The following is a 111,365-nucleotide window of genomic DNA, read 5'->3' as shown; positions in this document are numbered from 1 at the left end:
GACGTTGGAGGTGCCGTAGTTCCAGGTGGCCGAGACGGCCTGCGACCTGGGCTGGGCGCTCTCGGGGAAGGAGAGCGTGGCGCCACGCAGCTCCTTGTCATCGAGCTGCCAGGAGTAGGCCACGGTGGTGGCCGGTCCGGGCGGGAGCTCGACGTGCCCGGCGACGTTGTAGGTGACGGGCGCGGCGCACGTGCCCGAGTAGTTGCCGGGGGTGAGCCCGTCGATGACCACCTGCGGCACGTCCGCCGCGCTCGCCGCGGTGGCGGCGGCGGGCACGGTGACGGCCGGCAGGCCGCCGAGCAGCGCGGCGCCCAGCAGCAGGGCTGTCCATCTCATCCTGGGGTTCCTCCTCGCGATGACGGAACCCCAGGATGATCAAGGCGGCTTGTGTCCCGGTTGGATCTGCCTTGTGAGGGCTATTCGCAGGTCACCGGATAGGTGCCTTCGGTGGCCGGCTTGTTGTGGTTCAGCACCTCCAGCCGGACCACGCCGGAGGTCTTCGTGTCCCGGCTCCAGTAGGCCGCCTGCACCTGGAGCAGGCCGCCGGCGTTGGTCTTGTACGTGGCCGGCTCCGTGGGCCTGCCGTCGATGACCCAGCGCCAGGTGATCTCGGTGTCCGGCGCGGCCCGGAAGGCGCCGTGGGCGGTCACGTACGGGGACTCGGCGCAGTCGCCGAAGTAGTGGACCGGCCGGAACTCGCTGATCCGCACCGTGCCCGGCGACGGGTCCACCGGCACGCAGGTCACCGTGTACGGCTTCTCCCTGACCAGCTTGTTGTGGTTCAGCACTTCGATGCGGATCACACCGCTTCCGGTGGCCTTCGGGAAGATGTAGAACAGGTCGCCGATCATCTGGGCCCTGTTGGGCTTGGCCTCCTGCGTCCTGACCGGGCCGGGCTTGCCGTCCACGACGACGCGGTAGCGGACCTCGGCCTCGCGGTCGGTGGTGATCCGGGCGTCGGCCCGCATGCCGATGGAGCCGGTGCAGTCGCCCCGGTAGACGGGCGTCAGCATGTAGGGGATGGCCAGCTTGGCGGGGTTGGGGTCGGTCGTGCAGGACAGGGCGAACGTGCGCTCGGCGGCCTGGGCCGAGGCGGGCTGGGTGGTCAGGGCCAGCTTGTGGGAGCCGGTCTTCGACTGGTCGAGGCTCCAGGCGGCGGTGACGTCCTGCGACCTGGGCTGGGTGCCGGCCGGGAAGCTGACGGTCTGGTGCTGCCACTCGGTGCCGTCGAGGGTCCACCAGTAGCCGACGCTGGCGGCCGGGCCCGCCGGGAGGGTGATGCGGCCGGTGGCCTGGTAGGCGATGGGCTCGTCGCAGTAGCCCTCGTAGTCGCCGGGCGTCAGGGCGCTGATCGCCGCCTGCGGCTGCTGCGCCGGGGGCTCGGAGGTCGTGGTCGGCTTGGGCGTCGGCGAGGTCGTCGGCGTCGGGGTGGGCGTGGTGGTGGGCTTGGGGCCCGGCGTGAGGCGGCAGGTCACCTCGTACGACGCCCGCGCGGAGTCGTGCCCGCCGGCGTTGAGTATCCGCACCGACTTCCAGCCCGCGGTGGAGGTGCCCACGGACAGCGGCAGCGTGACCTGCCTGCTGCGCGGGCCGCCGGCGGCGAAGTACAGCGACTCCACCGCGCCCTCGCCCGTGGCGCTGTCGATCCACTGGTAGCCGACCTTGGCGGGGGTGCGCGAGACCTGGATGGTGGCGGTGAACGTCACGGTGGCCGGGCAGCGGCCGATCTGGCGGGGCGGGCTCGCCTGCACGCTCGCGGCCGCCTCCAGCGGTCTGTCCGGCTGGGCGGGCAGCGGGTTGACCACGTCGTACCGTTGCGGGGCTCCGGCGCAGGCGACGCGGAAGCGGGCCTTGGCCGACAGGCCGCGCCGGCCGAGCACCTCGACGGCCTGCCAGCCGGTCGTGTCGCGGTCGAAGGTCTGGCGGTCCCTCACGACGACCTTGCGCGCGCCGTTGACGCGGAAGCTCCTGATGGCGCTCTTGCTGCGGTCACCGCGTACCCAGCGGTACCGCACGGTGCCCTTGCCCTTGGCGGCCACGGTGGCGGAGAAGGCCACGGTCGTGGGGCACTCGCCCGCCTGACCGGCGGGTACGGCCCTGACCCGGGTCACCGAGGTCGCCGGGGCGGCGGCGGCCTGGGCCGGAGGAGCGGCCAGCAGGCTGCCGAGCATCACCGCGCCCAGCAGCAAGGCTGTCCTTTTCATGAGGGGTCCCTTTCTGCGCTCGTCAAAGCCCCCATGCTGCTCAGTGATCCTTGGAAGTCACTTGGAACCGCCTTGTGCCAATTGTGGAATGAAGCGTTCCGTTCTGCGGTAGTTGGAACAGAACAAGCCGTTCCGCTTCTTCGGTCGAGAGGACCCCTCATGAGCATCCGTCCGTTCCGCATCGAGATCTCCCAGGCCGACCTCGACGACCTGCGGGCCCGGCTCGCGATGACCCGCTTCGCCGACGAGATCCCGGGCGCCGACCAGGGCGTGGGCGTCGAGCGGGTCAAGCGCCTGGTGGCCCACTGGCAGACCGGCTTCGACTGGCGCGCCCAGGAGGCCAGGCTCAACACCTACCCGCAGTTCACGACGGAGATCGACGGGCAGAACATCCACTTCATCCACGTACGCTCCGACAACCCCGACGCCCTGCCGCTGATCCTCACCCACGGCTGGCCCGGCACCGTCGCCGAGTACCTCGACGCGATCGAGCCGCTGTCGCGCCACTTCCACGTGGTGGTCCCGTCGCTGCCCGGCTTCGGCTTCTCCGGCCCCACCAAGGAGCTCGGCTGGAACAACCGGCGCATCGCCGGGGCATGGGCCGAGCTGATGGCCCGCCTCGGTTACGAGCGCTACGGCGCCGTCGGCAACGACGGCGGTTCGATGATCTCCCCCGAGCTGGGCCGGATCGACGCCGAGCACGTCGTCGGCGTGCACGTCACCCAGCTGTTCTCCTTCCCCTCCGGCGACCCGGCCGAGTTCGCCGAGCTGAGCGAGGAGGACCAGGCCGGGCTGGCCGTGCTCGACTGGTTCTGGAAGGAGAAGGGCGCGTTCAACGTCCTGCAGTCGCAGCAGCCGCAGACGCTCGCGCACGCCGTCGCCGACTCCCCCGCCGGGCTCGTCGGCTGGCTCGCCCAGCTCTTCGACGAGGACCTGGACGACGACTTCGTGCTGACCAACGCCTCGATCCACTGGTTCACCGGCACCGCCGGCTCGGCCCTGCGGCTCTACTGGGAGAACGCCCGCATGGAGCAGCCGCAGGAGCCGACGACCACCCCCACCGCGCTGGCCATGGCCGAGGGCGACTTCAAGTCGATCCGCCGCTTCGCCGAGCGCGACCACCACGGCATCGTCTCGTGGAAGACCCTGCCCGCCCCCGCCCGCGGCCACTACACGGCCCACACCGCCACGGAGGCGCTCACCTCCGACATCACGGCCTTCTTCGACAGCCTGCGCTGATCACCCGCGCTTCGGACGGCCCGGCCCCCCGCCGGGCCGTCCGCGCGTGCTCAGCCCGTGTTCTGCAGGCCGGCGGCCACGCCGTTGACCGACAGCAGCAGCAGCGTGGACAGCCGCTCGCGCTCCTGCTCCGACAGGTCCTCGGTGCGCATCGCGCGCAGCGCCCGCAGCTGCAGGTGCGACAGCGCGTCGACGTACGGGTCGCGCAGCTGCACGGCCCGCGAGAGCACCTTGCGGTTCTCCAGCAGCCGCGTGTGGCCGGTCACCCGCAGCACCAGCTCGCGGGTGCGGTCGTACTCCTCCAGCACCTGGCGGGCGAAGTCGTCGCGGCCGCCGAGCGCCAGGTAGCGCTTGGCGATCGACCGGTCGGTCTTGGCCAGCGACATCTCGGCGTTGTCCAGCATCGCGTTGAACAGCGGCCATTCGGCGTAGGCGGCGCGCAGCTCGTCGAGGGAGCCGACGGCGGCCAGGCCGGTGCCCAGGCCGTACCAGCCGGGCAGGTTGACGCGGGTCTGGGCCCAGGCGAACACCCACGGGATGGCCCGCAGGTCGTCCAGCGAGCGCGGCGCGCCCAGGCCGCGGCGGGCCGGACGGGAGCCGAGCCGCAGCGAGCCGATCTCCTCCAGCGGGCTGACCAGCGCGAACCACTCGGGGAACCCGGGGGCCTCGGTGAGCGCCCGGTAGGCCTCCTCCGAGGCCGTGGCCACCTGCCCGGCCAGGCCGCGGAACCGCTCGGCGGCGGCCGCCGTACGCGCGCCGACCGTGGGCGAGGAGGCCAGCAGCACGGCGTTGGTGACCTGCTCCAGATGGCGGCGGGCGATGGCGATGTGCCCGTAACGAGCGAAGATGACCTCGCCCTGCTCGGTGACCTTGAAGCGGCCCGCGACCGAGCCCGGCGCCTGCGCCAGCACCGCCCGGTTGGCCGGGCCGCCGCCGCGGCCGAGCGCGCCGCCGCGGCCGTGGAACATGCGCAGCTTGACGTCGTGCTCGTGGGCCCACACGGTCAGCTCCTCCTGCGCCTCGTAGAGGCGCAGGGTGGCGGCCGCCGGGCCGAGCTCCTTGGCCGAGTCGGAGTAGCCGAGCATGATCTCCATGCGGCGGCCGGTCGCGGCCAGGCGGTCCTGGATCTGCGGGATCTCCAGCATGCCGCTCAGCACGCGCGGCGAGTTCGCCAGGTCCTGGCCGGACTCGAACAGCGGCACCACGTCGAGCACCGGCGCCCGGTCGCCCAGGGCGTGCCCGGCCAGCTCGTAGACGGCCGCGACGTCGTCGGCCGAGCGGGTGAAGGAGACCACGTAGCGGGAGCAGGCCGTGACGCCGAACCGCTCCTGGATCCAGGCGATCACCCGGATCGTGGCCAGCACCTCCTCGGTGCGCTCCGACAGCTCGCCGCCTGCCCTGATCTCCTCCAGGGCCGCCGCGTGCACCTGCGAGTGCTGGCGCACCTCCAGCTCGGCCAGGTGGAAGCCGAACGTCTCGACCTGCCAGAGAAGGTGCTGCAGCTCCCCGTACGCCTGCCGCGGCGCGCTGCGCGCCAGCGACTCCTGCACCAGCCGCAGGTCGGCCAGCAGCTCGGCGGGCGCGCGGTAGGCGAGGTCGAGGTCGCGGCGGCGGGTCGCGGCGATGCGGGCGGCCACGTACAGCAGCCACTGGCGGTGGGGCTCGCGCGGCGAGCGGGTGGCCAGCTCGGAGACCAGCTCGGGATGTGCGTCGACGGCCGCGGCCAGCGCGCCCTTCAGCTCGGCCGAGCAGGGCGAGAACTGGGCGGAGGCGGTCAGCGTGCGGGCGATGCGCGTGCAGGCCGTCTCCAGGGCGGTCAGCACGTGCTCGGACTGGATCTGGATCGTGTCGCGGGTGACCTTGGCGGTGACGTTGGGGTTGCCGTCACGGTCGCCGCCGATCCAGCTCCCGTAGCGGATGAAGGGCCTGGCCAGCGGCGGACGGGTGCCGGTGCCCGCGTCGAGCGCCGCGTCGAGCGAGCGGTAGACCTGGGGCACCATGCGGAACAGCGTCTCGTCGAAGGCGGCCATGGCCGTGCGCACCTCGTCGAGCGGGTCGAGCTTGGTGGAGCGCAGCTGGGCCGTCCGCCACAGCAGGTCGATCTCCTCCAGCAGGCGGCGCCTGCTCTCGGCCCGCTCGGACGCGCCGCGTCCGGGCGCGTTGTACTCGGTGAGCTGGCCGCTGATGCGCTGGATGGCGGTGACGACCGCGCGCCTGCGCGCCTCGGTGGGGTGCGCGGTCAGCACCGGGTGCAGCTCCAGGCCCTGCAGCAGCTCGCGCACGCGCTCGTCGCCGAGCTCGTGGACGGCCTGCGCCAGCGACTCCCGCTGCACCCTCCCCTCGGCGTCGCGCTCGCGCAGCGTGCGGATGCGGTAGTGCTCCTCGGCCAGGTTCGCCAGGTGGAAGTAACAAGTGAACGCGCGGGCGACGGCGACCGCCCGCTCGATCTCCCATCCGGCGACCATTTCGGTGATCTCGTCGGCGGAAATCTCGCCTCTGCGCGCCGCGATGACGGCTTTGCGCAACCGTTCGACGTCGGCCAGCAGGTCTTCGCCACCTTGTTCGGCGATCACCTGGCCGAGCAGCTTGCCGAGCATGCGCACGTCGTGGCGCAGCTCGTCAGGCATCTCGGTCACGGCGGCACTACGACGCTCGAGCCCCTGGTCAATCATGCTTCGAAGGGTATCGACTCGCTTTCGGCGACCGCATGGCGGTCTCGCCCATTGGACTAGACCACTCCCTAGCTGGGCTTCGAGACGGCCGCCAGCAACTCGGGGAGCCGGGGGAAGCCGATCTTGCCGGCGAGGCGTCTGCCGAGCACCTCGATCAGCAGGCCGTAGAAGGGCGCGAGCACCGACACCCACATCAGCCCGAACGCCAGCGGCAGCACGATCGGCAGCGACATCAGCGCGATCCCGAGCATCGCCCCCATCGACGACGCGAACGCCTGACCGCCCTGGCCGGGCGCGGCGCCGCTGAAGGCGTTCATCCGCTCGGGCAGCGTGTACGGGATCGTCACGCTGGTCACCGAGCCGACCCCGAGCCCGACGCCGAGCGCGCCCAGCCCGGTCAGGAACGCCGGCACGACGGCCTCCTGGCTGCCGGTGAGCAGCGCGGCCACGACCGCCACGAGCAGCAGCAGCGGCGCGGCGACCAGGCAGTTGGCCAGGTGGCGGCCCGCCAGGTCGCGGCGCAGGTCCTCCTCCGAGCCGAAGGCCACGGCGTTCATCCACAGGGAACGCCCGTCGATGCCGAACGCGTTGCCCGACTGCAACGAGATCATCAGCGCGCCCATGCCGGTGATCAGCACCGGCAGCACCGGCCCCGCCTGCCCTTCGGTGCTGTTGTTCAGCGAGAACGCCAGGATGACGGTCACCACGACCGAGGAGAACCAGCCCACGCGGAACCTCGGCTCCCGCCTGATGTACTTCAGCTCCTTGGTCACCACGGCCGCCAGCGGCCCGTCGGGCAGGAGCCGGTCGGTCAGGCCGCGTTCGCGGCGTACGGAGGCGGCCTGCGTCGAGGCGTCCGGCGAGACCAGGGCACGGCCGAGCGCCTTGATCCACAGCCAGGCGACCACCACGACCAGCACCGCGACGGCGGCCAGCTCCGCCACGCCGACCAGGCCGCCGTCGGCCATGGCGTGCGCGGCCATGCCCGGCGGCGTCCAGCGCAGAACGCCGGCCAGCCGGTGGAGGATCGCTGCGGGGTCGCCGAGGCCGCGGTTCATCAGCAGGTTGGGCAGCTGCGCCAGCAGCACCACGAACAGGGCGGCCACGGCCAGCACGTCACGCCCGCGCCGGCTGCGCAGCGCGCCGGACAGCGAGGTGGTGATCAGCCGCGAGGTGACCACGCAGAGCGCGAACTGCAGCAGCACCGCGGGCACGCCGAGCAGTACGCCCCCGATGCCCGTGGGCAGCCCGACCAGCGCGCCGGCCGTGACGACCAGCATCGCCAGCGGCCACGCGCCCGTCGCGGACGCGGTGAACAGCCCGACGGCCAGCTCGCGCGTACGCAGCGGGAACAGCGACAGCCGCGCCGGGTCGAGCGTGTCGTCCAGCCCGAACGCCAGCAGCGGCACGATCATCCAGCTCACCAGGAAGAACGCGAACGCGATGATCACCAGCTCGGCGGCGACGTCGGAGGGCGCCAGCCTGAGCAGGCTCATCAGCAGGAACCCGAGCACGGCCAGGCCGGCCGCGGCCAGCAGGGTGAAGACGAAGCCGAGCTTGCGCTGCACGTCGCCGCGCAGGTTGCCGACCAGCAGGCGCAGCTTGAGCCGCGCGAACAGCGCGGCCGTCGCCATGGGCGACCCCGTGACGGCGGACGCCCTGGCGGCTCTTTCCGGGGCGGTCCCGGAGGCGCTCACGGCGTGTCCTGGGGCGCGGCGGCGGCAGGGGGTGCGGTCGGGGGCTGTTCGCCGTGGCGGGCGCCGAGCCAGCTCAGCCCGGCCTCGCCGTGGGCGCGCGAGCCGCCGCCGACCAGCCGCATGAACGCCTCGTTGAGGCTGGAGCCGCCGCGCACCTGCTCCAGCGGCCCCTGGGCGACGATGTGGCCGCCGCTCATCACCGACACCCAGTCGCACAGCCGCTCGACGAGATCCATGACGTGGCTGGAGAAGATGACCGTCGAGCCGGAGGCGGTGAAACGCCGCAGCACCTCGGTCAGGGTGTTGGAGCTGACCGGGTCGACCCCCTCGAACGGCTCGTCGAGAAAGAGCACGGACGGATTGTGCAGCAGCGCCGCGGCCAGCCCGATCTTCTTGCGCATGCCGGTGGAGTAGTCGACGACGAGCTTGTCGGCGGCCCCGGTCAGGTCCATCACGTCGAGCAGCTCGCCCGCGCGCTGCTCGACGTCGGCCTTGGGGATGCCGCGCAGCCGGCCGTTGTAGAGCAGCAGCTCGCGGCCCGACAGCCGCTCGAACAGCCGCAGCCCCTCGGGCAGCACGCCGATGCGCGCCTTGACGGCGACCGGGTCGCGCCAGACGTCGAACCCGTCGATCGCGGCCTGGCCGCCGTCGGGCCGCAGCAGGCCCGTGATCATGCTCAGCGTGGTCGTCTTGCCGGCCCCGTTGGGACCGACCAGGCCCGCGAAGCTGCCCGCCGGGACCACGAGGTCGACCCCGGCCACCGCGACCTGCGCGCCGTAGCGCTTGTACAGGCCGTGGGAGCGAACCGCATCCGTCATGGATCCACTCTAGGAGGACGGGTTAGCCTAACGCGCATGAGCGCAGCCGCCGATCCCATGCCGGAGATGCCGGACATCCACACCACCGCGGGCAAGATCGCTGACCTGGAGCGAAGGCTCGACGAGGCCGTGCACGCCGGCTCGTCGTCGGCGGTGGACAAACAGCACGCCAAGGGCAAGATGACCGCGCGCGAGCGGGTGCTCGCGCTGCTCGACGAGGGCTCGTTCGTGGAGTTCGACGAGTTCGCCCGCCACCGGTCCACGATGTTCGGGCTGGAGAGGCGGCGGCCGTACGGCGACGGCGTCATCACCGGCCACGGCACGATCGACGGCCGCCAGGTCTGCGTGTTCTCCCAGGACGTCACGGTCTTCGGCGGCTCCCTCGGCGAGGTGTACGGCGAGAAGATCGTCAAGGTGCTCGACCTGGCGCTCAAGACCGGCTGCCCGATCATCGGCATCAACGAGGGCGGCGGCGCGCGCATCCAGGAGGGCGTGGTCGCGCTCGGCCTCTACGCGGAGATCTTCAAGCGGAACGTGCACGCCTCCGGCGTGATCCCGCAGATCTCGCTCATCATGGGCGCCGCGGCCGGCGGCCACGTCTACTCGCCCGCCCTGACCGACTTCGTGGTGATGGTGGACCAGACGTCCCACATGTTCATCACGGGCCCCGACGTGATCAAGACGGTGACCGGCGAGGAGGTCACGTTCGAGGAGCTGGGCGGGGCCCGCGCGCACAACACCAAGTCGGGCGTGGCCCACTACCAGGCCGCCGACGAGGAGGACGCCCTCGACTACGTCAAGGCGCTGCTGTCCTACCTGCCCTCCAACAACCTGGACGAGGCCCCGGCCTTCGCCGCCGCCGCCGATCTGGAGCCCGACCCCGAGCTCGACCTGGTGATCCCCGACTCCCCCAACCAGCCGTACGACATGCACCAGGTGATCGAGCACGTGCTCGACGACGGGGAGTTCCTGGAGGTCCACGCGCTCTTCGCGCCGAACATCGTGGTCGGCTACGGCCGTGTGGACGGCCAGCCGGTCGGGGTCGTCGCCAACCAACCGATGCATTTCGCCGGATGTCTGGATATCGACGCCTCCGAGAAGGCCGCGAGATTTATTCGAACTTGTGATGCCTTTAATATTCCGATCCTGACTTTTGTTGATGTACCGGGATTCCTCCCCGGCACCGATCAGGAATGGAACGGAATCATCCGCCGCGGCGCCAAGCTCCTGTACGCCTACGCCGAGGCCACGGTCCCGCTGGTCACGGTCATCACCCGCAAGGCGTACGGCGGCGCGTACGACGTCATGGGCTCCAAGCACCTCGGCGCGGACGTCAACCTCGCCTGGCCCACCGCCCAGATCGCGGTCATGGGCGCCCAGGGCGCGGTCAACATCCTCTACCGGCGCGAACTGGCGGCCTCCGACGATCCCGACGCCGAGCGCGCCCGGCTCGTCACCGAGTACGAGGACACTTTGGCCAATCCGTACATCGCGGCCGAACGCGGCTATGTGGACTCGGTGATTCGGCCGTCCGAAACCCGGCCCCAAGTTGTCCGGGCACTTCGCGCGTTGCGTAACAAGAGAGCCTCGCTGCCGCCGAAGAAGCATGGGAACATTCCTCTATGAGCGACCACCTGCGCATAGTCCGCGGCGACGCCACGCCCGAGGAGATCGCGGCCGTGGTGGCCGTGCTCGCCACGCGCCGGAGCTCGTACGCCGAACCCGAGAGACCCCGTAGACAAACATGGCGAAACCCCGCTAGAGGTATGCGTAACCCTGGCCTGCCGGGGAAGGCGGCTTGGCGGATGAGCGCACTACCCTAGATAGATCCCGGGAATCGGGTGTCAAGTTCCCCGGGAGTTGGGACTATCTAGAGAAAGTAGGCGTATATAGTCAGCCGATCAACTAACACCGCGGCCTGGAGGACGACATGGCCATCCCAGACCTCATGCCGCATCCTGTGGCAGCCAAGTACGCCGTCCTAGTGGATGTCGGTTATCTCTACGCTGCGGCAGGTGAGGTGCTGCTCGGCGCGAAGGAACGCAAGGAATATCGGGTGGCCGCCGATGAGCTCATCCAGAGTCTACAGAAACATGCAGAGGAACGTATTTCCGGCGAACTTCTGCGGATCTATTGGTATGACGCCGCCCGCGACCGTGTGCCGACCGTCGACCAGCGTGTCATCGCGCAGCTCCCGTGGGTCAAGGTGCGCCTCGGCAACCTCAACGCCCGCGGCCAGCAGAAGGGCGTCGACGCGCAGATCAGGAGCGACCTGGAGGCGCTCGCCCGGCATCACGCGGTGACCGACACGATCCTGCTGGCGGGCGATGAGGACATGGTTCCGGCGGTCGAGGCGGCGCAGGCGTACGGCGTGCGCATCCACCTGTGGGGCGTCGAGCCGCCCTACGGCACCAACCAGGCCGAGCGCCTGGTGTGGGAGTCCGACACGGTGGAAGTGATCTCCGCCGATTTTCTGAGGCCCTTTTTCAGTCGCGCTCCGCAGCCGGTTGCGGTCACCCCGCCCGCCGCGGCTCCCTCGCCCGCCCAGGTGTTCGCCGGGCGCGCGCCGGTCAAGCCGCACGCCAAGCCCGGTCAGGTCGCCAAGCTGGGGCCCAGCCGTCCGCGCGTGGAGGACGTCGGCGAGCACGTCGCCCAGAAGTGGATACTCACCCGCGGCCGCGACAACATCCGCGACCTGCTGCCCGGCCCGATCCTGCCGACGGTGATCGACACCGAGCTGCTGATCGAGGCGGAGAAGGAGCTCGGGCACTCGCTGCGGCCCTACCCGGAGGCCCGGGTCTGGCTGCGTGACGGGTTCTGGGCGCGCGTCTACCGGGAGTTCGACCTGGGGGTGGGGGTCTCCTCCAAGTAGAGCAGCGTCTCGGCGACCGCCGTCCGGGCGTAGAGCACGTACCGGCCGGTGCGGTGCGCTGTGCACAGGCCGGCCTTGCGCAGCGCCGTCAGGTGCTGGTTGACGCCGGGCTGGGAGAGCCCGGCACGCTGGGCGAGGTCGCGCGTCGAGGCGGGCTGGTCCAGCTCGGCCAGCAGCCGGGCGCGCGTCCTGCCGAGCACGGCGGCCAGCGCCTCGGGCGGGTCCACCTCGCGGCGCTCCCAGAGCGTCGCGATGCCGCGCGGCGCGTAGCGCACGGTCGGCTGGTACGGCGGCGTCGTGACCGACAGGACCCGCGGCCAGGCGAACACGCACGGCACCAGCAGCAGCCCGAGCCCTCTCAGTGACCGGCGGCCGGACACGTACCGGTGCTCCAGCCGCAGCGTGCCGTCGTCCCAGGTGACGGTGTCGTCGAGGTCGGCCAGCATGCGCTGGGCGCCGCCCTCGGCCAGCAGCCGGGCCCGGTGCAGGATCTCGCCCTCCAGCAGCGACCTGATCCGCGGCCAGTACGGCGCCATCGCCGCCTCCCAATAGCCGGCCACCTCCGCGGCCAGGCGTTCGAGGCCCTGTTCCGGGTCGTCGTAGAGGGCCTGCACCCGTCCCGTCCGGGGACCGCCGATGTGGTCCAGGTCCGTGCGGACCCGTGCGGCCGCGCCCCGCATCGTGGCGAGTTCCAGCTCCAGGTCCGGCATGGACGTCGAGGGCGGCGTGCAGGTGAAGCCGGCGATCGAGATGGTGGGCACCGGGACCAGGTCGGACAGCAGCCGCCAGTCCACGTCATGCAGGCGGCGGCGCACCTGGTCGGCCCAGGGACGCAGGAGCGGGTGCGCGGCCGGGTTCTTCACCACGCGCGCGCTGGCCACGACCTCGCCGAGCGGGGAGACGGCGAAGCGGATGTTGGCGATGTCGCGGGCGGTGAACGTCAGGTCGAGGGTCATTGAATTTGCTTGTCACTTAATCGATAGCGGCCTTGCCCGACATTTCAGCATCCTGCCGACATGTCAGCAACCTTGGCGGAAGCTCCGCTCTTGCGGCTTCGTGCGTTCCGCAACCTGTTCGTCGCCGGCACGGTCAGCCAGCTCGGCAGCCAGATCACCTACGTCGCCCTCCCCCTGCTCGCCGTGACCGCCCTCGGGGCGGGCGCGGGCGAGGTCGGGCTGCTCTCGGCGCTCGCCACGCTCACGGCCCTGGTGATCGGGCTGCCCGCCGGGGCGTGGGTGGACCGCGTCCGGCGGCGCCGCCTGATGATCGCGATGGACGCCGCACGGGCCGCGGCGCTGCTGTCGGTGCCGGTGGCCTGGTGGGCCGGGATGTTGTCCATGGCGCAGCTCTACGTGGTGACGGTGCTCGTGGGAGCGGGGTCGCTGCTGTTCGACGTGGCGTCCATGAGCATCGTGCCGGGGCTGGTCGGCCGCGAGCGGCTGACGTCGGCCAACTCGCTGCTCGTGGGCACGAGCGCGGGCATGGACGTCGCCGGACGCAGCCTCGCCGGGGTGCTGGCCCAGGTCGCGGGCGCGCCGCTGGCCGTGCTGCTGGACGCGCTGAGCTACCTGTGGTCGGCGGCCTGGCTGCGCGGCGTCCCCGAGCCGGCCCTCCCCCGGGACGGCTCGCCGGAGGCCGCGGAGTCCCTGCGCGCCCGGATCGCGGAGGGCGTGCGGTTCATCCTCGGCAACCGGGTGCTGGTCGCGGCCCTGGTCCAGGGCACGATGGCGAACCTGGCGTTCCCGCTCTGCTCGGTCCTGCTGCCGGTGCTCATCGTCGGGCGGCTCGGCTACCCGGAGTGGGTGCTCGGGGCTTACCTGGCGGTGGGCGGGCTCGGCGTGCTCGCCGGGTCGTCGTCGGCCCACCTGCTCGGCCGGCGCTTCGGCACGGGCCGCGCGGTGTGGGTGGTCAGCTTGGCCACCGCCCCGGCCGCGCTGGTGATCCCGTTCCTCGACGCCGGGCCGTGGCTGTGGGCCGCGGCGGCGGCGTGGTTCGTGCTGACGTTCCGTACCGGGGTGAACAACGTGCTGCTGGTGAGCCTGCGGCAGCGCGTCACGCCGGACCACCTGCTCGGCCGGATGACCGCCACCATGCGGTTGCTGCTGATGGGCGCGGTCGGCCTCGGCGGGCTGCTGGCGGGGCTGCTCGGGGAGCTGGTGGGGGTGCGCGCCTCGCTCTGGGCGGGTGCGGTGATCATGGCGGTGAGCTGGCTGCCGATCCACTTCTCAGCGCTTCGCCGATCAGGTCCGAATACCGCCGGTCGGCCGTACTGACCTGCTGACCTGCGTTTTCATGGTGAGGTCCGATTTCCGCCGGTCGGCACCCGCGGCCCGCGCATAGTCTCGGGGGCATGTCACCCCTAGAGCTCGACTTCGACTCCTGTTACCGGGCGGTCTCCGCCAGGGACTCCCGGTTCGACGGGCGCTTCTACACCGCGGTGACGACGACGCGCATCTACTGCCGGCCGATCTGCCCGGCGCGTACCCCCTCCTCCAGGAACGTGCGCTTCTACCGGCACGCGGCCTCGGCCGAGGCGGCCGGGTTCCGGCCGTGCAAACGCTGCCGTCCCGAGCTGTCGCCCGGCGATCCCGGCTGGGACCTGCGCGGCGACCTCGTCGGCCGGGCCCTGCGGCTGATCGACGACGGAGCCGCCGACGAGCGCGGCGTGGCCGGACTGGCCCGGCGGCTGCACATCACCGAACGCCACCTGCACCGGCTGTTCGTGGCCGAGCTGGGCGTCGGGCCGCTGGCCGTGGCCCGCACCAAGCGGCTCCTGCTGGCCAAGCAGCTCCTGACGGAGACCGGGCTGCCGGTCACCGAGGTGGCGTTCGCGGCCGGGTTCGGCAGCGTGCGGCAGTTCAACGCCACGATGCGGGAGACGTACGGCTTCACGCCCAGCGAGCTGCGCGCCACGGCCGGACGTCCGGCGGCGCCGCCTGAGCCCGAGGTCGCCGGGCCGGTCACGCTGAGGCTGCGGCTGCACCGCCGCGAGCCGTACGACGTGGCGGGCGTGTTCGGGTTCCTGACCTCGCGTGCCATTCCCGGCCTTGAGGTGGCCGGCCCGGAGTCGTACTCCAGGGTCGTGCCGGGCGGGACGATCACGCTCACCCCCCGGCGGGACCACATCGCGCTCGACGTGGCCCTGGCCGACACCCGGCAGCTCGCCCGCATCGTCGCCCGCTGCCGCCGCCTGCTCGACCTGGACGCCGACCCCGACGCCATCGCCGAGGCGCTCGGCCAGACCTCGCTGGCCCCGCTCGTCGAGGCGCGGCCCGGACTGCGGGTGCCGGGCACGTTCGACGGCTTCGAGCTGGCCGTACGCGCGGTGGTCGGCCAGCAGATCTCAGTGGCCGGAGCCCGTACGCTGCTCGGCCGCATCGTCGCCAGGACCGGCGGCCCGCTCTTCCCCACCGCGGCCGAGCTGCGGGAGGCCGACCTGACGGGCCTCGGCCTGACCAACCGCAGGATCGCCACCCTCGCCGACCTGGCGGGCCGGGTCGCCGACGGCGACATCGACCTCGACGGCGGCCAGGACCCGGCCGAGGCCGTGTCCGAGCTGCTGAAGGTGCCCGGCATCGGTCCCTGGACCGCCAGCTACATCGCCCTGCGCGCCCTGCGCGACCCCGACGCCTGGCCCACGGGCGACCTCGTGCTGAAGAAGCGCATGGCCGCCCTGGGCATCCCCGACGACCACATCGAACGGTGGCGGCCCTGGCGGGCCTACGCCGCCCTGCACCTCTGGAGCTCTTCATGATCACCGCTCAGGTCCTGCCGACGCCGATCGGCTCGCTGTCGCTGCTCACCCGCGAGGGCGTCCTCGTCGCGGGCGGCTTCACGGCCGACCCGGCGGAGATGTTCGTCCGCCTCACCCCGGCCCTGCAGGCGGAGGGCCTCGACGTGGTGGACGACCTCGGCGCCCCCGCCGAAGCCGTCCGGGCCTACTTCGACGGCGACCTCGACGCCCTGGACGCCGTCCCGGTCTCGCAGCCGGGCTCCCCCACCCGCAAGCGCCTGCACGAAGCGCTGCGCGAGGTCCGCGCGGGGACGACGGTCTCGTACGCCGAGCTGGCCCAGGCCGCCGGCCTCCCCCGTACCGCCGCCCGCGCCGCCGGATCCGCCTGCGCCCAGAACCTCATCGCGCCCTTCGTCCCCTGCCACCGCGTCCTGCCCAGCACGGGCGGCTACGGCGGGTACTACTACGGCGTCCCGGTCAAGGAATGGCTCCTCGCCCACGAAAGCGGACAAACGCCGATCTCCTAGCCGAGCCGGGTGGCGGCGTTGGCGGCATAGAATGGGGCTCATGCGACGTTAGACGGCGTAGGCATCATTTGCAGACGCCGACTAATCGTTGTCACGAGCACGAGGAGGAGGGGTTCCACATGCCTCTGGCCGACGACGCCGTGGAGGCGCGTGCCCAGGGGTGGCGCACCCTCGCCGCCCTGCACGCGAAGATCGAGGACAGGCTGGAGAAGGCGCTGCAGAAGGCGCACGACCTGAGCGTGAGCGAGTACACGGTGCTCGACGCCCTGGCCCGCCAGGACGGCTGGCACATGCGCATGCAGCAGCTCGCCCGCGCCGTCGTGCTCAGCCAGAGCGCCACGACCCGGCTGGTCACCCGACTGGAGAAGCGCGGCCTGCTCAAGCGCTACCTGTGCGAGGACGACCGGCGCGGCATCTACTCCGAGGTCACCCCCGACGGCCGCGACCTGCTGACCGCGGCGGGCCCGACGCACGACACCGTGCTGAAGGAGGTGCTGGCGGAGGCGGCCGAGCAGCCCGAGCTGGCACCGCTGGCCGCGGTGATCGCCTAGGCCGGCCGCCGCTAGGGCTTCACGTTGCTCTGGATCTCGCCGACCGGCACGTCCCGGGTCGCCCCCACCTCGACCGGCGCGAACTGGAACGGCACCGCGTCACCTGTCGTCTCCACCGGCCACGACGTGGTGACGGTGAGCCGGTACGCCTCGCGCGGCTGGTCGATCGAGGACCGCAGGTAACGCACACCACAGGCGAACGAGGCCCCCTTGGCGTACGGGCGTCCGGCCGCCCCGCAACCCTCCTCGTGCACCTCCGCCCGGTCCTTCGCGGTACCCGGGTCGATCTTGATGCTCTTCAGCGTGGCCACGACGGTCACGCTCATGACGCCCGGGATCTCCGCGGTCACCGATCTGCGCCGCTCGCCCAGGCCCTCCAGCCACACCCAGGTGGGCAGGTTGACGTAGCTCTTGGCGTCGGGGCTCAGTTTGATCGTGGGCTCGGGCACGGTCAGGGACGCCCTGGCGATCTCGGCGAGCTCCCGGATCGTGATCCCGGCGGGCGGCGTCGTGCCCGGCGGCACGAACACGAACGGGTCGAGCGCCGCGAAGCAGACCTGCCCCTTCGGGTCGGAGGCGTCGTACGCCGGGCCCCACCAGCGCCCGTCCTTGCCGACCTTGTCCTTGAACTGCTTGAGGAACTCCTGGAACCCCTCCTCGGACGCGTCCTTGGTGTACCTGAACCAGTAGTCGCGCAGGGCCTCCTGCGACTTCAGCATCTCGGCGCCCGTCATGCCGGGCTCGTACCAGCAGGGGCGCTTGAGGACGTATCCGTCCGCGCTGCCGCCCTTGGCGCCGTTGCCGGAGATGACGATCCTGGAGTTGCGCAGCTCGATCCCTCTGGTCCGGCCGTGCTCGATGGGGCTGCCGGCCGTCTCGCCGGGGTCGTCGAGCTGGCCCAGCAGCATCAGGGCCGCGGTGGCCAGCGAGATCACGCGGTTCATCGCGCGCATCCTTCCTTGTCATAGAGGAGTTCCCGGATCCGCCACACGCCGTCGTCGCCGCGGTGCGCGAGGGCCCTCTGGAGGTAGGGGGCGCGCATGATGGAGGGCTGGGGCGAGACGGCCTCGCCGCTGCTCGCGCTGACCACGCGTACCTTCGACTCGTCCACGCAGGTGTCGACCTGCGCGCCCTTGTCCAGGACCTTCGTGACCCGCAGGCCGTACAGCCTGGCGACGCCCTTCACCCTTCTGTCCTCCTCGGTGTACCGGCGTACTCCGTCATACGCCTGGCGCACCGCCTGGAGTTCGAGATCCAGATCCTTCAGGTATCGATCGCTTCCCGAGACCATCACCTTGCGGGAGGCGAGGTACCAGTCGGTGATGACGCGCATGAGCGGGTCGCGCCGGGCGGGCCAGTCGATGTCGACCCGCAACTTCCCGCCGCCGACCTCGACCGTCTCGACGCCGGGCGCGTCGGCGGAGGGCCGCGCCGAGCCCGCCGTCGAGGGCGCCGTCGCGGTCGCCCCGGCGGTCCCGGACGGGCCCGGCTGCGGCGTGTACGGCCGCTCGGCCTGCCCGCACCCCGCCACCAGCAGGACGAGCGCGACCACCGTCATACGTCTCATGCGGACGACTCCCTCACCACGTGGATGCGCCACGAGGGCAGCAGTTCCTCGATCAACGCCTCGGTCTCCGGGGCCATCCCGCCGCCGTACGGGTGGGAGGCGGCCCTGCGGGTCAGCACCTCGACCACGGCCCGCATGCGGACGGCGTCCCCGGTGGCGTGGGTGGCCCGCAGCAGGTCGCGCCAGAGCCCCTCGTCGTCGGTCGCCAGCAGCAACGCCGCGCGGACGGCCGCCACCGCCGCGTCCGGCTCGTCCTGGGCCAGCCGCAGCTCGCACAGCCGGTGGGCCGCGTCGGCCACGCCGGCCGCGACGTCGTACTCCAGGTCGTCGGCCGCCAGCCAGGCGTACCGGCCGGACGGGCGGTTGGCCAGGAGCGGGCCGCGTACCATGCCGAGCGCCTTCTCCAGCAGGACGGTGCGGGCCGTCGGGTCGTGCTGGGAGCGGCGGACCAGCTCGCGGAACAGGGCCCAGTCCGTACGGACCTCGGGGCCGAGCCTGAGCCGCCCGGCCTCGTCGACGTGCAGGTGCTCGGGGCCGAGCCAGTCGGCGACGCGGGCAATGGTGGCGTCCCTGACCATGGTCTGCACCCCGCGCGGCCACAACACGCCCCCGAGCACGACGGGGTGCACGCCGCCGGGATGCGTGGCCAGGTAGATCAGCAGCTCGGTGGCCAGCGCCATGCGGCCCTCTTCGAGGGGCGCGAGCCCGGCGATCTCGATCGGGCCGAGCATCCTGATCTCGACGGCGGGCGGGTGCAGGCCCTCCAGCGGCTCGGCCTCGGGACAGGCCTCGCCCTCGAGCCGTCCGGCGGTGCGGAAGAGGTCGACCAGCGCCTTGTAGTGGCGGCGCGGCAGGAGCTGGGCCTCGACCTCGAAGCCCAGCTCGGCGATGCGCGCCCGGCCGTCGTCGCCGATCTCCAGCGTCCAAGTGGCGTGCGGGACGTCGCCGGCCAGGACGTACCCGGCGGTGTCCCGGCGGGCCAGCAGCGCCAGGCGGCGGGCCTCCTCGTGCGTGGGCGCCACGGCCGACAGCAGGTAGTGGGCCTCGCGCGGGCTGCCGGAGACGCGTCCGGTGAGCACCTCCCTGCGCGGCGCGGCGGTCGCCTCCAGCTCGGGCAGCACCTCGGCCAGGCCGCCGACGGCCCTGATCCGGTCGGGGGCGATCGCGGTCAGCTCCTCGCCGAACCCGACGAGCGTGATGCGCATGCGGTCGGACCAGCGGTTGGTGGCCAGCTCGACGGCGAGCGCGGCCAGCGCCGCGGTGGTCTGCGGGCCGCGGATGTTGATCAGGCCCTGCGCGGCCTCCAGGTCGATCAGCACCCGGCCGCTCGCGTCCGTGCCGATCGAGACCAGCCCCGGGTACGGCGCGCCGCCCGCCTGCTCCTCCAGCAGGCGGCCTTCGTGGGCGGGCAGGCGCCACACCTGGCCGCCGTCCTGGGCCGTCCAGGGCTCGGGCGGGTCGTCGTCCGGTGGGTGGATCCACAGGTCGAGCGTGCGCGGGGACAGGTGGGCGCCGTAGACGGTGGGCGGGGTGCGGTGCTGGGCGGCCAGCTCGGCGCCGAGCAGCCGCAGCCCGATGTCGAGGATGCGCGCGCCCGGCGCGTCGCCGCCCAGCCTGAGCGCGACCTCGGCCTGGGCGGCGTCGTCGCGCGGCCGGACGATCCGGCGCCCGAACACCCGGCGCCACAACTGCTCCCGCCGCCTCCTGGCCAGCAGGGCCAGCAGCCCGGCGGCGGCCAGCGACGCCCCGGCCAGGTAGTCGATCAGGTCGAGGCTCTGGGCCTCCCTGATGGTGATCTCGGGCTGGTCCTGCCGGACGTCGGGCTTGCGGTGCCTGGCCTGGTCCTTCTCGCTCTTCTCGGTGCTCTTGCCCTCCGTGGCCTTCTTGGCGGCGTGCTGCCGGGCGTCGGGCTGGGCGCGGGTGTGGGCCACGCCGGGGTGCTCGCGCAACGTCTGCTCGCGGGACTGGCCGGTGGGGACGATGTGCACGTTCCTGGCGTCGTCCGGCATGTCGAGCACCCAGCCGGGCCTGATCAGGTCGGCCATGCGCAGGCGGGTGCCGTCCGGCTGCTCCTTGGCCTGGTTGAGTCGGTAGATTTCGGGATATCGGCGGCCGTCTCCCAGGCACTTCTCCGCGATCTCCCACAGGCTCTCGTGGTGCCGCCCGTGCGGGGGCTGCACGACGTACACCTTCTTGGTCTTGTGGGTCTCCAGCGTCTGCTCGACGATCGGCGCGGAGTAGGCGACCGCGGTCACCGGCGGCGCGGCGGGCGGCGCGGCCATCCGCGCGATGGGCGCGATCATGGCCCCGGCCGTGAATAGCAGCAGCACCGCGCCGACGAGCTTGTTGGCCAGCGCCTGCGTGCCGCCCGACAGCGGTACGCGGGCGGGCATCCCGACCCTTCGGACACCGGCGTACACCTCGACCAGCACGCACACGAAGAGCTGGAACCAGGCCAGCCACACCAGCAGCACCAGGACGGCCTGGATCGTGCTCGGCCCGGCCTCGGCGGTGAAGAAGCGCAGGTCGAGCATCTCGGCCGTGACCGGTGGCCCGGCGAACATGAGCAGCGCGTACGGCACCCCGCCCACCAACGCCACCAGCGCCACCAGCGCGGCGAGCCCGGCGAGCACGTCGCCGAAGGTGCGCCTGGCCGGGATGCGCGCAGGCGGCCGCCTGGGCTGGTGCCGCCCCGGGGGACGCGCCGGCTCTCGCGTCGGCTCTCGCGTCGGCATCGCCGCTCCCTTCTTCCGTCCAGCGTCCTGCCTCGTGCGTTGCCCCGGCCACCGAGTGGCGGGAATCGGTCTACCTGGCTTCCGGGGCGGCCGTGGCCTCGCCGTTCATCTCCGAGCCCGGGAACCCGAGGGCCCCGAGGAAGAACGCCTCCCACCGCACCGAGACGCTGACCGTCACCTGCTGCTGCTCGACCGAGCAGGAGCCGCGGGCCACGCCGTCGCCGCCCTGGGCCGCGACGATCTCGTCGGCCCTGGCGCAGACCTGGCCCTCGTCCAGCAGGGCGACCTCGCCGCCGGTGCGCAGGCGGTCGACGTCGATCTTGTCCGCGCCCGCCCGCGCGGCCTGCTCGGCGACGTCGGCGGCGCGCAGCCGGGCGTTGATCGCCGCGCCGCCGTCGACCAGCAGCCCGGCCAGGAGGAACACCACGACCGAGAAGAGCACGGTGAAGACCGACATGGACCCCCGCTCCCCCGCCTTCACGGCTCCCTCCTGACGAGCTGCTCCAGGGGCACCACGGCGGTGCCCGTCAGTCGCTTGGTGCCGCCGAACCCCAGGAAGCCGAGGTCGAGCTCGCAGGTCACCTCCGCCTGCACCTGACCGCCCGCCTCCCAGGTGGATCCGTCCAGGTTCACGGCGGTGGCGCCGCACTTGTCGTCGAGCACGCTCTTGGCGGTGCTCTCCGCCGCGGCGCCGGCGTCGTCGAAACCACGCTGCACAGACGCCGCCCGCGCGGCGTCCCTGGCCGCCCCGTTGACCCGCCCCTGCGTCTCCACCAGCACCCCCGCCCCGACCAGGAACATGAGGAACAGCAGGAAGACGGGGGCGAGCATCACCGTCTCCACGGCCATCGAGCCCCGCTCGCCCGGCTTCATCGGCAGTCATCACCACCGTTGTCGGGACGGAAGCACTCGATCGGCCCGCCCGCGGTCGCCGTGATCGTGAACGTGAGCGGCGGCAGCAGCGGCACGACCTGCACGGCGCTGCCCGTGACCGTGACGAAGCGCTGGTCGGGGTCGCGCTCGGAGGTGGTGGCCGCGGCGTTCTCCAGCAGCCGGGGGCCGACGGCCTTGACGATGTCGGTGGCCTTCGCCGTGGCCGCGCCCTGCCAGTCGCCCGAGTCGAACGGCGCCGACCTGGCCACCCGCGCGCCTTCCCTGGCCGCCGCCTCGGCGATCTGGCGACCGTGGAACCAGAGCGCGACCTGCACGACGAGGAGCGCGACCGCGAGGATGACCGGCATCAGCAACGCCAGCTCGATCACGGTCGCGCCCCGCTCACGAGTCTCCGCCACCACCGCCGCCGCCACCGCCGAACGTGCCCTGGATCTCGCTGGACTTCTGCTCGACCAGGGTCTTGATCAGCGTGGCCAGCCCGAGCGCGACGCCCGCGATGATGGCCGTGATGATCACCCATTCGACGGCGGAGGCGCCCCTGCTGGGCGCGGTGCGGGCGCGCTGGATCCGCACCCCCAGGTAGGCGGTGAGATAGACGATCCAGGGATGGTTCATCAGGCCCCCAACATCTTCATCGCGGCGGGAAAACTGAGAAAGATCACGAAACCGGCGCACAGGAGGAGCTGGGCCACGAGCATCGACTGCGAACGTTCGCCCGCGCGTCCCTCGATCTCGGCCAGTTCGCGTCGGCGCAGGGTGGCGGCCCTGGCGGTGAGCGAGGCGCGCACCTTGGCGCCGTCGTCGGCCACCAGGCCGAGCGCGGCCGACAGGTCGCGCAGCTCGTCGACGTTGATCTCCTCGCCGAGCTGGCCGAGCGCCTGCCACGGGGTGATGCCGACGATCCGGGCGCCGCCGAGCGCGTCGCGGATGCGGCCCATCGCCCAGTTGGGCTGCTCGCCGCTGACCGACACGGCCATCATCAGCGCCTCGGGCACGCCGCGTCCGCCCGCCAGGTTCATCGAGACCAGGTCGAGGAAGGCGCCCACGACGTGCCGGAAGTCGCGTCGCATGGCCGCGGCCTCCTTGCGGATCTGCAGGTCGGGCAGGAAGAAGAAGAGCAGCGCCACGAGCACGGCCGACCAGAACGGCACCGTGAACGACACGCCCCACCCCATGAGCGCCAGCCAGCCGAGCAGGATCGGGAAGGCCAGCAGGCCGCTCGCGGCGAGCAGCACCTTGGTGGCCAGGAACGCCTCGAACGAGCGTCCGAGCAGGGCCAGGTCGGACTTGACCGAGCGGGCCTCCCAGCCGCGGGCGCCGTAGAGGCGGGCCAGGCGGGCGCCGAGGCCGCGGCGGAAGGCGCTGACCTCCTCCTCGGGCAGCAGGAGCTGGATGCGCGGGGCGTCGGCGTCCTCGCGCACGGCGTCGAGCGCCAGCAGCCGCGCCACCAGCCCGGGACGGGCCGGGAACAACGCGCGTACCAGCACGAACAGGCCGAGACCGAGCACCGATCCGGCCAGCACGCCCTCAACCATGGCCGCCTCCCCCCATGAGCAGCCGGGTCGGCTTGTCGAACCTGGCCAGCCGCCGCATCCACGCGAACCCGGCGCCGAACAGGCCGCCGACGACCACGAGCACGGCCTGGCCGAGGGTGGAGCCGTACTCGCTGACGTAGGCGGGGTTGAACAGGATGAGCAGCCCGGCGAAGACCAGCGCCGTGATCACCACGATCTGCACGCTGCGCCTGGTCGAGCGGCGCTCGGCCTCGACGCGGCGGCGCATGTCGAGCTCCTCGCGGGCCGAGACGGCGAGCGCGCCGAGCACGTCGCGCAGGCCGGGGCCGCGCAGCCGGGAGTTGAGGATGAGCGCGGCGATCACCAGGTCGGCCGAGGGGTCGTCGAGCTCGTCGGCGAAGCGGGACAGCGCCTCCGGCAGCGCCATCCGGGTGTGCAGGCGGTCGACCATGGCCCGCAGGTGGGGCCGGAGCGTGGGCGCGGCGGCCCTGATGGAGGACGGGATGGCCTGCTCCAGCCCGGCCGCCCCGGCGATGGTGTCGCGCAGCGACTCGGTCCAGGCGGCCAGCCCTTCCAGGCGGCGCATGGCGGCGCGTTCCTCGGCCGCGCCGCCGGACAGGCCGCGCCAGGCGAACACGAGCAGCACCGTGCCCACCGCCATGACCGGCCAGCCCGTGACCACCAGGACCAGGCCGGCGGCCACCGCGGCGACGGCGGTGCGGGTGGTGAGCATCTTGACGAGCGGGCGTCTGGGCTGGGACGGGCGGCGGCGCAGGCCGTACAGGGCGAGGAAGAACAGGAAGAGGCCGCCGCCCGCGGCCGCGCCCGCCACCATCGCGAGCGGGTCGAGGTCGAACGCCATCCTCACCAGCCTCCCGGGTTGTAGCCGTGGGCGACCAGCTCCTCCAGGCACGAGACCGGCGCGTGCGGGACGCCCGTGCCGTCGGGCCCTGGCGCGAACACCTCGCTCGACAACACGCGGCCGTCGCAGCCGTTGACCTCGCGGATGCTGGAGACGTAGCGGCGCAGGGTGCCGCCGACGTGGTAGTCGTTGCGCTTCTCGATGAAGACCACGAAGTCGATCGCGCCCGCGATGAGCATGTGGGTGGCGTCGATGGGCAGGCGCTCGCCGGCCTGCAGGGCGTAGGTGGCGATGCGGTTGAAGACCTCCATGCTGGAGTTGGCGTGGATCGTGGACAAAGAGCCGTCGTTGCCCTGGGTCATCGCGTTGAGCATGGTGACGATCTCGTCGCCCAGCACCTCGCCGACGATGACGCGGCTGGGGTTCATCCGCAGCGAGCGCCTGACCAGCTCGGCCATGGAGATCTCGCCCTGGCCCTCGGAGTTGGGCAGGCGCTGCTCGAAGGCGACCACGTTGGGATGGAGCTCGGGGAACTGGTCGAGGCCCAGCTCAAGAGCGCGTTCGACGGTGATCAGGCGCTCGCTGGGCGGGATCTCGTTGGCCAGCGCCCGCAGCAGGGTGGTCTTGCCGGCGTTGGTGGATCCGGCGATCATGAGGTTCTTGCGGGCCGCGACGGCCGCCGTCAGGAACCTCCCGATCTCCGGGCTGATCGTGCCGTTGCCGGTCAGGTCGGACAGGAAGACCTTGCCGAGGCGGGAGCGGCGGATCGACACGGCCGGGCGCACGGTGACGTCCATGACCGCGCTCAGCCGGGAGCCGTCGGGCAGCCGCAGGTCGAGCTGGGGGTTGGCGGTGTCGAACGGCCTGCTGGACAGCCCCGAGTACGCCGCCAGGATCTGGATCAGCTCGACCAGCTCGTCGTCGGACTCGGCGACCGGGTCGTGCATGAGCTCCTGGCCGTCGGCGTAGCTGACGAAGACGCGGTCGCAGCCGTTGATGTCGATGTTCTCGACCTCGGGGTCGTCGAGCAGCGGCTGGAGGCGGCCCACGCCGAACAGCGCGGCGTGGATGCCGGCCGCGAGGGCCTCCTCCTCCTCGATGGTGGGCGGCGTGCGGCCGAGGCCGATCTCGTTGCGCGCGTGCTCCTCCAGCACCTGCGAGATCAGCGCCCTGGCGAACTGGCGCTCGTCCTCGCCGGACATCGGCGGGACGCCGCTCGCCTGGTCGATCCGGCGCTGCTGGGCCAGCCGGTCGCCGACCTCCTGGCGGAAACGCTTGACGAGCGAGTGGTCGATCATCGGTGGCTCACCAGCCTCGCGGCGAGGTCCCGGGCCGTACGGATGAGCAGGGACCGGTCGAGCCGGCCGCCCCACTGTCCGCGCAGCAGCTCGGCGCCCTTGGCATCGTGGGCCAGCCCGTGGACGAACTGGACGATGGGACCGACGATCCTGCGCACGTCTTCGATCGAGGCCCGGTAGTTGCGCGGGTCGGCGATCACGACGACGCCGTGCGCCTTGGTGATCTGGAGGCGTTCGCGCAGGTGAGCGACGTGGTCGAGGGTCGCCCTGGTGAGCAGGAGCACCTGCTCGGCCTCGGCGAGGAGGTCGGCGATCTGGGGGTGGGAGCCCAGGCGGCCGCAGTCGGCGATCACGTCGGCGTCGGGGATGGCGGCCAGCGACCTGCCCAGCGGGCCCCAGAGCCAGGTGAGCCCGGCCGCCTGCTCGCCGTGGGTGAGCCCGGCCAGCACGTCGAGCCCGCCGATGATCTTCTGCGTGTGCTGGTGGATCTGAGCGGGTTCGAGGCCCCGGCGGGCGGTCGCGCCGAGCGTGAGCAGGCCCTTGCCCGGGTTGAGCACGCCGCCGTCGGCGGCGGGCAGCCGGTAGGCGAGGTCGCCGCCGGCCGGGTCGCACTCGGCCAGCAGCACGGGCCGCGGCCACACCGCCGCGAGGGCGGTGGCCGCGGTGGTCACGCCGGGCGCGCCCTTGTCGGCGGCCAGAACGATCAGCGCCACGTCAGCGCGCTCCCGGGAGCTCGGCCACCGCGATCTCTCCGCTGGAGGCATAGGCGAGTATTTGCGGTGAGTCCGACGAATCGACGATCACGGTGATCTGCCCGGAATTACCGCCGGTTCGGTTCTTGTCGCCGGTGCTGAACACGAGCGCGCTCTCGGCGAGTACGCGGCTTTGCCCTTGAGCCGTCCGGTTCGGCACGTACACGACCTGGACGCGGTCGCCCTGTTGAATGCCGGCGGGCATTTGGCCAGGTTTGAGGGCGAGGCCGACGGTCGCCTTTCCCGGGCCCAGTTCGTCGCTGGCCTTGCTGCCCATCTGGTTGGTCAGCAGGGTGCCCGGCAGGATGGTGACCGCGGCGAAGCTGTCGATCACCTCTGACCGCCGGGACCAGGCGACGTAGTCGACACCCGTGTCCGAGGCGATCTTCACCTCTTCGAGCATGCCCTCGTCGAACTTCTGGCCCGCGCCGACCTGCTGGGTGATCCTGATGGCGGAGACGCGGTCGCCGCTGCGCAGCACGAGCAGCGTGGTGGCCAGCGCTCCGCCGAGTATGAGCAGGACCGCCAGCGCGGCGAGGGCCGGCTTGCGTTCGCGTGGGGGCACGGGGAGCTTGCGCGAGGCCGGGCCGGACAACCCCGCCGCCGCGTTGTCGGCGACAGGTTTTTCACTGGTCCTCATGGGTGGGGGGCTCCCATTGTGAAATGCGGAATTCACGCCCATTATGTGGGGCGGCCGGGTGAGGCGTGGGCGGAATGCGAGGACCCATGCTTGTTTCGCAGGTGGCGTGATGTCAACCCGGAATAATCGATGCCTATTGTCTCTACCAAGTTGACGAATACCGATTTATCGGCATGCTGGTCACAGTTTTATCTTGAGTCGCAGTAATCACAGTTTTTTCAGGCTTGATCGTGACGTTAGGCGCGCGGGTTATCCACAGAACCGCGTTCTCATGCCGGTGGCGTCAACCGGGACGCCTACTCTCGCTTCTGGCGCTACCTTGGCGCCCGAGGTCGAGCGAGGAGACGGCACATGCGGATCATGCTCACCGTGCTCGGCGAGCAGGGCGACCGTGACGTCGTGATCGACGGCGACGGCGGCGCCACGGTGGCCGGGGTGACCGAGGCGCTGAGCGGGCGCACGTCCATGGCGAAGGTCGTCCACCTGCCGCGGACGCGCGCGCCGTACGGCCTGGCGCCCGAGGCCGGGGTGCGGGGCCGGGCCGAGGCGCGCATCCCCCGTCCGCGCGTCCCCGACCGGCTCGACGTCCCGGCCGACGTCCCAGCCGACGTCCCCGGTGATTCCGGCGCGCTGCTCTGGCGTGACGGGCGTCCGCTCGATCCGCGGGCGCCGGCGGCGGCCGTCCTGCGCGACGGCGACAAGGTCACGCTCGATCCGCGCCTGGCCCGCGCCACCGTGGTCGAGGAGCCCGGCGGGGTGGCCGAGGTCCGCGTGATCGGCGGCCCGGCGGCGGGGGCGGTCCACCGGCTGGGGCTGGGCGTGCACGTCATCGGGTCCGACCCGACCTGCGCGATGGCCGTCGCCGACCCCCTCCTGGCCGCCGAGGCCGTCGCCGTGCGGGTGACGCCTGACGCGATCACCGTCGAGCGGGCGCACCGGCAGAGCCCCGGGCAGACCTCCAGGCTCAAGCTGAAGGGGCGGTGGGCCGAGGAGGTCGCCGAGCTGACCGCGCGGGTCGCCGAGCGGGAGGCGGCCGAGCTCGCCGCCGAACAGGGCGACGTGCCCGAGCTCGACGGCAGGGCGCTCACCGGGTCCGCCGAGTGGCCCGACCAGGCGGTGCTGACCTGCGGGTCCTCGGTGTTCGTACTGACCTCGATCGAGCCGAAGGACGCCCACCTCGCGCCCAGGGGCGAGGGCGGGCTCGCCTACAACCGGCCGCCCCGGCTGCGCCGCGCCGAGCCGGAGCGCAGGTTCGTCAAGCCCAAGGAGCCGACCAGGTCCGAGGGCATGCGGCTGCAGTTGCTGGCCGCGCTCCTGCCCGCCGTGCTCGGCGTGACGCTGGCCTTCGCCCTGCACGCCCCCTACTACCTGCTCGTCGCCCTGATGACGCCGATCATCATGATCGGCCAGTGGGTCAGCGACCGCCGCCACGGCAGGAAGAAGCACAAGCAGGCGCTCAAGGAGTTCGGCGAACGCGTCCGGGCCTACGACGAGGAGGTCGAGCGGGCCAGGGCCGCCGACGAGGCCGCGCGCAGGTCCGACGCCCCCGACCCGGCCCAGGTCCTGCTCACGGCGACCGGGCCGCGCAGGCGTCTGTGGGAGCGGCGCATCCATGACGCCGACTCGCTGCGGCTGCGCGTCGGCCTCGCCGACCTGCCCGCCAACCTCGACCTGTCGGAGGAGCAGGGCGGTCCGATCGAGCCGCCGCTCTGCCGCGCCGTGCCGGTGGCGCTGGCCATGCGCCGGCTCGGCGTCGCGGGCGTCACCGGCCCGCGCGGGGCCGCGACCAGCCTGGCCGGCTGGCTGATCGCCCAGGCCGCCACCCTGCACAGCCCGCGCGACCTGGCCATCGTGGTCGTGTCCGCGCGCGCCGACGGCGAACGCCGCTGGGGCTGGACGCGCTGGCTGCCGCACTGCGCCCCGCGCGCGGGCGAAGACTGCGTGGCGCTGGTCGGCACCGACCCCGAGTCGGCCGCCCGCCGCGTCGCCGAGCTGGCCGCGCTCATCGACGAACGCCAGAACACCGCCATCCCCGAGTTCGGCAAGATCCCCACAGGCTGGGACGATCTGGGCGGCCCCGAGAAACCCAGCTTCTCCTCCTACGACGTCCGTCCCCATGACGTCCTGGTGATCCTCGACGGCGCCCAGATCCTGCGCGGCCTGCCCAACATGCCCCAGGTCCTGCGGCAGGGCCCCCGGTCCGGGGTGTTCACCCTGGCCATCGACGACGACCAGCGGCTGCTGCCCGAGGAGTGCCAGACGGTGGCGGCGTGCGGCTCCGACGGCCTCGTACGCCTGCTCGGCGGCGGTCTCGACGTGATCGGGCCGGTGCTGGGCGACCTGGTCTCGGCCGCCTGGTGCGACCGACTGGCCAGGGCCCTGTCCCCCATCCGCGACGTGAGCCGGGACGATCCGTCGGGCAACCTGCCCGGAGCCGTCCGGCTGCTCGACCTGATGGGCATGCCCGACCCCTCCGGCAAGGAGCTGGCCGGCCGGTGGCGGGCCCGTGGCACGACCGAGGCGCTGATCGGCGTCGGCCCCGACGGCCCGTTCTCGGTCGATCTCAAGCTCGACGGCCCCCACGGGCTGATCGCCGGCACCACCGGCGCGGGCAAGTCCGAGCTGCTGCAGACGCTGATCTGCTCGCTGGCGGTGGCCAACCGGCCCGACCAGCTCACGTTCGTGCTGATCGACTACAAGGGCGGCGCGGCCTTCAAGGACTGCGTACGCCTGCCGCACACCGTCGGCATGGTCAGCGACCTCGACGGGCACCTGACCCAGCGGGCTCTCGACTCGCTGGCGGCCGAGATCCGGCGCAGGGAACGCCTGCTGCTGGCCGCGGGCGCCAAGGACATCGACGACTACACCGGCCAGGCGCCCATGCCGCGCCTGGTGCTGATCATCGACGAGTTCGCCGCGCTGGTGGCCGAGCTGCCCGACTTCGTGGCCGGTCTGGTGGACATCGCACGGCGGGGCCGTTCGCTGGGCATCCACCTGATCCTGGCCACCCAACGGCCGGCCGGCGTGGTCACGGCCGACATCCAGGCAAACACGTCGCTGCGGATCGCGCTGCGGGTGACCGAGCCCGCCGAGTCCACCGACGTCATCGACCTGCCCGACGCGGCCGCGATCTCCAAGTCCACCCCTGGCCGGTGTTACGTGCGGTCGGGGGTGGGGGCGGCGATCGCCGTCCAGACGGCCAGGGTGGGCGGGCGCAGCCCCGCGCGCGTTCCGTCCGCCGGCGCGCCGGTCGGGCGGGTTCGGGTGCTCGACGTGGACTGGCGCTCGCTCGGCAGGCCGCTTCCGCCGCCTCCCGAGCCGGCGGAGGAGTCGGCGGTCACCGATCTCGGCCTGGTCGCCGACGCGCTCGTCGAGGCCGGCCGGTTGGCGGGCGTCCCGGCCCAGCCGAGCCCGTGGCTCGACCCCCTGCCCACTCATCTGGTGCTCGACCTGCCCGCCACTCCGCCGGTGACCGCCTCCTCGGAGGGCTCGTTCGAAGCCGAGCTCGCCGGCCCGCCGTACGAGGGGAGTGGTGGGGGCTTCGGGGAGGTGGCGCCGTTGGCGTTCGGGGTGACCGACCGTCCGTGGCGGCAGGATCGTTGCCCGCTGGCGCTCGACCTGGCCAACGGCGGCCACCTGCTGATCGCGGGCGCCCCGCGCAGCGGCCGCTCGACGGCGTTGCGGACGATCGCGGGCGCCATCGCGGCCCGGACGTCGCCCGCCGACGTGCACGTCCACGCGGTGGACTGCGGCTCGGGCGCGCTCCTGCCCGTCATGGCGATGCCCCACTGCGGCGCCGTCGTCACCCGCGACCAGATCGAACGGGTGGAGCGCCTGCTCGGCCGCCTGCGCGCCGAGGTGGGCCGCCGCCAGCAACTACTGGCCGAGGCGGGCCACGCCTCGCTCGCCGAATACCGCCAGGCCGGTCACCGCCTGCCGTGGCTGGTGTTCATGCTCGACCGCTGGGAGGGCTTCGTCGCCGCGTTCGAGAGCTACGACTACGGCCGCCTGATCGAAGCCCTGCTCCAGCTCCTGCGCGAGGGCCCGGCAGTAGGGTTGCGCGCGGTGGTCACCAGCGACCGGTCCGGCCTGCTCGGCCAGGTCTCGACGGTCTTCGACGACCGCCTGCTGCTGCGCCTGTCCGACACGTCCGACTACGGGCTGGCCGGGTTCCCGCTCAAGGGCCTGCCCGCGTCCATGCCTCCGGGGCGCGCCGTGTCGCTGGGCGAGCACGGCATCACCGAACACCACATCGCCCTCCTCTCCGCCGACCCCGCGGGCCCCGCCCAGGTCGCCGCGCTGCAGGCCCTGGCCCGCGGCGCGAGCCCGCAGGCCGCCGGGCGTGGGGGGCGGCGCGGCGAGGGCGAACAACCGCTGCGCGTCGACGCGCTGCCGATGCGGGTCACCGCGTCCCAGACGATGGACCTCGATCCGGCGTTCACTCCGCCGTCCCCGCTGTGGGCGCTGGTCGGCGCGGGTGGGGACGCGCTCGCCCCGCTCGGCGTCGACCTGCTGGCCCACGGGCCGGGCGCGGTGATCGCGGGGCCGTCGCGGTCGGGGCGGTCGTCCGTCCTGGTGACGGCGGCGCGATCGCTCATCGCCGCCGGCACGCCGGTCGTCGCCGTCGCCCCCAGACGAAGCCCGCTGCGCGACCTGCCGGACGCCGTGGCCGTCCTGGACGGGAACGCCGCCAACCTCCCCGAACTGGTCGCGGACCTGGGCCAGTACGTCGTGGTCGTGGACGACGCCGAGCTGGTCAACCCGGACTCACCGCTGGGCACGTCCCTGGAGGAGGTGCTCCGCTCGGGCAGGGACGGTGATCACGGCCTGCTGATCGCCGGCTCCACCGGTGACCTGGCGGTCGCCTATCGCGGGTTCGTGGCGGAGGCACGCAAGTCCCGTACGGGCGTGCTTCTGGCGGTCCAGGGCCCGACCGACGGCGACCTGTTCAGCATCCGTCTGCCCCGCGGCGCAGGCGGCGGCCCTCCGGGCCGCGGCCTCCTGGTCACCACCGGCAACATCACCCCCATCCAAACAGCCCTCCCAGACACCCCCTGACCCCACCCACCCAAGCCGCCCACCGAGCCTCCCGCCCCCGAACCACTCAGCCATCGCCACGTGGCCCCTCCCGCGTCGCCCCCCTCGCGAACCGAGCGGGACCGGTGACCGGTGCGCGAAATTGGGGACCAGGCTCGCTGGCCGGGAAGGCGTACATGCCCGCCCACCCCGAGCCAGCCCCATCGTTCCCCCACCCACCCCCATGTGAGCCGCGCGGGTATGGCAGCCGGTTCGCGAAATCTGCGGACCAGGCTCGTAGGCCGGCTCTCCACCCCCATCCCCACATGTGAGCCGCACAGGTCCGGCGGCCCATGCCTGGCGTCCGGGATCAGGTCCGTCGGACGGGACGGTGTACGTCCCTGCCCACCCAGAGCCAGCCCTCCCGAGTCCCCACCGCGTGCCAGCCGACGCAGGTTCGCAGGCCCATGCCTGGCTTCCGGGATCGGGCTCGTCGGACGGGAAGGCATGCAGGCCCCGCGCCGCTCCGCGCCGGCCTTTCGAGTCCCCGCCACGTGTGGACCGCGGGGGTTCTGGGGTGGTGTGTGGGTTTGGGGTCAGGAGTCGTCGGCGGGGAGGGTGTACATGCGGACGTACAGGGGGCGGGCGTCGGGTGGGGCCTCGTCCGCGGGGTGGCCGTATTTCAGGAGCAGGGCTACATAGGCGTCGTGGAACTCCCTGAGCTCGTCCTTGGTCATGCGGGCGAGCCCTCGGGAGCCCTTCACCCAGTCGGGGTCGGCCTGGAAGGCGGCGGGGAGGCGGTCCAGCAGGGCGCGGTCCTCCTCCAGCCCGATCCGGTGGAACTCGATCAGGACCGCCTGATCCTCCGGGCCGAGGTCGCCGGGCTCGGGGAGGCGGATGTCCCTGGGGAGCTTGGCGCGGCGCCACCAGCGTTCGCGGCCGGAGGAGCGTTCGGGGATCTCCTCGATGAAGCCGTACTTCTCCAGTTGGCGCAGGTGGTAGCTGGTGGTGCCGGTCTTGGCGCCGAGCAGCTCGCCGAGGGTGGTGGAGGTGGCGGGGCCGTGGATGTTCAGGTGGGTCAGCATGCGGCGGCGCATGGGATGGGCCAGGGCCTTGAGCCGGTCGGGATCGTGGAGCACCAGGGGCTCGTCGTCCTTCATGAGGAGCAGGCTAGTCCTTGAGAAGGATATCTGCAGACATGTCTTTGCCGAGATCTCTCTGCAGACTACTGTCGGCAGTATGCGAAATGTCTTTACGGCCTCTGCTGCCGTCTCCCTCAGCGCCGTCGCCGGTGCCGTGTTATGGCTGAGTACGCCCGGACTGGGTCGTGCCGCCCCCGTCGCCGACCTCACCCCGAGGACCGCGACGACCGCCAACCGCACTTCGGGCGCCGCAACGACCGGCGATCTCGTTTCTAAGGCCGCGACGACCGGTGAAGGACGGGTCGCCGCCGGGGTCGGGTCGGTCCTGCTCGACCGCACGGGCCCGGCGGTTCCCGGCGGCCTGACGGTTCCGGATGACCTAACGGTCCATGACGTGACGTTCGCCGGCAGCGGCGGGCTGGAGCTGCATGGCAGCGTGATCAGCCTGTCCGCCAACGCGACCAGCTCCTCCGGCGCCGGCAGCGCGGCCCAGTCCGGGGGTACGGCCCAGGTCGGGGGTACAGCCCAGACCGGAGGCACGGCCCAGACCGGAAGCGTGGCCGGGTGGGGACGGAACGACGCGGCCGGGGAGGGGCGGAACGGTCCGGCTGGGGAGGGCTCGAGCGGTGTGGCCGGGCGGGCTGGGGTTGTGTTGGTGCATGGGGCGGGGACGGGCACGCGCCGGGAGAAGCTGCTGGGTGAGGCCGTCGCCTTCGCCCGGCAGGGCCTGACGGTGCTGATCTACGACAAGCGTTCGGCGGGCTACTCGCTGTTCCACCGGTCGTACGCACAACTCGCCGAGGACGCGCTCGGCGCGGTCGCGACGCTGCGCAAGGAGCCGGGGGTCGATCCCGGCAAGGTCGGCATCTGGGGGCTCAGCGAGGGCGGGTGGGTGGCGCCGCTCGCCGCCTCGAAGTCCAAGGACATCGCGTTCGTGGTGGTGGTCGGGGCCAACGCGCTGCAGCCCCTGCGGCAGCAGTCGTGGGCCGTGGCGGCCGGGTTGCGCAAGGCGGGGGTCGGCGGGTCGCTGGTCGAGCACGCCGAGCCGAAGCTGTACCGGGTGATCGCGGACGGGGGCATGTTCCCTGAGCCCTACTACGATTCCGAGCTGGTCCTGGCCGCGGTACGGCAGCCGGTGCTGGCGATCTGGGGCGTGCACGACCTGCTGACCCCGCCCCGCGAGACGCCGCCGCTGTTCCGCGCGGCGTTGGAGAAGGGCGGCAACAGGCGGTACACGTTCCGGTTCTTCGCGAAGGCCGATCACGCGGCTCATGTGACCCCGGACGGCGGCATCACGCGTCTGCCCGAGCTCGCTCCCGGTTACGCCGAGCTGGTGGGCGGCTGGGTGGCGAAGGCGACCTCGGGCCAGGCTCCGGTCGCGGAGGTGTCGGGGCCCGCGCCCGTCCAGGCGGAGGACTCCGTCGGGGCGCCGCCTCCGGCGTGGTGGGAGTCGGCCTTCGCGCAGACGGTGGTGCTGGCGCTGTTCCTGGCCGGGTTCGCCGGATATCCGGCGGTCGCCGTGGTCCGGCGGATCCGGGGGCGCGGCGCGGCGCGGGGCACGCCGGGCGGGGGGACGGCGGCGGCTCGGGTGGTCAGCGCCGGAGGGCTCGCGGCGGCGCTCGGCGGGTTCGCCTACCTGTTCTATCTGATCTCCACCGGCGGGAAGCTGGCCGCGCCGGGGCCGATGCTCCTCGGCAGGCCGCTCGTCTGGCTGGCGCTGCAGGCCGTGGCGGTGGCCACCGTCGTGGCGACGGCGCTGGTGGCGCGCAGGTGGCGGCGGGAACGTGCGACCGGCGAGCGGGTACGGCTGGGCCTGCTCGTCGCGGCGGGTGTGGCCTTCGTTCCGTGGGCGTTCTATTGGGGTTTGCTACTTCCGTAGGGGTTCATGACACAAGAGCGTTCTATGCTGATCCCTGCGAAACGGGAGAGGTGAGATGCAGACCCGGAAGGACCTCTACCAGGCTCATCGGCTGATGCAGCAGCGCCTGGGCATGGCGTTGCTGCAGGCTGAGCCCGATGTGCCGGAGACGCCCATGCGGCGGCACAACGTGGCGATGTTCTGCGGCGTGCTCGTGGGCGTGCTCATCGCGGCGGTGTTCGGCATCTGGGGGCTGCTCAAGCCCGGCGGCGCGACGAACCTGACCGAGGCCGGCCAGCTCCTGGTCGAGGAGGAGACCGGCGCCACCTACGTCTACAGCCAGGAGCAGGCGCGGCTGCTGCCGACGGCCAACTACGTCTCGGCGCTGCTGCTGCTCGACGCGACCGACTTCAAGGTGCGCAACGTCTCCGCCGCGTCGCTGGCGACGCTGCCACGCGGGCCGCTGGTGGGCATCGCGGGCGCGCCGGACAGCCTTCCGGCCCGCGAGAAGCTGGTCAAGGGCCCGTGGTCGGCCTGCGTGACCGAGCCGGCGCAGGCCGCCGGGGCGCGGGGGCCGTACGTCACGCTGGTGGGCGGACAGGACGTCGGCGGCAAACCCGTGGGCGGCGAGGCGCTGGTCGTCACGGACGGCCAGCAGGGCTGGGTGGTCTGGAACGACCGGCGCATGAAGGTGACCGACACGGGTGTGCGCGCGCTCAACGCGCATCCCAGACGAGTGCCCTCGACCTGGATCAACGCGATCCCTCCCGGCCCCGACTTCATGCCGCCGCCCATCACCGGCCTGGGCCGGCGCGCCGTCGCCCCCGGGGGCGGCAAGGGGGCGGTCGGTCAGGTCTACACCGTGAAGGGCATGGGCGGGGCTCCCGACCGCTGGTACGTGCTGCTCGCCGACGGGCTCGCCCCCGTCAACCTGACCCAGGCGACGCTGCTGCTCGCCGACCCGAGGACCAAGGCCGCGTACGGCAGGCGCGCCGCCGTCCCGATCGACATCGACGCCGCCACCGCGAACGGCAGGACCTCCCGCCAGACCCTCACGGTCGGCGGCCTGCCGACGAGCCTGCCCAGAACGGTCACGTCCTCGGCGGCGCTGTGCGCGGTGTACGCCGACACGCAGAACGGCTCGGCGCAGGCGAAGATCACGGTCGGCGCGACGATGACCATCCCCGTGCCCGCGGCCCGGAGCGACCAGGAGCACTTCGACCAGGTGCTGCTGCCCGCCGGAGGCGCGGCGCTGGGCGGCCTGCTGCCCGGGGACGGCCAGAAGGCGTTCATGCAGACCTACTTCCTGCTCACCGACCAGGGCAGGAAGTTCCCGCTGCAGACCGGGGACCAGATCAACAAGCTGGGGTACGGCGCCGAGGACGTCACGCCGGTGCCCTACAACCTCGTCCACCTGATCCCGGAGGGCCCGGCGCTCGACCCGACGGCGGCGCGCTCGCCGGTGCAGGTCACGGCCCAGTGAGCGGCGCCCCGGCCCGGCGGCGGACACCGGGCCGGGGCCGCCGCACGGGGTGCGGGGCTAGATGAGGCCGCTGCCGGGCAGGTTCATGCTCGGCATGCCGCCGTTCTTCCGCTGCAGGGTGCCGGGCGCCCCCTCTTCGGTGGGGGACGCGTATTTCAGGGCAGTGGACGCGAAGTCGGGCTTGGGACGTCCCTTGTCGATGTTCTGGGTCATGAAGGCGCACATGCCGTTCACCATGACGAGGAGGCCGGTCAGCATCGCCACGGACTTCACCTTCTTGCTGACGATGTTCCTGAGTGCCGTGCCGAGCGCCGTCAGGAAGGTGCTGATCGTGACCTTGGCCGCGACCCTGCCCACGGGGAAGAGGTAGGACACCACCTCATACGCGGCCAGTGCCGCCATGGCGACGCTCACGACGCAGGCGACCTCGACGGCCCAGTGGTAGAGCGTCGCCATGTGGTTCATGCCGTCGCCGACGCCCTTGAAGTACGTCGAGGTGACGTCCAGTTGCTCAGCGAACGTGTCCACGGCCTCGCTGAACACGAGGTAGGCGGGCCCCTTCCAGTACCCCTTCTCCTCGATCACCGTCTTCAGCTTGACGAGCTCGTTCTTGATCTCGGGGAGGTGCTCCGCGGTCGCGCCGACGGCGGGCGCCGCCCACTCCACGGCCGCCTTGGCGATGTCCCCGGGGTTGGACACGAGCGTCCCGATCAGGAGCGCGATGTTCCTGGCCATCGGGTACTGGCTCAGCACCAAGGCGGACGCGCTGGCCATGGAGGCCGCCGTGATGATGCGCCACCGGTCGCTGTCGTACTCGCCCATCTCGCCGTCCCCTTTCTCACTCGCCGAGGACCGGCGGTGCGATGTCCATGTCGTCGAGCCAGTCGTTCTCGTCGCCGCGTACGTACTCCGGCTTTTCCCGCTCGCGGTTCTGCTCGTTGCCGGCCGCGCCGCCCGACATGGGCATGAACGGCATGCCCGACATGCCGGCCGCGCCGGCGCCGCGCAGGCCGCCGGCGCCCGCCGCGCCCGCCCCCGCGACGGTCCCGCTGCTGCCCGAGGAGCCGGCGTAGCCGCCGGATGTGGGGAACTCGGTCGGGATGCGGCCCGCGATGTTGCCGGTGCTGGGGATGGCGGAGTTCAGGGCGGCGGGGTCGAGCCCGGCCAGCTTGGTCTGGGACGGGTCGGGAACGTTGCTCTTGAGGTCCGGCATCTCGGTGTTGTGGTTGAGCTGGTCCGCGATGGACGGCGTCTTCGGAAGGTCGGTGTTGATCGAGTTGGGGTCGGGGTAGTCCGGCTTAGAGAGCTTGTCGTCCGGCAGCTTGTCCGTCGGGAGCTTGTCCGTCGGCAGCTTGTCCGTCGGGAACTTGTCGTCCGGGAACTTGTCCTTCGGCAGCTTGTCGTCGGGGAGCTTGAGCTTGTCGTCGGGGAACTTCTTGTCCGACAGCTTGTCGTCCGGGATGTCCATCGGCGGCATGCCACCGCCGCCGCCACCGCCGAGCTTGCTCAGGTCGGGCCCGCCCGGCCCGCCCGGCCCCTCGGGCCCGCCGGGCCCGGCCGGATTGTCGTCGCCGATCGTGCTGATCAGGCCGTCGTTGTCCTTGTCGACCTTCTCGTAGTTCTTCTCCAGCTGCTCCAGCGCGGTCTTGTAGTCCCGCAGGGCGCTCCTGGCCATGCTGATCGCACCGGTCGCGCCTTCCTTGATCTGATCGTGGGCGTAGGACAGTCCGATGCCGACGATCCCGAACCCTGGGAAGTCGACGTGGATCCCCTTCGTGTTCGTCTCGATCTTGCCCATGCCGGGCTCATGCTCGGCCATGTCGCCGCCGAGCTCACTGATCTTCTTGTCCTTGAACTGGATCGTCGCTCCGGTGAGGGAGCTCCCGTACGGGTTTTGCCCCAGACCAGGGGTGGCGTTCTCTCCTGCCCCCATCTCACCCTCCCTGTCCGAAAACTGCGTTTTGCACAGTCCTGGCTACGATATCGACAAATATCAACTTTTAGCGTGAACACTTCGCGAATGATCTAGACTCGCCGTTGATCAGGATGGCAGCCTTTCCCGTATGCGGATCAAGACCCTGATTGTGGGCGTGTGCGGCATCGCCGCGCTGCCCCTCACCGGCACGAGCGCGGCCAGCGCCAGCGCCGCCGTCGTCCACCAGCTTCCGTTCCCGTGTGGCGAGACCTGGACCGGCGACAGCAACGACAGCAGCGCGCACACCGGTGGCTACGAGATCGACTTCAACGGCTCGTACGGCGACGGCAACAACGACATGGGCCGTACCGTGGTGGCCTCCGCGGCCGGCAAGGTGATCATGTCGGAGTACCGGACCGCCGACGGTTTCGGCAACGTGGTCAAGATCCGGCACGCCGACGGCGGCGTGTCGCTGTACGCCCACATGAAGAAGCGCACGGTCTCCGTGGGCGCGAACGTCGCGCAGGGCCAGCAGGTCGGCCAGGTGGGCAACACCTCGGCCAAGTACAGGGGCATCATCGCCCACCTGCACTACGAGCAGCGCACGTCGTCGGGCAAGATCACGGCGGCCAGGTTCAACGGCACCACCTTCGGCTACAGCCACCAGACGCTGAAGTCGAACAACTGCCAGGGCGGCGGCGGCACGCCCGCCCCCGCGAACCCGGGCAAGCCCAGCACCGGCGGCGGCAACCCGTACTCGGCCGAGCAGGTCTGCGGTGCGGGCTACAAGCAGATCGACTCCGCGCCGCTCGGCAACCAGGGCCGGGTCGTCCTGCTGTACTCGGCCTCCACCGGCCAGAACTGCGTCACCACCCTGCGCAACAGCGGCTCGGGCAAGGCGGCCGTGCGGGCCTACCTCGAGGTCAAGGGCAAGGCCAGGAGCACCGACGCGGGCAGCTACCAGTACTACGCCGGTCCGGTCCGGGCCAAGGCCCTGCGTACCTGCGTCAAGTGGGGCGGCGCGGTCGGCTCGAACGCGTACGACAGCCCCTTCGAGCACTGCGGCTGACGCGACCGCGCGTCCATGAGCGGGGCGGCGCCTCCGGGCGCCCCCCATGCCTCCGTTCCCCCCGGGGGGAACGGCCTGCAGGCGGGTAGCGGGCCGGTCGCGAGGATCGGCCCGCAGACGTGGTGCGGCGGCTCCGGGCGCCGGGCGGGCACGCAGTGCGGCCTCAGGTGAGCGTGCTCGGCGTGGTGCCCTCCGGGCCGCCCCACACGTCGTCGTCCTCGGCGAGCCAGGTCGAGTTCTCGTTGTCGTTCTTCTCCCCGCCCTCGCTGCCACGAGCGGGCATTCCGCCCATCATGCCGGGAGAGACGAAGCCGGTGCCGCCGCCGGCGCCGCGCATGGCGGCGCCCGCCGCCCCGCCCTCGCCCGCTCCGAAGCCGCCGCCGGCCCCCGATCCCACGCCGCCGCCGTAGGGCGAGCCGCCCGTCGACGTCGTGGGATAGGCGCCGTTGGGCATCCCCGACATGGACGGGTCGTACCCGGCCAGCTTCGTGCTGCCGTCGCCGGTGCCCGACGGAAGGTCGGCGGTCGAGGGCGCGTTCGGCGCGGAGCCCAGCGAGCCGCCGTTCAGGGCCGAGGAGTCGGCCCCGCCGTACGGGTTGTCACCGGGGTCGTAGCCCTGGACGCCGCCGGCGTTCACCCCGGAGCCGTTCGTGCCGGAGCCGTCGGGGTAGTGGCCCGCCGGGTAGGCGCCCGCTCCCCCGTCACCCGGCACCTTGCCGTCGATGTAACCGGGGCCGCCCGGCACCGCGTCCGGGCCGAACGAGGACACGGGGAAGTTGCCCGCCCCGCCCTTGCCGTTCAGGTCCGGGGCGCCCGGCACGTCCCCGCCGCCGGCGTTGAAGTCCGGGAGCTCGGGGACGCTCGGGTCCGGCAGCGCTGTCTGGACCTCGGCGGGCAGCTGCTTGTAGTGCTCGACGATGCGCTCGTTGACCTTCTTGAGGTGCTCGACGGCCCGCTTGTCCCCGCGGTACAGCCGGTAGAACGGCACCCGTCCGGCCCAGTCCACGTCGCGGTCCGTACGCGAGTCGTGGTCCATCGACTCGACCACGTTGGCCTGCGCCCAGTTCAGCGTCTCGCCGTACCCGTGGAGCGGGCGGCCCATCTCGCCGAGCTTCCTGGCCAGCTCGCGCACGCTGGCGTGCAGGGTCTGGAGCTGCTTCTGCGTCTCGACGGCGGCCGGGCCGGTGTAGTTCTCGGCCAGCTCGGCCGCCTTGGTCTTCAGGTCACCGGCGAAGCCGTTCAGCAGCGTCTCGGCCCGCGTGTAGTAGAGGCCGGCGAGCTTCACCGACTCCGGGTCGGTGGCGTCGATCCACTTCTTGACCTTGTCGAGCGTGTCGGTGAACATGCTCCCCATGAACGACACCTCCGGGGTGGAGGTGTCGACCGGGCCGGTGTTGTAGATGAGCTTGAACGTCTGCTTCTTGGGCTCGGCCATGGGTGTCAGACCTCCCGCCGCGCGGCGGCTTCCTCGGTCGCCTGCTCGGCGCCGCCGGACGCCTTGGAGATGTCGAGCAGCGCCTCCACCGTGCTGTCGCCCTGCCCGACCATGGCGGCGTACAGGCCGCCGGTGGAGCCCGACTCGCCGATCAGCTGGGAGTAGGCCGAGTTGACCGCCAGCGCGAAGTGCATGGCGGCCGGCCATTCGCCCATCTGGTTCTGGCTGAGCGCGCAGTAACGCTGGAGATCGGGCAGCGAGCCGGCACCCGCGGGCAGCTGCGGCCCGGGGGCCTTCTCCCCCGGCGCGGTCAGGAACTGCGTCACCGGCGGGAGCGAGGGTGTCTTGAGCTTCTTGAGCAGCTCGCCCAGCTCACCGGCGATGCGCTTGATCTCCGTGCGGTTGGTGAGGTTGTCCTTGTCCCCGTCGAGGCCGGGCCAGTTGCTGTCCAGTTCGAGCGCCATGGCCGCCTCCCTAGCCGATCACCGGTGAGATGGAGCCCTCCTGGTGGCTCCACACGTCGTTGTCCTCCTTCAGGAGGGTCGAGGTCTCGACCTGTCCCTCCTCGGGGGCCGGTCCGCCGCCGCCGCCGAACGGCATGAACGGCATGCCGGCGCCGCCCATCGCGCCCGTCCTGGCCGCCGCCGCGGGCGCGCTGCCCTGGACGTACGACCCGGGGCCGCCGATCACCGCGGGCGTCCCTGCGGACGGCGAGGGGTAGGCGGGCTGGGTCACGAGCGGCTGGTTCGGGGTGCCGGGGTACCCGGGGGTGGTGGTCGGGTGGTAACCGGCGGTCTCGGTGGCGCGCGGGTCGCGGGTGTCCACGTCCTGCGGCTGGGTGGCGCGGTCGTCGGTGGTGTTGTTGTCGAGCACCGGTGGCGTGGTGCCGTCGCCCGTGGTGGCCGAGCCGCCGGTCCCTGATCCGGTGCCCTGGCCGCCCGGCTGGTCGGAGCCGGGCGTGTCCGTCCCGGGGGTGTCCGGCTGGTCGCCGCCCGGGGTGTCGCCGCCGGGGGTCTGGTCCCCTGGGCGGGGGTCGGTGCCGGTGCCGCCGTCATGGCCGCCGGTACCGCCGCTGCCCGAGCCACCGGAGCCGCCCGATCCGCCGGATCCACCGGAGCCGCCGTGCGTGCCGCCGCCGGTCGAGCCGCCCGTGCCGCCGCTGTCGTGGCCGCCGCCGGTCCAGTACGAGCCCTTCGTGTACGGCGAGGGGTCGGTGAGCGGCATGTCACGTTCGGGAGCCGGCGCCTCGGCGGGCTTCACGTCGGGCAGCTCGACGACGACGCTCTCCGGGATCCGGAAGTCGTACAGGTCGACGATGTGGTTGTTGAGCTTCTCCAGCGCCCGCCGGGCCACGTCGGCCTGCATCTCCGCGGGCGACTTGGTCGGCCCGGGGCCGGGCTCCGGCAGGTTGTGCGAGGTCACGGGCCCGAGCACCGGCGGCGTGTGCGACGGCGACGGCGTCGCGGACGGCGGCTTCGGGGCCGCGCCCGGCGAGGGCGCCGGGACCGCCGTCTTCTGGTTCTTGGCGGCCTCGACCTCCTCGATCGCCTTGGGCAGGTAGTCGCGCCCGTAAAGGATCAGCGCCTCGGACATCTTGTCCATGGCTTCGGCGATCTCGCGCCCGGAGGCGTTGAGCAGCTGGAGCGCCAGCTGCGCCTGGGCGGAGGTGTCCGACCGCCAGGCGCCGGACAGATCCTTGCCGATCTGGGGCAGCGCGTCGGCCACCCCGCGGATGACCTTGGCCACCTGCTTGTAGGACAGGCCCCGGTCGTGCACCTCCATGGCGGAGGTCGCCTTGAGCCATCCTTCGATCTGTTCCCGCGACGCGGTGACCGGCTCGCTCTTCGGCCGCCGGGAATTGTCACGGATGTCGACCTTGCGCTCAGCCAACGCTGCTCACTCTCGACCCGGGTTCGTCTTGGCGTAACTGTCGGCGCTGTCCCTGATCGCCTTGACCAGTTTCTGGCAGCACTCGACGTAGTCCTGGTACAGGGCGGTCAGCAGCGCTCCGCGGCCCTCCATCGACACCAGGCCGCCGGGGTCCGCGCCGGTGCTGCCCACGCTGTGCGCGAGGGCGCTGGCCGCCGGCCACCGCCCAATGTGCTCCTCGCCCAGCGCGAAGTACCTCGTGAGGGTCTCCACCGAGCCGGTGACGCCGTCCCTGTTGCCGCCGGCGCCCTGTGTGAGCGCCAGGGCGATCTCCAGGTCGTCGGCGATGGCGCGCATCCTGCCCACGTTGTAGTAGAGCTCGGCGTCGGTGTCGTCGAGCCCCGGCCACGGTTCGGGTTCGAGCCCGGCCATGATCCTCCCCTCACCAGGCTCGGCCACCGCGCGGGTGGCCGAGCAGAGAACGTCAGCCGTCGTACCAGATGGACTTGTTGCGGTTCTCGGCCGCGCGGTAGTTCTCGTTCGCGATCTGGACGGCCTTCTGCAGCTCGTCCAGCTGCCCGCGCATCTGGGCGGCCGCGGCCTGCCACTTCTGCTCGTGCTGCCGGAAGAACGTCTCGGCGCCGTCCGGGCCCTCCCAATGGCCGGCCAGGTCGTTCTTCAGCCGGGTCATCAGGTCTTCGGTGGCCTTCTCGAAGGAGCCGAGGATCTTGATGAAGTCGCCCTGGGCGAGCTCCATGTGCCCAAAGTTGACTTTGGTGAAGTCGAGCTCAGCGGACACCGCGGTCCCCCTCCTACTTGATGTCGACGTTGATCAGGGACTCGACGCGGCCCATACCGGCCTGGACGTCCTCGTCGGCCGCGGAGTAGACGACCGCGTTGACGCCCATCTTGTCGGCGATGTTCTCCAGGTCGGTCCGTACGTTCCGCATGGAGTTGTCCCAGCTGACCATGGCGTTCTTGAACCTGGCCGCCGCCGGGCCGAGCCATCCGGTGTTGAGGAGACCGTTGGCGGTCGTCTCAACCGACACCCTCAGACCCTCGATGTACTGGGCGGTGTCCACCACGTGGCCAGAGGCCACCTTGATCTGGCTCGGGCTTGCCCCAAAGAATTCGGACACTCGTCACCTCCGTAACGATCATTTCGGTCGCTTACCCATATAAGCACCAAAGGCCCCATGAGTAACAGCGGACTCAATGGCCAAGATGTAACAACTTCTCGACATGTCAGCAAACGCCCTGGTCAATCACAGGTCCAGTTCGCGGCGGATCCTGTCGAGTTCTCCCATTACGTCCTCGAAGGCACGTTCGTAGCTGGCCTCGGCCTTCCGGACCTCGCGCAGCGCCCGGTCGGGGTTCTCCAGCATGCGCATCGGGTTGCCGCTCACGCCGAACATCTCGGTCAGCAGCTCGTCGGCCTGCCGGTTCAGGTCGGCGGTCGCCGCCGCGATGGCGTCCTGGATCCGCTCCGACAGCTCGGCCGCGCTCAGCCGCATCGCCTTCGGCTGGATGTCCAGGGTGCGCAGGCCCTCCTGGGTGTACTCGACGACGATCAGGTGCCCTTCGTCCTCTCCCCTGCCCACCAGGGCGGACATGGCCTTCTGCAGCTCCTCGGACTTGCTGAGCTGCTCGTCCATGCTGCTCAGGAGCCGCTCCATGTCGATGTTGCCGAAGTCCCCGAAATCCGTCACCGACACCATCCCTCCCATAGGGCACATCCGTGCGAGTTAACCACAATCAAGGCTTCGTGGTGTTCACTTCGGGGACGACCCAGTCGAAGTTCTGGTAGCCGGCGGGCAACTGGCCTGGCGCGGCGGGCTCCTGGAAGGAGGGCAGGTTCTTGGCGTTGATCGTGGCCCGGCCGAAGTCGATGGCGGCCGCGCCCTCCGGCAGCACGAAGCCGAACTGGTGCTGCTTCCTGACCAGCGTCCCGAGCACCTGCATGCCACCCCTGAGCAGCTGCGCCAGCGCACCCGTCATGACCGCGGCGGCGCTGATCATCGCCGTGCCGACGAGGTGCTCCAGGATCATCCCGGCCGCCGCGACCTGCGGCACCGGCATGATCTTCATCCGCAGGGCCGCGAGCAGCAGCGTGATCCCCGACACGACGGTCGAGCCGATCTGCATCCAGTAGTTGCGGACCCCGGCGGCCACCTCGTCCAGCACGCCGCCGATCTCGCCGAACGAGTTGCGCAGCGCGCCGATCTCCTGATGGAACAGCGCCTGCACCCGGCCGAACTCCGTCTGGTCCGCGGCGATCCAGCCGGTCCTGGACGTGGCCAGGATCTGCGGCATGAGGTTCTTCACGCCGTCGTCGAGGCGGGCGCTGATGCCGTACTTCCAGGTGTTGGCCGCCTCGGCCATGGCGAACTCGTCGGCCGCGCCCACCGCCACGATGCCCGCCACAGCCACCAGGTACGGCGAGAACCGGCCCACGCTCCTCAGCAGGTTCAGCACCCTCGTGCTGAGCGACTCCGCGGCGCCGGCCCCGGCGCCGACCGGGCCGAACTTGCCGGTGGCCGGGTTGAGCGGGATCGACGGCGTTCGCGGCGGCCCGACCGAGCCGCCCTTGTTGACCGCCTTCAGCAGACCGCCGCCGCCCGAGCCGCCCCGGCCCTTGTTGATGGCGTTGAGGTAGGGGTCGCTCATGCGCGGTACTGGATGATGCTGGCGTCCTCGGCCGCGCGCCAGTTGCGCTCGCAGACGGTCAGCGCGCCGCACCAGCCGTCCAGGGCGCCCTCCGCCTCCGTCATCAGGCCCTCGGCGCGGTCCATGACGGCCTCGTACGTGCCGCCGATGATCATGTTGCCCAGGACGCCGAAGCCCAGGCCGTCCACGGCCGTGAGCGGGACCAGGCCCTTGACGAAGCCGATGATCTCCTTCTTCAGCTCGGACTCCACCCGTTGCCGCGTCTTGCCGATGGTCGCCGAAGTGATATGGATTTCCCGATTCGTTGCCACGACGCCCGATTGTTGCGGCGCCTTGCCCCTGTTGCAGCACTCCCTGCGCGGTTTTCTTGATCACTTCAAGGCCCGGCCAGCAGCCGCTCCCCGTTCGTTAACCTCCGGACGATGGCGTGCCGACATGGACCCCATCGACTTCGACCCCGACGACCTCGACCGCGTGATCAGCGAGAGCGAACGCTCGGTCCGCAACCTGGCCGGCGCGCTGGACGAGCTCAGCCAGGTCACCGGCCAGGGCGAGAGCCGCAGCGGCGCGGTCACCGCACGCGTGGACGCGGGCGGCCGCCTGGACGACCTGCGGCTGGCGCCCAGGACGAGCCGCATGGAGCTGGACGAGCTGACCGAGGAGATCCTCCAGGCCGTCCGCGCCGCCCAGGACGACCAGGCGCGCCGGCTCAGGGACGTGCTCCCGCCCACGTCGTTCGGCGGCCTGTCGGCCGCGGCCGTCACCCGGCAGTTCGAGGACCTCCAGGACGGCTTCTCGCGGCAGATGAACGACCGCCTCGACGCCCTGGAGACCATCCGCCGCCGCGCCCTGTCGGACGGCTGAGCCGGTCAACCGGCCAGGCCGCGTACCCAGGAGTAGACCTCAAGCACCCCGAGCGCCAGCGGCACCAGCGCGACGATCAGCGCCCATTCGGTGATGTCGGCGGCCCTCCCCCAGAACGGCGAGGGCCTGCCGCCGGGCAGCCACACGCCCATGCCGACGACCACCATGGCCGCCCACAGCAGCCCGAGCACCACGGCCACCGAGGTCACGCCGCCCACGCCGATCCCGACGGACACGGCCACCGCGCCGAGCGCGGCCAGCCCGACCAGCAGCAGCCACAACCGCTGCCCGACGCCCTGGAACACCCGGGCCCGCATGATCTGCGTGAACGCCAGCACCAGGGACATCGCCACCGAGATCCACCGGCCGTCCACGACGAACATCGCGTGCGCCCCGGCCCCGACCAGCGCGACGCCCACGACCATGCCGGTCGCGTACCGCCGCGCCGCGCCGGTGCGCTCCAGCACCGAGGCGCTGTCGAGCCGCTGGTTGTCGCCGCGCAGCTCCTCGGCGTTGGTGGGCATGACCGGCAGCGGCACGCGGGCCAGCCGGAAGGACAACACGGGCACCAGCGGGCTGAGCGCCATCACGACGGCCGCGCCCACGGCCGCCACGCCCGCGGGCGACGCCCCGGTCACCATGACGACGGCCGCGCAGACCGCGCCGGCCATCGAGGCGATGGCCGTGCCGAGGAAGCCCGGCACGCCGTCCGCGATCGCGGTGCCGCCGAGCGTGGCCACCAGCGCGGTGCAGGCCAGGGCCCCGAGGAGTTGCGGCGCGCCGACGGTCATCACCCCGCCGCCGGCCGCCGGGGCCAGCAGCCCGGCCAGGAACGCGTACGGGAGGGCGGCGTACCCGACCAGCGCGCCGGAGCCCGAGTCGCCGACCGCGCGGGAGATGGCCATCCCCACGCCGACGACCAGCAGCGCGAGCGACCCGGCCACGATCGCGGTCACCAGCGGGGTCAGGCCGCCGAAGGCCAGCGCCACGGCGCCCGCGACGAGCAGCCCGGCCGCCGCGCCGCCGCCGAGCCCGCGGGTCAGGTCGGGCGACCACTTGCCCTTGCCCTCGCGCACGCCGGTGGCGACCACGTCGGCGACGTCGTCGAACCTGGCCGGCGGCAGCGACACCGCGCGCGGGCGCAGGTAGAGGATCTCGCCGTCCAGCACGCCCAGCGCGCCGAGGCTCTGTCCCAGGTCGAAGGGAGGGCCGCCGAGCCGCTGGAGGGTCCAGCCGGGTGCGGTGGCGATGTCACCGCCCAGCTCGCCCATGGCTCTGAGCAGCCCCGGGAGGACGTGCGGCAGCGGGATGTCGGCGGGCAGTGCCAGGTCGGCCCTCCGGCGCGGCCCTACCACCGTCACGTGGCACAGCGGCGGGAGCGGAGCGGGCACCTGGTGCAACGCGCCCTGCTGTGGAGGGGGGATTTCGGCCAGCGATGTCACAAACACAACATAGCGAGGCAGAGTTAACTCAGACCTCAACTCGGACGTTAGGCACATCTGGTAAGAAGGTTCTTCCGAGCACCAGAAGGGCCTGTCACAAGGGTGAGCATCGTCGTAGTACGGCGCCCGGAGCGCCGCCCCAGCCCGAAGCCGCCGCGCGGTGAGATCCTGCTGGAGTCCCCACCGGAGATCCCCGAGGTCCAGTCGCAAGGCATGATGGCGGTGCTGACGTACCTGCCGATGGTGGCGGGCGCGGCGGCGATGGGCCTGATGTTCACCGCCGGGGGCACCAACGCCAACCCCATCATGTACGTCGCCAGCGGCCTGTTCGCGTTCTCGATGGTCGGCATGACGGTCGGCCAGATGGGCCGCCAGGCGGGCGAGCGCAAGGCCCGGCTCAACGGCGCCCGCCGCGACTACTTCCGCTACCTGGCGCAGATCCGCAAGAAGGTGCGCAAGGCGGCCATCCAGCAGCGCGAGGCCCTGGAGTGGAGCGGCCCGGCCCCCGACACCCTGTGGTGGACCGCGATGGGCCCGCGCCTGTGGGAGCGCCGCCCCCGCGACGAGGACTTCAGCACGGTACGCCTCGGCACCGGCATCCAGAAGCTGGCCATCCAGCTCATCCCCCCGGACTCCAAGCCGGTCGAGGACCTGGACGCCCTGTCGGCCGGCGCGCTGCGCCGCTTCATCCGCACCCACTCGACCGTCGAACGCCTCCCGGTCGCCGTCGCGCTGCACTCCTTCGCCCGCATCAAGCTGGACGGCGACCCCGCCCTGGTCCGCGACCTGGTCCGGGCGATGATCGCGCAGATGGCCGTCTTCCACTCCCCCGACGACATGCGGATCATGGTGTGCGCGAGCAAGGAGTGGATGAGCCACTGGGAATGGGTCAAGTGGCTGCCGCACGCGCTGCACCCCGAGGAGACCGACGGCGCCGGCCAGGTCAGGCTCATGGCCGAGAACCTGACCCAGCTCGACCGCCTGGTGGGCGGGGAGCTGAAGGAGCGGGCCCGCTTCAAGCCCGGCGCCTCGCCGGACGCGCTGCCGTACCACGTGCTCATCCTGGACGGCGGCCACGTGCCGCAGGACTCGCAGCTCGGTGCGGACGCCATCGACGGCGTCACCGTGATCGACCTGTCGAACTCGGCCGGGACCGTCGAGGAACGCAGCACGCTGCGGCTGCGCATCGACGCCGCCGGCTTCCACATGGTCAAGCTGGACCACGCGGGCCGCGAGAACACCAACCGGCTCGGCGACCCCGACGCGCTGGACTACCTGCGCGCCGAGGGGCTGGCCCGCCAGCTCGCGCCGCTGCGCGCCTCCTCGGCCAAGGGCGGCGACGCCCAGGACGTGCTGGCGGTGAACACGACGCTGACCGAGCTGCTCGGCGTCGGCGACCCGACCCGGCTGGAGCCGTCGGTGACCTGGCGGCCCCGCGCGGGCCGGAACCGGCTGCGGGTGCCGATCGGCCTCGGCGCCGACGGCCGGCTGGTCGAGCTGGACATCAAGGAGTCCGCCCAGGGCGGCATGGGCCCGCACGGCCTGGTCATCGGCGCGACCGGCTCGGGCAAGAGCGAGCTGCTGCGCACGCTGGTGCTCGGCCTGGCGGTCACGCACTCCTCGGAGATCCTCAACTTCGTGCTCGTGGACTTCAAGGGCGGCGCGACCTTCCTCGGCCTGGACGGCCTCTCGCACGTCTCCGCGGTCATCACGAACCTGGAGGACGAGCTGCCGCTCGTGGACCGCATGCACGACGCCCTGCACGGCGAGATGGTGCGCCGCCAGGAGCTGCTGCGCGCGGCCGGCAACTACGCCTCCCTGCGCGACTACGAGAAGGCCCGCGAGCAGGGCGCCAACCTGCGCCCGCTGCCCACGCTGTTCGTCATCCTGGACGAGTTCAGCGAGCTGCTGACGGCCAAGCCCGAGTTCATCGACCTGTTCGTGATGATCGGCCGGCTCGGGCGCTCGCTCGGCGTGCACCTGCTGCTGGCCTCGCAGCGGCTGGAGGAGGGACGGCTGCGCGGGCTCGACACGCACCTTTCGTACCGGATCGGTCTGCGGACGTTCTCGGCCATGGAGAGCCGGGTCGTGCTGGGGGTGGCCGACGCCTACGAGCTGCCGTCCGCGCCGGGCAACGGGTACCTGAAGTTCGACACGTCCGGCATGACCCGGTTCAAGGCCGCGTACGTGTCCGGCCCCCACCAGGTCGACCCGCGGCACGTCGCCACCACCGACGGCTCGGTGACGGTCCGGGAGATCGTCGAGTACGGCCCCGACTTCGTGCCCGTCCCGATGGTCGAGGAGCAGCCCGAGGACCCCGCGGTGCAGGAGGAGAGCAACAAGGCGCAGCAGAGCCTCCTGGACATCGTCGTCGGCCGCCTGGTGGGCCAGGGGCCGCCCGCGCACCGCATCTGGCTGCCGCCGCTGGCCGAGCCGCCCACGCTCGCGCACCTGCTGCCCCCGCTGTCGGTCACGCCCGAGCTGGGGCTGTCCACGGCCGGGTGGACCGGCCGCGGGCGTCTGCAGGCCGTGGTGGGGATCATCGACCGGCCGTTCGAGCAGCGGCGGGACCCGTACTGGCTGGACCTGTCCGGCGCGGCCGGGCACGTGGGCGTGGCCGGCGGCCCGCAGAGCGGCAAGAGCACGGTCCTGCGCACGCTGATCACCAGCATGGCGCTCACGCACACCCCCCGCGAGGTGCAGTTCTACTGCCTGGACTTCGGCGGCGGCGCGCTGGCCTCGCTGGAGGGGCTGCCGCACGTCGGCGGCGTGGCCTCCAGGCTGGACGCCGACCGGGTGCGCCGCACGGTGGCCGAGATCGCCTCGGTCCTGCGCGACCGGGAGCGGGAGTTCACCGAGAACGGCGTCGACTCCATGAGCACCTACCGCAAGCGGGTCGCCGACGGCTCGCTCCAGGGCGACGGCTGGGGCGACATCTTCCTCGTCGTGGACGGCTGGCTGACGATCCGGCAGGACTTCGAGGCGCTGGAGCCGGTCATCACCGACCTGGCGGCGCGCGGCCTCGGCTACGGCATCCACGTGGTGGCTGCCACCGGCAAGTGGTCGGAGTTCCGGCCCGGCATCCGGGACCTGTTCGGCACGCGGGTGGAGCTCAAGCTCGGCGACGCGTACGAGTCCGAGATCAACAGGAAGAAGTCGCTGGCCGTGCCGGAAGGCGTGCCGGGACGCGGCCTGACCAAGGACGGCCTGCACTTCCTCGGCGCGCTGCCCAGGATCGACGGCGTGCAGGACTCCGACGACCTGGCCACCGGGCTCCAGGGCCTGGTGCAGGCGATCGGGGACTCCTGGCAGGGCCCGCCCGCCAAGCAGGTCAGGCTGCTGCCGTCGGTGCTGCCCGCCGCGTCGCTGCCGGGCGTGGAGGAGACCGGCAAGTCGCGGATCGCGATCGGCGTGGACGAGGCCGCGCTCGCGCCCGTGCTGATCGACTTCGACGCCGACCCGCACTTCGTCGTGGTCGGCGACACCGAGAGCGGCAAGTCCAACATGCTCAAGGTGATCGCCGAGAACGTCGTCGCCCGGCACACGCCGCGCGAGGCCATGATGATCGTGATCGACTACCGCCGGTCGCTGCTGGACACGGCGGTCAGCGAGAACCGCATCGGCTACGCCGCCTCCAGCGCCGCCGCGCTCGAACTGGTCAACGACGCCCGCAACGCCCTGCTCAAGCGCCTGCCGCCGGCCAACCTCACGCCCGAGCAGCTGCGCGCCCGCGACTGGTGGAAGGGCTCCGACCTGTACATCGTGGTCGACGACTACGACCTGGTGGCCACGTCCAACAACCCGCTGCTGCCGCTGGTCGAGCTGCTGCCGCAGGCCCGTGACATCGGGCTGCACCTGATCATGTCGCGGGCCATGGGCGGCCTGGGCCGGGCCATGTTCGACCCGGTGATCCAGCGCGTCAAGGACATGGCCAGCCCCGCGGTGATCCTGTCCGGCAGCAGGGACGAGGGCTTCCTGTTCGGCAACGTACGCGCCCAGCCGCAGCCTCCGGGACGCGGCTTCGTGGTGGACAGAAGGTTCGGCTCGCGGCTGGCGCAGACCGCGTTCTGGCCGCCGGCGGAGGAGGAGTGATGGCGGGACTGGACATCCACTTCGAGGCCCTGGACGACTGCCGCATCGCGGCCCATGCCGTGGCGAACAAGTTCGGCGACCTGGCCGACGGGTTCCCCGCCACGGCCGTCGACTCCTCGATCTTCGGCAAGCTGGCCGGCTCCTCGGCCCTCGCGACCGTCGTGGACGGGGTGGAGGGCGTCACCGACGGCGAGTGCGGGAAGGCCAAGAGCCTCGTCCAGAGCGTCGAACGGGCCCTGGACCTGGTGGAGAGCAACGTGCGGAAGGCGAACAACCCGTCATGAGCGCACCGGAGGCGATCAACGGCCTGCCCGGTGGCCCCGCCCTGGCCGCGCTGGCCGACCAGGTGAGCGGCAACCCCGGCGCGATCCGCGGCATCGCCGCGCGCTGGCGTACGGCCGCGGGCGAGGTGCTCGCCGGCTCGGGCGAGCTCGGCAGCGCCGTCACCACCGTGGACCTGGCGTGGGAGGGCGACTCGGCGGACGCGTTCGTCCGCTACATGTGGGACTACGGCAGGGCCGGCCAGGGCCTGCACGACGCGCTCAACTCCTGCGCCGACGCGCTCGACGCCGCCGCCGGCGTGCTGGAGAGCTCCCAGCGCCGGGTGGACGGCATCTGCGACCGCCTGCTCACCAGCGTGCAGAACTACAAGAACGCCAACCCCGACGCCAAGCCGGAGGACCTGAACGCCGAGATCGCCCGCCTGGTGCGCGAGGCGACCGAGAACGCCGGGCAGCCGGTCAAGGACGCCAAAACCGCCGTCACCGACGCCAAGGAGGCCATCGACACCGCGCTGGGCGAGCGCACGATGACCTTCGCCAAGATCAAGGCGGCCGGCGAGCAGGAGGGCGAGCACAGGTTCGTGCCGGACGCCGAGCACCGGCTGGACTGGCGGCGTACCCAGAGCTACACCTCGCCCTACTCGGGCACCGGCGGCAGCCCCATCATCGGCGGCTACGGCCCCAGCGGCCCGCCCCCGCCCGCGGGCGGCGGGCCGGCGCCCACGGGCAAGGTGAAGCAGTGGATCGAGGAGGCCGTCGCCATCCTCAAGGAGCAGGGCTACCCGGTCGGCAAGATGAACGTGGACGACATCTGGATGATCATCCAGCACGAGTCCGGCGGGAACCCGCACGCGATCAACCTGTGGGACTCCAACGCCGCGGCCGGGCACCCCTCCAAGGGGCTCATGCAGACGATCGACCCGACCTTCAACGCCCACGCCCTGGACGGCCACCGGGACATCTACAACCCGGTGGACAACATCATCGCGGGCGTGCGCTACTCGATCGAGCGCTACGGGAGTGTGTCCGCGGTGCCGGGGGTCGTGGGCATGAAGACCGGGTCCGGCTACCGCGGATACTGAGCCCTAGCCGCAGTTCGCCCAGTCGACCTGGGTGTTGCCCGGACCCGAGCTGCCCGAGTAACGCACGCACTTGCCCTTGGCGAGGAGCTTGACCGGGCCGGCGTAGTACTCGTAGTTGCCGCGGTCGGTGTTGCTCGGGCCGCCCTGCACCTCCAGCGTCGCGCTGACCGGGGTCGACTTGCCGACGTCGGGGCCGGACTTGAGGGTGACAACGCAGTTCTGCCCCGTGCCGCTGTTGTAGAGCTGGTACGTCGTGCCGCCGGTGAACGAGGTCGACCGCTGGACCACGAAGCCGGATCCGCACACCTGCGTCGGCGTGTAGGGGTTCGGCTTCGACGGGGCGGCCGTGGGCTCCGGCTCCTCGGTGGGTTCCGGCTCCTTGGTGGGCTTCTGAGTCTGCGTCGGCTGCTGCGTGACCGTCGGGGTGGGCGTCGCCGTGGGGGTCGGGGTGGGTGTCTCGGTCGGCTTCTGTGTCGGCTTCTCCGTCGGCTTCCCGTTCGGCTTCTGGGTGGGCGTCTCGGTCGGCTGCTGCGTCTGCGTCGCGGAGGGGGTCGGCGTGACCGTCCTGGTGACCGTGGCCGTCGGCTCGGGCTCCTTGGTAGTCTTCCGCTCCTGCACGGTCGGCTGGATCGTCGGGACCGTCAGCTGCTGGGCCGCCGTCGGCGTCGGCACCGAGGTCAGCACCGGCACCTGGGGGTTGTCGGCGGAGGTGTCGTCGTTCGGCAGCACCAGCGGGCCGACGCCGTCGTCGTCAGGGGACGGCGTGGTCGCCCAGGGGGCGGTGACCTCGGGCTGGGGCTGCGTGGGCACGGCGGTGACCGCCTGCTGGGCCGCCGCCGCCGCGCCCGAGGAGGGCGACGCGGAGCCCGCCGCGGCGGCGGGCTCGAAGGTGACGTTGGAGGAGTAGCGGCTGGCGCCCCACAGGCCGATCGCCGACAGCAGCATGACCGCGACCACGCCGGCGACCAGGCCGATCGGGAACGGCTTGCGCGCCGGTCCGGTGCCGCCCGCACCGGCCGTCGCGGGCTGGGCCGGCTCCACGGGCGGGTTCTGCGGTCCGGGCGGCGGCCCCCATGCGGCCTGCACGGGCACCGGCGGGTACTGCACCGGCACGCCCTGCACCGGCTCGTCGTTCATGGGAAGGTGCTGCATCGGGCCGGGCTGCATGGGCTCATGCCCCATCGGGCCCTGCGGCGGCACACCGGGCACGAACGGGCCGGGCTGCATCGGGTCGTGCCCCATCGGCCCGTTCGGGACCGGGCCGTTCATCATCGGCCCGTTGGGGATCGGCCCGTTGGGGATCGGGCCGTTCATCATCGGGCCGTTCGGGATCGGGACGCCTTCGATGGCCAGGGGCAGCACCGGAGGCTGGCCCGGCACGGGCGGCTGGCCGTCGATCAGGGTGAGTTCCGCCGGGTCGGACGGCGGCACGGGCACGCCGCCGATCGGCGCCTGCACGGGCACGCCCTCGATCGGCGCCGCCGGCATGGGGGCCTTGTCGTCGCCCAGCAGGCGCAGCAGCGCCGTGTACGTCGTGGGCCGTCCGGACACGTCCTTGGACAGCGCCGCGAGGACCGTCTGGCGCAGCGGATCGGGCAGCCCGTCCACCTCGGGCTCGTCGGTGAGCACGGCGTGCGCGTCCTGGCCGAACGGCGCGGAGCCGGTGGCGGCGAACACCACGGTCGCCGCCCAGGCGAAGACGTCGGCGTAGGGGCCGTACTGCAGGCCGTTGAGCTGCTCGGGGGCGCGGTAGCCGATCTCGCCGGCCGGGTCGCCGATCTCGATGTCGGTGACGCGCAGCCCCTCGCCGGTGAGGATCACGTTGTTCGGGGTGAGCCCCCGGTGCGCGAACCCGGCCAGGTGCACCGCGGTCAGCGCGGTGAGCATGCCGACCGCCACGCGTTCGAGCGCGTCACCGGTCAGCGGGCCGTCGGCGGCGACGGTCTCGGCCAGCGAACGTCCCTCGACGTGCTCACGTACGACGTAGAGCAGGCCGTCCTGGACGCCGGCGTCGAGCGTACGGGCCACGTACGAGCTGGATACCCGGCTGACGTCCTTGAGCCGGGTCACGAAGTCCGGGTCGGCCGCCGGGTCGACGGTCAGCGTCTTGATCGCGACCGGATCGGCGTCCTCGGACTCCTTGCCCAGATGAACGGCGCCACGCGGGCCCTGTCCCAACAGGCTCACGATCTCGTGATCGCCGATCCGCTCCGGTACTGCTGCCTGGGGGGAGTCCTTCTCCACCATGACCGTCCTTTCAGGAGTCCGTCATGATCAGAGACATTTAACCAAATAAGCCCCATAAGCATCAGCAGTTTCGGCCGTCACTCTTAACAGTTAACCGTCAATTCTCCCGATATCCGGCGGTGAGCCGGGCCGCCAGCGCCGCCTTCGTCCCATGGGCACGAACACCCAGGCCGCCAACGCCAGCCCGACCAGCGTGAACCCGCCCGCGGCGACCACCGTCGCGACCTCCATCGACCGCTGGTCCGGCGGCACGACCTTGCGCACGACGGTCGCGGGCAGCGGCGGCGGCACCGGCGGCGCCACGGCCACCTGCTCCGACGGCAGCACCGCGGTCACCGCGAGCAGCGGGTTCACCATCCCGGCGCCGGTGCCCGCCCCCGACGCGCCGTCGGCGGTCAGCGTGATGCGCCTGCGCACCTGGAGCTGCGTCAGCCCGGGATGGCGCGCGCGGACGAGCGCGACCACGCCCGTCACGTACGGGGCGGCGTAACTGGTGCCCTTCAGTGCGGACTGGTACCCCTTGAGCGGCCAGGTCGAGCTGACGCCCTCCCCCGGGCCGAGCACGGCGACCGCGTTGGGGTTGGAGAACGTCGAGCGCCCGCCGTCCGGGGTCGCCGACCCCACCGACAGCACCCCGTCGTACGCGGCGGGGTAGGAGGGGGCCGACGTGCCGTCGTCCTTGGTCAGGTTGCCGGCGGCGGCGACGATCACCACGTCCCGCCCCAGCGCGTAGTCGACGGCCGCCTTCAGGTCGGGGCTGTCGGGGGCGTCGATGGAGAGGTTGATGACGTCGGCGTGCTCGTCCACGGCCGTCTTGATGGCCTTGGCCAGCAGCCCCACGTCACCCTTGTCACCGGCGACCTGCTTGATCGACAGCAGGCTGACGCCGGGGGCGACGCCGTGGAAGGGGATGTCCTTGCGCGGCTGGCCGGCGATGATGCCGGCGACCGCCGTGCCGTGGCCGACGCAGTCGCGAAAGCCGGTGTTGGTGAGGTCGGCCTTGCCGCTCAGCCGGATCTGGGGATGGGTCTCGTCGACGCCGCTGTCGATGACGGCGACCGTGACGCCCCGGCCCGTGGTCAGCGGCCACACCTTCTCCGCGTTGACCCGCCGCTGCGCCCACGTCTCGGCGATCGCCATGGTGGCCTTCTTGGGCATGCACCTCACGGGCGCGGCCTGCGCCGGCGCCGCCGCGAACTGCAGGGCGAGCACGCTCGCCGCCAAGGCGCGACCAATCATGAAGAAAGAGCGTAGCCTGCCCGATCCGGGAGGAAAGCTCCACTCGCCACGGAACGAAGCCCCGGCGGCGGGCCAGGGCCCCTGTCCGTGCTCACTGCGTGGCGGACTCGATGTTCCGCTGGTACGTGCCGATGACCCGCGAAGCCTCCTGCAGCTCCTCGGTCATGCGCTGGAAGGCCGTGCGGTAGTTCTGCCAGGCCTGACTGAAACGCTGGGCTCCGGGGCCCGTCCACGCGGTGCCGACCTTGGCCGCCTCGCGGTCGAGCGCGGTCATGATGGTGCGGAGCGCCTCGGACTGCTGCGTGAACTGGCTGGCCATCTGCTGCATTTCCGCGGGGTTGCCGCCGAGCATACTCTGGCTCATGCATACCTCCTGGAACTGGTGAAAGCGCCCTCACCATAAAGCGGGCCACCGCCCGTCGCCCCCGTTATGCCGAGCGGCTATGGTCGTCCAGAGGATTATTCGGATCTAAGGAGTGATCCACTCATGCGCGAGGTCGTGGTGACGGGTGGCGGCACCGGGATCGGCTACGCGATCGCGGAGGCGTTCGCCTCCCTCGGCGACCGCGTCACGATCACCGGCCGGCGGGAGCACGTGCTCAAGGAGGCGGCCGCGCGGCTGGGGGCGGCGTACGTGCCGTTCGACGCCGCGAGCCCGGCCGCCGTCAAGGACGCGCTCGACAGCCTGCCCGCCCACGTGGACGTCCTGGTCAACAACGCCGGGGGCAACACGAACCTGGACCGCGGGCAGTCCGGCGACCTGGCGGACGTCGCCGAGGCGTGGTGGGCCAACCTCAACGTCAACCTGCTGTCCGCCGTGCTGGTCACGACCGCGCTCGCCCCACGCATGGGCGAGGGCGGCCGGATCGTCTCCATCGGCTCGATCGCCGCGCGCGGCACCGGGTCCGGCTCGTACGGCGCCGCCAAGGCCGCCGTCGAGTCCTGGACCGCCGACCTGGCCGCCGAGCTGGGCCCCCGGGGCATCACCGCCAACGTCGTGGCTCCCGGCCTGGTGATGGAGACCGAGTTCTTCCGCGGGAGGCTCACGGAGGAGGGCATCAGGGCCCGCGTGCAGAACACGCGTAACGGGCGCCCTGGCACCCCCTCCGACGTGGCCGATACCGTTCTCTTTCTGGCATCCGCGGGAGCCGGGCACATGACGGGGCAGGTGCTGCATCTGAACGGCGGCGCGTACCTCGGCCGCTGAGCAGTCACGAGGACCACGAGGAAGGGACGAAGGTCGGTGCGGAAGGTTCTGATCGCCAATCGCGGCGAGATCGCCGTACGGGTGGCCCGCGCGTGCACGGACGCGGGGATCGGCAGCGTGGCCGTCTACGCCGACCAAGACATCGACGCCCTGCACGTCAGGGTGGCCGACGAGGCGTACGCGCTGGGCGGGCAGTCCCCCGCCGAGACCTACCTCGACATCGCCAAGCTGCTCGACGTCGCCGCGCGCGCCGGCGCCGACGCCGTCCATCCCGGCTACGGCTTCCTGGCCGAGAACGCCTCGTTCGCCCAGGCCGTCATCGACGCCGGCCTCACCTGGATCGGGCCGCCCCCGGCCGCCATCGCCGCGCTGGGCGACAAGGTGCAGGCCAGGCACATCGCGCAGAAGGTCGGCGCGCCGCTGGTGGCCGGCACCAAGGACCCGGTCTCCGGCGCCGAGGAGGTCGTGGCGTTCGCCGAGCGGCACGGGCTGCCGATCGCCATCAAGGCCGCGTACGGCGGCGGCGGCCGCGGCATCAAGGTCGCGCGCAGGCTGGAGGAGGTCGCCGAGCTGTACGACTCCGCCGTGCGCGAGGCCGTGGCCGCCTTCGGCAGGGGCGAGTGCTTCGTCGAGCGCTACCTCGACCGTCCCCGGCACGTCGAGACCCAGTGCCTGGCCGACCGCGCGGGCAACGTGGTCGTGGTCAGCACCCGCGACTGCTCGCTCCAGCGCCGCCACCAGAAGCTGGTGGAGGAGGCACCCGCGCCGTTCCTGTCGCCGGAGCAGATCGACATCCTCTACACCAGCTCCAAGGCCATCCTGAAGGAGGCCGGCTACGTCGGCGCCGGCACCTGCGAGTTCCTCGTCGGCCAGGACGGCACGATCTCCTTCCTGGAGGTCAACACCCGCCTGCAGGTCGAGCACCCGGTGAGCGAGGAGGTCGCGGGCGTCGACCTGGTGCGCGAGATGTTCCGGATCGCCGACGGCGAGCTCCTGGGCTACGACGACCCGGCCCTGCGCGGCCACTCGATCGAGTTCCGGATCAACGCCGAGGACGCCGGCCGCAACTTCCTGCCCGCCCCCGGCACGCTGACCGCCATGCGCACGCCGTCCGGGCCCGGCGTCCGCCTCGACTCGGGCTACGAGGCCGGGATGACGGTCCCGCAGACGTTCGACTCGCTGGTGGCCAAGCTGATCGTGACCGGGCGCACCCGCCACGAGGCCCTCGACCGGGCCCGGCGGGCGCTGGCCGAGTTCGAGATCGACGGCATGCCGACCGTGCTGCCCTTCCACCGGGCGGTCGTGACCGACCCGGCGTTCACGTCCGAGCCGTTCGCCGTGCACACGCGGTGGATCGAGACCGAGTGGGACAACCCGGTCGAGCCGTACGCGGGCGAGGTGGCCGCCGCTCCGGCCGCCCCTGCGGTGCGGGAGACGGTGACGGTCGAGGTCGGCGGCAAGCGCCTTGAGGTGGTGCTCCCGGCCGGGCTCGGCATGGCCGGCCCCGCGCCCGCCGCGGGCAAGGCGCCGCGGCGCGCCGGCGGCGCGCGGAAGCACGCGACGGCCGGCGGCGACGCGCTGGTCAGCCCGATGCAGGGCACGATCGTCAAGGTCGTCGCGAACGACGGCGACGTGGTCAGCGAGGGTGACACGGTCGTGGTGCTGGAGGCCATGAAGATGGAGCAGCCGCTGACGGCCCACAAGTCGGGCACCGTCACGGGCCTGTCGGCCGCCGTCGGCCAGACCGTCACGTCGGGCGCCACGATCTGCGAGATCAAGGACGCCTGAGCCCGCTCCCCTGTGCCTGCGCGCCGTCGCGGGCAGGTAACGTGCCCAGTGAGGAACTTTGCCGACCGCCCGTTCGTCCTCATGGGCGAAGGAGGCTTGCTGCCAATGACCCATTCGCTGCGCCGAGCAGGGGCCGCGATCGCGGCTCTGATCGCCGGGCTGTTCGTCGTTCTTGCGCTGTCCCCTGCCGCCAACGCGGCGGCGCCACCTGACGCACAGACTGTGGTGCAAAACTGGAAGAAGGCCCCGCTCTACGTGGTGTCGGGCTCGCCCTTGAGCTCCAGCCAGCAGAGTGACATCAACGACGCGCTGAAGGACGCCGACAGCAAGATCTACGCTGTCGCGCTGCCCGACGGCACCTTTGACAACTCCACCGTTGGGCCGTACCTCTCGTCGCTGGGCAAGGCGCTGGTCGACGCCGGTCGTCCCAAGGTGACGGTGGTGGTGTTCGACGGCGAGACGATGTTCGCCGGGTCCAACGCCCTGCGCAACAACCTCGCCGGCCAGCTGGTCAAGCTCTCGGTGAACGCCAACTCGGGCGACATCGTCGCGGGCGTGAAGGACTTCACGAACCGGGTCGACGCGGCGGGCAAGAACGACCGCAGCGGCGCCCTCAGCCCCAGCAGCCAGGCCAACCCCGGCGCCGGCGGCCAGTTCGCGCTGGTGGCCCTGCTCGGCCTGCTGGTGGTCGGCGGTGGCGGCTACTTCCTGTACTCCAAGAACAAGAAGAAGAAGCGCGCCATCCAGGAGGCCAAGGACCTCGCCGCGGTCAAGCAGACCGTGGAGGAGGACGTCACCAAGCTGGGCGAGGAGATCACCGAGCTCGACACCGACGTCACCCTCGCCGGCCAGGGCGGCGGGCACATCACCGAGTGGCAGCAGGCGCTCGACTCCTATGAGAAGGCCAAGGTCCAGCTCAACGCGGTCCAGCGGCCCGACCAGGTCCGCGAGGTCACCCAGACCCTTGAGGACGGCCGTTACGCGCTGGCCGTGGTGAAGGCCAAGGTCAACAACCGGCCGATCCCCGAGCGGCGCGCTCCCTGCTTCTTCAACCCGCAGCACGGCCCGTCGGCGCGTGACGTGCGCTGGGCCCCGCCCGGCGGCGCGGTGCGCGACGTGCCGGCCTGCGCGATGGACGCCGAGGCCGTCGAGCGCGGCTTCGACCCGCAGATGCGCGAGGTCATGGTCGACGGTCACCGTCGCCCCTACTACGACGCGGGCCCGGCCTACCAGCCGTACGCCTACGGCTACTACGGCGGCTTCGGCGACATCATGACCGGCATGTTCATCGGCACGATGATGGGCAGCATGTTCCACGGCGGCTGGGGCGGCGGCGGCTACGGCGCCGGCTACGCCGAGGGCTACCAGGACGGCGGCGGCGGCGACCTCGGCGGCGGTGACTTCGGTGGCGGCGGCGACTTCGGCGGCGGCGGAGGCGGCGGCTGGGGCGACTTCGGTGGCGGCGGCGACTTCGGCGGTGGCGACTTCGGCGGCGGCGACTGGTAAACCTGCGCCGACCCTGACGGGCGCGTCCTCCCTTTCCGGGGGGCGCGCCCTTTTCGCGTTCCGGTGTCAACCTTCCCGGCACGCTCCGGCAACTGCTGGCCCTCCCGGCCGACGAGGAGACCTCGCCGAGCAGCCCGCGATCAGGTCGCTCGGCGAGGTCACCGACCCGCTGGGCCGTACCGCGCGCCGGGCCGGTCCGAGCCGCTGATCCAGACCACGTACGAGGAGATGGGCTGGGTCGACCGCCTGGGCGCACGTCCGTAGCGCGGCCTGTGGTCAGGGGATCTGGCCTGGCTCGTCCACCACGCCCGTCGCCAGGTCGGCGCTCGCGTAGAAGGTGCCCTTGCGGGCCGTCACCTCACCGCCGATGACCTCGTCCTGGAGGTTGTCCACGCGCCTGCCGAGGAAGCGGTAGGTCGTGGCGTCCAGCACCAGGTACGACCGCGAGACGATCCGGCCCTGCGCGTCCCGCATCGGCCCCCCGGGGACGGAACCGGCGGGCTCGTAGGCGATGCCGATCCCCGCCCGGCCCGCGGCGTCCCGTACGCCGAGGTCCACCCGCACCCCGGGCAGCTCGGCGAGCGCGCGGAAGATGGCGGCCTCGACCCGCGGCGGCATGGGGACGCCCGCGTCGAGGTAGACCGACAACACGCGGAACGCCCGCACGTCCGGCCGCTCGGCCTCGGTCCCCTTCGGCAGGGTCGACCAGTGCCGGTCGCCCCTGACGTGGTCCAGCAGCGCAACGGGATCGGTGGGCAGGTCGGCGAGCTTGGCCGCGTACTGCCGGGGGGTCAGGTCGTCGTCGTCCGGGTCGGGGGTGATGTCCTGGAATTCCATGGCGCCGCCGTTCTGGCGGAGGGCCTGGCGGGTGCCGTCGTACCGGGTCCAGTACTCCTGGACCGTGCCTCGCTCCTCGTAGGGCTGCTTGACCAGATCCTTCCGGTACAACCACTGGCCGGGGCGCGGCTCGTGGTGCTTGCGGCGTCCCTCGGCCACCAGGGCGGCTTGGCGCAGCACCGTCTCGGCCCGTACCGGCATGGTGGTCATGGCGGCCGGCGGGGCCGGGGCCGGGGTGTGGGAACCGTTCACCGCCACGACGACGGCGGCGGCGGCCGTCGCGGCGGCCAGCAGCGACGGCACCGCCCAGAACCGGCGCCGCTTCCGGCCCGCGGCCTGGGCCGGCGGCGACGCCGGAGCGAGGGCTCGGGCGCGCACGGCGCGCAGGCGGTCGGCGTCGGGTTCTGGGGCGTCCGCGCGCAGCTCGCGCAGGAGCGTGAGGTCATCGTCCACGGCCGGGGTCCTCCTCGTCGGTGTCGTGGATGGCTGCGGGCGCGGCGCCGTGGACGGCCGCCGGGGCGGCATCGTGGACCGCTGACGGCGCAGTGTCGTGGACGGCTGACGGTGCGGCGTCGTGGACTGCTGACGGGTCGATGCCGCCCAGGGCCGCTCGGGTCTTCCGCCTGGCGCGGTGCAGGCGCGAGCGCACGGTCCCGATCGGGACGCCGAGCGCGCGGGCGACCTCCTCGTAACTGAGGTCGGCCCAGGCGATCATCAGCAGCACCTCGCGGTCCTGCGGCGACAGCGTCGCGAGCGCCCCCGCCAGCTCGCGGTGGGCCGCCCCGGCCGACACGCGGGCCGCCACCCGGTCGGCGTAGCTCTCGGCCACCGCGTCGAGGCCCGTCCTGGCCAGCGCGCGGTAGGCCCTGATCTCGGTACGGCGGTGCTTGCCGATCAGGTTGGCGGCGATGCCGTACAGCCAGGGGCGGGCGTCGCGGTGGGCGGTGTCGTAGCGGGCGAGACGGCGGAAGGCGTCCAGGAACGTCTCGGCCACGATGTCGTCGGCCAGCGAATCGCCCAGGCGGCGGGTGACGTATCTGTGGAGCGCGGGGGCGTGCCGGTCGTACAACGCCGAGAAGGCGGCGGGGTCGCTGCGGGCACGTCTGATCACCTCCGCGTCGTCCACCTCGGTGTCCTGCGTCAAACTCTCGACTCCGTTCTTCGGACTGAACACCCCCTTTCACCCGATGACTCGGATCCGGTTCTCGTACAGGCCACGAAGGGCTTCGCCGATGGGCGCGCTTCGCGCGACGTGGGCTCAGGCTGCGTCCATGTGGGGGCAAGCCCCCGCACCCCAGCGGGGACCTACCGGTCCCCGCACCCCTCGGACGAACCCGATTCCGAAGCGACAAACGCCTGCCTCAGATGTCGAACTCGCCCTGGTTGGCGCCGTGCAGGAACGCCTGCCACTCCGCAGGCGTGAAGATCAGCGCCGGGCCCTGCGGATTCTTGCTGTCACGGACGGCGATGATCCCCGGGAGGTTGGTCGCGACCTCGACACACTGCCCGTTGTCGCCGCTGGCGCTGGACTTACGCCATTCCGCTCCGGCGAGGTCTACTGGGTCCATTTCTTGATCGCATCCTCAATCGCCCGTGGTGTGACGTTCTTCGGCTCTGCGTCGGCTCTGATGGTGTCATACCTCTGCTTGAGGCGCATGACCGCTTCGTGATCTCCAGTGACATGACCGGAGAGGACCGAGTCGGCGGAGACCACCTCCGCACCGTCACGCAGCCGCGCCAGCGCGAACGCGCTCATGGTGCCCGCCACGCAACCGGCGGCAACCGGCACCAGCTGGATGGTGATGCGGGGATGGCAGGTGAGATCCAGCAGGTAGCGGAGCTGTTCCGCCAAGACACCGGGCCCTCCGATCGGGCGGTGCAGGACTCCTTCGTCGATGAGCGCGAGGAAGGCCGGAGGGCAACTGCTGTCGAAGATTCTCATGCGCCGGATGCGGGCCTGGACTCGCTCTTCGACGCGATCCGGCGGGGTGGCGGCGGAGAAGATCGCACGGGCATAGCCGGCGGTCTGCAGGATGCCGGGGATCAACAGCGGATCCCAGGACTGCAGGATGACGGCTTGCGGTTCGATCTCCTCGACCCACCGTGCGAACCAGCCCAGAGCGGGCGACTGGGAGATGCGTTCGTGGAGGCCGGTGAAATGGCCGTCGGTGCCGAACGCTTTGTCCACCCCGCGCGCGAATTCCAGCGTGGGGATTCGACGGCCTTTCTCGACATGGCTGACGAGTGATTCGTGGCAGAGAATGCGCAGCGCAAGCGCGGATTGTGTCATTCGAGCCGCTTTGCGTCGGTCCGCGAGGTCCTGAGCGAAACGCGCTCTGGGTGACAAATGGTCGCCGACATCGGGAGCCATGGCGTCTCCGCAGGTCAATTGCAGGGGGATTGCCTTCCCGAAGGCTACTGCGACGCCCTTCCGACAATCAATACATGATAGGCGTCGCACCTTGTCGGACGGGTTTCGCGAGGTGTGAGCGCTGCGGGCGCGCGCGACCGTTCATGCTGAACCCAGGCGACAGCGCTTTTGTCGCAAGCAACGTTCGGATTCGCTTTGGAGGGAAAGCCGGCAGACGATTCGGCGCTGGCTGGCGGACGTCGATCCGCTGGTTCGGGACGATGCACTGACGGTCGTCTCAGAGCTGGTCACCAACGCGGTCAGGCATGTGCCGCCGGGCCCCGACCGCGACTGGGTCATGGTGCTGCTCGGGATCTGGGACGGATTCGTACACCTCGAAGTGGTAGACCCCGGGACGGCGGACCGGGAACCGCGCTTCGCCCCGCTGGACGCGGGGTCCCTGCGGGAGACAGGTCGCGGCCTCGGCCTGGTGGCCGCGTTGTCGGTCAGGAGCGGCACGCACACCGCCGGACCGCACGGCCACCGTGTCGTATGGGCCGACCTGGGAAGGGCCGTGCCTAGCGGACCACCCGGTACGTCAGATGGGTGACCAGGTCGGTGCCCGTGGGCGGGGCCGCCGGGGTGAGGGTGATGTCGCCGGCGTCGGCGAGGAGGCGTTCGCCGCGGCCGAGGATCACCGGCGCGACGTGCAGGCGGAGCTCGTCGATGAGACCGGCGGCCAGGTACTGGTTGACGGTGGCGGCGCCGCCGGCGATGGAGATGTCGCGGCCCCCCGCCGCCTCCCGAGCCATGGCGAGGGCGGCCTCGATGCCGTCCGTGACGAAGAAGAACGTCGTGCCGCCCTTCATGGGCAGCGGCTCGCGCGGGTGGTGGGTGAGGACGAACACCGGCGCGTGGTACGGCGGCTCCTCCCCCCACCAGCCGGTCCAGCCCAGGTCGAAGGCGCCGCGGCCGGGGTCGAACATGTTGCGTCCCATGATGAACGCCCCGGCCGCCGTGATGGCCTCGATGACCTCCGCGTGCCGCTCGGGCTCCTGCAGCATCCACTCGTGCAGCCGGTCGCCCACGCCGTCGCCGAACGGCTGCTCCAGGCTCTGGTTCGGCCCCGCCACGTAGCCGTCGACGGACATCCCCATGTCGCACGTGACCTTGCTCATCCTGGTTCGTCTCCTGTTGTCCGTGGCGCCCGTCCGGCGCCTTCACCAGGGAGTCGGAGCCGACGGCGGGCTCTCTACACGGTCAGCGGAAATTTCCTGGAACGGGGTGGGAGGAGTCGAATCGGAGGAGGTCGGGTAGGTTCGGCGGTTAGGAAAGTTTCCTAATTGAGGAGTGCACATGAGACTCGCCGTGATCGGGGGCGGTTCGACCTACACCCCCGAGCTCATCGACGGCTTCGCCAGGCTGCGCGACGAGCTGCCGCTCACCGAGATCGCCCTGATCGACCCGGACGCCACGCGGCTCGACCTGGTGGCGGGCGTGTCTCGCAGGATGTTGCGCAGGGCCGGACACCCGGCGAAGGTGATCGCCACCGCCGACGTGGCCGAGGGGGTGGCGGGCGCGGACGCCGTGCTCTTCCAGCTCAGGGTGGGCGGCCAGGCCGCGCGGAACGTGGACGAGACGCTGCCGCTGGAGTGCGGCTGCATCGGCCAGGAGACGACGGGCGCGGGCGGGCTCGCCAAGGCCCTGCGCACGGTCCCGGTCGTGCTCGAACTGGCCGAGCAGGTACGCGCCCACGCCCCCGACGCCTGGATCGTCGACTTCACCAACCCGGTCGGCATCGTCACCAGGGCGCTGCTGGACGCCGGGCACCGCGCGATCGGCCTGTGCAACGTGGCCATCGGGTTCCAGCGCCGCTTCGCCCGGCACCTCGGCGTGCCGCCGGAGCAGGTCTCGCTCGGGCATGTCGGGCTCAACCACCTGACGTGGGAGCGGTCGGTCGTGGTCGACGGCGAGGACGTGCTGCCGCGGCTGCTCGCCGAGCACGGGCAGGAGCTGGCCGACGACATCGGCCTGCCGGTCGGGCTGCTGCGCAGGCTCCAGGTGGTCCCGTCCTACTACCTGCGCTACTTCTACGCCCACGACCTGGTGGTGAGCGAGCAGCGGGCCAAGCCGTCGCGGGCGGCCGAGGTCGCGGCGATGGAGACCCAGCTCCTTGAGCTGTACGCGGACCCGGCCGTGGACACCAAGCCGGACCTGCTGGACAAGCGGGGCGGCGCCTACTACTCCGAGGCCGCCGTCGCGCTGATCGCCTCGCTGCTCGGCGACCGGGGCGACGTCCAGGTGGTCAACACCCGCAACGACGGGACGCTGCCGTTCCTGCGCGACGAGGCGGTCATCGAGGTCCCGGCCAGGGTGTCGGCGTCCGGGGCGGCGCCGCTGCCGGTCGATCCGGTGGAGCCGCTGTACGCGGGCCTGATCGCGAACGTCTCCGCGTACGAGGAGCTGGCGCTCGACGCGGCGCTGCACGGCGGCGCGGACCGGGTGCGCAACGCGTTGCTGGCCCATCCGCTGATCGGCCAGGAGGCCGTCGCGGACGAGCTGACCGGCCTGCTGCTGGCGGCGAACGAGCGGTACCTGCCATGGTGATCATCGCTGTGGACGCGGGCAACAGCAAGACGCACGTCGTCGTGCTCTCGGGCGACGGCACGATCCTGGCCCAGGGCGACGGCGGGCCGTTCGAGCCGCAGACCGTCGGCGTGCCGGCGGCCGTGGACGTCGTGGAGCAGGCCGTGCGGCGGGCACTCGGACCGGCGGCCGCTCCCCCGTACGCCGACCAGCTCTACGCCTACCTGGCCGGGGCCGACCTGCCGGTGGAGGAGGAGGCTCTCGCGGCCGAGTTCCGCGCCCGCGGGATGGCCGCCGACGTCGTCGTGGGCAACGACAGCTTCGCGCTGCTGCGTTCGGGGGCGTCCGGGCCCAGCGGCGTCGCGGTGGTGTGCGGCGCGGGCATCAACGCGGTCGGCGTCTCGCCCACGGGCGGGGTGGCCCGCTTCCCCGCGCTCGGCCGGATCAGCGGCGACTGGGGTGGCGGCGGCGGCCTGGCCGAGGAGGCGTTGTGGCACGCCATCCGCGCCGAGGACGGCCGGGGCGCCCCGACCGCCCTCGCCGAGCTGATCAAGGCGCATTTCGGCACGCGGACGGTCGAGGAGGTGGTGCTCGGGGTGCATTTCGGGCAGATCGAGCGGCACCACCTGACCGCGCTCGCACCCAAGGTGTTCGAGGCCGCAGCGTCGGCTGACGCGATCGCGTTGGAGCTGGTCACCCGGCTGGCCGACGAGATCGTGGTGATGGCCGAGGTGTGCCTGCGCCGGCTGGACCTGCTGGAGACGCCGACGGAGGTCGTGCTGGGCGGGGGCGTGCTGCACGCGCGCATCCCGCTGCTGGTCGCGATGCTGGAGGAGCGGTTCGCCGTACGGGCTCCGCTGGCCAAGCAGGTGATCCCGGACCAGCCGCCGATCGTCGGGGCCGCGCTGAACGGCCTGGACCGCATCGGGGCCTCCGAGGAGGCCAAGGCTCGTCTCCGAGCGCAGTTCTAGAGGTATTGACGCACGTAGGGCGGTAAGTCTAGAGTCAGCCGCCAACCGTCTGGAAAGTATCCGGACGGTTGGCGGTCAAGGAGGCCACCCATGTCCACCAACCCCAGCCGACGTGAGGTTCTTCGACGTATCGGACTCACCGCCCTGACGGCGGGACCGGGCGCAGGGCTGCTCGCCGCGTGCGCCACGGGCCGCTCCGCCGCTCCGGTCGCCTCCACCTCGGCCGCGCCCACCTCGGCCGCCAACCCCCTCGGCGTGGACGCCGCCAGGCAACTGGAAGTCGTGATCTTCAGCGGCGGCAACGGCGACGGCTACGCGACCGACCTGCACGAGGCCCTCTACAGCAAGGCGTACAAGACCGCCAAGATCAAGCACGTGCCCACCCAGAAGGTCGGCACGCAGCTGCGCCCCCGCTTCATCAGCGGCGACGCGCCCGACGTGGTCAACAACTCCGGCCCCGACGCCCTCGACCTGCAGTCGCTCGTCGCCGAGGGGCACCTCGCCGACCTGACGCCGCTCTTCGACGCCCCCTCCCTGGTGGACCCGGCCAAGAAGGTGCGCGACACCCTGGTCGGCGGCGTCTACGAGAACTCGCTGATCGACGGCGTGCCGCGGGTGCTGCAGTACACGGTCGCCCACCGCGCCCTGTGGTACAACGCCAAGCTGTTCGACAAGCGCGGCTGGCAGGCGCCGAAGACGTGGGCGGAGTTCAACGCCCTCGGCGAGGAGGCCAAGAAGGCGGGCATCGCGCTGTTCGCCTACCCGGGCCAGGTCGGCCCCTTCTACCAGCTCTGGAACCTGGTCTACAGCGCCGCCAAGATCGGCGGCAACAAGGTGATCGTCGACATCGACAACCTCGCCGACGGCGCCTGGCAGGCCGAGCCCGTACGGCAGGCCGTCGCGGCGTGGGCGCAGGTGCAGCGCGACTTCGGCGACAAGGCGTACTTCGGGCTCGACCACACCCAGACGCAGGTCAAGCACCTGCAGGACAAGGTGCTGTTCTACCCCTGCGGCTCCTGGCTGGAGAACGAGATGGCCAAGGACCGGCCGGCCTCGTTCGAGTACGCGATCGCCCCGGTGCCCAGCATCACCGCCGCCGACGCGATGCCGTACGAGGCGATCATGATCGGGGTGAGCGAGGCGTTCTTCGTGGCGGCCAAGGGCAAGAACCCGCAGGGCGGCCTGGAGTACCTGCACATGATGTTGTCGCGGGAGGGCGCGCGCGGCTACACCGAGCTGACCAAGAACCTCACCGTCGTCAACGGCGTGGTCGACGGCCTCGACCTGACCTCGGCGGTGCGCAGCGCGGCCAAGGCCCAGGAGGCGGCCGGGACGAACATCATCACCGACGCCCGCTTCGAGGGCTGGTACAAGGAGCTGTTCGACCACGGGCAGGTCCAGACCAACTCGGTGATGGCCGGACGCATCACGCCCGAGCAGTTCTGCGCGAACATGCAGAAGAAGGCCGACGAGCTCAAGGCGGACTCCGCGATCGCCAAGCAGACCAGGAGCGTCTGAGCGATGAGGCGGCACGGCTTCGTCGCGGGCTTCCTCGCCCTGCCCGTGGTCCTCTACGCGGTCTTCGTGATCAGCCCGTACGCCCAGGCGTTCCAGATCGCGCTGACCGACTGGCGCGGGGTGTCGGCGAACCTGAACTTCGTCGGCCTGGACAACTTCCGGCGGATGCTCGGCAACGACACGTTCTGGCAGGCGGTCCGCAACCACGCGGTCCTGCTGGTCACGCTGCCGTTGGTGACCATCGCGCTCGCGCTGGTCTTCGCGTACCTGCTCGGCGACTCGGCGGGCACGCCGGGGGCCCGGTTCTACCGGGTGATCTTCTTCCTGCCGCAGGTGCTGGCGGTCGCGGTGGTCGGGGTGCTGTTCAAGGCCGTCTACCGGCCGGACGCGAGCGGCGTGCTGAACGGCGCGCTGGCGAAGCTGGGCGTGGAGCCGGTCGGCTGGCTGACGGACCAGAACCTGGCGCTGTGGTCGATCATCGCGGTGATGGTGTGGCAGGCGGTCGGCTTCTACGTCGTGCTGTTCTCGGCCGGGATGGCGGCCATTCCGAAGGACGTGTTCGAGGCGGCCGCCCTCGACGGCGCCGGGCGGCTGCGCACGTTCTTCTCCATCACGCTGCCCCTGGTGTGGGACACCGTCCAGGTGGCCTGGGTCTATCTGGGGATCGCCGCGTTCGACGGGTTCGCGCTGGTCAACGTCCTGTCGGTGGAGCAGGGCGGGCCGGACGGCGCGACCACCGTGCTGGCCACGGAGATCTACAAGAACGCCTTCTCCTACTCCCGGTTCGGCTACGCCTCGGCCATGGGCGTGGCGCTGTTCTTCCTGACCCTCACCTTCGCCGCGCTGACGTTGCGCGTGACCCGCCGCCAGAAGGTCGTCTACTGAAATGTTCCGAAAAATCAGCATCCAGGCTGTTCTTGGCCTCTGGGCGCTGCTCATCATCGCCCCGCTGCTGTGGACCCTGCTGGCCTCGTTCAAGAGCAACGCCGAGATCTTCGGCGACGCCCTGCAACTGCCCGGCGAGCTGCGCTGGGACAACTGGGCGCGGGCCTGGGAGCGGGCCAACATCGGCCGCTACCTGCTCAACACGGTCATCGTGGTCTTCTTCGGCGTGGCCGGGACGATGCTGCTCAGCTCGATGGCCGCGTACGTGCTGGCCCGCTACCGATTCCCGGGCAACCGGCTGGTCTACTTCCTGTTCGTCTCCGGCATGGCCTTCCCGGTCTTCCTGGCGCTCGTGCCGCTGTTCTTCGTGGTGGACGGGCTCGGGCTGCTCAACAGCCACGTCGGCCTGGTCCTGGTCTACATCGCCTACTCGCTGCCGTTCACGGTGTTCTTCCTGACGTCCTTCTTCAGGGCGCTGCCGGACGCGGTGGCCGAGGCGGCGATGATCGACGGGGCCTCGCACACCCGCACGTTCTTCCAGGTCATGCTGCCCATGGCCCGCCCGGCGCTGGTCAGCCTGACCATCTTCAACGTGCTCGGCCAGTGGAACCAGTACCTCATCCCGCTGGTCCTGCTGCCCGGCGACAAGAGCCTGTGGGTCATCACCCAGGGCGTGGCCGACATCTCCACCATCGCCGGGTACGAGGCCGACTGGCCCGGACTGTTCGCCGCACTCAGCATGACGGTGCTTCCTGTCGTGCTGATCTATATCGTCTTCCAGCGACATATCCAGTCCGGGCTGACATCAGGAGCGCTGAAGTAGGAATGTCTTCAGGAAACCCCACCGTCTTCCGCACGCTCAACGAGCGCGCCGCGCTCACCCTGCTCCTCGAGCACGGCGGCCTCACCCGCGCCGAGCTGGAACTGCACACGGGCCTGTCCAAGGCGTCGGCGGCCGAGGTGCTGCGCAGGCTGGAGAACAGCGGGCTGGCCATGAAGGCCGGTCTCAAGCCGGGCAACGCCGGGCCGGCCGCGCAGATGTGGCAGCTCGACGGCTCCGCCGCGCGCGTCGCGGGGGTCGATCTCACCACGAGCTCGATCGAGGTGTCGGTCGCCGACCTGACCGGCCGGGTGCTCGGCACCCATCGCACCGAGGCGACCGGCGACGCCCGGCGGCTGCTGGCCGAGACGGTCGGCGCGGCCGGCTTCGAGCTGGACCGGCTCGACCAGGTCGTGGTGGGCGTGCCGGGAGTGGTGGAGGCCGACGGCCGGCGGCTGCGGCAGGCCGTGCAGCTGTCGGGCTGGTCCGGCCTGGACGACCTGCCGGGCAACGTCCGCCTGGAGAACGACGTCAACCTGGTCGCCATCCGCGAGCTCCAGGAGCACGACGACAGCAGTTTCGTGCTGTTCTGGGTGGGCGGCGGGGTCGGCGCCGGAGTCGTGCTCGACGGCGCGCTCTGGCGGGGCGTCACCGGGCGTGGCGGCGAGGTCGGCTCGGTCATCGTGCCCGACCCGGTCACCACCGGCCGCCGCTACGGCCAGGACGGCGGTCCGCTCGGCGCGCTGCTCGGCGCCGAGCCGCTGGCCGCGCTGGCGCAGGCGCACGGCCTGCCCGGCGACCCCACGCTCACCGCCGTGAGCCGGACGCTGGCCGAGGCCCCCCAGGGCTTCCTCGACGACGCCGCCGCGCGGGTGGCGCTCGGCGTGACGGCCGCGATCGGGGTGCTGGATCCGGGCCTGGTCGTGCTGGCCGGGCCGCTGTGCGTCGCGGGAGGCGAGCCGCTCAGGGCGCGGGTCGCCGACCGTCTGGCCTCGACGCCGCTGGTGCCGGTGACCGTCGCCCTCAGCGCCGTGTGCGGCAACGCCGTGCTCGGCGGCGCTCTCTGCTACGCCCTGGACCTGACCCGCGAGCGGGTCTTCCAAGCCGGTACGGCCGGTCGTACCGGTGAATCCAACCCCTAAGGACGCACATGTTGAGAACCCTCGTGATCGCCGCTCATCCCGACGAGCCCGAGATCTACGCGGGCGGCACGGCCGCGCTGCTGGCACAGGCCGGCCACGCGGTGAAGTTTTTGACGCTCACCAACGGCGACGCCGGGCACCACGTGCTGGAGCGCGGCCCGCTGGCGCGCCGCCGCGCCGAGGAGGCGTGGCGCGCGGCCGACGCCCTGGGCGTGGTGGACTATGAGATCTTCGACGTGCACGACGGCATGCTGGAACCCACCGTCGAGCTGCGGTTGCGGGTGCTGGCGCAGATCCGCGCCTGGCGGCCCGACCTGGTGATCGCCCTGCACGCCGACGGCGGCGGCCACCCCGACAACCGGGCCGCCGGGCAACTGGCCGCGCACGCGGTCGAGTTCGCGATGACGCGCAACCTGGAGGTGGGCAAGCCGGCCCTGCAGCGCATGCCGGTGTGCCTGCTCATGACGGACTACGCCTCCGCCCCCGTCCACCGGCCCGACGTGGTGGTGGACGTGTCCTCGGTGCTGACGGCCAAGCTGGACGCGTGCCTGGCCCACGCCTCCCAGTTCCTGGAGTTCGCGCCGTGGCAGCGGGGCTTCCTGGACCAGGCTCCCCCGCCCGGTGACGTGGCCGCCGGACGCGCGTTCGTGCTCGAGCACTGGGCGGAGTTCCTGAAGGAGGAGACCTTCCAGTTCGCCGGTTACGGCAGGAAGGCCGACCAGGAAGAGGTCGGCCGCCTGCTCGCCGGGACCACCGCCCCGGTCGCGTAGCCGCCCGGCGTCAGCCGGTGTAGTTCTTGCCGGGGGGCCTGCCGGGGATCGGCTTGGCTATGACGGCGACGGGGATGAAGAAGCAGATCTGGCTGATCGCCAGGACGAGCGTCCACAGGGCCTTGTCGTCGTAGTGGGCCGCCGCCCTGGCGTACAGCTCGTCGGGGACGCGTTCCCCGGCCGGGTTCGCGGTGAGGACGGCCTCCACCAGCTCCAGCGCCACCCGTTCGGCGCCGGAGAAGTAGGGGGCGTCCCGCCACGACGCCACGGCGGCGAGGCGCTCGTCCGGCTCCCCCGCCCGGCGCAGCAGGTCGGCCTGCCGGACCGTGTGGTACGTGCTGCCGACGATCTGCCCGGCGCGCAGCTGCACCAGGCCGACGGTGCTCCCCGGGATCGCGCCGTTGCGGGTGGCCTTGGTCATGGCCACGGCGATCTCCCCCAGCTCGGGGAAGAACCTGGAGGGATCGGGCAGACGCGACTGGAGGTTCTCCTGCTCGGTCGTCGTGGACATCGGCTTCCCTTCTTCGGCGATCGTGTCTCGGCGGACCGACGACACAGCGTCCGGGAATGTGAGGGTCAGGCCGCCGTCCAGGGGTGGAGCTTGTCGGGGTTGCGCACCGCCCACAGCCGCTTGATCCGGCCCTCCGCCACGTCGAACGCCACGACCATCACGGTGACGCCGTCCCGCTGGGCCACCAGGCCGGGGCGGCCGTTGACGGTGCGCTCCAGCAGCGTCATGGCCGGCGCCCAGGTGGCGATCTCGACGGCGTAGCGGGCCACCTGTCCGGCGCCCTCGATCGGCCGCAGCACGGCGTTGACCACGCCGCCGCCGTCGGCGACGCCGACCACGCCGGGGTCGAGCAGGGCGATGAGGGCGTCGATGTCCTTGGCCTCCCACGCCTGCTTGAACTCGCGGACGATGCCGGCCTGCCGGGCCGCCGGCGTCACCGAGGTGCGCGCGGCGTCGATGCGGTGCCGGGCGGAGGAGGCCAGCTTGCGGCAGGCGGCCGGGGTGCGGCCGACGATCTCGGCCACCTCGGCGAAGGGGTAGCGGAAGACGTCGTGCAGGACGAACGCGACCCGCTCGGCCGGTGTCATCGACTCCAGCACGACGAGGAAGGCCATGTTGACCGACTCGTCCAAGGTGACCCGGTCGGCCGGGTCGTCGCCGGGCCATTCCGTGCGGTCGGGCAGCGGCTCGGGGATCCATTCGCCCACGTAGCGCTCGCGGCGGACGCGGGCCGAGCCGAGCACGTCCAGGCAGATGCGGCCGGCGACCCTGGTCAGCCAGGCGCCCGGCGACTCGATGGCCGCCTGCTGCCCGGGGGGCATGGCGTACCAGCGGGTGTAGGTCTCCTGGACGACGTCCTCGGCGTCGGCCAGCGAGCCGAGGAGGCGGTAGGCGAGGTTGATGAGCTGCCTGCGCTCGCTGATGATCGCGTCCAGGCCGGGGTCGGGTGCGGTGGTCATGATGTGGACGACTCCCTTAGTCGCTTTTGCCCTAGTCTGTCCGACGAGACGGCGCTCCCGGATGTGAGGTCACCGCGCCACCTCACATTTCCGGCGGTCACGTCGTCGGACTTTTCGAAGGCAAGCCCCAGAAGCGGACCGCCGTCACCCGGCGGTCGAGGAGTTCCCCATGTTGCTACGTGTCGCGATCATCCTGCAGACCCTGGCCCTGTTCGCCGCGCCGGTCACCGCCGGGCTGCTGTTGTCGGTGCCCAACGGGCAGCCGCTGCACAGCGCCGCCGCGTACACGGTGTTCGTCGTGGCGGTGCTGCACCTGGTGGCCGCGATCCTGGCGTGGCGGCCGGGCGGCGGCTCGCCGAAGCCGATCATGCACGCGGCCGGGTTCCTGGTGCTGGTCAGCGCCCAGGTCGCGCTGGGCATCGCGCACGTGACGACCCTGCACGTGCCGCTGGGCGTGCTGCTGTTCGCCGGCAGCGTGCTTCAGCTCAGCCGGGTCTGGACGGCGCGATCCAGCGACCGGGCCAGCCGCACGCTCTCCTCCGTGTAGCCGAGAGCGGCGTAGAACCGGCGGGCGGCGGTGTTGGCGGCGCCCGTCTCCAGGGTGAGGTGGCGCAGGCCCTGGTCACGGGCCCAGTCCTCGGCCGCCGCCATGAGCCGGCGGCCCAGACCCGCGCGGACGGCCTCGGGGGCGACCGCCAGCTCGCCGACGTAGGCGTCCTCGTCGCCGGTGAAGTGCCGCTGCCGGTCCACCGAGACGACACCGAGGACCCGGGAGCCCCGCACGGCGACGAAGACCGCTCCCCGTCCTTCCTCCGCCGCGGCGACGGACCCGGCGAGCCACCGCTCCGCCGCCCGTACGGCCGCGCCGGGGTCCCGCCAGGCCGCGACCCCCTCCGCCAGCCGGGGAGCCAGCGCCAGCACCCCCGGACGGTCCTCGGCGCGGAAGGGCCGGATGCGGACGTGCGCCTGATCCATGTCCTCCATGCCGAGCAGCATGACAGGCCGGACCAGCGGGAAAAAAGGGCCACCGCGCCGCCCGGCGCCTCAGCGCAGGTCGCCGGTGAGGATCCACAGGTGGCCGTACGGGTCGCGGAGACGGCCCGAGCGCATGCCGTAGGGCCGGTTCTCGATCGGCACGACCGTCCGCGCGCCCTGGGCGGTCATGCGCTCGCCGACGGCGTCCGGGTCGTCGACGACGATCTCCAGGAGCACCGGGGAGCCGCCCAGGTCGTCCGGCGAGAGCCAGCCCCAGTCGGCGACGGCGGGCGAGACCCGGAACGTGGCGCTGCCGAGGCGGTGCTCGATGACGGTGGGCCGCCCGTCGTCGCCCGGCGCGGCGCGGAACACCTCCTCGGCGCCCAGGGTGTCCCGGTAGAAGGCGGAGGCCCGGTCGGGGTCGGGCACGATGAGGCGAGGAACGAAGTGCATGTCCATGCGGCCATCGTCGAGGCGCGCGACGGCCGGGGTCTTGAACATATGGGCACGAAAATGGGCGAGCGCCGGGGCCCCGGGCGTCGGAGGGCGGGTGTCCCGGGGGCGGGCGCTGCAGGTGCGGGCGTCGGAGGGCGGGTATCCCGGGGGCGGGCGCTGCGGGGGGAGGCGGGGCGGGCGCTGCGGGTGCGGGCGTCAGCGGGGGGCGGGGGGAGGCTGGGCGGGCGGGCCTTCGGTGCGCAGCCATTCCGTGGGCGTGCAGCCGGCCATGGCGCGCCACTCCCTGGTCAGGTGCGCCTGGTCGGCGAAGCCCGAGGCGGCGGCCACCTCCGCGAGCGCCGTCCGGCCGGAGCGCGCGGCGGCCACGAGCCGGCGCCGGGCGGCCTCGAAGCGGACGAGCCGCTGGTACTCCTTCGGCGTCACCCCGAACTCGCCGCGCACCGCCCCGCTCAGGTGGCGCCGCGAGCACCCGAGGAGCCGGGCGGCCTCCTCGACCCGGGCGGTCCCGGACAGGGCCGCGAGCGTGGCCCGGGAGGTGCGGCGGGCGGCGCGGTCGCCGTGCCGGGCCAGCCCCGCGAGCAGCCGGCGTTCGACCAGGGCGCGGCGCTGGGCCCAGGACCGGCAGCCCGCCAGGCGCTCCGGCAGGTCGGCCAGCGCCGGGACGACGTCGGCGAGGTCGGCCACCTCCCCGGCCAGCGCCGAGGCGGGGACCCCGAGCAGGGCGGCGGCGCCCGGCGGGGTGAGCGTCAGCCACACCCCGCGCGTGCCTGCCCGCTGCCGCAGCTCGGCCGCGTCGAGGTGCAGCCCGGCGACGGCGGCGCGCAGCCGCCACCCCGGCCCCGGCCGCCCGAGCCAGGCGATGTCGACCGGGCCGTCCTCGGGGATCGTGACCGACAGCGTGGACGACGGCAGCCCGCGATGAACCCCGCCCGAACCGGGCCCGAGGTCGTAGGCGGCCAGCGTCGTCACGTACGGCGACAGCGCGGCGGACATCCCATCGGCGCTCACCCTGCCACGGTACGGCCCACCGGCCGCGCACCGGTCCCCAGGTCCGCCGGGCGGGTGACGGGCGGGCCGGGCGGGGTAGCGGCCAGGGCATGCACACACTCGTCAAGGGACTGATCGCGGGAGCGGCGGGCACCACGGCGCTGAACACCGTCTCCTACCTGGACATGCTCGTCCGGGCGCGGGCCGCGAGCAGCACGCCGCAGCAGGCCGTGGCGAAGTTGTCCGACCTGACGCACACCGACCTCGGCGACGGCGACCGGGCCGCCAATCGCACGGAGGCGCTGGGCTCGCTCATGGGGTACGCGACCGGCATCGCCTCGGCCATCGCCTACGGGTTCCTGTCGGGGCGGCGCAGGTCGTGGCCGGTCGGGGTGCTGGCGCTCACCGCTCTGGCCATGTCCGGCTCGAACGTGCCGCTGACGTTGCTCGACGTCACCCACCCGAGCGAGTGGCCGGCGGGCGCGTGGGTCTCCGACGTCGTCCCGCACCTCGCGTACGGGATCACGGCGTACGCGGCGTACGAGCTGATGCGCTGACCTGGGCGCATCCGGCGGATTCTGTCGGTCGCGCAGGGCATGATCGAGCCGTCCGACCGCGTCCGCACGGAAATGGAGATCGGGTTGTCCCTCACGCATCCGCAGGTCATCGGCCACGCCTTCCTCAAGGCCCTCTACGACGACGGCTACTACCCCGACCACGTCGTCGACAAGGGCAGGGCCGTCCTGCTGCGACTGTGCGAACGCGTCGAGACCGAGCGGCCCGGCGACCTGGCCTCCCTCTACGCGCTGACGCATGCCGCGACGGAGGAGTTCAACGCGCTCGACGAGGAGTTCCACGAGGCCGGCAGCGAGATCGAGACCGTCGCGCGCGAGGCGATCGCCGAGGAGTTCTGGTTCGTGGCCACCACCTACGGCTTCCCGGAGGCCGACATCGAGGAGCTGATCGCCACCCGCGAGTGGTGACCCCGGCCGGAGGGGTCAGGTGTGCGGGTTGAGGCGGGCGTAGGCGGCGGGCGGCATGCCGACGGCGGCCGTGAAGTCGCGGGTCAGGTGGGCCTGGTCGGTGTAGCCCAGCTCGGCGGCGAGCGTGGCGAGGTCGAGGCCCTGCTGCACGCGTTCCGCGGCCTCGTGCAGCCGGAAGCGGCGGATCACCCATTTGGGGCCGATGCCGACATAGTCCCGGAACAGCCGTTGCAGGGAGCGCACCGACCGGCCCGCTCTGGCGGCCAGCTCGTCGACCCTGGTCACGGTCACGTCGTCCTCGACCAGCCCCACGAGGGCCGCGGCCTCCTCGGCCGGCGGGTCCGGCGCCGGCCCGAGCGCCAGCAGGAACGCCTCCACGAGCGCGATGGCGGCGCCCGGGTCCGGCTCGGCCAGCACGCCGCCGACCAGCGCCGGGCCGGAGGCCGGGAACATCTCGCCGATCTCCTCGAACCGCCCGGTGAGCTCGGACACCGGGCGGCCGAGGAACGTCCGGAAACCGCCCGGGCGGAAGCGGGTGCCGAGCGCGCGGCCGGTGCCCCGCATCGTGTACGAGAACCCGCCGTCGATCACGCCCGCGATCCGGTGGAAGTCCTGGACGATCGTCATGTTCACGGTCGGGTGCGACAGGATGCGCTGCACGTACGGCTCGGCGAGGTCGGTCCACGTGACGACCCAGAAGTGGTCGACGTACGCCGCCAGCTCCGGCGGCGGCGCCTGGCGCGCGAAGTCGAAGGCGGCCAGCCCCGCGTACGGGTTCACCCAGCCGCGCTGTCGCGTTTCTACAAGCCGCGCCCGAGGCAGGCGGGACATCATGGCTGCCATGGAAGACATGATGCCGCTGATGACCCGGGTCACCCACCGGACCGCCGGCCTGGTGGCCGCGGTGCGGCCCGAGCAGTTCGGGTCCCCGACGCCGTGCGCGGAGTTCGACGTCAAGGCGCTGGTCAACCACCTGGAGTGGGTGGCGGAGATGTTCGCGTCGCTGGCGCACGGCGGGGAGCGCACCGAGCAGGGCCCTTACGCGGGCGACTTCCCCGAGCGGGCCGAGCACATGCTGGCCGCCTGGTCGCGGCCGCAGGCGTGGGAGGGCACGTGCGCCGCGCTGGGCGGCCTGCCGATGACCATGGTGGCCCACCTGTGGCTGGTCGACATGATCGTGCACGGCTGGGACCTGGCCAGTGCCACCGACCAGGCGTACGAGCCGGACGCCGAGGCCGTCGCCCGTGGGCTGGGGTTCACGGAGCAGACGGTGGAGATGGGCCGGCAGAACGGGGCGTTCGGGCCGCCGGTGGCGGTGCCGGACGACGCACCGCCGTTCGACCGGCTGCTCGGCCTGATCGGCCGCGACCCGGCCTGGAAGCCCTGACCGGCTCACCGGCGAAGAAGACGACGGGTCAACGGGCAGCGGGCACGGCCTCCACGCCCTCCCGGACGGGCACGGCACGCCGCCAGGCGGCGAAGAGCGCCGCGGCGATGTACAGCACCTGCTCGGGGATGCGCTCCCACAGCGGCGTGGCCTCCCCGCCCGCGAAGGGCACGCCGGAGACCGCCGCGTAGATGTTCGCCGGGAGCAGGAAGACGAACAGCAGGGCCAGGCAGATCCCGGCCGCCCGGCGGGTGGCGGGCAGCACCAGCCCGACCGCCCCGGCCAGCTCCAGCACGCCGGTCAGGTAGACCACGGCGGCGGGGAACGGCACGAAGGGCGGCACCATGCGCACCAGGTCGGCGTGGTTCGGCATGAAGGTCACCCCGTCGGGGACGAAGTGCGCGCTTCCCGTCATCACCACCATGACGGCCAGCCCGTGCGCCGCGGACACCTGCCACGTGCCGAACCGCCGCACGCCGAGCGCGCCCAGCAGCCGGAAGCCCAGCGTGGCCACCAGAAGAACGATCACCGTCACCGGAACACCCCATTGGATAGTACCGTTATCCGAACTTGGATAACACTACTATCCAATGGGCGCGGAAGCAAGCGCGCACAACGAGAAGCCGTGCGGGTCAGGACGACCCGCACGGCTTCGCGCGCGCTGAAGAGGGACGGCTAGATGCCGATGGCGGCCTCGGGCTGCATGAGGCGGCGGGCCGCCTCGGTGATCGAGCCCGACAACGACGGGTAGACCGCGAACGAGTGGGCGACCTGGTCGACCGTCAGCCGCTGCTGCACGGCCAGCGACACCGCGAGGATCAGCTCCGAGGCGCGCGGGGCCACGACCACGCCCCCGAGCACGATGCCGGTGTGGGGGCGGCAGAACAGCTTGACGAAGCCGTCGTTGAAGCCCTGCATCTTGGCCCGCGCGTTGGTGGCCAGCGGCAGCTTGACCACGTTCGCGTCGATCTCGCCCGCCTCGATCGAGCGCTGCGCCACGCCGACGGCCGCGATCTCGGGGTCGGTGAAGATGTTGGAGGCCACCGTGGCCAGCCGCAGTGGCTGGACGGCCTCGCCCAGCGCGTGCCACACGGCGATGCGGCCCTGCATGGCGGCGACCGAGGCGAGCATGAGCACGCCGGTGCAGTCGCCGGCCGCGTAGACGCCGGGCGCGGAGGTGCGGGAGACCTTGTCGACCTTGACGAAGCCGTTCCGGTCGAGCTGCACGCCGGCCTCCTCCAGGCCGATGCCGCCGGTGTTGGGGACCATGCCGACCGTCATCAGCGCGTGGGAGCCCTCGGCCGTGCGGCCGTCCTCCAGGGTCACCACCACGCCGTCGGCCGTGCGCTTGACGGAGGAGGCGCGCGAGCGGCCCATGACGTTCATGCCGCGCCGCCGGTAGACCTCTTCCAGCACCTCGGCGCCGTCGGCGTCCTCGTTGGGCATCATCCGGTCGCGGCTGGAGACCAGCGTGACCTCCGCGCCGAGCGAGCGGTACGCGCCGGCGAACTCCGCGCCGGTCACGCCGGAGCCGACCACGATCAGGTGCTCGGGCAGCTCCTCCAGGTCGTAGAGCTGCCGCCAGGTGAGGATGCGCTCGCCGTCGGGCTCGGCCCCCGGCAGCACGCGCGGCGTCGCGCCCGTGGCCACGAGCACCACGTCGGCCCTGATCGTACGGTCGCCCGCGCGCACGACCTGCGGGTCGACCAGCCGCCCCCGCGCCTTGATGATCTCGACGCCCTCGGCCTCGACCCGGGTCGCGATGTCGGCCGACTGGGCCTGGGCCAGCTCCTTGACCCGCTTGTTGACCAGCGGCAGGTCGACGCCGACCACGCCGGCGTCGCCGTCGGGGCCGCCGGAGAACGACACGCCGAGCGAGGGCGCGTCGAGAAGCGCCTGCTTGCGGACGGAGGTGGCGATCAGCGTCTTGGACGGCACGCAGTCGGTGAGCACGCAGGCCCCGCCCGGCCCGTCCTGCTCGACCATCGTGACCTGTGCGCCTAGTTGGGCGGCCACCAGCGCCGCTTCGTAGCCGCCCGGCCCGCCACCAATGATCACGATCCTCGTCACGTGTCCCATTCTCCCGCACGTGCCCCCGGAAGCCGCAACCGGCCCATGACGGGATCACGCTCCGGCGGACATGGGGGACACATGGGCCTTCCGTGCCCGGCTTGATGGACCGACACGCCGGGTCAGCGTGGCAGGATGGCGCGATAGCTGGATGACGAGCGGCACCCGGCGAGAGGGGTGGATCGTGGCGTGGCTTTCGGATCAATCAGGGAAGCCGAATGATCTACGGCTTTACGGCTCCTACGGGATGAACATGGACCCCGAGCAGATGGCCATGCGCGCCCCGCACTCCCCGATCTGGGGGGTCGGCTGGCTGACCGGCTGGCGGCTGACCTTCGGCCGCACCGACAGCAAGTGGGAGAGCTCGATCGCCACCATCGTGGAGGACCCCGACGAGCACGTCTTCGTCGTGCTCTACGACGTGCCCGAGTGGGAGGAGACCTCGCTCGACCAGTGGGAGGGCGCGGTCCGCGGCGCCTACCACAAGGTGCGGCTGCGGGTGCAGACCCTCGACGGCGAGGTCGTCGCCTGGTTCTACGTGCTCGACGGCTACGAGGGCGGCCTGCCCTCGGCCCGCTACCTGTGCAACCTGGCCGACGCGGCCGAGCGTGCGGGCGCCCCCGACGACTACGTCAAGGAGCTTCGGGAGCGCCCCTGCACCTCGGCGCCCTAGCGGAGCGGCTCGTCCTTGGTCTCGCGCAGCACGAAGACGTACACGAGCGTGGAGATCAGCGCCAGGGCGGACATGTACCACGGGAACATCCCGGGGTTGCCGGCCTTCTGCAGCGCGGTGCCGATCAGCGGCGCGGTGCCGCCGAAGATCGCCACGGTCAGCGAGTACGGGAACCCGGCCCCCGCCGCCCGCACCCGGGTCGGGAACAGCTCCGAGTTCACCGCGGCCGAGACCGAGGTGAAGCAGCCCAGGAACACCATGCCGATCATCTGCACGACGAGCAGGCTGGCGAAGGAGTCGGTGAGCAGTCCGAGCAGCGGCACCGGCAGGATCAGGAAGCCGAGCCCGAACGCGATCAGCATCGGCTTGCGCCCGATCTTGTCCGACAGCAGGCCGAGCAGCGGCTGCAGCAGCATGAAGAACACCAGCGAGATCGTGCCGACCTGGAGCGACTCGGCCTTGTCGAACGAGACCGTGATCTGCGCGTAGGTGGGCAGGAAGCTGGTCCAGGTGTAGTAGGCGACGGTGCCCGCGATCGTGATGCCGACGATGGTGAGCGCGGACCTCGGGTGGAGCTTGAGGAACTCGAACATGCCCGGCCGCTTGGTTTCACCCCGCTGGATCTCCTCGGCGACCGCCGAGGTCTCGTCGGCGCCCTTGCGGATCCACAGGCCGACGAGGCTGAGCAGCGCGCCCACCAGGAACGGGATGCGCCAGCCGTAGGAGCTCATGTCCTCCTTGACCAGCGTCGAGGTGAGCACCGCGGCCAGGCCGGAGGCGATGAGCTGGCCGATGGTGGTGCTGACGTACTGGAAGGAGGAGAACAGCCCGCGGCGGCGCGGCGGGGCCGACTCGACGAGGAACGTGGTGGCGGCGGCGAACTCACCGCCCACGGACAGGCCCTGGATCAGCCGGGCCAGCGTCAGGATGACCGGCGACAGCAGGCCCACGGCCTCATAGGTGGGGGTCAGGCCGAGCAGCAGCGAGCCGCCGCCCATCAGGATGATGGTGAAGGTCATCGCCGACTTGCGGCCGTACCGGTCGGCGAACGCGCCCACCAGCAGGCCGCCCAGGGGCCGCATGAAGAAGCCCACCGCGAACACCGCGAACGTGCTCAGCAGCGGCACCAGGCTGTTGCCGGAGCTGTCGGGGAAGATCTGCGCCGAGAAGACCGTGGCCAGGAAGGTGTAGGCGTACCAGTCGTACCACTCGACCACGTTGCCGATACTGGCCGCCATGAGCTGACGGACCCTGCTCTTCGGTATGCCGAGCGGCGATTGCACGACGGGGGAGGTCGACACGGCATGTGCTCCTTTTGCTGACACGTGGAGTGATGGCTTACTGTGCATTCGGAAGACCGAAACAGTCAAATGTCTGGGCAATTATTTACAAACCCGACACGGAAGCGGTTGCAGGTGGACGTTCTCGACCGGCGGCTCGTGGCCGCGCTGCAGGTGAGCCCACGCGCCTCGTGGGGCGAGATCGGCAGGGCGGTCGGCGAGCACGAACGCACGGTCGCCCGCCGGCTCCAGCGGCTCATCGCCGACGGCGTCGTCCGCGTCACCGCGATCTACGACGACCTGCGCACCGGCCACGGCCGCCCCGCGCACCTGCACGTCCAGGTGCGGCCCGGCACGGCGGCCCAGGTGGCCAGATCGCTCACCGACCGGCGCGACACACGGTCGGTCTACGCGCTGACCGGGGCCGCCGACCTGGCCTGCGAGCTGGTACCGCCGTCCCGGCAGGACCTGCACACCATCCTGGCCCACGACATCAGCGAGATCGACGGCGTGCTCCAGACGCAGACCCAGGTCGTGCTGCACACGTTCACCACCGTGGCCGAGTGGCACGCGCCCTTCCTCACCGAGCGGGAGGTCGCCGAGCTGCGCCCCGCGCCGCCGCCCCCCGACCTGCCCGACGAGGACGGCCTGTCGCCGCTGGAGAAGGAGATCGCCGAGCTGCTGGCGGCCGACGGCCGGGCCGCCTTCACCACGATCGCCGAACGGCTCGACCTGTCCGTGCCGACCGCGCGCCGGCGGGTCGCCTCGCTCGTCGACCGGCGGTTACTGCTGCCGCGCGCCGAGGTCGAGCCCGCGCTGCTCGGGCTGGAGGTCGAGGCCATGCTGTGGCTGAAGGTGCGGCCGTACGGGCTGGGCGAGACCGGCCGGCGCCTGGCCGAGCACCCCAACGTGCGCTACTGCGCCGCCACCTCGGGCACCCACTCCCTCATCGTGCAGGTGGCGGTGGCCCACGAGGCGGACCTCTATCGTTTCATGACCGACGTGCTCGGCCGGCTCGACGAGATCACCGACAGCGACCTGACCCTCATCACCCGCGCGTACAAACGCGGTCACCTGCACAAATCCGGACTGCTCACCCTGGAGAAGACGCCATGACACCTGCCGAGAAGGAAGTCGCCGACCTGTGCGTGGAGCTGATCCGCGTCGACAGCAGCAACTACGGGGACGGCAGCGGCCCCGGCGAGCGGGCCGCGGCCGAGGTCGTCATGGCCAGGCTGGACGAGGTCGGCATCGAGGCGACGTACGTCGAGAGCGAGCCGGGCCGCGGCAACGTGGTCACCCGCGTCGAGGGCACCGACCCGTCGCTGCCCGCGCTGCTCGTCCACGGCCACCTCGACGTGGTGCCCGCCAACGCCGCCGACTGGTCGGTCGACCCGTTCGCCGGCGAGGTCAAGGACGGCTACATCTGGGGCCGCGGCGCCGTGGACATGAAGGACATGGACGCGATGATGCTGGCCGTGCTGCGCCAGATGAAGCGCGAGGGACGCCGTCCGCGCCGCGACATCGTCTTCGCCTGGGTCGCCGACGAGGAGGCCGGCGGCGTGTACGGCGCCAAGTACCTCACGGCCAACAACCCCGAGCTGTTCGAGGGCGTGACCGAGTCCATCAGCGAGGTCGGCGGCTACTCGCTGGAGGTCGACCCGTCGCTGCGGCTGTACCTGATCGAGACCGCCCAGAAGGGCCTGGCCTGGATGAAGCTGGTCGCCGACGGCACCGCCGGGCACGGCTCGATGCTCAACTCCGACAACGCGGTCACCGAGGTCGCCAAGGCCGTGGCCCGGCTCGGCGGGCACGAGTGGCCGCTGACCTACACGCCGACCGTGCGCCAGTTCCTCACCGAGGTAGCCGACGCCTTCGGCCTGCCGTTCGACGAGGACGACCCGGCCCCGCTGCTGGACAAGCTCGGCCCGCTGGTGCGGTTCGTCGGCGCGACGCTCCGGCACACCACCAACCCGACCCAGCTCGACGCCGGCTACAAGTCGAACGTCATCCCCGGCCAGGCCACGGCCGTCGTGGACGGGCGTTTCCTGCCCGGCTTCGAGGAGGAGTTCTTCAAGACCGTCGACTCGCTCATCGGGCCGAACGTGCGCCGCGAGTTCGTGCACCACGACATCGCGCTGGAGACGACGTTCGACGGCGCGCTGGTCGAGTCGATGATCGCGGCGCTGAAGGCCGAGGACCCGACCGCGCGGGCGGTGCCGTACTGCATGTCGGGCGGCACCGACAACAAGACCTTCTTCGCCGACCTCGGGGTGCGCGGGTTCGGGTTCGTGCCGCTGCGGCTGCCCGGCGACATGGACTTCGCCTCGATGTTCCACGGCGTGGACGAGCGGGTGCCGGTGGACGCGCTGCAGTTCGGGGTGCGGGTTCTGGACAGGCTGCTCCTAAACTACTGAGATGTGAGCAACGACGCATACACCCTGGCCGTAGAGGCCGCCGCCGCCCTGACCGGCGCGGCCGGCCTCGACACCTTCGACGTGGCCCTCGTCATGGGGTCGGGGTGGGTCCCCGCCGCCGACGCGATCGGGCAGACCGTGGCCGAGATCCCGTTCACCGATCTGCCCGGCTTCCGTGCCCCCGCCGTGGCCGGGCACGGCGGCAAGATCCGCGTCGTGCGCACGCCGTCCGGGCGGCACGCGCTGGTCTTCCTCGGCCGCACCCACCTGTACGAGGGCCTCGGCGTCGACGCGGTGGTCCACGGCGTGCGCACGGCGGCCGCGGCGGGCGTGCGCACGATCGTCCTGACCAACGCGGCGGGCGGCCTGCGGCCGGAGACCCAGAACGTCGGCGACCCGGTGCTGATCAGCGACCACGTCAACCTGACCGGCGCCAACCCGATCACCGGCACCACCTTCATCGACCTCACCGAGGTCTACTCGCGCCGCCTGCGCGCCCTGGTCCGCGAGATCGACCCGACCCTGGCCGACGGCGTCTACGTGGCCTTCCGCGGCCCGACGTACGAGACGCCCGCGGAGATCCGGATGTTGCGCACGCTCGGCGGCGACCTGGTGGGCATGTCCACCGTGCTGGAGGCCATCGCCGCCCGCGAGGCGAACCTGGAGGTGCTCGGCGTCTCCCTGGTCACCAACCCGGGGGCGGGCCTGTCCGGCGAGCCGCTCAACCACGAGGAGGTCCTGGAGGTGGGCCGCGCCACGGCCGCCCGCATGGGCGTGCTGCTGGCCAAGGTGGTGGACCGCCTGTGAGCGCCGGCATCCCGCCGGAGGGCGAGGGGGACGTCCCGCTCCCACCCGTGGACGCCGACCTGCTGCGCCGCGCCCGCCAGTGGCTGGCCCAGGACCCCGACCCCGACACCCGGGCCGAGCTGTCCGACCTCCTGGAGGACGACGACCTGCCCGCACTTCGCGAGCGGTTCCAGGCCAAGCTGGAGTTCGGCACCGCCGGCCTGCGCGGCGAGCTGGGCGCGGGCCCCAACCGGATGAACCGGGTCACCGTCATGCGCGCCGCCGCCGGTCTGGCCGGTGTGCTGGGCGCCGGCAAGCACGTCGTGATCGGCTACGACGCCCGACACAAGTCCGACGTGTTCGCCAGGGACACCGCGGCCGTCCTGACCGGCGCGGGGCTGCACGTCTCGCTGCTGCCGCGCCCGCTGCCCACGCCGGTGCTGGCCTTCGCCGTCCGCCACCTCGGGGCCGACGCGGGCGTGACGGTCACCGCCAGCCACAACCCGCCCAGGGACAACGGCTACAAGGTCTACTGGGGTGACGGCTCGCAGATCGTGCCGCCGGTCGACCGGGAGATCTCGGCGGCCATCGACGCGGTGGGCCGGGTCGACCAGCTCCCCCTCGACGGCCCAGGCACGCTCACCGAGCTGGGCGAGGACATCGTCGACGACTACATCGACGCGGTGACCGCCCTGCCGCTGGGCGAGGCGCGCGAGCTGCGGGTGGCGTACACGCCGCTGCACGGGGTGGGCTCGGGGACGCTGACGGGAGCCTTCCTCGCGGCGGGCTTCGAGACGCCGATGGCCGTGGAGGAGCAGCGCAACCCCGACCCCGACTTCCCGACGGTGGCCTTCCCCAACCCGGAGGAGCCCGGCGCGATGGACCTGGCGGTCGCGCTGGCCGCCAAGCTCGGCTCCGACCTGGTGCTCGCCAACGACCCCGACGCCGACCGGTGCGCGGTCGGCGTGCCGCTGCCCGACGGCACGTGCCGCATGCTGACCGGCGACGAGGTCGGCGGCCTGCTGGCCGAGCACGTGATCACCCACACCACCGGCGACCGGCTGGTGGCCACCACGATCGTCTCCTCGACCCTGCTGAGCAAGATCGCGGAGGCCCACGGCGTGCGCTACGGCGAGACGCTGACCGGGTTCAAGTGGATCGTCAAGGCGGGTGAGGGCCTGGTCTTCGGCTACGAGGAGGCCATCGGCTACTGCGTCGGCTCCGACGCCGGCCTGCCGGTCCACGACAAGGACGGCATCGGCGCGGCCCTGACCGTGGCCGCCGTCGCCGCCGCCGCCAAGCGCGACGGCCGCACGCTGCTCGACCTGCTCGACGACCAGGCCGTCCGGTACGGCCTGCACGCGACGTCCCAGCTCAGCTTCCGGGTCGCCGACCTGTCGCTGATCTCCGGCGCGATGGACCGCCTGCGCGCCGCCCCGCCCGCCACGCTGGGCGACCACACGGTCGAGGCCGTGGACGACCTGAGCCGCGGCGACGGCGGCCTGCCCCCGACCGAGGGCCTGCGCTTCCACCTGTCGGACGGCGGGCGCGTCGTGGTCCGCCCGTCGGGCACCGAGCCCAAGCTGAAGTGCTACCTGGAGGTCGTGGTGCCGGTGACCGGTGAGGTGTCGCAGGCGCGCGCGTCGGCCGCCCGCGATCTCGACGGTCTGAAGGCCGGCCTGACCGCCTGTCTGGGCCTGTAGACCGGTGGGCCCGCGCCGCGGGCCCACCGGCAGGTCACATGTCGGCGCCCGCCGAGAACATGATCGGCCGGACCTCGATCGCCAGGCCCTCGATCCTGCTGTCGGGGATCATGCCGGCCAGCTCGATCGCGCGCTCGCGGCTCTCGCAGTCGACGATGTAGTAGCCGCCCATGTACTCCTTGGCCTCCAGGAAAGGGCCGTCGGTCACGGCCGGCAGGCCGTTGCGGGTGCGGACGACGGCGCTGGTGGACGGGTCGCCGAGCGCCTGCGTGCCGATCATCTCGCCCGACTCCTGGATCGTCTTCATGAAGGCGCCGTGGCCGCTCATGATCAGGTCGCGCTGCTCCTCGCTCAGGGTGTCCATGACCTGCTGGTTCACCTGCATGATCAACAGAAACTTCATCGTCTCTCCTCGTGGTCGTGCGCGTTCCGTCGTGCTGGGGTCGGAGCCGGCGCGTCCCTCTCGACATGCCCCGCGAAACTTTTCCGGAAAGCACGTCGAGCGCGCGAGCCGGGCTCCGACCTCCTGGTGAATCGGACGACACCAGGAGGCTCCCGACATGCCGCATCTCACCGAGACCGCCGCCGAACCCAGGGCCGGGCGGCGCGAATGGGCCGGGCTGGCGGTGCTCGCCCTGCCCACCCTGCTCGTCGCGGTCGACATCAACGCGCTGTTCCTGGCGCTGCCCCGGCTGAGCGTGGAGCTGGGGGCGAGCGCCGTCCAGCAGTTGTGGATCATCGACATCTACGGGTTCATGGTCGCCGGGCTGGTGATCACGATGGGCGGCCTCGGCGACCGCATCGGCCGCCGGCGGCTCCTGCTGACCGGCGCGGCGGCCTTCGGCGTCGCCTCCCTCGCGGCGGCGTACGCGGTCAGCCCCGCCATGCTGATCGCCGCCCGTACGGTGCTGGGCGTCGCGGGCGCCACGCTCATGCCCTCCACGCTCGCGCTCATCACCAACATGTTCCGCGACGCCCGGCAGCGCGGCACGGCCATCGCCGCCTGGGCCACCTGCCAGTTCGCCGGGGCCGCGCTCGGGCCGGTCGTCGGCGGGCTGCTGCTGGAGCACTTCTGGTGGGGGTCGGTGTTCCTGCTGGCCGTCCCCGTGATCGCGGTGCTGCTCGTGGGCGGCGTGCTGCTGCTGCCGGAGTTCCGCGACCCGGACGGCGGGCGCATGGACCTGGCCAGCGTCGCGCTGTCGATGCTGGCGATCCTGCCGGTGGTCTGGGGCGTCAAGGAGCTGGCCGCCTCGTCGGCGTCGGCCGGGCCCGGGGCGCCGCTCGCGGCGATCGCGGTCGGCGTGGCGTTCGGGGCCGCGTTCGTACGGCGGCAGCTCACGCTCGACGTTCCCCTGCTCAACCTGCGCCTGTTCACCCAGCGCCCGCTCACCCTGATCCTGACCGCCCTGGTGCTGGCGGGCATCGCCATGGCGGGCACCGGCCTCCTGGTCACCCAGTACCTTCAGTCGGTGCTGGGGCACACCCCGGCGCAGTCGGCACTGTGGTTCGCGCCAATGGGGCTAGGCGTCGCACTGGGGACCACGCTCACCCCGGCCCTGACCCGCCGCGTCGCCCCCCGCACCGCCATCATGGGCGGCCTGACGCTGGCGGCCGCCGGGGCGACGCTGCTCACGCAGGCCGAGGCCGGGCTGCCGGTGGTGATCACCGCCATCACCGTGCTGGCGCTGGGCACCGGCCCGCTGTTCGCCCTGGGCACGGGGATCGTGGTCGGGTCGGTGCCGCCGGAGAAGGCCGGGTCGGCGGCCTCGCTGGCCGAGTCGGGCAACTTCCTGGGCGGGACGCTCGGCCTGGCCCTGCTCGGCACGGCCGCGGCTGCCGTCTACCACCACGCCCTGCCCGCGCACGTGCCCGGCGCGGCCAGGGAGACCGTGGCGGCAGCGGCGGCCGCGGCCAGGGGGCTCGCCCCGGCGCGGGCCGCCGAGCTGCTGGCGGCCAGTCACGCCGCGTTCCTCAGCGGGATCGTGGCGATCGGCCTGGCGGGCGCGGCCCTGTTCGTGCTGGCCGCGCTGCTGACCTCGCTGCTGCCCCGCGCGAACGCGGCGTGACGGCCGGCTCAGGCCAGGCGGAACTGCAGGTCGATGTCCCACTTGTTCAGGTCGGGCTCGATCCGCGGGTCCGTCTGGTACAGCTCCAGCCGGCAGCCCCAGTGCTCGGTGCCGTCCTTCTCGGTCATGTCCCAGGTCAGGCCCTGCTCGGCGGCCCACGTCAGCACCGACTCGATGACGCCGGAGAGCTGGTCGGGGTGGCCGTGGTGGGACTCGGTGACGAAACGGCCCGCCGGCAGCGTGCCCACGTGGAACTCGCCCTCCACGGGCTCGGTGATGGGCGCGGTGACGGGCACGCCCGCCTCCACCACCAGCCGGTCCTCCGGCATGTCGATGCTGTGGTACCGGAAGAACGGGGCTCCGGCCATCGTGTGCCCGCGCTCGGCGAGCCAGCCGATCATCTCCGCGATCCGGTCTCCGACGAGGCCGAAGCTGGTCATCGTGATGGTCTTCTTGATCCCGAGGTAAGGACGCTCGGGAAGTTCGACGATCTGTGGCATGTGTCTGTCCTCCTTCACCTGTCAGTACGGAGCGGCCGGCCGAAACTCATCGGCAGGCCGAAGGACGGCACCAGCCGGGGATTGAGAAAGGTGGTCACGCCGGTGACGACTCCGCCGCCGATCTCCAGGACTACCAGGGCGAACGCCTCCCCGTCCCGGTACTGGGCGAAGGCGGGCGCGCCGTTCGCCCCGGCCGGCAGCAGGCGGTCGCCCGCGCAGGGCGCGCCGGCGGCCAGCAGGACCGCCCTGACCGCCTCCCGGCCGCGCAGCCACCACGCGAACGGCGGCATCGACATCGTCGCGTCCTCGTGCAGCAGCGAGACCAGCGCGTCCACGTCGTACCGCTCGAAGGCGGAGACGTAGCGGTCGAGCAGCCTCCCGTCGACCTCGGCGTCCTCGGGGGCGACCGCGGGGAGCCGGGCGCGGGCCCGCTGCAACGCGCTGTTCACGGACGCGACGCTCATCCCCAGCAGGCCCGCCACCTCGGCGGCCTGCCACTTCAGCACGTCGCGCAGGATGAGCACGGCCCGCTGCCGCGGCGGCAGCCCTTGCAGCGCGGCCACGAACGCCAGCCGCACGCTCTCCCTGGCCACCGCCAGCTCCGCCGGGTCGGCCGGCAACACGCGCCCGTCGGCTACCGGCCACACCCAGGCGTCTCCGGGCAGCGGGTCGCCGAGCGGGTCACCGGGACGCGCCGCCGGCCCGAGGTCCATCGCCCGCGCCCGCCGCTGCGGCCCGCGCAACATGTCCAGGCAGACGGACGTGGCGAGCCGGAACAACCACGGGCGCAACGGCCCCCGCCCCGGCTCGTACGTGCGCCACGCCCTGACGAACGTCTCCTGCACCGCGTCCTCGGCCTCGAAGCCCGAGCCGAGCATCCGGTAGCAGTAGCCGGTCAGCTCGACCCGGTGGTGTTCCAGCTCGGTCGCCTCCACTAGGCCGGGGCCACCTCGATCTGCAGCTCGTGCACCCATTCGGCGCGGTCCTCCGGGCAGTGCAGCGACACCTCTCTCGCCAGGTCGAGCGAGCGGTAGCCGTTCTCCTCGATCCAGTGGGCCAGGGCCTGGAAGGTCGGCCCGACGGCCTCCATCGGGCCGTGGTGGATGATCGTGGCCGCCGTGCCGATCGCGGGCAGGTCCCTGACCTCGAAGTCGTGGCGCGGATCGGGGTCCACGTTGACCGGCAGGCAGGCGTGGACCATCACCGAGCCGTCGTCCTCCTGGCGGTAGTAGGCCAGGCCGGGGCCGACCACGCGGACGTCCGCCCGCTCCACGCGGGCGCAGATCTCGGCGAACAGCGGCCCGATCACCGGGCCGACGTCCTCGCCCTCGTAGCTGGCCGCCCTGGCGCCGAGCTGCGCGACCCGTACCGGGTCGACCTTCTTGAGCACGACTTCCGCGGTTCTCATGTGGCCCTCCGTCTCGATGCTGCGGAGTCTCGCCTCGACGCCGCGCAGCCTGGCCAGGTCGGCGCTGATCCGGGCCTCCAGCTGGGCGCGGCGCAGCCGTACCATGCCGTGCAGCTCTTCGGTGCTGACCTTCTCGTCCAGGATTGTCCGGACCTGTTCCAGCGTGAAGCCGAGGTCCTTGATGGCGACGATCCGGTTGAGTCTGGCCAGTTGCGCGGCCTGGTAGGACCGGTAGCCGGTGAGCGGGTCCACGTGCGCGGGGCGCAGCAGGCCGATGGCGTCGTAGTGGCGGAGCATGCGTACGGACACGAGCCCCAGCCGGGCGAAATCTCCGATGCTGAACATGTCCGGTCCAGAAGTAGGGGCTCACACGGTGTCAGAGTCAACCTATGGCGATTTCTGGGGACATGGGGTATTTTCCAGCGTAACAAGCAACCGAACGTTCGTTAGGTCGCCATGGACGTGGACACACTGCTCCGGATCAGGACGGCCGCGGTGCGGCTCTTCGCCCGGCAGGGCTATGCCGCCACCGGCATCCGAGACCTGGCCAGGGCGGTGAACCTGACCAACGCCGGCGTCTACCACCACGTCCACAGCAAGGAAGCCCTGCTGGCCGACCTCATGCGGACCGGCCTGCAAGGGCTGATCGACTCGACCGCCCGCGTCCTGGCCGGGGCCACGCGTCCCGCCGACCGCCTCGCCCTGCTGATCACCTCGCTCACCGCCCTGCACGCGCTCACCCCCCTGACCAGCCGCGTCATGGACGGCGAGCTCCGCTCCCTGACCCCCGGCTCGCCCGCCCACACCGAGGTCATCGCCCTGCGCGACGCCTACGAGAGCCACTGGAAGAGCGCCCTGGCCGACGGCGTCGCCGAAGGCGCCTTCCACGTCGCCGACCAGAAGCTGACCCGCCTCGCCCTCATGTCCATGTGCACCGGCACCAGCGAGTGGTACCGCCCCGACGGGGACTCGACGCTGGAGCAGGTGTGCGCGGAGTTCGTCACGATCGGCCTGGCCGCCGTACGCGCCGCCGGCCCGGTCGTGGCGCCCCTCGATCGACGCCTGCTGCCCGTCTTCCCGTGGGAGCCGCCGGATGCACACCACGATCCCCGACCTGCTGAGGCACGCCGCTAGCACGTACGGCGAGCGCGAGTTCCTCCGTTTCCCCGCCCCCTCACCCGCCCTCCCTGCGACCTCGCTGAGCTTCGTCGAGGCCGACGCCGTCTCCGACCGCCTGGCCCGCGCGCTGGCCGGCCAGGGTGTACGCCCCGGCGACCGGGTGGCCGTCATGCTGGACAACGAGCCGTGGTGGCCGTTGAGCTGGTTCGCCGTCCTGAAGGCGGGGGCGGTCACCGTCCCCGTGAACGTGCGGTACCAGGCCGCCGACCTGGAGCACGTTCTGCGCGACTCCGGCGCGGTCGCCACCCTGACCGGCGCGGAACACGCCGCGCGGGTGCCGGGCGTGGTGCACCTCGTGGACGAGCTGACGGATGGCCCACCTCTCGACATATCCCTCAGCGCGGACAATATCGCCAATTTTCAGTACACGTCGGGGACGACGGGCTTCCCCAAAGCCTGCCTGCTCGCCCACGACTACTGGATCAGGACCGCCCGCGTCGTCGCCGACCTCGTACGCCTGCGCGACGACGACGTCCTGCTGATCGCCCAGGCGTACTCCTACATGGACCCGCAGTGGACCACCCTGCTCTGCCTGCTCGGCGGCATCCCGCAGGTGGTGCTCCCCCGGTTCTCCGCCTCGGGCTTCTGGCCCGCCGTCCGTGAGCACGGCGCGACCCTGACGTACGTGCTGGGCACCATGCCCCTGCTGATGCACAAGCAGCCGCCGAGCCCCCTCGACCGCGACAACCGTATGCGGCTCGTGCTCTGCTCGGGCATCGCCCCCGGCCTGCACCGCGCGTTCGAGGAGCGCTGGGGCGCGCCCTGGCGCGAGCTGTACGGCTCCACCGAGAGCGGCTGCGACCTGATGGCCGCCCCGGACGCCGACGACACCGTCGGCACCGGCGCGCTGGGCACGCCGCCGCCCGGCAAGGAGGTCCGGCTCGACGAGGAGACGGGCGAGATCCTGGTCCGCGGCACACCCATGATGACCGGCTACTGGAACCATCCCGAGGCCACCGCGCACGCCTTCCGCGGCGGCTGGTACCACACCGGCGACCTCGGCGTCCGCGACGCGCGAGGCCGCATCCGGCACGCCGGACGGCTGAAGGACATGGTCCGCAGGGGCGGTGAGAACATCTCGTGCGCCGAGGTCGAGAGCGTGCTCGCCGGGCATCCCGCGGTCCTGTCCGCGGCCCTGGTGCCCATCCCCGACGACCTCTTCGGCGAGCTGCCCAAGGCGTTCCTCCAGCTCCGCCCCGGTCACGCCGCCGACGCCGGCACCGCCGCCGCCGTCATCGCCCACGCCAGGGAACGCCTGGCCCGCTTCAAGGTCCCGGCGTACGTGGAGTTCGTGGAGTCGTTCACGCTCACTCCGTCCGCCCGCATCGAGAAGCGCCACCTGCTCCGCCCCGGCCGCGACCAGCGCGCCGCCCCCGCCATTCCCACGGAGGACCCGGCATGATCGACGTGACCGTACGCGACGAGGTGGCCGTGATCACCCTCGCCCGCCCCGAGAAGCTGAACGCCCTGACCGCCGGCATGCGGCGGGACCTGGCCGCGGCCGTCCGCGCGCACGGCCGTACCGCCAGGGGAATCGTGGTGACCGGCGCCGGCCGGGCGTTCTCGGCGGGCGAGGACATCGCCGAGGCGGCGGGCAAGCCGCTGGAGGCGGAGGTCGAGTCGTTCCATGACATGACCAGGGCCGTGCTGGAGACGCGGGTGCCGGTGGTCGCCGCGGTCAACGGCCTGGCCGTCGGCGGCGCCGCCGAGTGGACGCTCTGCTTCGACACCCGCATCGGCGCCGCCCCGGCCGCCGAGTACTTCTTCCCCGAGAACCACCTCGGCCTGTCGATCTCGAACGCGGCCAGTCACCTGCTGCTCCGGCTGGCCGGCGGCCGGGCGCTGCGGCTGGTGCTGGACTCGGCCCGCCTGAGCGCCGCCGACGCGCTGACGGCCGGGCTGCTGGACGAGCTCGTGCCCGCCGAGGAGCTGGTGGAGACGGCGATCGCGCGGGTGCGCCACTGGACCCGGCCGGGCACCGCCACCGCCGTGCACCTGGAGCTGCTGCGCCCGCCGCTGGCCGAGGTCGAGCGCGCCTTCGGGGCCGAGACCGTGGCCGCCCGGCAGGTGGAGCAGGCGGGCCTGGCCCAGGCCGGCATGACCCGCTTCCTGACCCGCCGAACCCCCTGACCCGCCGGACCCTCACCCGCCGGGCCCCTGCCCCTGGTCCTCGCGTTCGGGCCGGGGGCGGTCAGGCGATGACGATGGCGGCCACGATCAGGGCGACCGCGACCACGAGGACGGCGATCGAGTCGTAGGACCAGGTGACCTTGACCGGTGCCACCGCGGCCGCCGGCTCCGCGCGGCGGTGGGCGGCCTCGGCGCGGTCGCGGATCTGGTCGCCCACGAAGTCGGCGTGGGTCTTGCCGGTGAACGCCTCGGCGGCGGCCTGCTCGGCCTTGCTGACCGTGGCCTCGACCCGGAACCGGCCACCCCGCTGGGGCTTGGGCACGCCGCGCCGCTGCGCCTTGGACCGCTCTCTGGCGCTGCTCATGGGCGTCCACAACCGCAGCACCTGCTCCTCGCCGCCCTCGCCGGCGTAACGGACGGCGATGGAGTGGGTGACCGTCACCTCGCCCACGGACGCCCACGGCAGGAACGTCGTGCGCAGCGGGTTACGGGCCAGCAGCCCCTCCTCGCCGACCACGGTGGCGGGCCGGACCGCGATCGCGTAGACGAGCGCCGACATCGCCCCGAGCACGGCCAGCGCCACCATGGACGGCTTACCGTTGTAGTGGGCCGTCAGGTCCCAGACGTTGAACGCCACGAAGACCAGCCAGGCGCAGCCCAGCACGAACCCGGTCTTGGACCGGTAGGTGTGTTTCACGGCTGCCACTTGATCTGCGCGAACCCCGGCTTGATCACGCCGTTGATCAGCGCCAGCCGCTCGTCGAACGGGAGGAAGGCCGACTTCATCGCGTTGACCGTGAACCACTGCAGGTCGTCCCAGTCGTAGCCGAACGCCTCGACCAGCTTGGCGAACTCGAGAGACACGCTCGTCGAGCTCATCAGCCGGTTGTCGGTGTTGACGGTGACCCGGAAGTGCAGCCTGCGCAGCAGCCCGATGGGATGCTCGGCGATCGAGTCGGCGGCCCCGGTCTGGAGGTTGGACGTGGGGCACATCTCCAGCGGGATGCGCTTGTCGCGCACGTACGCCGCCAGTCGCCCCAGCTTGGCCGACCCGTCGCCGGCCACGGTGATGTCGTCGATGATCCGCACGCCGTGGCCCAGGCGGTCGGCGCCGCACCACTGGATGGCCTGCCAGATCGACGGCAACCCGAACGCCTCGCCGGCGTGGATCGTGAAGTGCGCGTTCTCCCGCTGGAGGTATTCGAAGGCGTCGAGGTGCCGGGTGGGCGGGTAGCCGGCCTCGGCCCCGGCGATGTCGAACCCCACGACGCCGACGTCACGGTAGCGCACGGCCAGCTCGGCGATCTCCATCGAGCGCGCCATGTGGCGCATCGCGGTCAGCAGCGTGCCGACCCGGATGCCGCGCCCCTGCGAGCCCAGCGTGAACCCTTCGAGCACCGCCTCCACCACCTGGTCGAGGCTCAGCCCCATGGTGGTGTGCTGCTCGGGGGCGAAGCGCACCTCGGCGTAGACCACGCCGTCGTCGGCGAGGTCGCGGGCGCACTCGGCGGCCACCCGGACCAGGGATTCGCGGGTCTGCATGACCGCGACCGTGTGGTCGAAGGTCTCCAGGTAACGCTCCAGCGACCCGGAGTCGGCGGCCTCCTCGAACCAGAGGCGCAGATTGTCGGGGTCGGTGGAGGGCAGCCGCCCGTAGTCGATCTCCCGTGCGAGCTCGACGATCGTCTCGGCGCGCAGCCCGCCGTCGAGGTGATCGTGCAACAACACCTTGGGAGCCTGCCGGATCTTGTCAAGCGTGGGGCTCATCTGGCCATGATATGAGCACAGTCCTCCGCCGCCGCACACGTCGCGCCCGCCTGTGGACGACCCTTCCGGCACACCCGCGGTCGACGCCCGGTCAGTCGCGGCCGGCGCTCTCCGGCGTGAAGGCGGGCAGGCACACGGCGACGTACTCGGCGCCGTCGGGGCCCACGCTGTAGCGCACCTTCTCCCCCGGCGAGGTCACCACCGACTGGCCCGCGCCGACCTCGACCGTGCCGCCGTCGTGCTCGACGAGCAGGCTGCCGCGCAGGACCACGGTGTACTCGGCGAACGACGGAGTCTGGGCGGGCTCGGCCCAGCCGGGCGGGGCGGTCATGTGGGCGATGGAGACCTGCTCGTCGCCGCTGTTGACGCGCCCCACGTGCTCGTCGATGATCTTGCCGCCGGGGACGGGGATGCGGGTCGGGCCCTCGATCTTTCTCACCACGGGCTTCAGTGTGCCACGTCGAGGACCAGCCGGCTCGGCGCGGACTGCTCCTTCACCCGGAAGCCGGCCCGGCGGGCGAGCGCCAGGCCGACGCCCACGCGCCCCTCGAAGTCGCCGGTCCTGACGACGTCGGAGACGTTCTTGAGGCCGGCCCGGTAGACGGGGCCGCCCTTCCAGGTGGGGTAGCCGTCGTCGTCGTGCGCGTTGGCGGGGAAGAGGGTGAGCTGCAGGTACGCGCCGCCGTGGACGCCCATGGGCTCGCCGGAACCGTCCTGGAGGAACTCGTCCACCCATTTCACCTTGTAGCCAGGGATGTCGCCCTTGAGGTCGATCACCACCCGGTCGTAGCCGTCGTGGGTCGCGTACCGGACGCCGGTCACCACGGCCGGGTCGAGGCCGTCGCGCTCGACGTCCACCTCGGCGGTGCTGGTGGGGACGTCCGAGGGGGCGCTGCGGGGGGTGGCGGTGCCGGGACCGGTGTCCGCGGGGGTGTCCAGCCGGGCGGTCTGCGAGGAGGTGCCGCACGCGGTCAGAACGGCGAGGCAGGCGAGCGGGACGGCGAGGCGAAGGCGCGACGGCCGCTCGCCGGCCGGGGATGACGGGCGCATGCCCGGTAGATGCCCAGCCCACCGGCCTGCAAGCGGCCTGGCGTCGGATCGGCCCGGGTTTCCTGGCACTTCCGCGGAGCCGGGACTCCCTCTACGCTGATCAACCTCCAAGGAGTCATACAAGTGAGCAAATCCCACGATTTATCGGCTTTTCTTGCGTCTTATGGGCCGTCTTTCGCTCGGACGGCCTACCTGCTGACGGGCGACGCGGACAAGGCGCGCGAGCTGGCCACCGCGGCGCTCGTCTCGTCCTGCCGCCGGTGGTCCGCGATCCGCTACCACCGCCCGGCCGACGCGGTGCTGCGCGAGCTGTACGGACGGTTCCTGGGCGCGACGGGCGCGCCCTGGCCGGCCCCGGAGGGTCACCTGCTCGCCGGGCTCGCCCCGAGAACCCGCGCGGCCGTCGCCGTCACCTTCCACGACGGGCTGAGCCTGCCGCACGCCGCCGTGATCACGGGCCTGTGGATCGGCGCGCTGGACGACGAACTGCGACGGGCCCGCGCCCAGCTCCGCACCACCCACCCGACCCTGTTCGAGAACCACCCAGCCCCGCCGGGGAACCCCGCAGCCCCGGCCGAGGATCCGGCGGACCTGGCCGAGGAGCGCGTGGACCCGTCCGAGGATCCGGCGAACCCGTCCGGAGGCCGCTGGGGCGACCGGCCGGGGAGCGGCGCGGCGTCCGCCTCACTCTGGACGCTCGCCCCCGCTCCCGAGCCCGCCGCCCCGACGGCGGCGCCCCAGGACGGCGCCCCCGGGGATCAGGCCCTGCGGGCCGCGCTGCTCGGCCTGGCCGCCGGGATGCCGCGCGCCGACCTCGCAGAAACGGTCCTGCGGCGGGTCACGGCGCGACGCAGGATCCGGGCGGCGGTGTGGACGTCGGCCTCCCTCGGCCTGGTCGCCGCGATGGTCGCGACGATCGTGGCCGGGCTGTCCGCGGTGGCCGACCGCGTGGACGAGACCATGGCCCGCGCCACCTCCGACCCCGGGACGCGGGGCCCCGGCCAGGAGGTCCGCGACCCGCTGCCCGCCGCGCTCCCCGACCCGGTCCGCTTCGCCTACCCGGGCTACTGCCGCGACGCCGAGGCCGACGCCCGTGCCCCGCAACCCTGCGGCCAGTGGGTGCTCACCACCCGGTCGGGCACGGAATGGCGGCTGCCGGACGCGCGGGCCGGCTACGACCCGGCCACCGGCGAGTACATGCCGCTCGCCCTCAGCCAGGACGGCCACCGGCTCGTCTACCAGAACCCGCAGGGCCGTTACCTGGTCCACGACCTGCCCACGGGCGTGGTCAAGGGCATCGACGCCACGGCCGGGGACGGCGAGGCGCACATCAGGTCGTCCCCGGACGGCCGCTACTTCGCGCTGTCCTTCGGCGACGCCGGCGACAGCGCGGTGCTCGACTTCCGGACCGGCACGACCCGCACCGTACGCGGCAAGGACGTCGAGATCCTGGCCGTCCACGACGACGGCACGCGCGTGGTCGCCGAACGCCGGGACACCACCGCCGTCCCGGGCCACGCCTCCGTCAGCACGCTGAGGCTGGACGGCGGCGGCACCCGCACGAAGGGCTTCCGGATCGACCCCGCCCTCATCGAGCACGGCGCCGCGCTCGCCCCGGACGGCCGCTCCCTGGCCCTGGTGACGGCCGACGACCGCCTGGTCACCATGGACGCCCGCACCGGCCGCGTCACCGGCCCCCGCCCCCGCCTGGACGTCGACGACCTCGAAGTGATCAGGGTGGAGCGCTGGCTGAGCCGCGACAAGGTCCTCGTGCGCCTGTGGGACCAGGAGGACGTCTACCTGGTCCAGGTGAACGTCCGCACCGGCGAGAGCGCCGACCTCGGCGACTCGGCGACGGAGTGGATCGACTACTCCGACCCGATCGGCGCCCTGGAGAAATGAGGAAGAGGGCCCCGCCCCCCGGCGGAACCCTCTTCCCCGTCACAGGGAGGTCAGACGGCCTCGAAGACCTTCGCGTCCTCGGCCTCGACCGCGGCGGCCTTGCGCGAGCGCAGCCCGGTGGCCGAGATCGCCAGCCCGACCAGGGCCAGCACCAGCGCGACCACGATCGCCGAGCGCAGCGCGCCGATCGACAGCGTCTCGCCGCCCGAGGTCAGCACGGCGGTCACCACGGCCAGCACGATCGCGCCGCCGACCTGGCCGGAGGTGTTGAGCAGCCCGGAGGCCAGGCCCTGCTCGTCGTCGTCCACGCCGTTGGTGGCCTGGATGTTCAGCGAGGGGAAGGACAGGGCGAACGCCACGCCCAGCAGGACCATGCCGGGGAGCACCATGCCGCCCAGGCTCGGCGTCTCGTCGATGCCCAGGAAGATCGCGTAACCGCCGGCCAGGGCCGCGGCGCCGATGACGATCAGCTTGCCGGTGCCGAACCTGTCGGCGAAGTCCCCCATCTTGGTCGAGCTGACCGCGACGAGCAGGCCCGCGGGCAGGAACGCCAGGGCCGTGCCGAGCGCCGACCAGTGCAGCAGGTTCTGGAAGTACTGCATGGCCACGAACTGGAAGGCCACGTACGAACCCATCAGGATGAGCAGCCCCAGGTTGGCCCGGACGATGTGACCCGAGCGCAGGATGCCGAGCCGCACCAGCGGGTGCTTCATCCGCAGCTCGGTGAGGACGAACAGGCCGAGCAGCACCGCGACGGCCACCAGCGAGCCGATCGTCTGGAACGAGGCCCACCCGGCCTCGGGAGCCTGCACGACGGTGAAGACGAGCAGCAACATCGAGGCGGTGATCAGCACGGCGCCGACGAGGTCGTGGCCGCCCTCGGCCCGCTCCTCCTGGCCCTTCGGCAGCACCTTCAACGCGGCGATCAGCGCGATGATCGCGACCGGCACCGGCATGAGGAGCGTCCACCGCCAGCCGATCTCGGTCAGCAGGCCGGAGAGCACCAGGCCGAGCGAGTAGCCGCTCGCGCCGCAGGCGGTGAAGATGCTCAACGCCTTGTTGCGCTCCGGGCCCTCCGGAAACGTGGTGGTGATGATCGACAAAGCGGCGGGCGCGGTGAACGCCGCGGCAACACCCTTGACGAACCGGGCGGCGATCAGCAGGCCCCCGTCGTCCACGACACCACCCAGCAACGACGCGACGGCGAAGACGCCCAGAGCGACCAGGAACACCCTGCGCCGCCCGAGCAGGTCGGCGGTCCTGCCCCCGAGCAACAGAAGACCGCCATAGCCGAGCACGTAGCCGCTGACCACCCACTGCAGGGAAGACGTGCTGAGGCCCAGATCATGCTGGATGGCCGGCAGGGCGACACCGACCATGGAGACATCAAGGGCGTCAAGGAAGATCACTGCACAGAGCACGGCGAGCGCGCCCCAACGGGATGAGGAAGAGGACATGAGTCAGAACAATACATGCGTCAGCATCTAATGCAAGTGCATTTAATGCCGTTGCATGAATCTTCCCGAGATGGTAACCTCCGCGACATGGACGAGGAGTTCGTGGTCGAGACCTGGCATTACGTCCTGGCCAAACACGCGAAGGCCATGTGCGCGCTGGAGCGGGAGCTGGGCGAGCGGCACGGGCTCGGGCCCAGCGAGTTCGAGGTGCTCGACCGGATCGTCCACCACGACAGGAAGCTGCGCATCCAGGAGCTCTGCGAAGAGGTCCACCTGAGCCAGAGCGCCCTGTCCAGGGTCGTGGCCAGGCTGGAGAAGAGCGGGCTCGTCACCCGCGGCACGTGCGACTCCGACCGCCGGGGCGTGTTCGTCTGCATCACCGACGAGGGGCGCGCGCGGTACACCGAGGCGCTGCCCACGCAGCGCGCCGTGCTCGCGGGCGTCTTCACCGACGTCCCCGAGGTCCCCGCCGTCACCACCTAGCCGGTACGCGGCCGGGAGAAGCGGCGGCGGCCGTCCCCGGGCAGGGGTCCGGCCGCCGCGCACGAGTGCTTCCGGTGGTCAGCCGATGCGGTCGATGACCAGGGGCAGCAGCTCGCGCCCCGACTCGGCGACCTCGTAGCCGCCCGACAGCGCGTCGAGCGCCCGCTCGAACCTGGCCGTCTCGTCGGCGTGCAGCGTCATCAGCGGCTGGCCCTCGCGCACCAGGTCGCCGGGCTTGGCGTGCAGCACGATCCCGGCCCCGAACGACACCGGGTCCTCCTTGCGCGCCCGTCCGGCGCCGAGCCGCCAGGCGGCCAGCCCCACGGCGTACGCGTCGAGGCGGGCCAGCACCCCGGACGACGGCGCCGTCACCGTCATGCTCTCGGCCGCCCTCGGCAGGACCGCGTCGGGGTTGCCGCCCTGGGCGGAGATCATCCGCCGCCACGCGTCCATGGCCGAGCCGTCGCGCAGCGCGTCGGCCGGGTCCTTGCCGGAGACCCCGGCCGCCGCCAGCATCTCGCGCGCCAGCCGTACGGTCAGCTCGACCACGTCGGACGGCCCGCCGCCGGCCAGCACCTCGATCGACTCCTCGACCTCCAGCGCGTTGCCCACGGCCAGGCCGAGCGGCCGGTCCATGGCCGTCAGCAGGGCGACCGTGCGCACGCCCGCGTCGCTCCCGAGCGCGACCATGGTCTCGGCCAGCTCGCGGGCGCTCTCGGTCGTCTTCATGAACGCCCCGGAGCCCACCTTCACGTCGAGCACCAGCGAGCCGGTGCCCTCGGCGATCTTCTTCGACATGATCGACGAGGCGATCAGCGGGATCGACTCGACGGTGCCGGTGACGTCGCGCAGCGCGTAGAGCTTCTTGTCGGCCGGGGCCAGCCCGGAGCCCGCCGCGCAGACCACCGCGCCGGCCGTGCGCAGGACGTGGAGCATCTGGTCGTTGGAGAGCGAGGCCAGCCAGCCCGGGACGGACTCCAGCTTGTCCAGGGTGCCGCCGGTGTGCCCGAGCCCGCGCCCGGACAGCTGCGGCACGTACGCCCCGCACGCCGCCACCAGGGGCGCCAGCGGCAGCGTGATCTTGTCGCCCACGCCGCCCGTGGAGTGCTTGTCGGCCGTGGGCCGGTCGAGCATCGACCAGTCCATGCGCTCGCCGGACCGGATCATGGCCTGCGTCCAGTCGGCGATCTCGCGCCGGTTCATGCCGTTGAGCAGGATGGCCATGGCCAGGGCGGACATCTGCTCGTCGGCCACGTCACCGCGGGTGTAGGCGGCGATCACCCAGTCGATCTGGGCGGTGGTGAGCTCGCCGCCGTCGCGCTTGGCGCGGATGACCTCGATGGCGTCCATGGTCACGAGCTCCTGCTGAGGTCGTCGGGGCCGAACGCGTACGGCAGGATCTGCGCCATGCGCTTGGGACCGTCGACGGTCTCCACCAGCAGGTTCTCACCGCCGAACTCGTACAGGAGCTGACGGCAGCGCCCGCACGGCATGAGCAGCTCGCCGTGGCCGTCCACGCAGGTGAAGGCCACCAGCCGGCCGCCGCCCGACATCTGCAGCGCCGACACCAGCCCGCACTCGGCGCACAGGCCGAGCCCGTAGGAGGCGTTCTCGACGTTGCAGCCGGTGACGATCCGGCCGTCGTCGACGACCGCCGCCGCCCCCACCGGGAACTTGGAGTACGGCGCGTAGGCGTTGCGCATGGCCGTGGCGGCCTCGGCGCGCAGGCCGTCCCAATCGATGTTCAATGTTGATCCCCCCGACGGAAGCGTACGCCGTCTGCCTTGGGCATCCGCAGACGCTGCGACGCGACCAGGAGCACGAGCAGCGTGAGCACGTGTGGCGTGATGAAGACGAACTCGCCCGGCAGCGTCTCCACGGTCCGCCAGAGCCAGAACAGCACGAGCGCGCCCACCGCCGCGGCGGCGATCACGGTGTAGTCCTTGACGCCCCTGGCCACGATCTCGGCAGGCTGGCTCGGCGCGACCAGTTTGCGGATCTGCAGCGCGATGTAGACCACCAGCAGCAGCGCGCCGAACAGGAAGAACGTGGTGACCGCGTTGGCCTCGCCGGAGCTGCGCAGCTGCAGGCCGCTGGCGTAGCCGAACAGGGACGAGCCGGCCGCGAGCCCGCCGGGCCGCCAGTTGCCGAAGATCATGGCGGCCAGACCGATGAAACCGCGTCCCTGCGTCTGGCCCTCGACGTACTTGTTGGAGACGAAGACCAGGAACACGCCGCCGAGCCCGGCGAACGCGCCGGAGACGACGACCGCGAGGTACTTGATCCGGTAGACGTTCACGCCCAGCGACTCGGCCGCCCACGGGTTCTCCCCCGCCGACCGCAGCCGCAGCCCGAACGACGTGCGCCAGAGCACCAGGTACGTCACCGGCAGCAGCAGCACGGCCAGGATGATCAGCGCGTTCACGTCGTGGGTGAGCCCGCGCAGGATGCCGGCCAGGTCGGAGAGCAGGAACCAGTGGGTGCTCTCCAGCTTGCCGAGCAGGTCGGGGCCGTCCGACAGAACGGGCAGGCTCACCTCTGGCGCACCCGAGCTGATCGCCGGCGAGGTGGTGATGCCGGCGCCCTTCGCGCTGGCCGAGGTGCCCTCGCCGTAGAGGACCTCGGACAGGAAGCGGGTGATGCCGGGGCCGAGCAGGTTGATGGCGACGCCGCTGATGATGTGGTCGACGCCGAACGTGACGGTCGCGATCGCGTGGATGAGCCCGCCGAGCGCGCCGCCGAGCAGCCCGGCGACCAGCGCGGCCACGGCGCCCCACTGGTATCCGGCCCAGCTGGCGAACCAGGTGCCGAGCACCATCATGCCTTCGAGGCCGATGTTGACCACGCCGGCCCGCTCGGCCCACAGGCCGCCGAGACCGGCCAGGCCGATCGGCACCGCGAGCAGCAGCGCCGCGTTGAACGTGCCGGAGGAGGTCAGGTCGTCCTGGCCGGAGATGATCCGCACCAGCGACAGCAGCAGGATGAGCGCGGCGACGCCGAGCAGCGCCAGATGGTATTTGCCGACCCTGCTCATGCTGCCACCTCAACCGGTCTGTTCGTGTCGAGCTGCCGGGCGGCCCGCTGCTCCTCAAGCCGCATGGCGATGCGGTTGGTCACCTCGTTCGCGATGACCACCAGCAGGACGATGACGCCCTGGATGATCGTGATGACCGACGACGGCACGTCGGCGATTTGCAGCGCGCCCTGCGCCCGGTCGAGGAAGGCGAACAGCAGCGCGGCGATCGCGATGCCGACGGGCTTGTTCCTGCCGAGCAGCGCCACCGCGATGCCGAGGAAGCCGAGGCCGGCGGTGAAGTTGGAGTTGAAGGCGCCCTTGTCGCCGAGGATCTCGGGCAGGCCGATGAGCCCCGCGATCGCGCCGGACAGCACCATGGCCGCGATGACCATCTTCTTCGGGTTGACGCCCGAGGCGAAGGCGGCCGGGCCGTTCAGCCCGCTGGCCTTGACGTTGAAGCCGAAGCGGGTGCGCTCCAGCACGACCCAGACCACCAGGCCGAGCACGACGGCCACGAGCAGGAAGCCCCACACGCCGCCGCCGCGGGTGGGCGCCAGCAGCCCGAACCAGTCGAAGACGAAGTTCAGGTTGGGGAACATGGCCGACTCGGGCAGCTGCGGCGTCGTCGTGGTGAGCTGGCCGGCCGCCCGCTGGCCCGCGAACGGGCCGCGGACCAGGTAGGAGGCCAGGGCGATCGCGATGTAGTTGAGCATGATCGTGGAGATCACCTCGTTCACGCCGCGGGTCACCTTCATCACCGCGGGGATCAGCGCGTACGCGCCGCCCACGACGGCCGCGACCACGATGATCACCAGGATCTGGATCGGCTTCGGCGCGGTGAACGTCGAGCCGACGTAGGCCGCGCAGATGGCCGCGATGCGGTACTGGCCCTCGACGCCGATGTTGAACAGGTTCATGCGGAAGCCGACGGCCACCGCGAGACCCGCGATGAACAGCGGCACCGCCCGGTTGAGGAACGCCGCGATGCCGTTGGACACCGAGCGCGCGGTCTCGCCGAAGTCGAAGAAGGCGGCGAACGCGTCGATCGGGCTGGCGCCCGCCGCGATGATCGCCACGCTGGAGATCGCGATCGCCAGGACGATGGCGACGACGGCGCCTGCGACGGTGAGCAGCGCCCGGTTGAGCCCGGCGGGCATCACGTCTCCTCAGTGCCGGCGATGGCGCCGGTCATGTAACCGCCAAGCCGCTCGGGCGTGACGTCGGAAGGATCGAGTTCGGCCACGAGCCGGCCGCGCAGGATGACCCTGATCGTGTCGGACAGGCCGATCAGCTCGTCGAGGTCGGCCGAGATCAGCAGCACGGCCAGGCCGGCGGCCCGCGCGTTGCGCAGGTGGTCCCAGATGGCGGCCTGGGCGCCGACGTCCACGCCGCGGGTGGGGTGGGCGGCGATGAGGAACGACGGCTCGCCGCTCATCTCGCGTCCGACGATCAGCTTCTGCTGGTTGCCGCCGGACAGGGCCAGGGCCAGGGTGTCCACGCTGGGGGTGCGCACGTCGTACTCCTTGACGATGCGCTCGGTGTCGGCCTTGGAGGCGCGCCGGTCGACCCAGATGCCGCTGCGCGCCGGGGGCCTGGTCTGGTGGCCGAGCACCCGGTTCTCCCACAGGGACGCCTCCAGCAGCAGGCCCTGCCGGTGGCGGTCCTCGGGGATGTAGCCGATGCCGGCCTCCCTGCGCTTCAGCGTGGACCAGGCGCTGATGTCCACGCCGCCGAGGGTGATCGTGCCGTGGGCGGCACGCATGCCCATGATCGCCTCGATCAGCTCGGACTGCCCGTTGCCCTCGACGCCGGCGATGCCCAGGATCTGGCCCGCGTGGATGTCGAAGGAGACGTCGTCGAGGATCAGGCGCTTGCCCTCTTCGCGCAGTTTGTTGACGTACAGGTCGACGGAGGTGCCCTTGGGGACGGGACGGAAGCCGTCGGCCTCCATCGTCAGCCGCGACACGCTCAGCGTGACGCTCTCGCGCACGGTGGACTCGCGGGTCTCCGGCGTGGGCAGCTCGCTGCCGACCATCAGCTCGGCGAGCCGGCGGGCGGTCACCTCGGCGGGGTTGACGCTGGCGACGGTGGTGCCGCGGCGGATCACGGTGATCGCGTCGGCGATGTTCAGCACCTCGTCGAGCTTGTGCGAGATGAAGATGACGGTCAGGCCCTCGGCCTTGAGCTCGCGCAGGTTCTCGAACAGCTCCTCGACCTCCTGCGGCACGAGGACCGCCGTCGGCTCGTCGAGGATGAGGATGCGGGCGCCGCGGTAGAGGACCTTGAGGATCTCCACCCGCTGGCGGTCGCCGACGCCGAGGTCCTCCACCAGCGCGTCGGGGTCGACGCGCAGGCCGTGGCTGCTGGCCAGCTCGGCGATGCGGGCCCGTGCCCTGCCGGTGTCGAGCACGCCGGCCCTGGTGGGCTCGGCGCCGAGGACGATGTTCTCCAGCACGGTGAAGTTGTCGGCCAGCATGAAGTGCTGGTGGACCATGCCGATGCCGACGTCGATGGCGTCGCTGGGGGTGCGGAAACTGACCTCCCGGCCGTTGACCCTGATCGTGCCCTCGTCCGGCTTCTGCATGCCGTAGAGGATCTTCATCAGGGTCGACTTGCCCGCGCCGTTCTCCCCGACGATCGCGTGGACCGTGCCGGGTTCGACGGTGATGCGGATGTCGTGGTTGGCGACGACGCCGGGGAAACGCTTGGTGATGCCCTCCAGCTCTACGGCGGGTTGCACCGCGGCGAGGGTGTCCGAGCTCATTTCGCCTCTCCTAGAGCATGGGGGGCGGACGGGGCGGATAGCCAGAAGGCCCGAAGTGGGGACTCCGGGCCCTCGGTCGTCCGTTCCTACCCAGATTACGGCTTGGACGGAACCGTGATTTTGCCGTCGACGATGTCCTTCTTGGCAGCGTCGAGCTTGTCCTTGATGTCGTCGATCTCGCCACCGGTGGTGGACAGGCCCACACCGTCGACCTTGAGGTCGTAGACGGTGTTGCTGCCGCCCTTGGCGCCGCCCTGGAAGGCCTTGACGAACTCGAAGACGCCGACGTCGACGCGCTTGAGCATCGAGGTCATGATGACCGACTGAAGGTCGGTCTCCTTGACCGTCTGGCGCTGGTCGGAGTCGACGCCGATGGCCTTCTTCTTGGCCGCGGCCGCCGCCTGGAACACGCCGAGGCCGGAGTCGCCGGCGGCGTGGTAGACGATGTCCGCGCCGTCCTGGTACATCTTCTCGGCCGCGACCTTGCCCTTGTCGGGGGCCTTGAAGCCGGAGAAGTCACCGTCGGGGGTGAGGTACTTGATGTCGATCTTGATGTCCGACTTGACCGACTTGGCGCCCATCACGAAGCCCGCCTGGAACTTCTTGATCAGGTCGTTCTCGACGCCGCCCACGAAGCCGACGTGGCCGGCCTCCGACTTGGTCGCGGCGGCGACGCCCGCCAGGTAGGAGCCCTGCTCCTCGGCGAACAGCAGGCCGGTCACGTTCGGGCCGTTGGAGGCCGAGTCGACGATGGCGAACTGCACGTCGGGGTACTCGGCGGCGGTCTTCTTGACGTCGTCTCCGTAGGCGAAACCGACGGCGACGATGGGGTTGTAGCCCGCGTCCGCGAGCTGGCGCAGCAGGTCGCCGCGGTTGGAGCCGTCGGCCGCCGGGCTGAGCTCCTTGATGTCGGCGTTCAGCTCCGTCTTGGCCTTCTCCAGGCCGGCGTAGGCGGCGTCGTTGAACGACTTGTCGCCGCGGCCACCGACGTCGAACGTCAGGCCGACCTTCAGACCGCCCTTGGGGGCCTCGCTGCTCGCGCCGGAGCTCGGCTGCGTGCTCGCCGAGGTGCCGCCACCATCGCCGCCGCCGCAGGCCGCGGCCGACATGAGCATGACGCCGGCTACCGAGCCGACGGCAATCCTGCTGAATCGCTTGCCGAGCAAGGCGACTCCTTCCATTTCCTCGCCGTCGAACTTCATCGCAGGCGCGAAGAAACGTACGGCACCTGCACGGAAGATAGTTGCTTGACCAGGGCGGACCAAACCGGCACACAGGGTCGCAACCGCTCCGTTATCGACATCAAGCGCGTCCGTGACCTGAATCTGGGTTCAGGCACTTGGGACGGCTCCCTCAAAGTTTTGCCCAAGTTTGGTATGGAAGGGGCCCTTGCCGAGCGGTCGATCATGGCAGAGATTCCGATCAACGGTGGAAATTTCGTATCGGAGCCCCGTATGCAGCCTTGGAAGACACTGGCCGTACCGCTGGTCGCGATCCTCGCCGTGACCTTGGGCGGGCCCGCCCCGGCGACGGCCGCCACCCCTACTCTCAAGATCGAGAACAACGCCACCCAGCCCGTCTTCTCCCGCGCCGACGCCGTCAAGCAGACGGTGTTCGTCGAGGTGGCCGGGACCGACAGCGACGACGACGGGCAGCCCGACCGCGTCGCCATGGACATCCTGCGCCCCAAGGAGACCGACCAGGGGCTCAAGGTCCCGGTGATCATGGAGGCCAGCCCCTACTACGCCCCCGGCAATGACGTGCCCAACCACCCGGTGGACGTCGACGCGAACGGCATCCCGCTGCCCACCCTGAAGTCACCTTCGAACAAGCTCTTCAGTGAGCCCTTCGACGGCTACTACGACAACTACTTCGTGCCCCGCGGCTACGCCATCGCCCTGGTCGAGAACGTGGGCAGCGCCCGCGCCACCGGCTGCCCTTCCTCCGGCGACCGGAACGAGACCGCCGGCCCGAAGGCCGCCATCGACTGGCTGAACGGCCGCGCCCGCGGCTTCGACGCCGACGGCAACGAGGTCAGCGCCACCTGGTCCACCGGCAAGGTCGGCATGATCGGCGTCTCCTACAACGGCACCCTGCCCAACGCCGTCGCCTCCACCGGCGTCGAGGGCCTGAAGACGATCGTGCCGATCGCCGCCATCTCCAGCTGGTACGACTACTACCGGGCCAACGGCGGCGTCCTGGCCCCCGGCGGCTACCAGGGCGAGGACCTGGACGTCCTGGCCAAGTTCGTGCTGACCAGGGACAGGGGCTTCGAGGTCTGCGGCGCCAAGATGGACGCGCTGACCGCGAACCAGGACCGGATCACCGGCGACTACAGCCCGCTCTGGGACGCCCGCAACTACCTCAACGACGTGGACAAGGTGAAGGCCAGCGTCTTCCTCGTGCACGGCCTCAACGACTGGAACGTCAAGACCAAGCAGTTCGCCCAATGGTGGTACGCCCTGGCCGAGCGGCACGTGCCGCGCAAGATCTGGCTGCACCAGGGCACCCACATGAACCCCTTCAACCTGCGCACCGTCGAGTGGCTGCGTCAGCTGCACGGCTGGTTCGACTACTGGCTGCAGGGCATCGACTCGGGCATCATGCGCGAGCCGCAGGCCGACGTGGAGATCGGCGTCGGCGAGTGGCAGCGGCACGCCTCCTGGCCGCTGCCCGGGACCACCACGGTGGCGCTCCACCCGGCCGCCGGCGAACGGCTCGGCCTGCTGCCCCGGCCGCTGTCGCCCGCGGAGTCCTTCGTGGACCAGAGCGCGCGGACGGCCGAGCAACTGGTGGAGGCGACCGGGCCCGACCCGAACCGGTTGGCGTACCTGACCGGACAGCTGCCCGCCGACGTGCGGATCTCCGGCACGCCGACGGTCTCGGTACGGGCCTCGTTCAAGGACGGCGCCTCGCCGTACCTGACGGCGTTGCTGGTGGACTACGGCACGGACGTGCGCCCGGACGGCACTCTGCAGTCGACCGGCCAGAGCTACTGCTACGGCGAGGGCGTCCCGGGTGACACGGGCTGCACGACGCTCAGGCGGCTCGGCACGGCGACGACGGCGTACAAGATCGTCTCCAGAGGATGGCTCGACGTGCGCAACCGCCACCGCGCCGACCGCACGGAACCGCTGCGCCCCGGCAAGGAGTACACCTTCACCTGGGACTTCCAGCCCAAGGACTACCTGTTCAAGAAGGGCCACCGGCTGGGCCTGGTGATCATCTCGACCGACCGCGACTACACCCTGCGCTACCCGGGCGGCACCCGGGTCACCGTGTCGCCGGGGCACTCGTCCCTGCGGCTGCCGGTGGTGTTCGGCAGGCTCGCCTGACCCGCCGACGGCCCGCCGCGCGACGCGGCGGGCCGTCGGAGCGGCTCTCAGGCCATGGCGTTGCTGATGGAGTCGATCGGGCCGACGTCCCACAGCGCGGTCAGCGCGGTGGCGGCCATCACCCGCACGCCCATCGCGATCGCCTTCTCGTCGACGTCGAAGGTGCCCTGGTGGATGTCGTACGTGACGCCGTCGGGCGAGCGCGTGCCGAGCCGGGCGAAGGCGCCGGGGATCGACTCCAGGTACCAGGCGAAGTCCTCGCCGCCGAGCGACTGCTGGGTGGGCACCACCGCGCCGGCGCCGAGGGCCCGCTCGGCTGCCTCGGCCAGCATCTCGACGCTGACCTCGTCGTTGACCACCGGCGGCACGCCCCGCGTGTAGTCCAGCACGGCCTCGACGCCGTAGGCGCCGGCGACGGACTCCAGCAGGGCTTTGATCAGGTCGGGGGCGGCGTGCCAGGCGTTC

Annotated in this window: 107 protein-coding genes (2 of these 107 only partly in view); 43 read left to right on the top strand and 64 right to left on the bottom strand. The window is 71.9% G+C overall.

What is annotated here, in order from left to right:
- Together ABZ459_RS13790 and ABZ459_RS13785 are read right to left on the bottom strand one after the other, a co-directional pair.
- Positions 1-336, bottom strand: the beginning of a protein-coding gene (locus ABZ459_RS13790) for a hypothetical protein (RefSeq protein ID WP_357970042.1). 702 nt of this gene lie to the left of the window's left edge; only the first 336 of its 1,038 coding nucleotides appear in the window; it begins with the start codon at positions 334-336; its stop codon lies beyond the left edge, outside the window.
- Positions 337-416: 80 nt separating this feature from the next.
- Positions 417-2,204 carry a hypothetical protein gene (locus ABZ459_RS13785; RefSeq protein ID WP_357970040.1) on the bottom strand — a complete coding sequence of 596 codons (1,788 nt, stop codon included), beginning with the start codon at positions 2,202-2,204 and terminating at the stop codon, positions 417-419.
- 159 nt (positions 2,205-2,363) lie between these two features.
- Here ABZ459_RS13785 and ABZ459_RS13780 point away from each other — a divergent pair, with 159 nt between their 5' ends.
- Positions 2,364-3,443, top strand: coding sequence for an epoxide hydrolase family protein (locus ABZ459_RS13780; protein WP_357970037.1), 1,080 nt, complete (start codon positions 2,364-2,366; stop codon positions 3,441-3,443).
- Between the two features lie 50 nt (positions 3,444-3,493).
- Here ABZ459_RS13780 and ABZ459_RS13775 read toward each other — a convergent pair whose 3' ends face one another.
- From ABZ459_RS13775 to ABZ459_RS13765, 3 genes are all read right to left on the bottom strand, one after another.
- Complete coding sequence (locus tag ABZ459_RS13775) at positions 3,494-6,070, bottom strand: phosphoenolpyruvate carboxylase (RefSeq protein WP_357970656.1); 2,577 nt, start codon at positions 6,068-6,070, stop codon at positions 3,494-3,496.
- Between the two features lie 113 nt (positions 6,071-6,183).
- The gene (locus ABZ459_RS13770; protein ID WP_357970035.1) at positions 6,184-7,812 is read right to left on the bottom strand and encodes a hypothetical protein; all 1,629 of its coding nucleotides are present in this window, start codon (positions 7,810-7,812) and stop codon (positions 6,184-6,186) included.
- The gene (locus ABZ459_RS13765) at positions 7,809-8,630 is read right to left on the bottom strand and encodes an ABC transporter ATP-binding protein (protein WP_357970033.1); all 822 of its coding nucleotides are present in this window, start codon (positions 8,628-8,630) and stop codon (positions 7,809-7,811) included. The genes ABZ459_RS13770 and ABZ459_RS13765 overlap by 4 nt, the downstream gene beginning before the upstream one ends.
- A gap of 36 nt (positions 8,631-8,666) precedes the next feature.
- Between ABZ459_RS13765 and ABZ459_RS13760 the strand changes: the two genes are divergently transcribed.
- The 3 genes from ABZ459_RS13760 (at position 8,667) to ABZ459_RS13750 (ending at position 11,502) form a co-directional block, all read left to right on the top strand.
- Entirely contained in the window at positions 8,667-10,256 is a 1,590-nt protein-coding gene (locus tag ABZ459_RS13760; RefSeq protein ID WP_357970030.1) for an acyl-CoA carboxylase subunit beta, read from the top strand.
- A complete protein-coding gene (locus tag ABZ459_RS13755) occupies positions 10,253-10,453 on the top strand; it encodes an acyl-CoA carboxylase subunit epsilon (protein WP_352361841.1) in 201 nt (66 codons plus the stop codon). The genes ABZ459_RS13760 and ABZ459_RS13755 overlap by 4 nt, the downstream gene beginning before the upstream one ends.
- 107 nt (positions 10,454-10,560) lie before the next feature.
- Positions 10,561-11,502 carry an NYN domain-containing protein gene (locus ABZ459_RS13750; RefSeq protein ID WP_352321648.1) on the top strand — a complete coding sequence of 314 codons (942 nt, stop codon included), beginning with the start codon at positions 10,561-10,563 and terminating at the stop codon, positions 11,500-11,502.
- Here ABZ459_RS13750 and ABZ459_RS13745 read toward each other — a convergent pair.
- On the bottom strand, positions 11,460-12,458 hold the full coding sequence (locus ABZ459_RS13745; protein ID WP_357970027.1) for a DUF5937 family protein: 999 nt from the start codon (positions 12,456-12,458) through the stop codon (positions 11,460-11,462). The two genes, ABZ459_RS13750 and ABZ459_RS13745, sit on opposite strands and share 43 nt — an antisense overlap.
- A gap of 90 nt (positions 12,459-12,548) precedes the next feature.
- Here ABZ459_RS13745 and ABZ459_RS13740 point away from each other — a divergent pair, with 90 nt between their 5' ends.
- The 4 genes from ABZ459_RS13740 to ABZ459_RS13725 all read left to right on the top strand — a co-directional run bounded on the left by ABZ459_RS13740 (position 12,549) and on the right by ABZ459_RS13725 (position 16,313).
- On the top strand, positions 12,549-13,775 hold the full coding sequence (locus ABZ459_RS13740; protein ID WP_357970024.1) for an MFS transporter: 1,227 nt from the start codon (positions 12,549-12,551) through the stop codon (positions 13,773-13,775).
- 77 nt (positions 13,776-13,852) lie between these two features.
- The gene (locus tag ABZ459_RS13735; protein WP_357970021.1) at positions 13,853-15,256 is read left to right on the top strand and encodes a DNA-3-methyladenine glycosylase 2 family protein; all 1,404 of its coding nucleotides are present in this window, start codon (positions 13,853-13,855) and stop codon (positions 15,254-15,256) included.
- Positions 15,253-15,762 carry a methylated-DNA--[protein]-cysteine S-methyltransferase gene (locus tag ABZ459_RS13730; protein ID WP_357970019.1) on the top strand — a complete coding sequence of 170 codons (510 nt, stop codon included), beginning with the start codon at positions 15,253-15,255 and terminating at the stop codon, positions 15,760-15,762. Before ABZ459_RS13735 ends, ABZ459_RS13730 begins: the two co-directional genes overlap by 4 nt.
- A 119-nt stretch (positions 15,763-15,881) precedes the next feature.
- Complete coding sequence (locus ABZ459_RS13725) at positions 15,882-16,313, top strand: MarR family transcriptional regulator (protein ID WP_357970016.1); 432 nt, start codon at positions 15,882-15,884, stop codon at positions 16,311-16,313.
- 11 nt (positions 16,314-16,324) lie between these two features.
- Here the strand turns inward: ABZ459_RS13725 and ABZ459_RS13720 are convergent, their stop codons facing one another.
- The 12 genes from ABZ459_RS13720 to ABZ459_RS13665 form a co-directional block, all read right to left on the bottom strand.
- Positions 16,325-17,257, bottom strand: coding sequence for a hypothetical protein (locus ABZ459_RS13720; RefSeq protein ID WP_357970013.1), 933 nt, complete (start codon positions 17,255-17,257; stop codon positions 16,325-16,327).
- Positions 17,254-17,880: a hypothetical protein gene (locus ABZ459_RS13715; RefSeq protein WP_357970010.1), complete on the bottom strand. Its 627-nt coding sequence runs from the start codon at positions 17,878-17,880 to the stop codon at positions 17,254-17,256. Before ABZ459_RS13715 ends, ABZ459_RS13720 begins: the two co-directional genes overlap by 4 nt.
- Positions 17,877-20,615: a BTAD domain-containing putative transcriptional regulator gene (locus tag ABZ459_RS13710; protein WP_357970007.1), complete on the bottom strand. Its 2,739-nt coding sequence runs from the start codon at positions 20,613-20,615 to the stop codon at positions 17,877-17,879. Before ABZ459_RS13710 ends, ABZ459_RS13715 begins: the two co-directional genes overlap by 4 nt.
- A 70-nt stretch (positions 20,616-20,685) precedes the next feature.
- A complete protein-coding gene (locus ABZ459_RS13705) occupies positions 20,686-21,096 on the bottom strand; it encodes a flp pilus-assembly TadE/G-like family protein (RefSeq protein ID WP_357970005.1) in 411 nt (136 codons plus the stop codon).
- Positions 21,093-21,488, bottom strand: a complete 396-nt coding sequence (locus ABZ459_RS13700; RefSeq protein ID WP_357970002.1) for a TadE family protein — start codon at positions 21,486-21,488, stop codon at positions 21,093-21,095. The genes ABZ459_RS13705 and ABZ459_RS13700 overlap by 4 nt, the downstream gene beginning before the upstream one ends.
- Positions 21,485-21,907 carry a TadE/TadG family type IV pilus assembly protein gene (locus ABZ459_RS13695; RefSeq protein ID WP_357969999.1) on the bottom strand — a complete coding sequence of 141 codons (423 nt, stop codon included), beginning with the start codon at positions 21,905-21,907 and terminating at the stop codon, positions 21,485-21,487. Before ABZ459_RS13695 ends, ABZ459_RS13700 begins: the two co-directional genes overlap by 4 nt.
- The gene (locus ABZ459_RS13690) at positions 21,891-22,124 is read right to left on the bottom strand and encodes a hypothetical protein (RefSeq protein ID WP_357969997.1); all 234 of its coding nucleotides are present in this window, start codon (positions 22,122-22,124) and stop codon (positions 21,891-21,893) included. The genes ABZ459_RS13695 and ABZ459_RS13690 overlap by 17 nt, the downstream gene beginning before the upstream one ends.
- Positions 22,124-23,044: a type II secretion system protein gene (locus ABZ459_RS13685; RefSeq protein WP_357969995.1), complete on the bottom strand. Its 921-nt coding sequence runs from the start codon at positions 23,042-23,044 to the stop codon at positions 22,124-22,126. The genes ABZ459_RS13690 and ABZ459_RS13685 overlap by 1 nt, the downstream gene beginning before the upstream one ends.
- The gene (locus ABZ459_RS13680) at positions 23,037-23,885 is read right to left on the bottom strand and encodes a type II secretion system F family protein (protein WP_352325815.1); all 849 of its coding nucleotides are present in this window, start codon (positions 23,883-23,885) and stop codon (positions 23,037-23,039) included. Before ABZ459_RS13680 ends, ABZ459_RS13685 begins: the two co-directional genes overlap by 8 nt.
- 2 nt (positions 23,886-23,887) lie before the next feature.
- A complete protein-coding gene (locus tag ABZ459_RS13675; protein WP_357969992.1) occupies positions 23,888-25,183 on the bottom strand; it encodes an ATPase, T2SS/T4P/T4SS family in 1,296 nt (431 codons plus the stop codon).
- Positions 25,180-25,896 (bottom strand): hypothetical protein, encoded by a 717-nt coding sequence (locus ABZ459_RS13670; RefSeq protein ID WP_357969990.1) that lies wholly within the window; start codon positions 25,894-25,896, stop codon positions 25,180-25,182. The genes ABZ459_RS13675 and ABZ459_RS13670 overlap by 4 nt, the downstream gene beginning before the upstream one ends.
- A 1-nt stretch (position 25,897) precedes the next feature.
- Entirely contained in the window at positions 25,898-26,575 is a 678-nt protein-coding gene (locus tag ABZ459_RS13665; RefSeq protein WP_357969987.1) for a hypothetical protein, read from the bottom strand.
- Positions 26,576-26,926: 351 nt separating this feature from the next.
- On the opposite strand from ABZ459_RS13665, the gene ABZ459_RS13660 reads away from it, so the two are divergent.
- Complete coding sequence (locus ABZ459_RS13660; protein ID WP_357969984.1) at positions 26,927-31,633, top strand: FtsK/SpoIIIE domain-containing protein; 4,707 nt, start codon at positions 26,927-26,929, stop codon at positions 31,631-31,633.
- 554 nt (positions 31,634-32,187) lie between these two features.
- On the opposite strand, the gene ABZ459_RS13655 is transcribed toward ABZ459_RS13660, so the two are convergent.
- Entirely contained in the window at positions 32,188-32,751 is a 564-nt protein-coding gene (locus ABZ459_RS13655) for a helix-turn-helix domain-containing protein (RefSeq protein ID WP_357969981.1), read from the bottom strand.
- Positions 32,752-33,382: 631 nt separating this feature from the next.
- Here ABZ459_RS13655 and ABZ459_RS13650 point away from each other — a divergent pair.
- Together ABZ459_RS13650 and eccB are read left to right on the top strand one after the other, a co-directional pair.
- Positions 33,383-34,612 (top strand): prolyl oligopeptidase family serine peptidase, encoded by a 1,230-nt coding sequence (locus tag ABZ459_RS13650; protein ID WP_357969979.1) that lies wholly within the window; start codon positions 33,383-33,385, stop codon positions 34,610-34,612.
- 55 nt (positions 34,613-34,667) lie between these two features.
- A complete protein-coding gene (gene eccB / locus ABZ459_RS13645; RefSeq protein WP_357969976.1) occupies positions 34,668-36,074 on the top strand; it encodes a type VII secretion protein EccB in 1,407 nt (468 codons plus the stop codon).
- Between the two features lie 57 nt (positions 36,075-36,131).
- Here the strand turns inward: eccB and ABZ459_RS13640 are convergent, their stop codons facing one another.
- Together ABZ459_RS13640 and ABZ459_RS13635 are read right to left on the bottom strand one after the other, a co-directional pair.
- A complete protein-coding gene (locus tag ABZ459_RS13640; protein ID WP_357969973.1) occupies positions 36,132-36,896 on the bottom strand; it encodes a hypothetical protein in 765 nt (254 codons plus the stop codon).
- Between the two features lie 16 nt (positions 36,897-36,912).
- Positions 36,913-38,007: a hypothetical protein gene (locus tag ABZ459_RS13635; protein ID WP_357969970.1), complete on the bottom strand. Its 1,095-nt coding sequence runs from the start codon at positions 38,005-38,007 to the stop codon at positions 36,913-36,915.
- 130 nt (positions 38,008-38,137) lie between these two features.
- Between ABZ459_RS13635 and ABZ459_RS13630 the strand changes: the two genes are divergently transcribed.
- Positions 38,138-39,058, top strand: coding sequence for a M23 family metallopeptidase (locus ABZ459_RS13630; RefSeq protein ID WP_357969967.1), 921 nt, complete (start codon positions 38,138-38,140; stop codon positions 39,056-39,058).
- Positions 39,059-39,221: 163 nt separating this feature from the next.
- Here ABZ459_RS13630 and ABZ459_RS13625 read toward each other — a convergent pair whose 3' ends face one another.
- The 9 genes from ABZ459_RS13625 to ABZ459_RS13585 form a co-directional block, all read right to left on the bottom strand.
- On the bottom strand, positions 39,222-40,493 hold the full coding sequence (locus ABZ459_RS13625; protein ID WP_357969964.1) for a hypothetical protein: 1,272 nt from the start codon (positions 40,491-40,493) through the stop codon (positions 39,222-39,224).
- A gap of 5 nt (positions 40,494-40,498) precedes the next feature.
- On the bottom strand, positions 40,499-40,957 hold the full coding sequence (locus tag ABZ459_RS13620) for a hypothetical protein (RefSeq protein ID WP_357969962.1): 459 nt from the start codon (positions 40,955-40,957) through the stop codon (positions 40,499-40,501).
- A gap of 10 nt (positions 40,958-40,967) precedes the next feature.
- The gene (locus tag ABZ459_RS13615) at positions 40,968-42,383 is read right to left on the bottom strand and encodes a hypothetical protein (RefSeq protein ID WP_357969959.1); all 1,416 of its coding nucleotides are present in this window, start codon (positions 42,381-42,383) and stop codon (positions 40,968-40,970) included.
- A 6-nt stretch (positions 42,384-42,389) separates the two neighbouring features.
- Positions 42,390-42,794, bottom strand: a complete 405-nt coding sequence (locus tag ABZ459_RS13610) for a hypothetical protein (RefSeq protein WP_357969956.1) — start codon at positions 42,792-42,794, stop codon at positions 42,390-42,392.
- A 52-nt stretch (positions 42,795-42,846) separates the two neighbouring features.
- Positions 42,847-43,161, bottom strand: coding sequence for a WXG100 family type VII secretion target (locus tag ABZ459_RS13605; protein WP_357969953.1), 315 nt, complete (start codon positions 43,159-43,161; stop codon positions 42,847-42,849).
- Between the two features lie 13 nt (positions 43,162-43,174).
- On the bottom strand, positions 43,175-43,501 hold the full coding sequence (locus ABZ459_RS13600) for a WXG100 family type VII secretion target (RefSeq protein WP_357969950.1): 327 nt from the start codon (positions 43,499-43,501) through the stop codon (positions 43,175-43,177).
- Positions 43,502-43,627: 126 nt separating this feature from the next.
- On the bottom strand, positions 43,628-44,080 hold the full coding sequence (locus ABZ459_RS13595) for a YbaB/EbfC family nucleoid-associated protein (protein WP_357970654.1): 453 nt from the start codon (positions 44,078-44,080) through the stop codon (positions 43,628-43,630).
- 37 nt (positions 44,081-44,117) lie between these two features.
- Entirely contained in the window at positions 44,118-45,029 is a 912-nt protein-coding gene (locus ABZ459_RS13590) for a hypothetical protein (RefSeq protein WP_357969947.1), read from the bottom strand.
- Positions 45,026-45,280: a hypothetical protein gene (locus tag ABZ459_RS13585; RefSeq protein ID WP_357969946.1), complete on the bottom strand. Its 255-nt coding sequence runs from the start codon at positions 45,278-45,280 to the stop codon at positions 45,026-45,028. The genes ABZ459_RS13590 and ABZ459_RS13585 overlap by 4 nt, the downstream gene beginning before the upstream one ends.
- 184 nt (positions 45,281-45,464) lie before the next feature.
- On the opposite strand from ABZ459_RS13585, the gene ABZ459_RS13580 reads away from it, so the two are divergent.
- Positions 45,465-45,893 (top strand): YbaB/EbfC family nucleoid-associated protein, encoded by a 429-nt coding sequence (locus ABZ459_RS13580; RefSeq protein ID WP_357969943.1) that lies wholly within the window; start codon positions 45,465-45,467, stop codon positions 45,891-45,893.
- A gap of 5 nt (positions 45,894-45,898) precedes the next feature.
- On the opposite strand, the gene eccD is transcribed toward ABZ459_RS13580, so the two are convergent.
- Positions 45,899-47,254 (bottom strand): type VII secretion integral membrane protein EccD, encoded by a 1,356-nt coding sequence (gene eccD / locus ABZ459_RS13575; RefSeq protein ID WP_357969940.1) that lies wholly within the window; start codon positions 47,252-47,254, stop codon positions 45,899-45,901.
- Positions 47,255-47,437: 183 nt separating this feature from the next.
- Between eccD and eccCa the strand changes: the two genes are divergently transcribed.
- From eccCa to ABZ459_RS13560, 3 genes are read left to right on the top strand one after another with little or no spacing between them, the layout of a single operon-like run.
- Positions 47,438-51,427: a type VII secretion protein EccCa gene (gene eccCa, locus ABZ459_RS13570; protein WP_357969938.1), complete on the top strand. Its 3,990-nt coding sequence runs from the start codon at positions 47,438-47,440 to the stop codon at positions 51,425-51,427.
- Positions 51,427-51,711 (top strand): hypothetical protein, encoded by a 285-nt coding sequence (locus ABZ459_RS13565; protein ID WP_357969935.1) that lies wholly within the window; start codon positions 51,427-51,429, stop codon positions 51,709-51,711. The genes eccCa and ABZ459_RS13565 overlap by 1 nt, the downstream gene beginning before the upstream one ends.
- The gene (locus ABZ459_RS13560) at positions 51,708-52,790 is read left to right on the top strand and encodes a transglycosylase SLT domain-containing protein (RefSeq protein ID WP_357969932.1); all 1,083 of its coding nucleotides are present in this window, start codon (positions 51,708-51,710) and stop codon (positions 52,788-52,790) included. Before ABZ459_RS13565 ends, ABZ459_RS13560 begins: the two co-directional genes overlap by 4 nt.
- Before the next feature lie 3 nt (positions 52,791-52,793).
- Here ABZ459_RS13560 and ABZ459_RS13555 read toward each other — a convergent pair whose 3' ends face one another.
- The 3 genes from ABZ459_RS13555 to ABZ459_RS13545 form a co-directional block, all read right to left on the bottom strand.
- Positions 52,794-55,037 carry a serine/threonine-protein kinase gene (locus ABZ459_RS13555; RefSeq protein ID WP_357969929.1) on the bottom strand — a complete coding sequence of 748 codons (2,244 nt, stop codon included), beginning with the start codon at positions 55,035-55,037 and terminating at the stop codon, positions 52,794-52,796.
- 90 nt (positions 55,038-55,127) lie between these two features.
- The gene (locus tag ABZ459_RS13550; RefSeq protein ID WP_357969926.1) at positions 55,128-56,276 is read right to left on the bottom strand and encodes a S8 family serine peptidase; all 1,149 of its coding nucleotides are present in this window, start codon (positions 56,274-56,276) and stop codon (positions 55,128-55,130) included.
- A gap of 91 nt (positions 56,277-56,367) precedes the next feature.
- Positions 56,368-56,640 (bottom strand): WXG100 family type VII secretion target, encoded by a 273-nt coding sequence (locus ABZ459_RS13545; RefSeq protein ID WP_352326956.1) that lies wholly within the window; start codon positions 56,638-56,640, stop codon positions 56,368-56,370.
- 123 nt (positions 56,641-56,763) lie between these two features.
- Here ABZ459_RS13545 and ABZ459_RS13540 point away from each other — a divergent pair, with 123 nt between their 5' ends.
- From ABZ459_RS13540 to ABZ459_RS13530, 3 genes are all read left to right on the top strand, one after another.
- Positions 56,764-57,483 carry an SDR family oxidoreductase gene (locus ABZ459_RS13540; RefSeq protein WP_357969923.1) on the top strand — a complete coding sequence of 240 codons (720 nt, stop codon included), beginning with the start codon at positions 56,764-56,766 and terminating at the stop codon, positions 57,481-57,483.
- A 36-nt stretch (positions 57,484-57,519) separates the two neighbouring features.
- A complete protein-coding gene (locus ABZ459_RS13535; RefSeq protein ID WP_357969922.1) occupies positions 57,520-59,271 on the top strand; it encodes a biotin carboxylase N-terminal domain-containing protein in 1,752 nt (583 codons plus the stop codon).
- 105 nt (positions 59,272-59,376) lie between these two features.
- Complete coding sequence (locus ABZ459_RS13530; protein WP_357969919.1) at positions 59,377-60,777, top strand: hypothetical protein; 1,401 nt, start codon at positions 59,377-59,379, stop codon at positions 60,775-60,777.
- Positions 60,778-61,053: 276 nt separating this feature from the next.
- Here the strand turns inward: ABZ459_RS13530 and ABZ459_RS13525 are convergent, their stop codons facing one another.
- The 4 genes from ABZ459_RS13525 to ABZ459_RS13510 all read right to left on the bottom strand — a co-directional run bounded on the left by ABZ459_RS13525 (position 61,054) and on the right by ABZ459_RS13510 (position 63,985).
- Positions 61,054-62,067: a CU044_5270 family protein gene (locus ABZ459_RS13525; protein WP_357969917.1), complete on the bottom strand. Its 1,014-nt coding sequence runs from the start codon at positions 62,065-62,067 to the stop codon at positions 61,054-61,056.
- Complete coding sequence (locus tag ABZ459_RS13520) at positions 62,057-62,758, bottom strand: RNA polymerase sigma factor (RefSeq protein ID WP_357969914.1); 702 nt, start codon at positions 62,756-62,758, stop codon at positions 62,057-62,059. Before ABZ459_RS13520 ends, ABZ459_RS13525 begins: the two co-directional genes overlap by 11 nt.
- 217 nt (positions 62,759-62,975) lie before the next feature.
- Positions 62,976-63,182: a DUF397 domain-containing protein gene (locus ABZ459_RS13515; protein WP_357969911.1), complete on the bottom strand. Its 207-nt coding sequence runs from the start codon at positions 63,180-63,182 to the stop codon at positions 62,976-62,978.
- The gene (locus ABZ459_RS13510; RefSeq protein ID WP_357969908.1) at positions 63,170-63,985 is read right to left on the bottom strand and encodes a helix-turn-helix transcriptional regulator; all 816 of its coding nucleotides are present in this window, start codon (positions 63,983-63,985) and stop codon (positions 63,170-63,172) included. Before ABZ459_RS13510 ends, ABZ459_RS13515 begins: the two co-directional genes overlap by 13 nt.
- A 121-nt stretch (positions 63,986-64,106) precedes the next feature.
- Here ABZ459_RS13510 and ABZ459_RS13505 point away from each other — a divergent pair, with 121 nt between their 5' ends.
- Entirely contained in the window at positions 64,107-64,574 is a 468-nt protein-coding gene (locus ABZ459_RS13505) for an ATP-binding protein (RefSeq protein ID WP_357970651.1), read from the top strand.
- Here ABZ459_RS13505 and ABZ459_RS13500 read toward each other — a convergent pair.
- Positions 64,543-65,142 (bottom strand): dihydrofolate reductase family protein, encoded by a 600-nt coding sequence (locus ABZ459_RS13500; RefSeq protein ID WP_357969905.1) that lies wholly within the window; start codon positions 65,140-65,142, stop codon positions 64,543-64,545. The two genes, ABZ459_RS13505 and ABZ459_RS13500, sit on opposite strands and share 32 nt — an antisense overlap.
- A 178-nt stretch (positions 65,143-65,320) precedes the next feature.
- Between ABZ459_RS13500 and ABZ459_RS13495 the strand changes: the two genes are divergently transcribed.
- The 7 genes from ABZ459_RS13495 to ABZ459_RS13465 all read left to right on the top strand — a co-directional run bounded on the left by ABZ459_RS13495 (position 65,321) and on the right by ABZ459_RS13465 (position 72,656).
- Positions 65,321-66,571: a 6-phospho-beta-glucosidase gene (locus ABZ459_RS13495; protein WP_357969902.1), complete on the top strand. Its 1,251-nt coding sequence runs from the start codon at positions 65,321-65,323 to the stop codon at positions 66,569-66,571.
- Complete coding sequence (locus ABZ459_RS13490; RefSeq protein WP_357969899.1) at positions 66,565-67,521, top strand: BadF/BadG/BcrA/BcrD ATPase family protein; 957 nt, start codon at positions 66,565-66,567, stop codon at positions 67,519-67,521. Before ABZ459_RS13495 ends, ABZ459_RS13490 begins: the two co-directional genes overlap by 7 nt.
- A gap of 90 nt (positions 67,522-67,611) precedes the next feature.
- Positions 67,612-69,039, top strand: coding sequence for an N-acetylglucosamine/diacetylchitobiose ABC transporter substrate-binding protein (ngcE, locus tag ABZ459_RS13485; protein WP_357969896.1), 1,428 nt, complete (start codon positions 67,612-67,614; stop codon positions 69,037-69,039).
- A 3-nt stretch (positions 69,040-69,042) separates the two neighbouring features.
- A complete protein-coding gene (locus ABZ459_RS13480) occupies positions 69,043-69,924 on the top strand; it encodes a sugar ABC transporter permease (protein ID WP_357969894.1) in 882 nt (293 codons plus the stop codon).
- A 1-nt stretch (position 69,925) separates the two neighbouring features.
- On the top strand, positions 69,926-70,747 hold the full coding sequence (locus ABZ459_RS13475; RefSeq protein WP_352325486.1) for a carbohydrate ABC transporter permease: 822 nt from the start codon (positions 69,926-69,928) through the stop codon (positions 70,745-70,747).
- A gap of 2 nt (positions 70,748-70,749) precedes the next feature.
- A complete protein-coding gene (locus ABZ459_RS13470) occupies positions 70,750-71,886 on the top strand; it encodes an ROK family protein (RefSeq protein WP_357969892.1) in 1,137 nt (378 codons plus the stop codon).
- Between the two features lie 8 nt (positions 71,887-71,894).
- Positions 71,895-72,656 carry a PIG-L family deacetylase gene (locus ABZ459_RS13465; protein ID WP_357969889.1) on the top strand — a complete coding sequence of 254 codons (762 nt, stop codon included), beginning with the start codon at positions 71,895-71,897 and terminating at the stop codon, positions 72,654-72,656.
- A 10-nt stretch (positions 72,657-72,666) separates the two neighbouring features.
- On the opposite strand, the gene ABZ459_RS13460 is transcribed toward ABZ459_RS13465, so the two are convergent.
- Complete coding sequence (locus ABZ459_RS13460) at positions 72,667-73,167, bottom strand: carboxymuconolactone decarboxylase family protein (RefSeq protein WP_357969886.1); 501 nt, start codon at positions 73,165-73,167, stop codon at positions 72,667-72,669.
- Positions 73,168-73,232: 65 nt separating this feature from the next.
- Positions 73,233-74,126 (bottom strand): RNA polymerase sigma factor SigJ, encoded by an 894-nt coding sequence (gene sigJ, locus ABZ459_RS13455; protein ID WP_357969885.1) that lies wholly within the window; start codon positions 74,124-74,126, stop codon positions 73,233-73,235.
- Positions 74,127-74,295: 169 nt separating this feature from the next.
- Here sigJ and ABZ459_RS13450 point away from each other — a divergent pair, with 169 nt between their 5' ends.
- A complete protein-coding gene (locus tag ABZ459_RS13450; RefSeq protein ID WP_357969884.1) occupies positions 74,296-74,673 on the top strand; it encodes a hypothetical protein in 378 nt (125 codons plus the stop codon).
- Here the strand turns inward: ABZ459_RS13450 and ABZ459_RS13445 are convergent.
- From ABZ459_RS13445 to ABZ459_RS13435, 3 genes are all read right to left on the bottom strand, one after another.
- Entirely contained in the window at positions 74,607-75,110 is a 504-nt protein-coding gene (locus tag ABZ459_RS13445) for a GNAT family N-acetyltransferase (RefSeq protein ID WP_357969882.1), read from the bottom strand. The genes ABZ459_RS13450 and ABZ459_RS13445 overlap by 67 nt on opposite strands.
- A 60-nt stretch (positions 75,111-75,170) precedes the next feature.
- Positions 75,171-75,602, bottom strand: coding sequence for a VOC family protein (locus tag ABZ459_RS13440; protein WP_357969879.1), 432 nt, complete (start codon positions 75,600-75,602; stop codon positions 75,171-75,173).
- 150 nt (positions 75,603-75,752) lie between these two features.
- Entirely contained in the window at positions 75,753-76,565 is an 813-nt protein-coding gene (locus ABZ459_RS13435) for an AraC family transcriptional regulator (RefSeq protein WP_357969876.1), read from the bottom strand.
- A gap of 89 nt (positions 76,566-76,654) precedes the next feature.
- On the opposite strand from ABZ459_RS13435, the gene ABZ459_RS13430 reads away from it, so the two are divergent.
- Both ABZ459_RS13430 and ABZ459_RS13425 read left to right on the top strand, forming a co-directional pair.
- On the top strand, positions 76,655-77,101 hold the full coding sequence (locus ABZ459_RS13430) for a hypothetical protein (RefSeq protein WP_357969874.1): 447 nt from the start codon (positions 76,655-76,657) through the stop codon (positions 77,099-77,101).
- Between the two features lie 39 nt (positions 77,102-77,140).
- Complete coding sequence (locus ABZ459_RS13425) at positions 77,141-77,527, top strand: DUF5713 family protein (protein WP_357969873.1); 387 nt, start codon at positions 77,141-77,143, stop codon at positions 77,525-77,527.
- A 15-nt stretch (positions 77,528-77,542) separates the two neighbouring features.
- Here ABZ459_RS13425 and ABZ459_RS13420 read toward each other — a convergent pair whose 3' ends face one another.
- On the bottom strand, positions 77,543-78,370 hold the full coding sequence (locus tag ABZ459_RS13420; RefSeq protein WP_357969871.1) for a helix-turn-helix domain-containing protein: 828 nt from the start codon (positions 78,368-78,370) through the stop codon (positions 77,543-77,545).
- Here ABZ459_RS13420 and ABZ459_RS13415 point away from each other — a divergent pair.
- The gene (locus ABZ459_RS13415) at positions 78,369-78,914 is read left to right on the top strand and encodes a TIGR03086 family metal-binding protein (RefSeq protein WP_357969870.1); all 546 of its coding nucleotides are present in this window, start codon (positions 78,369-78,371) and stop codon (positions 78,912-78,914) included. The two genes, ABZ459_RS13420 and ABZ459_RS13415, sit on opposite strands and share 2 nt — an antisense overlap.
- A 28-nt stretch (positions 78,915-78,942) precedes the next feature.
- Here the strand turns inward: ABZ459_RS13415 and ABZ459_RS13410 are convergent, their stop codons facing one another.
- Positions 78,943-79,443 (bottom strand): hypothetical protein, encoded by a 501-nt coding sequence (locus ABZ459_RS13410; protein WP_357969867.1) that lies wholly within the window; start codon positions 79,441-79,443, stop codon positions 78,943-78,945.
- Between the two features lie 146 nt (positions 79,444-79,589).
- Positions 79,590-80,984 carry an NAD(P)H-quinone dehydrogenase gene (locus ABZ459_RS13405; RefSeq protein WP_352325471.1) on the bottom strand — a complete coding sequence of 465 codons (1,395 nt, stop codon included), beginning with the start codon at positions 80,982-80,984 and terminating at the stop codon, positions 79,590-79,592.
- Between the two features lie 253 nt (positions 80,985-81,237).
- Here ABZ459_RS13405 and ABZ459_RS13400 point away from each other — a divergent pair, with 253 nt between their 5' ends.
- Positions 81,238-81,657 carry a gamma-glutamylcyclotransferase gene (locus tag ABZ459_RS13400; RefSeq protein WP_357969864.1) on the top strand — a complete coding sequence of 140 codons (420 nt, stop codon included), beginning with the start codon at positions 81,238-81,240 and terminating at the stop codon, positions 81,655-81,657.
- Here the strand turns inward: ABZ459_RS13400 and ABZ459_RS13395 are convergent.
- Positions 81,654-82,958 carry an MFS transporter gene (locus ABZ459_RS13395; protein WP_357969861.1) on the bottom strand — a complete coding sequence of 435 codons (1,305 nt, stop codon included), beginning with the start codon at positions 82,956-82,958 and terminating at the stop codon, positions 81,654-81,656. The two genes, ABZ459_RS13400 and ABZ459_RS13395, sit on opposite strands and share 4 nt — an antisense overlap.
- A 114-nt stretch (positions 82,959-83,072) precedes the next feature.
- Between ABZ459_RS13395 and ABZ459_RS13390 the strand changes: the two genes are divergently transcribed.
- The 4 genes from ABZ459_RS13390 to ABZ459_RS13375 are packed head-to-tail and all read left to right on the top strand — an operon-like array spanning position 83,073 to position 87,843.
- The gene (locus ABZ459_RS13390; RefSeq protein ID WP_357969858.1) at positions 83,073-84,053 is read left to right on the top strand and encodes an Lrp/AsnC family transcriptional regulator; all 981 of its coding nucleotides are present in this window, start codon (positions 83,073-83,075) and stop codon (positions 84,051-84,053) included.
- Complete coding sequence (locus tag ABZ459_RS13385; protein ID WP_357969855.1) at positions 84,050-85,354, top strand: M20/M25/M40 family metallo-hydrolase; 1,305 nt, start codon at positions 84,050-84,052, stop codon at positions 85,352-85,354. Before ABZ459_RS13390 ends, ABZ459_RS13385 begins: the two co-directional genes overlap by 4 nt.
- Positions 85,355-85,357: 3 nt before the next feature.
- Positions 85,358-86,161 (top strand): purine-nucleoside phosphorylase, encoded by an 804-nt coding sequence (locus tag ABZ459_RS13380; RefSeq protein ID WP_357702426.1) that lies wholly within the window; start codon positions 85,358-85,360, stop codon positions 86,159-86,161.
- 47 nt (positions 86,162-86,208) lie between these two features.
- Complete coding sequence (locus ABZ459_RS13375; RefSeq protein ID WP_357970649.1) at positions 86,209-87,843, top strand: phospho-sugar mutase; 1,635 nt, start codon at positions 86,209-86,211, stop codon at positions 87,841-87,843.
- A 34-nt stretch (positions 87,844-87,877) separates the two neighbouring features.
- Here the strand turns inward: ABZ459_RS13375 and ABZ459_RS13370 are convergent, their stop codons facing one another.
- Positions 87,878-88,246 carry a YciI family protein gene (locus ABZ459_RS13370; protein WP_357969853.1) on the bottom strand — a complete coding sequence of 123 codons (369 nt, stop codon included), beginning with the start codon at positions 88,244-88,246 and terminating at the stop codon, positions 87,878-87,880.
- A 157-nt stretch (positions 88,247-88,403) separates the two neighbouring features.
- Between ABZ459_RS13370 and ABZ459_RS13365 the strand changes: the two genes are divergently transcribed.
- Positions 88,404-89,909, top strand: a complete 1,506-nt coding sequence (locus ABZ459_RS13365; protein WP_357969851.1) for an MFS transporter — start codon at positions 88,404-88,406, stop codon at positions 89,907-89,909.
- Between the two features lie 8 nt (positions 89,910-89,917).
- Here the strand turns inward: ABZ459_RS13365 and ABZ459_RS13360 are convergent, their stop codons facing one another.
- Genes ABZ459_RS13360 through ABZ459_RS13350 form a run of 3 tightly spaced genes read right to left on the bottom strand, consistent with a single transcriptional unit; the run spans position 89,918 to position 92,162 of the window.
- The gene (locus tag ABZ459_RS13360; RefSeq protein ID WP_357969849.1) at positions 89,918-90,409 is read right to left on the bottom strand and encodes a GyrI-like domain-containing protein; all 492 of its coding nucleotides are present in this window, start codon (positions 90,407-90,409) and stop codon (positions 89,918-89,920) included.
- A 14-nt stretch (positions 90,410-90,423) separates the two neighbouring features.
- Positions 90,424-91,344 (bottom strand): RNA polymerase subunit sigma-70, encoded by a 921-nt coding sequence (locus ABZ459_RS13355; protein WP_357969846.1) that lies wholly within the window; start codon positions 91,342-91,344, stop codon positions 90,424-90,426.
- Positions 91,344-92,162 carry a MerR family transcriptional regulator gene (locus tag ABZ459_RS13350; protein ID WP_357969844.1) on the bottom strand — a complete coding sequence of 273 codons (819 nt, stop codon included), beginning with the start codon at positions 92,160-92,162 and terminating at the stop codon, positions 91,344-91,346. Before ABZ459_RS13350 ends, ABZ459_RS13355 begins: the two co-directional genes overlap by 1 nt.
- A gap of 111 nt (positions 92,163-92,273) precedes the next feature.
- Here ABZ459_RS13350 and ABZ459_RS13345 point away from each other — a divergent pair, with 111 nt between their 5' ends.
- From ABZ459_RS13345 to ABZ459_RS13335, 3 genes are read left to right on the top strand one after another with little or no spacing between them, the layout of a single operon-like run.
- Positions 92,274-92,951 carry a TetR/AcrR family transcriptional regulator gene (locus ABZ459_RS13345; RefSeq protein ID WP_357969841.1) on the top strand — a complete coding sequence of 226 codons (678 nt, stop codon included), beginning with the start codon at positions 92,274-92,276 and terminating at the stop codon, positions 92,949-92,951.
- Positions 92,911-94,398 carry an AMP-binding protein gene (locus tag ABZ459_RS13340; protein WP_357969839.1) on the top strand — a complete coding sequence of 496 codons (1,488 nt, stop codon included), beginning with the start codon at positions 92,911-92,913 and terminating at the stop codon, positions 94,396-94,398. The genes ABZ459_RS13345 and ABZ459_RS13340 overlap by 41 nt, the downstream gene beginning before the upstream one ends.
- Positions 94,395-95,126, top strand: coding sequence for an enoyl-CoA hydratase/isomerase family protein (locus ABZ459_RS13335; RefSeq protein WP_357969837.1), 732 nt, complete (start codon positions 94,395-94,397; stop codon positions 95,124-95,126). The genes ABZ459_RS13340 and ABZ459_RS13335 overlap by 4 nt, the downstream gene beginning before the upstream one ends.
- A gap of 61 nt (positions 95,127-95,187) precedes the next feature.
- Here the strand turns inward: ABZ459_RS13335 and ABZ459_RS13330 are convergent, their stop codons facing one another.
- The 4 genes from ABZ459_RS13330 to ABZ459_RS13315 form a co-directional block, all read right to left on the bottom strand.
- On the bottom strand, positions 95,188-95,823 hold the full coding sequence (locus tag ABZ459_RS13330; RefSeq protein WP_357969835.1) for a PH domain-containing protein: 636 nt from the start codon (positions 95,821-95,823) through the stop codon (positions 95,188-95,190).
- Positions 95,820-96,893 (bottom strand): adenosine deaminase, encoded by a 1,074-nt coding sequence (locus tag ABZ459_RS13325; RefSeq protein ID WP_357969832.1) that lies wholly within the window; start codon positions 96,891-96,893, stop codon positions 95,820-95,822. Before ABZ459_RS13325 ends, ABZ459_RS13330 begins: the two co-directional genes overlap by 4 nt.
- Before the next feature lie 91 nt (positions 96,894-96,984).
- Complete coding sequence (locus tag ABZ459_RS13320) at positions 96,985-97,335, bottom strand: cupin domain-containing protein (protein ID WP_357969831.1); 351 nt, start codon at positions 97,333-97,335, stop codon at positions 96,985-96,987.
- Positions 97,336-97,340: 5 nt separating this feature from the next.
- Entirely contained in the window at positions 97,341-97,943 is a 603-nt protein-coding gene (locus ABZ459_RS13315) for a hypothetical protein (RefSeq protein WP_357969828.1), read from the bottom strand.
- Positions 97,944-98,066: 123 nt separating this feature from the next.
- On the opposite strand from ABZ459_RS13315, the gene ABZ459_RS13310 reads away from it, so the two are divergent.
- A complete protein-coding gene (locus ABZ459_RS13310; RefSeq protein ID WP_357969825.1) occupies positions 98,067-99,845 on the top strand; it encodes a hypothetical protein in 1,779 nt (592 codons plus the stop codon).
- Positions 99,846-99,895: 50 nt separating this feature from the next.
- Here ABZ459_RS13310 and ABZ459_RS13305 read toward each other — a convergent pair whose 3' ends face one another.
- Positions 99,896-101,302 (bottom strand): MFS transporter, encoded by a 1,407-nt coding sequence (locus ABZ459_RS13305; protein WP_357969823.1) that lies wholly within the window; start codon positions 101,300-101,302, stop codon positions 99,896-99,898.
- A gap of 87 nt (positions 101,303-101,389) precedes the next feature.
- Here ABZ459_RS13305 and ABZ459_RS13300 point away from each other — a divergent pair, with 87 nt between their 5' ends.
- Complete coding sequence (locus ABZ459_RS13300) at positions 101,390-101,785, top strand: MarR family transcriptional regulator (RefSeq protein ID WP_357969820.1); 396 nt, start codon at positions 101,390-101,392, stop codon at positions 101,783-101,785.
- A gap of 78 nt (positions 101,786-101,863) precedes the next feature.
- Here ABZ459_RS13300 and ABZ459_RS13295 read toward each other — a convergent pair whose 3' ends face one another.
- The 6 genes from ABZ459_RS13295 to ABZ459_RS13270 all read right to left on the bottom strand — a co-directional run bounded on the left by ABZ459_RS13295 (position 101,864) and on the right by ABZ459_RS13270 (position 108,731).
- Positions 101,864-103,135, bottom strand: coding sequence for a thymidine phosphorylase (locus tag ABZ459_RS13295; protein WP_357969817.1), 1,272 nt, complete (start codon positions 103,133-103,135; stop codon positions 101,864-101,866).
- 2 nt (positions 103,136-103,137) lie between these two features.
- Positions 103,138-103,533, bottom strand: coding sequence for a cytidine deaminase (locus tag ABZ459_RS13290; protein WP_352324863.1), 396 nt, complete (start codon positions 103,531-103,533; stop codon positions 103,138-103,140).
- Entirely contained in the window at positions 103,530-104,819 is a 1,290-nt protein-coding gene (locus ABZ459_RS13285; RefSeq protein WP_357969814.1) for an ABC transporter permease, read from the bottom strand. Before ABZ459_RS13285 ends, ABZ459_RS13290 begins: the two co-directional genes overlap by 4 nt.
- The gene (locus ABZ459_RS13280; RefSeq protein ID WP_357969812.1) at positions 104,816-105,958 is read right to left on the bottom strand and encodes an ABC transporter permease; all 1,143 of its coding nucleotides are present in this window, start codon (positions 105,956-105,958) and stop codon (positions 104,816-104,818) included. Before ABZ459_RS13280 ends, ABZ459_RS13285 begins: the two co-directional genes overlap by 4 nt.
- On the bottom strand, positions 105,958-107,565 hold the full coding sequence (locus ABZ459_RS13275) for an ABC transporter ATP-binding protein (protein WP_357969809.1): 1,608 nt from the start codon (positions 107,563-107,565) through the stop codon (positions 105,958-105,960). Before ABZ459_RS13275 ends, ABZ459_RS13280 begins: the two co-directional genes overlap by 1 nt.
- Positions 107,566-107,660: 95 nt before the next feature.
- Positions 107,661-108,731 carry a BMP family ABC transporter substrate-binding protein gene (locus ABZ459_RS13270; protein WP_357969807.1) on the bottom strand — a complete coding sequence of 357 codons (1,071 nt, stop codon included), beginning with the start codon at positions 108,729-108,731 and terminating at the stop codon, positions 107,661-107,663.
- Positions 108,732-109,019: 288 nt separating this feature from the next.
- On the opposite strand from ABZ459_RS13270, the gene ABZ459_RS13265 reads away from it, so the two are divergent.
- The gene (locus tag ABZ459_RS13265) at positions 109,020-110,900 is read left to right on the top strand and encodes a Xaa-Pro dipeptidyl-peptidase (protein ID WP_357969804.1); all 1,881 of its coding nucleotides are present in this window, start codon (positions 109,020-109,022) and stop codon (positions 110,898-110,900) included.
- Positions 110,901-110,947: 47 nt separating this feature from the next.
- Here the strand turns inward: ABZ459_RS13265 and ABZ459_RS13260 are convergent, their stop codons facing one another.
- On the bottom strand, positions 110,948-111,365 hold the end of the coding sequence (locus ABZ459_RS13260) for a M20 family metallopeptidase (RefSeq protein WP_357969801.1). 806 nt of this gene lie beyond the right edge of the window; 418 of the gene's 1,224 nt are visible here — the last part of the coding sequence; its start codon lies beyond the right edge, outside the window; the stop codon is at positions 110,948-110,950.

It is taken from the genome of Nonomuraea sp. NPDC005692 (assembly GCF_040631115.1).
Classification (GTDB): Bacteria; Actinomycetota; Actinomycetes; order Streptosporangiales; family Streptosporangiaceae; genus Nonomuraea.
The sequence above is the reverse complement of the archived record's forward strand: the minus strand, read 5'-3'. Positions and strand labels throughout refer to the sequence as shown.

What these genes read in the sequence shown, in the direction of transcription:
- ABZ459_RS13415 (WP_357969870.1), top strand. Translation starts at nt 78,369, where the DNA reads ATGGAAGACATGATGCCGCTGATGACCCGGGTCACCCACCGGACCGCC.
- ABZ459_RS13665 (WP_357969987.1), bottom strand. Translation starts at nt 26,575, where the DNA reads ATGAGGACCAGTGAAAAACCTGTCGCCGACAACGCGGCGGCGGGGTTG.
- ABZ459_RS13490 (WP_357969899.1), top strand. Translation starts at nt 66,565, where the DNA reads ATGGTGATCATCGCTGTGGACGCGGGCAACAGCAAGACGCACGTCGTC.
- ABZ459_RS13590 (WP_357969947.1), bottom strand. Translation starts at nt 45,029, where the DNA reads ATGAGCGACCCCTACCTCAACGCCATCAACAAGGGCCGGGGCGGCTCG.
- ABZ459_RS13295 (WP_357969817.1), bottom strand. Translation starts at nt 103,135, where the DNA reads ATGGACGCCATCGAGGTCATCCGCGCCAAGCGCGACGGCGGCGAGCTC.
- ABZ459_RS13610 (WP_357969956.1), bottom strand. Translation starts at nt 42,794, where the DNA reads ATGGCCGGGCTCGAACCCGAACCGTGGCCGGGGCTCGACGACACCGAC.
- ABZ459_RS13450 (WP_357969884.1), top strand. Translation starts at nt 74,296, where the DNA reads ATGTTGCTACGTGTCGCGATCATCCTGCAGACCCTGGCCCTGTTCGCC.
- ABZ459_RS13515 (WP_357969911.1), bottom strand. Translation starts at nt 63,182, where the DNA reads ATGGACCCAGTAGACCTCGCCGGAGCGGAATGGCGTAAGTCCAGCGCC.
- ABZ459_RS13555 (WP_357969929.1), bottom strand. Translation starts at nt 55,037, where the DNA reads ATGGTGGAGAAGGACTCCCCCCAGGCAGCAGTACCGGAGCGGATCGGC.
- ABZ459_RS13545 (WP_352326956.1), bottom strand. Translation starts at nt 56,640, where the DNA reads ATGAGCCAGAGTATGCTCGGCGGCAACCCCGCGGAAATGCAGCAGATG.
- ABZ459_RS13765 (WP_357970033.1), bottom strand. Translation starts at nt 8,630, where the DNA reads ATGACGGATGCGGTTCGCTCCCACGGCCTGTACAAGCGCTACGGCGCG.
- ABZ459_RS13720 (WP_357970013.1), bottom strand. Translation starts at nt 17,257, where the DNA reads ATGAACCGCGTGATCTCGCTGGCCACCGCGGCCCTGATGCTGCTGGGC.
- ABZ459_RS13425 (WP_357969873.1), top strand. Translation starts at nt 77,141, where the DNA reads ATGATCGAGCCGTCCGACCGCGTCCGCACGGAAATGGAGATCGGGTTG.
- ABZ459_RS13550 (WP_357969926.1), bottom strand. Translation starts at nt 56,276, where the DNA reads ATGATTGGTCGCGCCTTGGCGGCGAGCGTGCTCGCCCTGCAGTTCGCG.
- ABZ459_RS13630 (WP_357969967.1), top strand. Translation starts at nt 38,138, where the DNA reads ATGCGGATCAAGACCCTGATTGTGGGCGTGTGCGGCATCGCCGCGCTG.
- ABZ459_RS13595 (WP_357970654.1), bottom strand. Translation starts at nt 44,080, where the DNA reads ATGGTGTCGGTGACGGATTTCGGGGACTTCGGCAACATCGACATGGAG.
- sigJ (WP_357969885.1), bottom strand. Translation starts at nt 74,126, where the DNA reads ATGACCACCGCACCCGACCCCGGCCTGGACGCGATCATCAGCGAGCGC.
- ABZ459_RS13440 (WP_357969879.1), bottom strand. Translation starts at nt 75,602, where the DNA reads ATGTTCAAGACCCCGGCCGTCGCGCGCCTCGACGATGGCCGCATGGAC.
- ABZ459_RS13300 (WP_357969820.1), top strand. Translation starts at nt 101,390, where the DNA reads ATGGACGAGGAGTTCGTGGTCGAGACCTGGCATTACGTCCTGGCCAAA.
- ABZ459_RS13265 (WP_357969804.1), top strand. Translation starts at nt 109,020, where the DNA reads ATGCAGCCTTGGAAGACACTGGCCGTACCGCTGGTCGCGATCCTCGCC.
- ABZ459_RS13775 (WP_357970656.1), bottom strand. Translation starts at nt 6,070, where the DNA reads ATGCCTGACGAGCTGCGCCACGACGTGCGCATGCTCGGCAAGCTGCTC.
- ABZ459_RS13350 (WP_357969844.1), bottom strand. Translation starts at nt 92,162, where the DNA reads ATGTTCAGCATCGGAGATTTCGCCCGGCTGGGGCTCGTGTCCGTACGC.
- ABZ459_RS13370 (WP_357969853.1), bottom strand. Translation starts at nt 88,246, where the DNA reads ATGAAGTTTCTGTTGATCATGCAGGTGAACCAGCAGGTCATGGACACC.
- ABZ459_RS13530 (WP_357969919.1), top strand. Translation starts at nt 59,377, where the DNA reads ATGACCCATTCGCTGCGCCGAGCAGGGGCCGCGATCGCGGCTCTGATC.
- ABZ459_RS13420 (WP_357969871.1), bottom strand. Translation starts at nt 78,370, where the DNA reads ATGGCAGCCATGATGTCCCGCCTGCCTCGGGCGCGGCTTGTAGAAACG.
- ABZ459_RS13345 (WP_357969841.1), top strand. Translation starts at nt 92,274, where the DNA reads ATGGACGTGGACACACTGCTCCGGATCAGGACGGCCGCGGTGCGGCTC.
- ABZ459_RS13325 (WP_357969832.1), bottom strand. Translation starts at nt 96,893, where the DNA reads ATGAGCCCCACGCTTGACAAGATCCGGCAGGCTCCCAAGGTGTTGTTG.
- ngcE (WP_357969896.1), top strand. Translation starts at nt 67,612, where the DNA reads ATGTCCACCAACCCCAGCCGACGTGAGGTTCTTCGACGTATCGGACTC.
- ABZ459_RS13430 (WP_357969874.1), top strand. Translation starts at nt 76,655, where the DNA reads ATGCACACACTCGTCAAGGGACTGATCGCGGGAGCGGCGGGCACCACG.
- ABZ459_RS13335 (WP_357969837.1), top strand. Translation starts at nt 94,395, where the DNA reads ATGATCGACGTGACCGTACGCGACGAGGTGGCCGTGATCACCCTCGCC.
- ABZ459_RS13495 (WP_357969902.1), top strand. Translation starts at nt 65,321, where the DNA reads ATGAGACTCGCCGTGATCGGGGGCGGTTCGACCTACACCCCCGAGCTC.
- ABZ459_RS13680 (WP_352325815.1), bottom strand. Translation starts at nt 23,885, where the DNA reads ATGGCGTTCGACCTCGACCCGCTCGCGATGGTGGCGGGCGCGGCCGCG.
- ABZ459_RS13620 (WP_357969962.1), bottom strand. Translation starts at nt 40,957, where the DNA reads ATGGCGCTCGAACTGGACAGCAACTGGCCCGGCCTCGACGGGGACAAG.
- ABZ459_RS13690 (WP_357969997.1), bottom strand. Translation starts at nt 22,124, where the DNA reads ATGAACCATCCCTGGATCGTCTATCTCACCGCCTACCTGGGGGTGCGG.
- ABZ459_RS13675 (WP_357969992.1), bottom strand. Translation starts at nt 25,183, where the DNA reads ATGATCGACCACTCGCTCGTCAAGCGTTTCCGCCAGGAGGTCGGCGAC.
- ABZ459_RS13725 (WP_357970016.1), top strand. Translation starts at nt 15,882, where the DNA reads ATGCCTCTGGCCGACGACGCCGTGGAGGCGCGTGCCCAGGGGTGGCGC.
- ABZ459_RS13475 (WP_352325486.1), top strand. Translation starts at nt 69,926, where the DNA reads ATGTTCCGAAAAATCAGCATCCAGGCTGTTCTTGGCCTCTGGGCGCTG.
- ABZ459_RS13685 (WP_357969995.1), bottom strand. Translation starts at nt 23,044, where the DNA reads ATGGTTGAGGGCGTGCTGGCCGGATCGGTGCTCGGTCTCGGCCTGTTC.
- ABZ459_RS13470 (WP_357969892.1), top strand. Translation starts at nt 70,750, where the DNA reads ATGTCTTCAGGAAACCCCACCGTCTTCCGCACGCTCAACGAGCGCGCC.
- ABZ459_RS13785 (WP_357970040.1), bottom strand. Translation starts at nt 2,204, where the DNA reads ATGAAAAGGACAGCCTTGCTGCTGGGCGCGGTGATGCTCGGCAGCCTG.
- ABZ459_RS13640 (WP_357969973.1), bottom strand. Translation starts at nt 36,896, where the DNA reads ATGGGCGAGTACGACAGCGACCGGTGGCGCATCATCACGGCGGCCTCC.
- ABZ459_RS13560 (WP_357969932.1), top strand. Translation starts at nt 51,708, where the DNA reads ATGAGCGCACCGGAGGCGATCAACGGCCTGCCCGGTGGCCCCGCCCTG.
- ABZ459_RS13445 (WP_357969882.1), bottom strand. Translation starts at nt 75,110, where the DNA reads ATGGAGGACATGGATCAGGCGCACGTCCGCATCCGGCCCTTCCGCGCC.
- ABZ459_RS13340 (WP_357969839.1), top strand. Translation starts at nt 92,911, where the DNA reads ATGCACACCACGATCCCCGACCTGCTGAGGCACGCCGCTAGCACGTAC.
- ABZ459_RS13360 (WP_357969849.1), bottom strand. Translation starts at nt 90,409, where the DNA reads ATGCCACAGATCGTCGAACTTCCCGAGCGTCCTTACCTCGGGATCAAG.
- ABZ459_RS13565 (WP_357969935.1), top strand. Translation starts at nt 51,427, where the DNA reads ATGGCGGGACTGGACATCCACTTCGAGGCCCTGGACGACTGCCGCATC.
- ABZ459_RS13280 (WP_357969812.1), bottom strand. Translation starts at nt 105,958, where the DNA reads ATGCCCGCCGGGCTCAACCGGGCGCTGCTCACCGTCGCAGGCGCCGTC.
- ABZ459_RS13580 (WP_357969943.1), top strand. Translation starts at nt 45,465, where the DNA reads ATGGACCCCATCGACTTCGACCCCGACGACCTCGACCGCGTGATCAGC.
- ABZ459_RS13365 (WP_357969851.1), top strand. Translation starts at nt 88,404, where the DNA reads ATGCCGCATCTCACCGAGACCGCCGCCGAACCCAGGGCCGGGCGGCGC.
- ABZ459_RS13655 (WP_357969981.1), bottom strand. Translation starts at nt 32,751, where the DNA reads ATGAAGGACGACGAGCCCCTGGTGCTCCACGATCCCGACCGGCTCAAG.
- ABZ459_RS13700 (WP_357970002.1), bottom strand. Translation starts at nt 21,488, where the DNA reads ATGAAGCCGGGCGAGCGGGGCTCGATGGCCGTGGAGACGGTGATGCTC.
- ABZ459_RS13480 (WP_357969894.1), top strand. Translation starts at nt 69,043, where the DNA reads ATGAGGCGGCACGGCTTCGTCGCGGGCTTCCTCGCCCTGCCCGTGGTC.
- eccB (WP_357969976.1), top strand. Translation starts at nt 34,668, where the DNA reads ATGCAGACCCGGAAGGACCTCTACCAGGCTCATCGGCTGATGCAGCAG.
- ABZ459_RS13710 (WP_357970007.1), bottom strand. Translation starts at nt 20,615, where the DNA reads ATGCCGACGCGAGAGCCGACGCGAGAGCCGGCGCGTCCCCCGGGGCGG.
- ABZ459_RS13540 (WP_357969923.1), top strand. Translation starts at nt 56,764, where the DNA reads ATGCGCGAGGTCGTGGTGACGGGTGGCGGCACCGGGATCGGCTACGCG.
- ABZ459_RS13755 (WP_352361841.1), top strand. Translation starts at nt 10,253, where the DNA reads ATGAGCGACCACCTGCGCATAGTCCGCGGCGACGCCACGCCCGAGGAG.
- ABZ459_RS13750 (WP_352321648.1), top strand. Translation starts at nt 10,561, where the DNA reads ATGGCCATCCCAGACCTCATGCCGCATCCTGTGGCAGCCAAGTACGCC.
- ABZ459_RS13315 (WP_357969828.1), bottom strand. Translation starts at nt 97,943, where the DNA reads ATGCGCCCGTCATCCCCGGCCGGCGAGCGGCCGTCGCGCCTTCGCCTC.
- ABZ459_RS13275 (WP_357969809.1), bottom strand. Translation starts at nt 107,565, where the DNA reads ATGAGCTCGGACACCCTCGCCGCGGTGCAACCCGCCGTAGAGCTGGAG.
- ABZ459_RS13510 (WP_357969908.1), bottom strand. Translation starts at nt 63,985, where the DNA reads ATGGCTCCCGATGTCGGCGACCATTTGTCACCCAGAGCGCGTTTCGCT.
- ABZ459_RS13715 (WP_357970010.1), bottom strand. Translation starts at nt 17,880, where the DNA reads ATGAGACGTATGACGGTGGTCGCGCTCGTCCTGCTGGTGGCGGGGTGC.
- ABZ459_RS13465 (WP_357969889.1), top strand. Translation starts at nt 71,895, where the DNA reads ATGTTGAGAACCCTCGTGATCGCCGCTCATCCCGACGAGCCCGAGATC.
- ABZ459_RS13385 (WP_357969855.1), top strand. Translation starts at nt 84,050, where the DNA reads ATGACACCTGCCGAGAAGGAAGTCGCCGACCTGTGCGTGGAGCTGATC.
- ABZ459_RS13660 (WP_357969984.1), top strand. Translation starts at nt 26,927, where the DNA reads ATGCGGATCATGCTCACCGTGCTCGGCGAGCAGGGCGACCGTGACGTC.
- ABZ459_RS13400 (WP_357969864.1), top strand. Translation starts at nt 81,238, where the DNA reads ATGGACCCCGAGCAGATGGCCATGCGCGCCCCGCACTCCCCGATCTGG.
- ABZ459_RS13305 (WP_357969823.1), bottom strand. Translation starts at nt 101,302, where the DNA reads ATGTCCTCTTCCTCATCCCGTTGGGGCGCGCTCGCCGTGCTCTGTGCA.
- ABZ459_RS13730 (WP_357970019.1), top strand. Translation starts at nt 15,253, where the DNA reads ATGATCACCGCTCAGGTCCTGCCGACGCCGATCGGCTCGCTGTCGCTG.
- ABZ459_RS13625 (WP_357969964.1), bottom strand. Translation starts at nt 40,493, where the DNA reads ATGGCCGAGCCCAAGAAGCAGACGTTCAAGCTCATCTACAACACCGGC.
- ABZ459_RS13780 (WP_357970037.1), top strand. Translation starts at nt 2,364, where the DNA reads ATGAGCATCCGTCCGTTCCGCATCGAGATCTCCCAGGCCGACCTCGAC.
- ABZ459_RS13745 (WP_357970027.1), bottom strand. Translation starts at nt 12,458, where the DNA reads ATGACCCTCGACCTGACGTTCACCGCCCGCGACATCGCCAACATCCGC.
- ABZ459_RS13500 (WP_357969905.1), bottom strand. Translation starts at nt 65,142, where the DNA reads ATGAGCAAGGTCACGTGCGACATGGGGATGTCCGTCGACGGCTACGTG.
- ABZ459_RS13285 (WP_357969814.1), bottom strand. Translation starts at nt 104,819, where the DNA reads ATGAGCAGGGTCGGCAAATACCATCTGGCGCTGCTCGGCGTCGCCGCG.
- ABZ459_RS13760 (WP_357970030.1), top strand. Translation starts at nt 8,667, where the DNA reads ATGAGCGCAGCCGCCGATCCCATGCCGGAGATGCCGGACATCCACACC.
- ABZ459_RS13635 (WP_357969970.1), bottom strand. Translation starts at nt 38,007, where the DNA reads ATGGGGGCAGGAGAGAACGCCACCCCTGGTCTGGGGCAAAACCCGTAC.
- ABZ459_RS13460 (WP_357969886.1), bottom strand. Translation starts at nt 73,167, where the DNA reads ATGTCCACGACGACCGAGCAGGAGAACCTCCAGTCGCGTCTGCCCGAT.
- ABZ459_RS13735 (WP_357970021.1), top strand. Translation starts at nt 13,853, where the DNA reads ATGTCACCCCTAGAGCTCGACTTCGACTCCTGTTACCGGGCGGTCTCC.